General features: G+C 69.0%; 108 protein-coding genes, 5 pseudogenes and 2 riboswitches (2 of these 115 running past the window's edge). Of the genes and pseudogenes, 47 read left to right on the top strand and 66 right to left on the bottom strand.

What is annotated here, in order from left to right:
• The 3 genes in view from ACNKFW_RS10655 to ACNKFW_RS10645 are tightly spaced (at most 29 nt apart) and all read left to right on the top strand, a layout consistent with a single transcriptional unit that may run on beyond the window.
• Positions 1 to 120: the 3' end of a protein-L-isoaspartate O-methyltransferase family protein gene (locus ACNKFW_RS10655; protein ID WP_024844026.1), read on the top strand. The gene continues 534 nt to the left of window position 1, outside the view; 120 of the gene's 654 nt are visible here — the last part of the coding sequence; its start codon lies beyond the left edge, outside the window; its stop codon occupies positions 118 to 120.
• 22 nt (positions 121 to 142) lie between these two features.
• The gene (locus ACNKFW_RS10650; RefSeq protein WP_418024349.1) at positions 143 to 1,537 is read left to right on the top strand and encodes a TolC family outer membrane protein; all 1,395 of its coding nucleotides are present in this window, start codon (positions 143 to 145) and stop codon (positions 1,535 to 1,537) included.
• A 29-nt stretch (positions 1,538 to 1,566) separates the two neighbouring features.
• Positions 1,567 to 2,322 carry a hypothetical protein gene (locus tag ACNKFW_RS10645; protein ID WP_418024347.1) on the top strand — a complete coding sequence of 252 codons (756 nt, stop codon included), beginning with the start codon at positions 1,567 to 1,569 and terminating at the stop codon, positions 2,320 to 2,322.
• Positions 2,323 to 2,661: 339 nt separating this feature from the next.
• Here the strand turns inward: ACNKFW_RS10645 and ACNKFW_RS10640 are convergent, their stop codons facing one another.
• On the bottom strand, positions 2,662 to 3,444 hold the full coding sequence (locus ACNKFW_RS10640; protein ID WP_418024345.1) for a DeoR/GlpR family DNA-binding transcription regulator: 783 nt from the start codon (positions 3,442 to 3,444) through the stop codon (positions 2,662 to 2,664).
• A 186-nt stretch (positions 3,445 to 3,630) separates the two neighbouring features.
• Between ACNKFW_RS10640 and glpK the strand changes: the two genes are divergently transcribed.
• The 5 genes from glpK (at position 3,631) to purU (ending at position 11,363) form a co-directional block, all read left to right on the top strand.
• On the top strand, positions 3,631 to 5,118 hold the full coding sequence (glpK, locus tag ACNKFW_RS10635; protein WP_418024343.1) for a glycerol kinase GlpK: 1,488 nt from the start codon (positions 3,631 to 3,633) through the stop codon (positions 5,116 to 5,118).
• Positions 5,115 to 6,248 carry an iron-containing alcohol dehydrogenase gene (locus ACNKFW_RS10630; protein ID WP_418024341.1) on the top strand — a complete coding sequence of 378 codons (1,134 nt, stop codon included), beginning with the start codon at positions 5,115 to 5,117 and terminating at the stop codon, positions 6,246 to 6,248. The genes glpK and ACNKFW_RS10630 overlap by 4 nt, the downstream gene beginning before the upstream one ends.
• A gap of 237 nt (positions 6,249 to 6,485) precedes the next feature.
• A complete protein-coding gene (locus ACNKFW_RS10625) occupies positions 6,486 to 9,266 on the top strand; it encodes a patatin-like protein (RefSeq protein ID WP_418024339.1) in 2,781 nt (926 codons plus the stop codon).
• A 223-nt stretch (positions 9,267 to 9,489) separates the two neighbouring features.
• Positions 9,490 to 10,380 carry a bifunctional methylenetetrahydrofolate dehydrogenase/methenyltetrahydrofolate cyclohydrolase FolD gene (gene folD, locus ACNKFW_RS10620; RefSeq protein ID WP_024844019.1) on the top strand — a complete coding sequence of 297 codons (891 nt, stop codon included), beginning with the start codon at positions 9,490 to 9,492 and terminating at the stop codon, positions 10,378 to 10,380.
• Positions 10,381 to 10,478: 98 nt separating this feature from the next.
• Positions 10,479 to 11,363, top strand: coding sequence for a formyltetrahydrofolate deformylase (gene purU, locus ACNKFW_RS10615; RefSeq protein ID WP_024844018.1), 885 nt, complete (start codon positions 10,479 to 10,481; stop codon positions 11,361 to 11,363).
• A 111-nt stretch (positions 11,364 to 11,474) separates the two neighbouring features.
• On the opposite strand, the gene ACNKFW_RS10610 is transcribed toward purU, so the two are convergent.
• From ACNKFW_RS10610 to ACNKFW_RS10600, 3 genes are all read right to left on the bottom strand, one after another.
• Entirely contained in the window at positions 11,475 to 13,142 is a 1,668-nt protein-coding gene (locus ACNKFW_RS10610) for a SulP family inorganic anion transporter (RefSeq protein WP_418024336.1), read from the bottom strand.
• Between the two features lie 67 nt (positions 13,143 to 13,209).
• The gene (locus ACNKFW_RS10605; RefSeq protein ID WP_024844016.1) at positions 13,210 to 13,467 is read right to left on the bottom strand and encodes a helix-turn-helix domain-containing protein; all 258 of its coding nucleotides are present in this window, start codon (positions 13,465 to 13,467) and stop codon (positions 13,210 to 13,212) included.
• Between the two features lie 139 nt (positions 13,468 to 13,606).
• Positions 13,607 to 15,631: a TonB-dependent receptor domain-containing protein gene (locus ACNKFW_RS10600; protein WP_028709768.1), complete on the bottom strand. Its 2,025-nt coding sequence runs from the start codon at positions 15,629 to 15,631 to the stop codon at positions 13,607 to 13,609.
• A 258-nt stretch (positions 15,632 to 15,889) separates the two neighbouring features.
• Between ACNKFW_RS10600 and ACNKFW_RS10595 the strand changes: the two genes are divergently transcribed.
• The 8 genes from ACNKFW_RS10595 (at position 15,890) to ACNKFW_RS10560 (ending at position 20,877) form a co-directional block, all read left to right on the top strand.
• Complete coding sequence (locus ACNKFW_RS10595) at positions 15,890 to 16,504, top strand: ribonuclease D (RefSeq protein ID WP_418024334.1); 615 nt, start codon at positions 15,890 to 15,892, stop codon at positions 16,502 to 16,504.
• A 10-nt stretch (positions 16,505 to 16,514) separates the two neighbouring features.
• A complete protein-coding gene (locus ACNKFW_RS10590; protein WP_418024332.1) occupies positions 16,515 to 17,462 on the top strand; it encodes a KpsF/GutQ family sugar-phosphate isomerase in 948 nt (315 codons plus the stop codon).
• A gap of 2 nt (positions 17,463 to 17,464) precedes the next feature.
• Positions 17,465 to 18,046, top strand: coding sequence for a hypothetical protein (locus tag ACNKFW_RS10585; protein WP_024844012.1), 582 nt, complete (start codon positions 17,465 to 17,467; stop codon positions 18,044 to 18,046).
• A gap of 52 nt (positions 18,047 to 18,098) precedes the next feature.
• The gene (lptA, locus tag ACNKFW_RS10580; RefSeq protein ID WP_418024330.1) at positions 18,099 to 18,584 is read left to right on the top strand and encodes a lipopolysaccharide transport periplasmic protein LptA; all 486 of its coding nucleotides are present in this window, start codon (positions 18,099 to 18,101) and stop codon (positions 18,582 to 18,584) included.
• Positions 18,585 to 18,588: 4 nt separating this feature from the next.
• The gene (lptB, locus tag ACNKFW_RS10575) at positions 18,589 to 19,323 is read left to right on the top strand and encodes an LPS export ABC transporter ATP-binding protein (protein WP_024844010.1); all 735 of its coding nucleotides are present in this window, start codon (positions 18,589 to 18,591) and stop codon (positions 19,321 to 19,323) included.
• A gap of 162 nt (positions 19,324 to 19,485) precedes the next feature.
• The gene (hpf, locus tag ACNKFW_RS10570) at positions 19,486 to 20,061 is read left to right on the top strand and encodes a ribosome hibernation-promoting factor, HPF/YfiA family (RefSeq protein ID WP_024844009.1); all 576 of its coding nucleotides are present in this window, start codon (positions 19,486 to 19,488) and stop codon (positions 20,059 to 20,061) included.
• A gap of 82 nt (positions 20,062 to 20,143) precedes the next feature.
• Complete coding sequence (locus ACNKFW_RS10565) at positions 20,144 to 20,608, top strand: PTS sugar transporter subunit IIA (protein WP_024844008.1); 465 nt, start codon at positions 20,144 to 20,146, stop codon at positions 20,606 to 20,608.
• Positions 20,609 to 20,682: 74 nt separating this feature from the next.
• The gene (locus ACNKFW_RS10560) at positions 20,683 to 20,877 is read left to right on the top strand and encodes a hypothetical protein (protein WP_024844007.1); all 195 of its coding nucleotides are present in this window, start codon (positions 20,683 to 20,685) and stop codon (positions 20,875 to 20,877) included.
• Between the two features lie 69 nt (positions 20,878 to 20,946).
• Here the strand turns inward: ACNKFW_RS10560 and ACNKFW_RS10555 are convergent, their stop codons facing one another.
• On the bottom strand, positions 20,947 to 21,816 hold the full coding sequence (locus ACNKFW_RS10555) for a branched-chain amino acid aminotransferase (RefSeq protein WP_024844006.1): 870 nt from the start codon (positions 21,814 to 21,816) through the stop codon (positions 20,947 to 20,949).
• Positions 21,817 to 21,968: 152 nt separating this feature from the next.
• Here ACNKFW_RS10555 and ACNKFW_RS10550 point away from each other — a divergent pair, with 152 nt between their 5' ends.
• Both ACNKFW_RS10550 and ACNKFW_RS10545 read left to right on the top strand, forming a co-directional pair.
• Positions 21,969 to 22,487: a MarR family winged helix-turn-helix transcriptional regulator gene (locus tag ACNKFW_RS10550; RefSeq protein ID WP_024844005.1), complete on the top strand. Its 519-nt coding sequence runs from the start codon at positions 21,969 to 21,971 to the stop codon at positions 22,485 to 22,487.
• The gene (locus tag ACNKFW_RS10545) at positions 22,484 to 23,215 is read left to right on the top strand and encodes a response regulator (protein ID WP_418024327.1); all 732 of its coding nucleotides are present in this window, start codon (positions 22,484 to 22,486) and stop codon (positions 23,213 to 23,215) included. The genes ACNKFW_RS10550 and ACNKFW_RS10545 overlap by 4 nt, the downstream gene beginning before the upstream one ends.
• 153 nt (positions 23,216 to 23,368) lie before the next feature.
• On the opposite strand, the gene secA is transcribed toward ACNKFW_RS10545, so the two are convergent.
• A complete protein-coding gene (secA, locus tag ACNKFW_RS10540) occupies positions 23,369 to 26,074 on the bottom strand; it encodes a preprotein translocase subunit SecA (RefSeq protein ID WP_114669173.1) in 2,706 nt (901 codons plus the stop codon).
• A 208-nt stretch (positions 26,075 to 26,282) separates the two neighbouring features.
• Here secA and ACNKFW_RS10535 point away from each other — a divergent pair, with 208 nt between their 5' ends.
• The 4 genes from ACNKFW_RS10535 to ACNKFW_RS10520 all read left to right on the top strand — a co-directional run bounded on the left by ACNKFW_RS10535 (position 26,283) and on the right by ACNKFW_RS10520 (position 29,166).
• The gene (locus ACNKFW_RS10535) at positions 26,283 to 27,122 is read left to right on the top strand and encodes a peptidylprolyl isomerase (protein WP_024844002.1); all 840 of its coding nucleotides are present in this window, start codon (positions 26,283 to 26,285) and stop codon (positions 27,120 to 27,122) included.
• 3 nt (positions 27,123 to 27,125) lie between these two features.
• Complete coding sequence (argJ, locus tag ACNKFW_RS10530) at positions 27,126 to 28,523, top strand: bifunctional glutamate N-acetyltransferase/amino-acid acetyltransferase ArgJ (RefSeq protein ID WP_024844001.1); 1,398 nt, start codon at positions 27,126 to 27,128, stop codon at positions 28,521 to 28,523.
• Positions 28,520 to 28,918: a (deoxy)nucleoside triphosphate pyrophosphohydrolase gene (locus ACNKFW_RS10525; protein ID WP_024844000.1), complete on the top strand. Its 399-nt coding sequence runs from the start codon at positions 28,520 to 28,522 to the stop codon at positions 28,916 to 28,918. Before argJ ends, ACNKFW_RS10525 begins: the two co-directional genes overlap by 4 nt.
• A 119-nt stretch (positions 28,919 to 29,037) precedes the next feature.
• Positions 29,038 to 29,166, top strand: a complete 129-nt coding sequence (locus tag ACNKFW_RS10520; RefSeq protein ID WP_024843999.1) for a hypothetical protein — start codon at positions 29,038 to 29,040, stop codon at positions 29,164 to 29,166.
• Positions 29,167 to 29,394: 228 nt separating this feature from the next.
• Here the strand turns inward: ACNKFW_RS10520 and infB are convergent, their stop codons facing one another.
• The 5 genes from infB to pip form a co-directional block, all read right to left on the bottom strand.
• Positions 29,395 to 31,938, bottom strand: coding sequence for a translation initiation factor IF-2 (gene infB, locus ACNKFW_RS10515; protein WP_024843998.1), 2,544 nt, complete (start codon positions 31,936 to 31,938; stop codon positions 29,395 to 29,397).
• Between the two features lie 7 nt (positions 31,939 to 31,945).
• Positions 31,946 to 32,563 carry an RNA-binding protein gene (locus ACNKFW_RS10510; RefSeq protein ID WP_418024323.1) on the bottom strand — a complete coding sequence of 206 codons (618 nt, stop codon included), beginning with the start codon at positions 32,561 to 32,563 and terminating at the stop codon, positions 31,946 to 31,948.
• 15 nt (positions 32,564 to 32,578) lie between these two features.
• Entirely contained in the window at positions 32,579 to 34,258 is a 1,680-nt protein-coding gene (gene nusA, locus ACNKFW_RS10505) for a transcription termination factor NusA (RefSeq protein WP_418024321.1), read from the bottom strand.
• A 3-nt stretch (positions 34,259 to 34,261) separates the two neighbouring features.
• Positions 34,262 to 34,882, bottom strand: a complete 621-nt coding sequence (rimP, locus tag ACNKFW_RS10500) for a ribosome maturation factor RimP (protein WP_418024319.1) — start codon at positions 34,880 to 34,882, stop codon at positions 34,262 to 34,264.
• 195 nt (positions 34,883 to 35,077) lie between these two features.
• A complete protein-coding gene (pip, locus tag ACNKFW_RS10495) occupies positions 35,078 to 36,064 on the bottom strand; it encodes a prolyl aminopeptidase (RefSeq protein ID WP_024843994.1) in 987 nt (328 codons plus the stop codon).
• Between the two features lie 51 nt (positions 36,065 to 36,115).
• Here pip and ubiG point away from each other — a divergent pair, with 51 nt between their 5' ends.
• Positions 36,116 to 36,898 carry a bifunctional 2-polyprenyl-6-hydroxyphenol methylase/3-demethylubiquinol 3-O-methyltransferase UbiG gene (ubiG, locus tag ACNKFW_RS10490; RefSeq protein ID WP_051419417.1) on the top strand — a complete coding sequence of 261 codons (783 nt, stop codon included), beginning with the start codon at positions 36,116 to 36,118 and terminating at the stop codon, positions 36,896 to 36,898.
• A 103-nt stretch (positions 36,899 to 37,001) separates the two neighbouring features.
• Here ubiG and ACNKFW_RS10485 read toward each other — a convergent pair whose 3' ends face one another.
• From ACNKFW_RS10485 to ACNKFW_RS10470, 4 genes are read right to left on the bottom strand one after another with little or no spacing between them, the layout of a single operon-like run.
• Positions 37,002 to 37,505, bottom strand: coding sequence for a MarR family winged helix-turn-helix transcriptional regulator (locus tag ACNKFW_RS10485; RefSeq protein ID WP_024843992.1), 504 nt, complete (start codon positions 37,503 to 37,505; stop codon positions 37,002 to 37,004).
• Complete coding sequence (locus ACNKFW_RS10480; RefSeq protein WP_177209304.1) at positions 37,502 to 38,353, bottom strand: carbon-nitrogen hydrolase family protein; 852 nt, start codon at positions 38,351 to 38,353, stop codon at positions 37,502 to 37,504. Before ACNKFW_RS10480 ends, ACNKFW_RS10485 begins: the two co-directional genes overlap by 4 nt.
• Positions 38,350 to 38,613 carry a glutaredoxin 3 gene (gene grxC, locus ACNKFW_RS10475; RefSeq protein ID WP_024843990.1) on the bottom strand — a complete coding sequence of 88 codons (264 nt, stop codon included), beginning with the start codon at positions 38,611 to 38,613 and terminating at the stop codon, positions 38,350 to 38,352. Before grxC ends, ACNKFW_RS10480 begins: the two co-directional genes overlap by 4 nt.
• Positions 38,614 to 38,650: 37 nt before the next feature.
• Positions 38,651 to 39,388 (bottom strand): double zinc ribbon domain-containing protein, encoded by a 738-nt coding sequence (locus tag ACNKFW_RS10470; protein ID WP_024843989.1) that lies wholly within the window; start codon positions 39,386 to 39,388, stop codon positions 38,651 to 38,653.
• 31 nt (positions 39,389 to 39,419) lie between these two features.
• Here ACNKFW_RS10470 and ACNKFW_RS10465 point away from each other — a divergent pair, with 31 nt between their 5' ends.
• The 4 genes and pseudogenes from ACNKFW_RS10465 (at position 39,420) to ACNKFW_RS10450 (ending at position 43,359) form a co-directional block, all read left to right on the top strand.
• Positions 39,420 to 40,259, top strand: coding sequence for a methyltransferase domain-containing protein (locus ACNKFW_RS10465; protein ID WP_418024315.1), 840 nt, complete (start codon positions 39,420 to 39,422; stop codon positions 40,257 to 40,259).
• Positions 40,256 to 41,287, top strand: a complete 1,032-nt coding sequence (gene hemH, locus ACNKFW_RS10460) for a ferrochelatase (protein ID WP_418024313.1) — start codon at positions 40,256 to 40,258, stop codon at positions 41,285 to 41,287. The genes ACNKFW_RS10465 and hemH overlap by 4 nt, the downstream gene beginning before the upstream one ends.
• A gap of 254 nt (positions 41,288 to 41,541) precedes the next feature.
• Positions 41,542 to 42,026 (top strand): annotated as a pseudogene (locus ACNKFW_RS10455) (DDE-type integrase/transposase/recombinase); the annotation flags it as partial.
• 119 nt (positions 42,027 to 42,145) lie between these two features.
• A pseudogene (locus ACNKFW_RS10450) lies at positions 42,146 to 43,359 on the top strand (IS91 family transposase).
• Between the two features lie 365 nt (positions 43,360 to 43,724).
• Here ACNKFW_RS10450 and ACNKFW_RS10445 read toward each other — a convergent pair.
• A complete protein-coding gene (locus ACNKFW_RS10445; protein ID WP_024843986.1) occupies positions 43,725 to 44,378 on the bottom strand; it encodes a L,D-transpeptidase in 654 nt (217 codons plus the stop codon).
• Between the two features lie 229 nt (positions 44,379 to 44,607).
• On the opposite strand from ACNKFW_RS10445, the gene ACNKFW_RS10440 reads away from it, so the two are divergent.
• Complete coding sequence (locus tag ACNKFW_RS10440; protein WP_418024310.1) at positions 44,608 to 45,168, top strand: CAP domain-containing protein; 561 nt, start codon at positions 44,608 to 44,610, stop codon at positions 45,166 to 45,168.
• A 350-nt stretch (positions 45,169 to 45,518) separates the two neighbouring features.
• Here ACNKFW_RS10440 and ACNKFW_RS10435 read toward each other — a convergent pair whose 3' ends face one another.
• The 7 genes from ACNKFW_RS10435 to ACNKFW_RS10405 all read right to left on the bottom strand — a co-directional run bounded on the left by ACNKFW_RS10435 (position 45,519) and on the right by ACNKFW_RS10405 (position 52,578).
• Complete coding sequence (locus tag ACNKFW_RS10435) at positions 45,519 to 45,791, bottom strand: hypothetical protein (protein ID WP_024843984.1); 273 nt, start codon at positions 45,789 to 45,791, stop codon at positions 45,519 to 45,521.
• Positions 45,792 to 46,136: 345 nt separating this feature from the next.
• Positions 46,137 to 46,652, bottom strand: a complete 516-nt coding sequence (locus ACNKFW_RS10430; RefSeq protein WP_024843983.1) for a L,D-transpeptidase family protein — start codon at positions 46,650 to 46,652, stop codon at positions 46,137 to 46,139.
• Positions 46,653 to 46,717: 65 nt separating this feature from the next.
• A complete protein-coding gene (locus tag ACNKFW_RS10425; protein ID WP_418024308.1) occupies positions 46,718 to 47,938 on the bottom strand; it encodes a class I SAM-dependent RNA methyltransferase in 1,221 nt (406 codons plus the stop codon).
• Complete coding sequence (locus ACNKFW_RS10420; RefSeq protein WP_024843981.1) at positions 47,935 to 49,806, bottom strand: ABC transporter ATP-binding protein; 1,872 nt, start codon at positions 49,804 to 49,806, stop codon at positions 47,935 to 47,937. The genes ACNKFW_RS10425 and ACNKFW_RS10420 overlap by 4 nt, the downstream gene beginning before the upstream one ends.
• Positions 49,806 to 50,972, bottom strand: a complete 1,167-nt coding sequence (locus tag ACNKFW_RS10415; RefSeq protein WP_418024306.1) for a CCA tRNA nucleotidyltransferase — start codon at positions 50,970 to 50,972, stop codon at positions 49,806 to 49,808. The genes ACNKFW_RS10420 and ACNKFW_RS10415 overlap by 1 nt, the downstream gene beginning before the upstream one ends.
• Positions 50,969 to 51,553, bottom strand: coding sequence for an NUDIX hydrolase (locus tag ACNKFW_RS10410; RefSeq protein ID WP_024843979.1), 585 nt, complete (start codon positions 51,551 to 51,553; stop codon positions 50,969 to 50,971). Before ACNKFW_RS10410 ends, ACNKFW_RS10415 begins: the two co-directional genes overlap by 4 nt.
• Positions 51,553 to 52,578, bottom strand: coding sequence for an Hsp33 family molecular chaperone HslO (locus ACNKFW_RS10405; RefSeq protein WP_024843978.1), 1,026 nt, complete (start codon positions 52,576 to 52,578; stop codon positions 51,553 to 51,555). The genes ACNKFW_RS10410 and ACNKFW_RS10405 overlap by 1 nt, the downstream gene beginning before the upstream one ends.
• 223 nt (positions 52,579 to 52,801) lie before the next feature.
• On the opposite strand from ACNKFW_RS10405, the gene rpe reads away from it, so the two are divergent.
• Genes rpe through ACNKFW_RS10390 form a run of 3 tightly spaced genes read left to right on the top strand, consistent with a single transcriptional unit; the run spans position 52,802 to position 55,150 of the window.
• Positions 52,802 to 53,494, top strand: coding sequence for a ribulose-phosphate 3-epimerase (gene rpe, locus ACNKFW_RS10400; RefSeq protein WP_024843977.1), 693 nt, complete (start codon positions 52,802 to 52,804; stop codon positions 53,492 to 53,494).
• Complete coding sequence (locus tag ACNKFW_RS10395) at positions 53,491 to 54,690, top strand: 3-deoxy-D-manno-octulosonic acid transferase (RefSeq protein ID WP_418024303.1); 1,200 nt, start codon at positions 53,491 to 53,493, stop codon at positions 54,688 to 54,690. Before rpe ends, ACNKFW_RS10395 begins: the two co-directional genes overlap by 4 nt.
• A gap of 40 nt (positions 54,691 to 54,730) precedes the next feature.
• Positions 54,731 to 55,150 (top strand): DUF1178 family protein, encoded by a 420-nt coding sequence (locus ACNKFW_RS10390; RefSeq protein ID WP_024843975.1) that lies wholly within the window; start codon positions 54,731 to 54,733, stop codon positions 55,148 to 55,150.
• A 45-nt stretch (positions 55,151 to 55,195) separates the two neighbouring features.
• Here the strand turns inward: ACNKFW_RS10390 and ACNKFW_RS10385 are convergent, their stop codons facing one another.
• From ACNKFW_RS10385 to ACNKFW_RS10370, 4 genes are read right to left on the bottom strand one after another with little or no spacing between them, the layout of a single operon-like run.
• Complete coding sequence (locus tag ACNKFW_RS10385; protein WP_024843974.1) at positions 55,196 to 55,972, bottom strand: ABC transporter ATP-binding protein; 777 nt, start codon at positions 55,970 to 55,972, stop codon at positions 55,196 to 55,198.
• Positions 55,972 to 57,006: a FecCD family ABC transporter permease gene (locus ACNKFW_RS10380; protein ID WP_418024300.1), complete on the bottom strand. Its 1,035-nt coding sequence runs from the start codon at positions 57,004 to 57,006 to the stop codon at positions 55,972 to 55,974. Before ACNKFW_RS10380 ends, ACNKFW_RS10385 begins: the two co-directional genes overlap by 1 nt.
• Complete coding sequence (locus ACNKFW_RS10375) at positions 57,003 to 58,100, bottom strand: ABC transporter substrate-binding protein (RefSeq protein WP_418024298.1); 1,098 nt, start codon at positions 58,098 to 58,100, stop codon at positions 57,003 to 57,005. The genes ACNKFW_RS10380 and ACNKFW_RS10375 overlap by 4 nt, the downstream gene beginning before the upstream one ends.
• Positions 58,101 to 58,158: 58 nt before the next feature.
• Positions 58,159 to 59,565, bottom strand: a complete 1,407-nt coding sequence (locus tag ACNKFW_RS10370) for an ATP-binding protein (RefSeq protein WP_418024296.1) — start codon at positions 59,563 to 59,565, stop codon at positions 58,159 to 58,161.
• 151 nt (positions 59,566 to 59,716) lie between these two features.
• On the opposite strand from ACNKFW_RS10370, the gene ACNKFW_RS10365 reads away from it, so the two are divergent.
• Complete coding sequence (locus ACNKFW_RS10365) at positions 59,717 to 60,550, top strand: alpha/beta hydrolase (protein ID WP_374327683.1); 834 nt, start codon at positions 59,717 to 59,719, stop codon at positions 60,548 to 60,550.
• Positions 60,551 to 60,604: 54 nt separating this feature from the next.
• The gene (locus ACNKFW_RS10360) at positions 60,605 to 60,988 is read left to right on the top strand and encodes a hypothetical protein (protein ID WP_123130200.1); all 384 of its coding nucleotides are present in this window, start codon (positions 60,605 to 60,607) and stop codon (positions 60,986 to 60,988) included.
• On the opposite strand, the gene ACNKFW_RS10355 is transcribed toward ACNKFW_RS10360, so the two are convergent.
• The gene (locus ACNKFW_RS10355) at positions 60,874 to 64,731 is read right to left on the bottom strand and encodes an amino acid adenylation domain-containing protein (RefSeq protein ID WP_418024294.1); all 3,858 of its coding nucleotides are present in this window, start codon (positions 64,729 to 64,731) and stop codon (positions 60,874 to 60,876) included. The genes ACNKFW_RS10360 and ACNKFW_RS10355 overlap by 115 nt on opposite strands.
• Positions 64,732 to 64,883: 152 nt before the next feature.
• Between ACNKFW_RS10355 and ACNKFW_RS10350 the strand changes: the two genes are divergently transcribed.
• Both ACNKFW_RS10350 and ACNKFW_RS10345 read left to right on the top strand, forming a co-directional pair.
• A complete protein-coding gene (locus tag ACNKFW_RS10350; protein ID WP_418024292.1) occupies positions 64,884 to 65,453 on the top strand; it encodes a cytochrome b in 570 nt (189 codons plus the stop codon).
• A gap of 80 nt (positions 65,454 to 65,533) precedes the next feature.
• Complete coding sequence (locus tag ACNKFW_RS10345) at positions 65,534 to 65,866, top strand: DUF2794 domain-containing protein (RefSeq protein ID WP_028709762.1); 333 nt, start codon at positions 65,534 to 65,536, stop codon at positions 65,864 to 65,866.
• Between the two features lie 11 nt (positions 65,867 to 65,877).
• Here the strand turns inward: ACNKFW_RS10345 and ACNKFW_RS10340 are convergent, their stop codons facing one another.
• The gene (locus tag ACNKFW_RS10340) at positions 65,878 to 66,717 is read right to left on the bottom strand and encodes an AraC family transcriptional regulator (RefSeq protein ID WP_024843966.1); all 840 of its coding nucleotides are present in this window, start codon (positions 66,715 to 66,717) and stop codon (positions 65,878 to 65,880) included.
• Positions 66,718 to 66,784: 67 nt separating this feature from the next.
• On the opposite strand from ACNKFW_RS10340, the gene ACNKFW_RS10335 reads away from it, so the two are divergent.
• The gene (locus tag ACNKFW_RS10335) at positions 66,785 to 68,152 is read left to right on the top strand and encodes an SLC13 family permease (RefSeq protein ID WP_418024290.1); all 1,368 of its coding nucleotides are present in this window, start codon (positions 66,785 to 66,787) and stop codon (positions 68,150 to 68,152) included.
• A gap of 12 nt (positions 68,153 to 68,164) precedes the next feature.
• On the opposite strand, the gene ACNKFW_RS10330 is transcribed toward ACNKFW_RS10335, so the two are convergent.
• From ACNKFW_RS10330 to cobA, 6 genes are all read right to left on the bottom strand, one after another.
• Positions 68,165 to 69,103 (bottom strand): DMT family transporter, encoded by a 939-nt coding sequence (locus ACNKFW_RS10330; protein WP_024843964.1) that lies wholly within the window; start codon positions 69,101 to 69,103, stop codon positions 68,165 to 68,167.
• Positions 69,104 to 69,202: 99 nt separating this feature from the next.
• Positions 69,203 to 70,009 carry a crotonase/enoyl-CoA hydratase family protein gene (locus tag ACNKFW_RS10325; protein WP_028709761.1) on the bottom strand — a complete coding sequence of 269 codons (807 nt, stop codon included), beginning with the start codon at positions 70,007 to 70,009 and terminating at the stop codon, positions 69,203 to 69,205.
• Positions 70,010 to 70,012: 3 nt separating this feature from the next.
• A complete protein-coding gene (locus ACNKFW_RS10320; protein ID WP_028709760.1) occupies positions 70,013 to 70,942 on the bottom strand; it encodes an AEC family transporter in 930 nt (309 codons plus the stop codon).
• Positions 70,942 to 71,190 carry a sulfurtransferase TusA family protein gene (locus tag ACNKFW_RS10315; protein ID WP_024843961.1) on the bottom strand — a complete coding sequence of 83 codons (249 nt, stop codon included), beginning with the start codon at positions 71,188 to 71,190 and terminating at the stop codon, positions 70,942 to 70,944. Before ACNKFW_RS10315 ends, ACNKFW_RS10320 begins: the two co-directional genes overlap by 1 nt.
• Positions 71,187 to 71,702 (bottom strand): DUF2478 domain-containing protein, encoded by a 516-nt coding sequence (locus tag ACNKFW_RS10310; protein ID WP_024843960.1) that lies wholly within the window; start codon positions 71,700 to 71,702, stop codon positions 71,187 to 71,189. The genes ACNKFW_RS10315 and ACNKFW_RS10310 overlap by 4 nt, the downstream gene beginning before the upstream one ends.
• Positions 71,703 to 71,787: 85 nt before the next feature.
• Positions 71,788 to 72,522: a uroporphyrinogen-III C-methyltransferase gene (gene cobA, locus ACNKFW_RS10305; RefSeq protein ID WP_028709759.1), complete on the bottom strand. Its 735-nt coding sequence runs from the start codon at positions 72,520 to 72,522 to the stop codon at positions 71,788 to 71,790.
• A 102-nt stretch (positions 72,523 to 72,624) separates the two neighbouring features.
• On the opposite strand from cobA, the gene ACNKFW_RS10300 reads away from it, so the two are divergent.
• Genes ACNKFW_RS10300 through plsY form a run of 3 tightly spaced genes read left to right on the top strand, consistent with a single transcriptional unit; the run spans position 72,625 to position 75,433 of the window.
• Positions 72,625 to 73,584: an aspartate carbamoyltransferase catalytic subunit gene (locus ACNKFW_RS10300; RefSeq protein WP_418024287.1), complete on the top strand. Its 960-nt coding sequence runs from the start codon at positions 72,625 to 72,627 to the stop codon at positions 73,582 to 73,584.
• On the top strand, positions 73,581 to 74,852 hold the full coding sequence (pyrC, locus tag ACNKFW_RS10295) for a dihydroorotase (protein WP_418024285.1): 1,272 nt from the start codon (positions 73,581 to 73,583) through the stop codon (positions 74,850 to 74,852). The genes ACNKFW_RS10300 and pyrC overlap by 4 nt, the downstream gene beginning before the upstream one ends.
• Complete coding sequence (gene plsY / locus ACNKFW_RS10290; RefSeq protein ID WP_024843956.1) at positions 74,849 to 75,433, top strand: glycerol-3-phosphate 1-O-acyltransferase PlsY; 585 nt, start codon at positions 74,849 to 74,851, stop codon at positions 75,431 to 75,433. The genes pyrC and plsY overlap by 4 nt, the downstream gene beginning before the upstream one ends.
• Before the next feature lie 292 nt (positions 75,434 to 75,725).
• Here the strand turns inward: plsY and ACNKFW_RS10285 are convergent, their stop codons facing one another.
• The 3 genes and pseudogenes from ACNKFW_RS10285 to ACNKFW_RS10275 form a co-directional block, all read right to left on the bottom strand.
• Positions 75,726 to 76,001, bottom strand: a complete 276-nt coding sequence (locus ACNKFW_RS10285) for a phage virion morphogenesis protein (RefSeq protein ID WP_418024283.1) — start codon at positions 75,999 to 76,001, stop codon at positions 75,726 to 75,728.
• On the bottom strand, positions 75,994 to 76,278 hold the full coding sequence (locus ACNKFW_RS10280) for a hypothetical protein (RefSeq protein WP_418024281.1): 285 nt from the start codon (positions 76,276 to 76,278) through the stop codon (positions 75,994 to 75,996). Before ACNKFW_RS10280 ends, ACNKFW_RS10285 begins: the two co-directional genes overlap by 8 nt.
• Before the next feature lie 88 nt (positions 76,279 to 76,366).
• Positions 76,367 to 76,765 (bottom strand): annotated as a pseudogene (locus ACNKFW_RS10275) (IS3 family transposase); the annotation flags it as partial.
• A gap of 291 nt (positions 76,766 to 77,056) precedes the next feature.
• On the opposite strand from ACNKFW_RS10275, the gene ACNKFW_RS10270 reads away from it, so the two are divergent.
• From ACNKFW_RS10270 to istB, 3 genes are all read left to right on the top strand, one after another.
• A complete protein-coding gene (locus ACNKFW_RS10270) occupies positions 77,057 to 77,527 on the top strand; it encodes a transposase domain-containing protein (protein WP_418024279.1) in 471 nt (156 codons plus the stop codon).
• A gap of 283 nt (positions 77,528 to 77,810) precedes the next feature.
• Positions 77,811 to 79,310, top strand: coding sequence for an IS21 family transposase (istA, locus tag ACNKFW_RS10265; protein ID WP_418024080.1), 1,500 nt, complete (start codon positions 77,811 to 77,813; stop codon positions 79,308 to 79,310).
• The gene (istB, locus tag ACNKFW_RS10260; RefSeq protein ID WP_062562743.1) at positions 79,310 to 80,038 is read left to right on the top strand and encodes an IS21-like element helper ATPase IstB; all 729 of its coding nucleotides are present in this window, start codon (positions 79,310 to 79,312) and stop codon (positions 80,036 to 80,038) included. The genes istA and istB overlap by 1 nt, the downstream gene beginning before the upstream one ends.
• Before the next feature lie 269 nt (positions 80,039 to 80,307).
• Here istB and ACNKFW_RS10255 read toward each other — a convergent pair.
• Positions 80,308 to 80,403 (bottom strand): annotated as a pseudogene (locus tag ACNKFW_RS10255) (hypothetical protein); the annotation flags it as partial.
• Between the two features lie 79 nt (positions 80,404 to 80,482).
• On the opposite strand from ACNKFW_RS10255, the pseudogene ACNKFW_RS10250 reads away from it, so the two are divergent.
• Positions 80,483 to 80,653, top strand: a pseudogene (locus ACNKFW_RS10250) (IS256 family transposase); the annotation flags it as partial.
• A 277-nt stretch (positions 80,654 to 80,930) separates the two neighbouring features.
• Here the strand turns inward: ACNKFW_RS10250 and ACNKFW_RS10245 are convergent.
• The 6 genes from ACNKFW_RS10245 to ACNKFW_RS10220 all read right to left on the bottom strand — a co-directional run bounded on the left by ACNKFW_RS10245 (position 80,931) and on the right by ACNKFW_RS10220 (position 85,430).
• A complete protein-coding gene (locus tag ACNKFW_RS10245; protein WP_024846208.1) occupies positions 80,931 to 81,806 on the bottom strand; it encodes a 3-hydroxybutyryl-CoA dehydrogenase in 876 nt (291 codons plus the stop codon).
• A 202-nt stretch (positions 81,807 to 82,008) separates the two neighbouring features.
• Complete coding sequence (locus tag ACNKFW_RS10240; protein WP_418024277.1) at positions 82,009 to 82,935, bottom strand: electron transfer flavoprotein subunit alpha/FixB family protein; 927 nt, start codon at positions 82,933 to 82,935, stop codon at positions 82,009 to 82,011.
• Positions 82,935 to 83,693, bottom strand: coding sequence for an electron transfer flavoprotein subunit beta/FixA family protein (locus ACNKFW_RS10235; RefSeq protein ID WP_123130335.1), 759 nt, complete (start codon positions 83,691 to 83,693; stop codon positions 82,935 to 82,937). The genes ACNKFW_RS10240 and ACNKFW_RS10235 overlap by 1 nt, the downstream gene beginning before the upstream one ends.
• Positions 83,694 to 83,813: 120 nt before the next feature.
• A complete protein-coding gene (locus ACNKFW_RS10230) occupies positions 83,814 to 84,386 on the bottom strand; it encodes a cob(I)yrinic acid a,c-diamide adenosyltransferase (protein WP_418024275.1) in 573 nt (190 codons plus the stop codon).
• Positions 84,387 to 84,389: 3 nt separating this feature from the next.
• Positions 84,390 to 84,587 (bottom strand): twin transmembrane helix small protein, encoded by a 198-nt coding sequence (locus ACNKFW_RS10225; protein ID WP_418024273.1) that lies wholly within the window; start codon positions 84,585 to 84,587, stop codon positions 84,390 to 84,392.
• A gap of 24 nt (positions 84,588 to 84,611) precedes the next feature.
• A complete protein-coding gene (locus tag ACNKFW_RS10220; protein WP_418024271.1) occupies positions 84,612 to 85,430 on the bottom strand; it encodes an SDR family NAD(P)-dependent oxidoreductase in 819 nt (272 codons plus the stop codon).
• 100 nt (positions 85,431 to 85,530) lie between these two features.
• Between ACNKFW_RS10220 and parC the strand changes: the two genes are divergently transcribed.
• Positions 85,531 to 87,774, top strand: a complete 2,244-nt coding sequence (gene parC / locus ACNKFW_RS10215) for a DNA topoisomerase IV subunit A (protein ID WP_024843068.1) — start codon at positions 85,531 to 85,533, stop codon at positions 87,772 to 87,774.
• A gap of 30 nt (positions 87,775 to 87,804) precedes the next feature.
• Here the strand turns inward: parC and ACNKFW_RS10210 are convergent, their stop codons facing one another.
• The 9 genes from ACNKFW_RS10210 to cbiE all read right to left on the bottom strand — a co-directional run bounded on the left by ACNKFW_RS10210 (position 87,805) and on the right by cbiE (position 94,092).
• Positions 87,805 to 87,963 carry a hypothetical protein gene (locus ACNKFW_RS10210; protein WP_157034061.1) on the bottom strand — a complete coding sequence of 53 codons (159 nt, stop codon included), beginning with the start codon at positions 87,961 to 87,963 and terminating at the stop codon, positions 87,805 to 87,807.
• A 98-nt stretch (positions 87,964 to 88,061) separates the two neighbouring features.
• A complete protein-coding gene (locus tag ACNKFW_RS10205; protein WP_024843067.1) occupies positions 88,062 to 88,643 on the bottom strand; it encodes a cytochrome b/b6 domain-containing protein in 582 nt (193 codons plus the stop codon).
• On the bottom strand, positions 88,643 to 89,098 hold the full coding sequence (locus ACNKFW_RS10200; RefSeq protein ID WP_024843066.1) for a c-type cytochrome: 456 nt from the start codon (positions 89,096 to 89,098) through the stop codon (positions 88,643 to 88,645). The genes ACNKFW_RS10205 and ACNKFW_RS10200 overlap by 1 nt, the downstream gene beginning before the upstream one ends.
• Positions 89,099 to 89,465: 367 nt before the next feature.
• The gene (locus ACNKFW_RS10195) at positions 89,466 to 89,786 is read right to left on the bottom strand and encodes a DUF1636 family protein (RefSeq protein ID WP_024843065.1); all 321 of its coding nucleotides are present in this window, start codon (positions 89,784 to 89,786) and stop codon (positions 89,466 to 89,468) included.
• Entirely contained in the window at positions 89,771 to 90,520 is a 750-nt protein-coding gene (gene cobF / locus ACNKFW_RS10190; protein ID WP_024843064.1) for a precorrin-6A synthase (deacetylating), read from the bottom strand. Before cobF ends, ACNKFW_RS10195 begins: the two co-directional genes overlap by 16 nt.
• Positions 90,517 to 91,806 (bottom strand): cobyrinate a,c-diamide synthase, encoded by a 1,290-nt coding sequence (locus tag ACNKFW_RS10185; RefSeq protein WP_418024268.1) that lies wholly within the window; start codon positions 91,804 to 91,806, stop codon positions 90,517 to 90,519. Before ACNKFW_RS10185 ends, cobF begins: the two co-directional genes overlap by 4 nt.
• Entirely contained in the window at positions 91,803 to 92,576 is a 774-nt protein-coding gene (gene cobM / locus ACNKFW_RS10180; protein ID WP_418024266.1) for a precorrin-4 C(11)-methyltransferase, read from the bottom strand. The genes ACNKFW_RS10185 and cobM overlap by 4 nt, the downstream gene beginning before the upstream one ends.
• On the bottom strand, positions 92,573 to 92,923 hold the full coding sequence (locus tag ACNKFW_RS10175; protein ID WP_024843061.1) for a cobalamin biosynthesis protein: 351 nt from the start codon (positions 92,921 to 92,923) through the stop codon (positions 92,573 to 92,575). Before ACNKFW_RS10175 ends, cobM begins: the two co-directional genes overlap by 4 nt.
• Positions 92,920 to 94,092: a precorrin-6y C5,15-methyltransferase (decarboxylating) subunit CbiE gene (gene cbiE / locus ACNKFW_RS10170; RefSeq protein ID WP_418024264.1), complete on the bottom strand. Its 1,173-nt coding sequence runs from the start codon at positions 94,090 to 94,092 to the stop codon at positions 92,920 to 92,922. The genes ACNKFW_RS10175 and cbiE overlap by 4 nt, the downstream gene beginning before the upstream one ends.
• Before the next feature lies 1 nt (position 94,093).
• Here cbiE and ACNKFW_RS10165 point away from each other — a divergent pair, with 1 nt between their 5' ends.
• On the top strand, positions 94,094 to 94,828 hold the full coding sequence (locus ACNKFW_RS10165; RefSeq protein WP_418024841.1) for a cobalt-precorrin-6A reductase: 735 nt from the start codon (positions 94,094 to 94,096) through the stop codon (positions 94,826 to 94,828).
• On the opposite strand, the gene cobJ is transcribed toward ACNKFW_RS10165, so the two are convergent.
• From cobJ to ACNKFW_RS10130, 7 genes are read right to left on the bottom strand one after another with little or no spacing between them, the layout of a single operon-like run.
• Positions 94,804 to 95,532: a precorrin-3B C(17)-methyltransferase gene (gene cobJ / locus ACNKFW_RS10160; protein WP_418024262.1), complete on the bottom strand. Its 729-nt coding sequence runs from the start codon at positions 95,530 to 95,532 to the stop codon at positions 94,804 to 94,806. The two genes, ACNKFW_RS10165 and cobJ, sit on opposite strands and share 25 nt — an antisense overlap.
• Positions 95,529 to 96,290, bottom strand: a complete 762-nt coding sequence (locus tag ACNKFW_RS10155; RefSeq protein ID WP_024843057.1) for a precorrin-2 C(20)-methyltransferase — start codon at positions 96,288 to 96,290, stop codon at positions 95,529 to 95,531. The genes cobJ and ACNKFW_RS10155 overlap by 4 nt, the downstream gene beginning before the upstream one ends.
• A gap of 2 nt (positions 96,291 to 96,292) precedes the next feature.
• The gene (locus tag ACNKFW_RS10150) at positions 96,293 to 96,922 is read right to left on the bottom strand and encodes a precorrin-8X methylmutase (protein WP_028709889.1); all 630 of its coding nucleotides are present in this window, start codon (positions 96,920 to 96,922) and stop codon (positions 96,293 to 96,295) included.
• A 54-nt stretch (positions 96,923 to 96,976) separates the two neighbouring features.
• Positions 96,977 to 98,140 (bottom strand): precorrin-3B synthase, encoded by a 1,164-nt coding sequence (locus tag ACNKFW_RS10145; RefSeq protein ID WP_024843055.1) that lies wholly within the window; start codon positions 98,138 to 98,140, stop codon positions 96,977 to 96,979.
• Complete coding sequence (gene cobN, locus ACNKFW_RS10140) at positions 98,137 to 101,289, bottom strand: cobaltochelatase subunit CobN (protein ID WP_418024260.1); 3,153 nt, start codon at positions 101,287 to 101,289, stop codon at positions 98,137 to 98,139. Before cobN ends, ACNKFW_RS10145 begins: the two co-directional genes overlap by 4 nt.
• Positions 101,290 to 101,292: 3 nt before the next feature.
• Positions 101,293 to 102,327, bottom strand: a complete 1,035-nt coding sequence (gene cobW, locus ACNKFW_RS10135) for a cobalamin biosynthesis protein CobW (RefSeq protein ID WP_418024258.1) — start codon at positions 102,325 to 102,327, stop codon at positions 101,293 to 101,295.
• Positions 102,328 to 102,330: 3 nt separating this feature from the next.
• On the bottom strand, positions 102,331 to 102,684 hold the full coding sequence (locus ACNKFW_RS10130; protein WP_024843052.1) for a DUF1636 family protein: 354 nt from the start codon (positions 102,682 to 102,684) through the stop codon (positions 102,331 to 102,333).
• Between the two features lie 75 nt (positions 102,685 to 102,759).
• Positions 102,760 to 102,961: riboswitch (cobalamin riboswitch) on the bottom strand.
• Between the two features lie 37 nt (positions 102,962 to 102,998).
• Here ACNKFW_RS10130 and cobO point away from each other — a divergent pair.
• Together cobO and ACNKFW_RS10120 are read left to right on the top strand one after the other, a co-directional pair.
• Positions 102,999 to 103,610, top strand: a complete 612-nt coding sequence (gene cobO, locus ACNKFW_RS10125; protein WP_418024256.1) for a cob(I)yrinic acid a,c-diamide adenosyltransferase — start codon at positions 102,999 to 103,001, stop codon at positions 103,608 to 103,610.
• A gap of 61 nt (positions 103,611 to 103,671) precedes the next feature.
• A complete protein-coding gene (locus ACNKFW_RS10120; RefSeq protein ID WP_418024254.1) occupies positions 103,672 to 105,171 on the top strand; it encodes a hypothetical protein in 1,500 nt (499 codons plus the stop codon).
• Positions 105,172 to 105,204: 33 nt separating this feature from the next.
• On the opposite strand, the gene bluB is transcribed toward ACNKFW_RS10120, so the two are convergent.
• From bluB to ACNKFW_RS10095, 5 genes are all read right to left on the bottom strand, one after another.
• A complete protein-coding gene (gene bluB / locus ACNKFW_RS10115; protein ID WP_024843049.1) occupies positions 105,205 to 105,828 on the bottom strand; it encodes a 5,6-dimethylbenzimidazole synthase in 624 nt (207 codons plus the stop codon).
• Positions 105,828 to 106,361, bottom strand: a complete 534-nt coding sequence (locus ACNKFW_RS10110) for a hypothetical protein (protein WP_418024252.1) — start codon at positions 106,359 to 106,361, stop codon at positions 105,828 to 105,830. Before ACNKFW_RS10110 ends, bluB begins: the two co-directional genes overlap by 1 nt.
• Positions 106,362 to 106,430: 69 nt before the next feature.
• A complete protein-coding gene (locus ACNKFW_RS10105) occupies positions 106,431 to 107,129 on the bottom strand; it encodes a CbtA family protein (protein WP_024843047.1) in 699 nt (232 codons plus the stop codon).
• A complete protein-coding gene (locus ACNKFW_RS10100) occupies positions 107,129 to 107,305 on the bottom strand; it encodes a CbtB domain-containing protein (protein ID WP_024843046.1) in 177 nt (58 codons plus the stop codon). The genes ACNKFW_RS10105 and ACNKFW_RS10100 overlap by 1 nt, the downstream gene beginning before the upstream one ends.
• 36 nt (positions 107,306 to 107,341) lie before the next feature.
• A riboswitch (cobalamin riboswitch) is annotated at positions 107,342 to 107,546 on the bottom strand.
• A gap of 167 nt (positions 107,547 to 107,713) precedes the next feature.
• Positions 107,714 to 108,503, bottom strand: partial view of an endonuclease/exonuclease/phosphatase family protein gene (locus ACNKFW_RS10095; protein ID WP_418024250.1) — the 3' portion only. 263 nt of this gene lie beyond the right edge of the window; the window shows 790 of its 1,053 coding nt (coding positions 264-1,053); its start codon lies beyond the right edge, outside the window; it ends in the stop codon at positions 107,714 to 107,716.

Genomic DNA, 108,503 nt, shown 5'->3' with positions numbered 1-108,503 from the left:
AATCTGGGCACCGTCCGCATCGGCCACAAGCTGGACGGGCGGTTGAACTGGCGCTTTGCCTTCAATGCCGTCGCCCCGCTGCTGCCGGGCTTTGCGCGTCCGCGGGGTTTTGTCTTGTGATTCCGACAGGAAAGGCCATGGCATGTTTCGCAAAACGCTGAGAACTCTGCGGCCTCCGCTGATCGCAGCCCTGCTTGCGGGCGCGACGACCGCCCCGGCCGGGGCCGAATCGCTGGCCGATGCCATGGTCGCAGCCTATCGCCACTCGGCGCTGCTGGAGCAGAACCGCGCCGTGCTGCGCGCCGCGGACGAGGACGCGGCCACCGCCCTGGCCCAGCTGCGCCCGGTCGTGCAATGGATCGCCGAACACAGTTTCCAGAAGATCAACGGCCTGGCCATCGGCCGCTCGACCGGCATCGGGCTGCAGGCCCAGATCACGCTTTACGACTGGGGCCGCAACGCTATCGCCATCGACGCGGCCAAGGAGACCGTGCTGGCCACCCGCGCCGCGCTGGTCGGCGTGGAACAGGACGTGCTGCTGGGCGCGGTCCAGGCCTATCTGGACGTGCGCAGCGCGACCGAACAGGTTGATCTGCAAGCCAATTCCGTGCGGGTGATCGGTCAGGAGCAGCAGGCCGCCTCGGATCGTTTCGAGGTGGGCGAGATCACCCAGACCGACGTGTCGCAGGCCGATGCCGCCCTGGCCGCGGCGCGCGCCAGCCTGGCGGCCGCACGCGGCAATCTGGAGGTCGCGCGCGAGGCCTATCGCGCCGCGACCGGCCGGGCGCCGGGCCAGTTGGCGCCGCCGCCGCCCACGCCGGCGCTGCCCGCCTCGCTCGAGGCGGCGCGGCAGATCGGCCAGCGCAGCCATCCGGCGATCCTACAGGCGCAGCGCCTGGCCGCCGCTGCCGAACTGGGCGTCGCCGCCGCTGCCGCCGCGCGCAATCCGACGCTGACCGGCCAGGCCAGCATCGGCCGGTCGAAGGAATTGCCGATCCAGGGGCAGGAATCGACCCGCAACACGCTGGGCGCTTCGCTCAGCCTGTCGCAGACGATCTATTCCGGCGGCCGACTGCCCTCGGCGCATCGCAAGGCCATGGCGCAGCGCGACCAGGCGCGGGCCGGGCTGCTTCAGGTGTCGCGCCAGGTCGATGAGGCGGTCGGCCGGTCCTGGGCAGGCATCGACGTGGCAAGGGCGCAGATCAGTGCCATCGACGAGCAGATCGTCGCCGCGCAGCAGGCCTACGAAGGCGTGCGCGAAGAGGCGACGCTGGGCGCGCGCACGACGCTGGACGTGCTGGATGCCGAGCAATTGCTGCTCGAGGCGCGGGCCAACAAAATCTCGGCCGAGGCCAATCTGCAATTAGCACATTATCAACTTCTGGCTGCTATGGGTCTGTTGACGGTGGAAAACCTGAAACTGGGGATACCGACCTATGACCCATCGGCCTATTACAATGCGGTGCAGGACGCACCCTATACCAGCAGGCAGGGCGAAAGCCTCGACCGCGTCTTGCGCGCGCTCGGCAGGGACTGACGCCGCCGCCCTCGATCCGGGGGCACATCATGCAGCATGAGGTTATGCGGCCACTGGCGCCGGGCCCCGGCTCGGACAATGTCGGCGACGTTCTGGCCTCGATCCGCCGGCTCATCGCCCAGGATGAGGCGGGCTGCCGTATCCCGGACCCGGCGCTGAACGCGCTGCCGGCCGAGGGCGAGGCGTCGCCGGCGCAGACCGCGCCGCTGCCGGCGGGCCGTCCGGCATTCCCTGCGCGAATCACCCCCTTGGTGCTGGATAGCAGCACCCTGGTCGCGGGCCAGCCTATGAAAGCTCCGCAAGCTGGCGCCCCTTCGGCATCGGAGCCGCAGGTCTTCGGCGATTGGCTGCGCATGCCGCCGGCCGAGGAATCTGCGGCGGTCGAGGCCGCGCCGGTGCGGTCAGATGCGACCGAACCCGCGCAAGCCGATGCGGGGACCACACCCGCCCCCCACCAACCCCTTGGCCCTTTGCCCGAGGCGCCGACAAGCACCATTCTGCAAATGGAGGAAACCATGCTGCATGCCAATGCTTCCGTGACCCCGATCAACCCGGCTGCCCAGGCACAGGCCGCCGAAGCCATGGCCCGCGACACCGGCGAGCCGCATCTTTTCGCGCCCCAGGACAAGGATGCGCAAAAGGGCACCCATCTGCGTGGCATGATCCGCGAGGCGATCCGGCAGGAGCTTCAGGGCGAGATCGGCAACCGGCTCAGCCGTAACCTGCAACAGATGATCCGGCACGAGATCGAACTGGCGTTGCGGCAGATGTGCGAACAGGACTGAGCCGGCGTCGCGGCAGCGGGTTTCGGCCGCCGCGCGCCGGTCCGGGACGGGGTTCCGCTTCGTCTTGCCCTGAGCATGCGTCTCGATCTGGCCGGTTGCGAGGGATGCCCGTCGTGCTTCATTTGCCGACCGGCTTCGCGCCGCAAGCCAGGCCTGGGGGGCTTTCCCGAGGGCTGCGGGATCGGTTCAGCGCGATGCAGAGCCGTTTCAGCCCGCGCGTCGGATGGGCGGTCGCGCCCTTCGTCAGCCGGCTGTCGGTGCCGGATCGCCTTTGGCCGTCCCGGCGCGGCGACCCGGTCATCCGCCGATCGTTCGTGCCGGGCTGGTTCCGGTTGTTCGTCAATCCGCGCTCTGGCTTGCCGGGGGACAAAGCCGCACTTCGGTGCGCCATTCCGTGCAGCGCCGGTGCAGATCCTGGGGCAGGGGCTGGTCGGTGAAGACGGCGTCCAACTCGGCCAGGCTGGCGATGCGGGCCGGCGCCGGGCGGCCGATCTTGGAATGATCCGTGACCAGGAAGGCGCGGCGCGACTGGCGCAGGATGGCGCGGCTGACCCGCACCTCGGCCAGGTCGAAGTCCAGCAGGTCGCCGTCATGGTCCAGCGCCGAAGTGCCGATGACCGCGTAATCCACCTTGAACTGCTCGAAGAACTGGGTGGTGAGTTCCCCCACCAACCCCCCGTCCGAGCGGCGCAGCGTGCCGCCCGTCACCATGATCTCGCAGCCCGGATTGGCCAGCAGGATATTGGCGACATTCATGTTGTTGGTGATGACGGTGATGTTGGAATGATGGATCAGCGCGCGGGCCACCGCCTCGGTCGTGGTGCCCAGGTTCAGGATCAGGCTGCAATTGTCGGGGATCTCCGCCGCGCAGGCCGCGCCGATGGCGGCCTTGGCATCGGCATTCATGCGCCGTCGCGCCTCGTAGCCCAGGTTGACCGCGCCGGCGCGCGGCACCGCCCCGCCATGCACGCGGTCCAGAAGGCCCGCCCCCGCCATCTCGCCCAGGTCGCGGCGGATCGTCTGCAAGGTCACGTCGAAACGCTGCGCCAGATCCTCGACCAGCACCCGGCCTTCGGCACGGGCGAGTTCCAGGATCTCGTTCTGGCGTATGCTGAGCGCCACCGGGCTCTCCATCGGCTGGATCGCGATCACTTTATGCGATCAAGCCTCGCGCGCAAGCGTTCCTTGCGGGGCATGGAACCGGCGCCGATGTTCGGATCGCGGCGATCCGCCCGGAAACGAAAGCCGCTTGACCGACCGGATGCCGCGGTGCAGCCTGCGCATCACCCCGATGACAGCAGGCCGCCGATGACCCATATCCTTGCCATCGACCAGGGCACGACTTCGTCCCGGGCCATCGTCTTTGACGCTGGCCTGCGTCCGGTCGCCTCGGCGCAGCACGAGTTTGCGCAGCACTACCCCTCCTCGGGCTGGGTCGAGCATGACCCTTCGGACCTTTGGGTCAGCGTGGCGGGCGTGGCGCGCGCGGCGGTGGAGAAGGCCGGGATCCATACCCGCGACATCGCCGCCATCGGCATCACCAACCAGCGCGAGACCACGCTGCTCTGGGACCGGCAGACCGGCCGGCCGCTGCACCGCGCCATCGTCTGGCAGGACCGCCGCACCGCCGATCTTTGCGCCCGGCTGAGCGCCGAGGGGCACGAGCCGATGATCGCCGCCCGCACCGGCCTGCTGCTCGATCCCTATTTCTCGGGCTCCAAGCTGAAATGGCTGCTCGACCATGTCGAGGGCGCCCGCGCCCGCGCCCGGCGCGGCGAACTGGCCTTCGGCACCGTCGACAGCTGGCTGATCTGGAACCTGACCGGCGGTAAGGTGCATGCCACCGACGCCACCAACGCTGCGCGCACGCTGCTCTACAACATCGCCGAGAACCGCTGGGACGCCGAGATCTGCGCGCTTTTCGACATTCCCATGCAGCTTCTGCCCGAGGTCAGGGATTGCGCCGCCGATTACGGCACCACGCGGGCGGACCTGTTCGGGCGCGAGATCCCGATCCTGGGGGTTGCGGGCGATCAGCAGGCGGCGACGGTGGGCCAGGCCTGCTTCGCGCCGGGCATGATGAAATCGACCTATGGCACCGGCTGTTTCGCGCTGCTGAACACCGGCGCGGACATGGTGGCCTCGACGAACCGCCTGCTGACCACCATCGCCTATCGGCTGGGGGGGCGGACGACCTATGCGCTGGAGGGGTCGATCTTCATCGCCGGTGCGGTGGTGCAATGGCTGCGCGACGGGCTGGGGCTGATCGGTCGGGCATCCGAGACGCAGGCGCTGGCCGAGGCGGCGGATCCGGGTCAGGATCTGGTCCTGGTGCCGGCCTTCACCGGGCTTGGGGCACCCTATTGGCGGCCGGATTGCCGCGGTGCAATCTTCGGGTTGACGCGGGCCTCGGGCCCGGCCGAGCTGGCGCGGGCGGCGCTGGAGAGCGTGGGTTTCCAGACCCGCGACCTGTGGGAGGCGATGCGGGCGGATTGGCCGGCTGCGGCGCGGGGCGTGCTGCGGGTGGATGGCGGCATGGCGGCGAGCGGCTGGACCATGCAGTTCCTGGCCGACATTCTGGGCGCGCCGGTGGATCGCCCGGCGGTGACCGAGACGACGGCGCTTGGCGCGGGCTACCTGGCGGGGTTGCAGGCGGGCCTGTGCCCGCCGCCCGAGGATTTCGCCCGCGCCTGGTCGCTGGAGCGCCGCTTCGAACCCGCCATGCCCGATGCCGACCGCGAGGCCCGATACGCAAGGTGGAAAGCCGCCGTCGCCGCAACGATGGGGGTGGTATGACCGCGTTTTCCTTTGCCCTGCCGGGCCGGGTGGTCTTTGGCCGCGGCGAGGCGCAGAGGGCGCCGGCGCTGATCCGCGCCCATGGCCCGCGCGGCGTGCTGGTGCATGGCGCGAACCCGGCCCGCGCCGCCTGGCTGCTCGACGCGCTGCGCGCCGAGGGCGCCGAGGTCATGGCCGTGACCTGCGGGGCCGAGCCGACCCTGCCCATGCTGGAGGCGGCGCTGGATCAGGCCAGGGGCTTCGGCGCCGATTGGGTCGCGGCGCTGGGCGGCGGCGCGGCGCTGGATCTGGGCAAGGCGCTGGCGGCGCTGATCCCGGCGCCGGGTGGAATCATGGATCACCTGGAGGTGGTTGGCCGTGGCCTGCCGCTGGCCGCCCCGCCCTTGCCCTTCATCGCCCTGCCGACCACCGCCGGCACCGGCGCCGAGGCGACGCGCAACGCGGTGATCGGGCTGCCCGAGCATGGCCGCAAGGTCTCGATCCGGGACGAGCGCATGCTGCCGCGCCTGGCCATCGTCGATCCGGCCCTGACCGACCATTGCCCGCGCGCGGTGACGCTGGCCTCGGGGCTCGATGCGCTGGCGCAGGTGATCGAGCCCTATGTTTCGGCCCGCGCCACGCCCTTTACCGATGCGCTGGTGCGTCCCGCGATCCTGCCGGGCCTGCGGGCGCTGAAGCGGCTGATCGAGGCCGAGGATGCGGCGGCGCGCGACGTGATGGCCTGGGTCAGCCTTTGCGGCGGGATGGCGCTGGCGAATGGCGGGCTGGGCGCGGTCCACGGCCTTGCCGGCGTGATCGGCGGCGTGACGCCCGCCGCGCATGGCGCGATCTGCGGCGCGTTGCTGGGGCCGGTGCTGGCGATGAACCGTGCCCACAGTCCCGACCCGACCCGCATCCACGAGGTCTGCGGCGAGATCGCCGGCGTTCTCGGCGGTGGTGCCGGCGAGGCGCCGCAAGGGCTTTCCTGCTGGGCGCGTGCCGCCGGGCTGCCAGGGCTGGGCGCGCAGGGGTTGGACCCGGCCCGGCACCGGGCGGTGGCCGAAGCCTCGCTCGGCAGTTCCTCGATGAAGGGCAATCCCTTCGTCCCCTCGGTGCCGCAGCTGTGCGAGGTCTTGCGCGAGGCAGGCTGAGGGGGCCGTCGGCCGGTTTTCGGCGCGGGTCGCCCCGGATCCGCGCCGCGGCCTGATCGCCGCGCATGATGCGTGGCGCGCTGGCGCCTGTCGCGTCTTGCAAAGGGCCGGATCTGGGTGATCGCTCGCCCGGCTGATGGTTGCATTTCCCGCGAGACAATTTGGCGGATTTCGCTTATCGTGCTGAAACAGAACGGTTCTTGTCACCTGTCAGCCGGACGGTATCGGGGGGACGGAATGGTCGAACGGGCCACGGGTGAGGTGCGCTTCGCGGTCGTCCTGTACGGCGGCGTCTCGCTGGCGATCTACATGAACGGCATCGCGCAGGAACTGCTGCGCATGGTGCGCGGCAGTTCCGACCTGCCGGACGAGGCGCTGGCGCCTGGCGAACTGATCTATCGCCGGCTGTCGCGCGCGCTGGCGGGCCCGCGCGGCGGGCGCAAGCGCTTCGTGATCGACATCATCTCGGGCACCTCGGCGGGCGGGATCAACGGCGTGGCGCTGGCCAAGGCGCTGGTTGTGGGCGCGCGCGACATCGACATCCTGCGCGAGGCCTGGACGGAAAAAGCCGATATCGGCCAGCTGCTCAACGACCGCCAGGGCATCGCCGGCCGCCTGCGCCCGACCGAATCGCTGCTGGACGGCGGCCATATGTTCCGGGTGCTGCACGACACGCTGGCCCGGCTGACCGGCGACGGCCGGCCGCTGGCCGAGACGGTGGACCTGTTCGTCACCGCCACCGACCTGCACGGCCGGCAGGCGCCGATCCACCTGACCGGCGCGCGGCTGGACGAAAGGGTCCACCGCAAGGTGTTCCATTTCGCCTATGACGGGGCGGGCCGCAACGATTTCGGCCCCGGAAACGAGGCCATGCTGGCCTTTGCCGCGCGCTGCACCTCGTCCTTTCCGGTGGCCTTTCCGCCGATGCGCTTTGCCGACATGCCGGCCGCGGCGCAGGATGCCGGCTTTGCCCGCTTCTTCGACCACGACCCGGATTATGCCGGCCGGCCGTTCGCCGATGGCGGCTATCTGGACAACCGGCCCTTCAGCTATGCGACCGGGCTGATCCCGTCGCGCCCGACCACCCTGCCGGGCGAGCGCAAGCTTCTGTTCATCGACCCTTTCCCCGAAGCGCCCGCGCCCTCCGGCCAGCCGTCCGAGCCGGTCGATTTCCTGCAAAACGCCCAGCTGGCGCTGACCGGGCTGCCGCGCTACGAGGTGATCCGCGACGATATCCGCGCCATTGCCCGCATGAACCGGCGGCTGGAGCGGCTGGGCGCCTTGCAGACCCGCTGGCGCGAGGACCAGCGGCGGGTCGAGGCGGCCGGGCGCAAGATGCGGCAAAGGCGCAAGCCGGCCGACCTGGACCGGATGGACCTGGCCGACCTGATGACCGGCGCCTATCAATACCCGCAGAACTATCCGCTTTATCACCACCTGCGGGTCTATGGCACCACCGACGGGCTGTCGGCGATGGTGGCCGGGCTGGCCGGATACCCGCCGGATTCGGACGTGGCGCTGTATCTGCGCCAGATCCTGCGTGGCTGGCGCGACGAGAACTTCAGCGCCTATCACGCCGAGGGCCGCGAGGCCGAGAACGCCTACCTGTCCCGCTATGACCTGGATTTTCGGCTGCGCCGGCTGATCCATCTGCGCGCCCATATCGACGAGGCGCTGGACCGGCGCGAGCGCATCCAGGGCGAGAACGTGGCGCTGCACCTGCCCCCGGAACTGCTGGCGCCCCTGCGCGTCCGGATCGAAGAGGAACTGGCCGAGCTGCGCCGCCTGGCCAGTCCTGACGGCAGCCGGGCGCAGGCCCTGCTGGCCGGCGCCGAGATCCTTCGGCTGGACGGGCTGATCTCGGCCGAATACAGCGCGGTGATGAAGCTTGCGACGCTCGATCAGCGGTATCGCAGGGCGCGCGAGATCTATCGCGGCACGGAAATCAAGGCGCTGGTGGACAAGGCACTGGCCCGGCTGGGCCGGGACATGCGCGCGGTCTTCGACGCCAGCAGCGCCCGCATCCGCGCCGACCTGGCCCAGCCCGAATTGCAGCCGCTTCTGGATGTCTATGACGATTTCCATTGGCATGACGTGATGACCTATCCCTTCCTGGAGGGGTCCGAGCTTCAGGAACATTCGCAGGTCGAGGTATTCCGCGTCAGCCCCGCCGACAGCGGGCTGAACCCGCGGCCCGACAAGCTGGCGGGCATCGCCGTCGGTGCCTTCGGCGGCTTCCTGAACCGGGACTGGCGCGAGCATGACATCCTGTGGGGCCGGCTCGACGGGGCCGAGCGTATCGTCGCGGCGCTGATGTCCGACCGCCCCGAGGCCGAGCGCAGCGCCTGGATACAGGAGTTCCAGAACCAGATCCTGCGCGAGGAATATGGCGAAGTGGCGGGCCAGGCCCGGCGGCTGGCGCTGCTCAAGGCCAAGCTGCGCGATGCCCGCATCGACGAGGACGCCTTCGAGGAGACTGCCGCCCAGGCGCTGGGGGTCAAGGACGCGGCCGAGCTGGACCTGCGGCGTTTCGGCACGCATTACAAGGATTTCAAGCCCATCGGACCGCGCCCGCCCGAGATCGCGGGCTGGAGCAGCCGCGCCATGGCGATCCTGTCGCGCATGATCGACGATCTGCCCGACGACGGCATCCTGCGCATGCTGGGCAGCCGCGGGGCGGCGGCGCTGCGGGCCGGTGGCGGGCTGATCTCGGGCTTTGCGCGCTTTGCCATGCCCGGCAGCTACTGGCGGATGCTGGCGGACAAGATGCTGTTCCTGGCCATGCTGGCGGGGTTGCTGGTGGTGCTGCTGTCGCCCTGGCTGGGATCGGCGGCTGCCGGGATCGGCTGGCTGCTGCTTGCGGTCGCGATCGCGACCTGGCTCCTGCTCCACAGCTTCGGGCGCTGGCTGCGCGGGCGCGACAGCCTGCCGCAGGCGTTGCGCTGGCTGGCGCTCTGCGTTGCGCTGGCACTGATGGGCGTGGGGCTGGCAACTGTCGCAGATCGCCTGTTCGGCTGACGCAGCCCGCACGAGGCCGCGTCGCAAACCGACTGCGCCTTGTCGCAATAGGGCCTGAGCGTTGCGCCGCCCGGTTGGAAAAAGGCGTCAACGGGGATAGAGGCGAACCGGAACGGGCAGGCCCGCGATGAATCGGGCTTGCGCATGCCGGCGCCTGCGCTATCCGCGCGCGGAGGGGCCGGGGTCTGCGCGAGGGATGCGGAATGCGAAGGAGAACGGGCCTATGGGGGCAAGGATCATCGACGGCAAGGGTTTTGCTTCTGGTGTTCGGGGGCGGGTTGCAGAGGCTGTGGCCCGGCTGAAGGCGGCGCATGGGATCACGCCCGGCCTGGCGGTGGTGCTGGTGGGCGAGGATCCGGCCAGCCAGGTCTATGTCCGCAACAAGGGCGTCCAGACCCGCGAGGCCGGCATGGCGAGCTTTGAGCACAAGCTGCCGGCCGAGACCCCGCAGGCGGAACTGCTGGCGCTGATCGCCCGGCTGAACGCCGATCCGGCCGTCCATGGCATCCTGGTGCAGCTGCCGCTGCCCGGGCATATGGACGCCGAGGCGGTGATCAACGCCATCGACCCGAGGAAGGACGTGGACGGCTTCCATGTGCTGAACGTGGGCCTGCTCGGCACCGGGCAGAAGGCGATGGTGCCCTGCACGCCCTTGGGCTGCCTGATGCTCTTGCGCGACGCCCTCGGCGATCTTGCCGGGCTGAACGCGGTGGTGGTCGGGCGCTCGAACATCGTCGGCAAGCCGATGGCGCAACTGTTGTTGAACGAAAGCTGTACGGTGACCATCGCGCACAGTCGGACGCGGGATCTGGCGGGGCTGTGCCGCAGCGCCGACATCCTGGTCGCGGCGGTGGGCCGGCCGCGGATGATTCGCGGCGACTGGGTCAAGCCGGGCGCCACGGTGATCGACGTGGGCATCAACCGCATCGAGGAGGAGGGCCGCACGCGCCTGGTCGGCGACGTGGATTTCGAGGGTGCAGCAGGGGTCGCGGGCGCCATCACCCCGGTGCCGGGCGGCGTCGGGCCGATGACCATCGCCTGCCTTTTGGCCAATACGCTGACCGCCTGCTGCCGGGCCAATGGCTGGCCCGAGCCCGAGGGGCTGACCGCCTGAGCGCGCCGCCGCACCGGGGGCGCTTCGCCCCCCGGACCCCCCGAGGATATTTGCACAAGGAAGAAACCAGGGCCCGTGCCCTTTCAGTGGAGAGCCAGATGAAGAAATACACGCTGACGGTCGCCTGCCCCTCGACCCGCGGCATCGTCGCCACCGTGGCCGGCTTTCTGGCCGAGCACGGCTGCAACATCACCGATTCGAGCCAGTTCGACGATACCGAGACCGGCAAGTTCTTCATGCGGGTGAGCTTCGTTTCCGAGGAAGGCGCGGGGCTGGAGGAGTTGCGCGAAGGTCTGGCCGAACCGGCCAGGCCCTTCGACATGCAATACGCCATCCATGACGAGGCCGAGAAGATGAAGGTCGTGATCATGGTCAGCCGCTTTGGCCATTGCCTGAACGACCTCTTGTATCGCTGGCGCATCGGTGCGCTGCCGATCGACATCGTGGCGGTGATCTCGAACCACATGGATTATCAGAAGGTGGTGGTGAACCACGACATCCCCTTCCACTGCATCAAGGTGACCAAGGAGAACAAGCCGCAGGCCGAGGCGCAGCTGATGGCCGTGGTCGAGGATTCGGGCGCCGAGCTGGTGGTGCTGGCGCGCTACATGCAGGTGCTGTCGGATGAGCTTTGCCGCAAGATGTCGGGGCGGATCATCAACATCCACCATTCCTTCCTGCCGAGCTTCAAGGGCGCCAATCCCTACAAGCAGGCCTTCGAGCGCGGGGTGAAGCTGATCGGCGCGACCAGCCATTACGTCACCGCCGACCTGGACGAGGGCCCGATCATCGAGCAGGACATCATCCGCGTGACCCACGCGCAATCGCCCGAGGATTATGTCAGCCTGGGCCGCGACGTGGAAAGCCAGGTGCTGGCCCGCGCCATCCACGCCCATATTCACCGCCGGGTGTTCCTGAACGGCAACAAGACCGTCGTCTTCCCCGCTTCGCCGGGAAGCTACGCCTCCGAGCGCATGGGCTGAGAGTGCGGGGCGGCCATCGAGCCGCCCTTTTCCGGCCCCCGCTCTCACCGTTGCAAAAATACTCCCGCCGGAGGCATGGCGCCGAAACAGACGCCGCCCGCGCGGAATAGGCTAGGATCCGTGACGCCGGCGCAGCGCCTCCTCGACCGTGGGGGCGTAATGCACCAGCGGACGGCGCAGGCCGTGGGTCAGCAGCACCCGGCGGATGTCGCGGCTGGTGCCGGTCAGCCACAGCGCGATGCCGCGGCGCTGCGCCTTGTGCGCCAGCCCCTCGATCATATTGGCGCCGGTGGAATCCAGGAAGGGCACGGCGCTGAAATCCACCACCAGCACCCGGAACCCGTCCTGGATGCGATCCAGGACCGAGCCGATCGAGGCCGTGGCGCCGAAAAACAGCGCCCCCGAGATGCGATAGACCACCACATCGCGCGGCTGCGGCTGGTCCGGGCGCGGCTGGGCGCTGTCGGCCGTATCGGCGCCGACCAGCGCCTCGACCCCCACGGCCTGGCTCATGCGCTGGATGAACAGCACCGAGCCGAGCGCCAGCCCGACCACGATGGCCTCGGTCAGGTCGCGGAAGATGGTCAGCCCGAAGGTGACCAGCAGCACCGCCGCCTCGCCCCAGCCCGAGCGCAGCAGGATGGCGACGGCCGGTTTCTCGATCATGTTCCAGGCCACCACCGCCAGCACGCCGGCCAGCGCCGCCAGCGGGATATAAGACGCCAGCGGCGCCGCCAGCAGCATGAAGCCCAGCAGGAACAGCGCATGCAGCATCCCCGCCACCGGCCCATGCGCGCCCGCGCGCACATTGGTCGCCGTCCGCGCGATGGTGCCGGTGACGCAGATGCCGCCGAACAACGCCGAGCCCATATTGGCCACGCCCTGCGCCACCAGCTCGCAATTCGAGCGGTGGCGGCGGCCGGTCATGCCATCCGCGACCACCGCCGACAGCAGCGATTCGATGGCGCCGAGCAGCGTCAGCGAGACCGCTGCGGGCAGCAGCGCCAGCACCTTGTCCAGCGACAGCCCCGGCAGAGCGGGGGCGGGCAGGGAGGACGGAATGCCGCCGAAGCGGCTGCCGATGGTCGCGACATCCGCCCCCGCCGCCGCGGTGAAGCCCGCCGCCAGCGCCACGGCGATCAGCATGCCGGGCCAATGCGGCCGGGTGCGTTTCAGCCCCAGGATCACCGCGACGGTTCCCAGCGCGATCCCCAGGGCCGCGGGGCTGAGGCTGGCGCGGGCCTGCCAGAGGGCGGGGATCTTTTCCACCAGCTCGCCCGGCTCATGGGCCAGCGCCAGCCCGAAGATCTCCTTCAGCTGGCTGGTGAAGATGATGACGGCGATGCCGGCGGTGAAGCCGACCGTCACCGGAAAGGGGATGAACTTGATGAAGGTGCCCAGCCTGAGCAGCCCGATAGCCACCAGCATCAGTCCCGACATGAAGGTCGCCAGGATCAGCCCCGACATGCCGTGCTGCGCCACGATCCCGGCGACCAGCACGATGAAGGCCCCCGCCGGCCCGCCGATCTGGTAGCGCGAGCCGCCAAGCGCCGAGACCAGGAAGCCGCCGATGATGGCGGTATAGAGCCCCTGCGCCGGCGAGGCGCCGGAGGCGATGGCAATGGCCATCGACAGGGGCAGCGCCACGATGGCGACGGTCAGCCCGGCCAGGGCATCGGCGCGCAGCTCGGCCGCGCCATAGCCCTCGCGCAGGACGGTGATCAGTTTCGGGGTGAACAGCGGCGCAAATCCGGGACTTGCGCTGGCCTGCTGGGTCATCTGGTGCCGCACCTTTGCAAAAGGGGGCGGCGGGATCGTCGGCTTTCGTCGGCGGTCGCCGTCGCGGTTACGTCCTGGGACCGGATTTCAGCCGCACGCCGCGCCCGCCCGAGGGGCTGGCGGCGCCTTCGCCGATCAGCTCGATCCCGGCGGCCTCCAGCGCCTCGACCACGCGGGTCAGGCTTTCGACCACGCCGCGCACATTGCCGTCGCTGGCCTCCATGCGCTGGATGGTGGGAACCGACAGGCCCGAGAGTTCGGCCAGCCGCTTCTGGTCGATGCCAAGAAGGGCCCGTGCCGCACGCATCTGCGCCGAGGTCATCATGCGGTGATTTCCAATCCTTTATGATGGATGCCTAGCATGGCTATCATGATATTTCAAATATCATCTTTGCTTTCTGAGATATAAGGAAAAGGCCCCCGCGAAGGGGGCCTTTCCGGTTCGTGTCCGAGTGGGCAGGAGATCAGAACTTCATCGTCGTGCCCAGTGTGATCGTGCGACCGGGCGCCCAGACCGGCTCGATTCCACCGTTGCGATCATTCGCGGCATAACCCGAACGCTCGTAATAGTTCTTGTCGAACAGGTTATCGACGCTGAGCCGGACTGCCACGTTCTCATATGCCTGGGGCGTCCACTCGGCATAGGCGTTGACCACGGTATAGGACGGCTGCTTGTAGTAGGTTGTCGTGGAGGTCACCCGCTCGTCGATCGAGCCTGCCCACTCCACCGAGGCGCCCAGGACCGTGTTCCATGCCGGCAGTTCGTGATCGACCCAGAGCGTGGCGGTTTCGCCCACCGGCATGAAATAGACGCCGTTGTTGGGCAGGACATCGTCACCATCGCCGGTCACGTCCGCCTTGGTGAAGGAGGCGCCGATCCGGGTATTGCCGAAGTCATAGGTGCCATGCAGGGTGACGCCCTTGCTGCGATATTCCTCGGTGCGGTTGGTCAGCAGGGTCGAGGATTCGTAGCTCAGCAGTCCGTCGATCTTCGTGTCGAAGACCGTGATGCCGGCCTGCCAGGCGTCGCCGTTAAAGTTCGCTCCGACCTTGAGGTTCTTGGCCGTGCCCGTGTCCAAGTTCGGGTCGGTGACGAAGGCGTTGCTGCGGGCATGGACATAGCCGTAATCGCCGATGACGTAGCCCAGCCAGGTGCGCGAAGCACCCGCGAAAACCTCGATACTGTCGTTGACGCGATAGGCGAGGGTGCCATTCACGCTGGCGCCGGAATCGCTGAACCGCTCGCCGTTCCAATCGGTAAAGCGATGCGCGTCGTAGCGCGCGCCGGTCGAAAGGCTGAAGCCGTTCTGGAACTCGAACCGACCCTGGGCGAAGACGCCGATCTGGCTCGTCGAGAAGTTGCGGTAACGACGGTTGTTGTTGCCAGCGCCATAGTTGTCTGTGGCGTAGTCGTGTTGGTTGAAATCGACCCCTGCGGTGATCTTGCCGGTGTTGATCGTAAAGGTGTTCTGCACCTTGCCGCCGAACTGTTCCTCCTCGAAAATTGCGTTGCCGTTATTCGCAGAAACATAGGTCGGGTCACCATTTTCGTCTCTGCGCAGTGTCAGATAATTCGGTCGCCAGTATTCGTATTGGCTGAAGTAAAGCGAAACCTCGGGATCCCACATGTCGGTCGGCTCGGTCGAGGTATAGGTCAGCTTGACCGTGTCACGGCTGACCTTCAGCGGATGAACCTCGTCGCCGGCAAGGCCCATATTCGCCTTGATCAGACGATCGGCCTCGTCACGGCTGCGCTCCAGGCCAAGCTCGATCCGGTGCCCCTCGAACTCATAGCCCAGCTTGGCCAAGACATTGCGCGCCGCAGGTTCGGTGCCCAGTACTTCCTTGCCGTCGCCGTTGTCGTAATTGTCGCCGTTCGAGCCGTGGGCCATGATGAACCAGTCGAACCCGCCGCTCCGGCCATAGCCGGCCAGGCTGCCCGAGAAGCCGCGACCATTCGAGCCATAGGAAAGTGCTGCACGGCCGCCGACGTTCTGTCCCGCTTCCAGCAGATCGAGCGCGCCCACCGTCTCGTAGCGCAGCGCACCCGCTGCGGCGGCAAAACCAGAGTCGGCTGCTGCTGCGCCGGCTTCGACTTCGACCGATTTCAGGAAGGCCGGGTCGATCACGTTCGAGCCGGTATGGTGCCAGCTGGTCTGCGCTTGCGGCACGCCGTCCACGGTAACGGCAAGCAGCGATTGCTCGATGCCGAAGACACTGACCTTCTTCGCCGGTCCGCCACCACCCGAGACGGTGATGGAGGATTCACGCGCGAACAGTTCCGAGACGTCGGCGGGCTGCAGCGCCTCGATGTCCTCGGGGGTGACGGAAACGCCGCCGGTCGCCTCGACATTCTCCTGGCCATCGGCGACCAGGGTGATCGGATTGAGGACCACGGTCTCGGCGTTCTGGTTGTCCTGGGCGTAAAGGGCCGTCGCCAGCGCCAGAGAGGACACCCCGGCCAGCGGAAGAATTCGGCGCAATTTCATGGTCATTTGCCTTGAGTCGTTTGGAACTGGCGCGATTTACCGGGCTGCTCGCCATGAACACAAGTATTTTACTCGGAAATTCGGCCTTATCTCAGTAAAACAGTCGGGATTGTTGCGCATCTGCGTCACTTTCCCGGCCGGGCGCGATGTTCCTCGCAGAATGACGGGTCGCGGGATGCCGAGATCCGAAGCCGGGGCTGGCGCAGGCGGGGGCATTGGGGTTACAGCAACCCAAACCCGCAGCCCGAGAAGCCACAGATGACCATCACCCTTTATCAAAACGACCTGCCGGACGATCTGGACCTGGGTCCGGTCGTGGCCATCGACACCGAGACGATGGGGCTCGATCCGCGCCGCGACCGGCTGTGCCTGGTGCAGCTGTCCTCGGGCGACGGCAATGCGCATCTGGTGCAGATCGCCCAGGGCCAGCGCACGGCGCCGAACCTGGTGCGGATGCTGGCCGATCCCCAGGTGCTGAAGCTGTTCCACTTCGGCCGCTTCGACATCGCCGCGCTGGAGGCGGCCTTCGGCGTGGTGACGAAGCCGGTCTGGTGCACCAAGATCGCCAGCAAGATGGTGCGCACCTATACCGACCGGCACGGGCTGAAATACCTGCTTTCGGAACTGGTCGGCGTCGACATCTCCAAGCAGCAGCAGACCAGCGACTGGGGCGCGGCGGACCTGTCCGAGGCGCAGCTGGAATATGCCGCCTCGGACGTGCTGCACCTGCATGCGCTGAAGGCCGAGCTGGAAAAGCGGCTGGCGCGCGAGGGGCGGCTGGACCTGGCGCAGGCCTGTTTCGACTTTCTTCCCACCCGCGCCCATCTGGATCTGCTGGGCTGGGGGGATGAAAACGACATCTTCCATCACTAGGTAGCGGGCCATGAGCGCATATCTCGATACCGCCCGCCGGGTGATCCGCACCGAGGCCGAGGGGCTGGCCCTGCTGGCCGACGGCCTTGGCGACAGCTTCGACCGCGCGGTCGAGACCATCCTGGCTGCGCGCGGCCGCGTGGTCGTGTCCGGCATGGGCAAGTCCGGCCATGTCGGGCGCAAGATCGCGGCCACGCTGGCCTCGACCGGGACGCCGGCGCAATTCGTCCACCCGGCCGAGGCGAGCCATGGCGACCTGGGCATGGTGACGCAGGGCGACGTGGCGCTGGTGCTGTCCAATTCCGGCGAGACGCCGGAACTGGCCGACCTGATCGCCCATACCCGGCGCTTCCAGATCCCGCTGATCGGCGTCGCCGGGCGGGCGCAATCGACGCTGCTGCGCCAGGCCGACGTGGCGCTGATCCTGCCCCAGGCGCCCGAGGCCTGCGGCACCGGCATCGTGCCCACCACCTCGACCACCATGACCATCGCGCTGGGCGATGCGCTGGCCGTGGCGCTGATGGAGCATCGCCAGTTCACGCCCGAGCATTTCCGCACCTTCCATCCCGGCGGCAAGCTGGGCGCGAAACTGTCGAAAGTGGCCGACCTGATGCACCGCGACATGCCGCTGGTGGCCGAGACCGCGCCCATGGCCGAGGCGCTGCTGACCATCAGCCAGAAAAGCTTCGGCGTGACCGGGGTGACGGATGCCGCGGGGCGGCTGACCGGCATCATCACCGACGGCGACCTGCGGCGGCACATGCAGGGGCTGCTGGACCATAGCGCCGCCGAGGTGATGACCCGCAACCCGCGCACCATCGGCCCCGACCAACTGGCCGAAGCGGCGCTGGCCGAGATGCAGGCCCGCCGCATCACCTGCCTGTTCGTAGTCACGCCCGAAGGGATGCCGGCCGGGCTGATCCATATCCACGACTTCCTGCGCACGGGGCTTGTCTGACGGTGGGCACCCGCTCGCGCATCGTGGCCTGGCTGCAGGTGATCCTGCCGCTGACGGCGCTGGCGATCCTGTCGGTGCTGTTCCTGCTGGGCCGCAAGCCCGACCCCGAGGCGAGCATTCCCTATGCCGATGTGGACCCGCGCGAACTGGCCGAGCGGCAGGCGGTGACCAGCCCGACCTATGCCGGCGTGACCCGCGATGGCGCGCAGCTGAGCATCGCGGCCGCCGAGGCCCGGCCCGGCGACCGCAGCAGCGGCACCCAGGCGCAGGCGGTGCGCCTGACGCTGCGGGCCAGCGACGGGCGGGCGGCGGATGTCAGCGCCGGGGCCGCCTCGATGCGCGACCAGCAGGTCCGGCTGGCCGAGGGGGTGCGCATGACCACCGCCGACGGCTGGGTGCTGACCGCACCGGAACTGTTGGCCTCGACCACCGAAGGCACGCTGCTTTCCGAGGAGGAGGTCAATGTGCTGGCCCCTTTCGGCCGGCTGACGGCGGGGCGGATGGAGTTTCGCCCCTCGGGGGAGGGCAGCGGCGATCACGTTCTTGATTTGAGCGGCGGAGTCCGCTTGATATACCGGCCATGACCCGGCGCCGCCGGCCGCATAGGGGGCCTTCGGGCGCCAGAAAGGAAATCCGATGATCCGGCCCGGACCGCTTTTGCCCGTGATCCTGTCGCTGATGCTGGCGGCGGGCCCGGTGCTGGGGCAGGCCAGGGGCTTTGGCAGCGCCCAGGATATCAAGGAACCGGTCGAGGTCACGGCCGATTCGCTGACGGTCGACCAGAAATCCGGCCAGGCCACGTTTTCGGGCAATGTGCTGATCGGCCAGGGTGCCATGCGGCTTGCGGCGGACAGCGTGACCGTGACCTATGCCCAGGGCGACCAGCGCCGCATCAGCGCCTTGCACGCGCAGGGCAACGTCACCCTGGCCAGCGGCGAGGACGCGGCCGAGGCGCAGGCGGCCGATTACGATGTCGAGACCGGCACCATCGTCCTGACCGGCGATGTGCTGCTGAGCCAGGGCGGCAACCTGCTGGCGGGCGACAAGGTGACGGTGAACCTGGAAAGCGGCACCGCCGAAGCCTCGGGCCGGGTGCGCAGCGTCCTGCAGCCGGAGAACTGACGCCATGGCCGAAAAGCAGGGGCTGCGCGTCCGCGGCCTGCGCAAATCCTATCGCAACCGCCCGGTGATCCGCGACGTGGCGCTGGACCTGGAGCGCGGCGAGGTGGTGGCGCTGCTGGGGCCCAATGGCTCGGGCAAGACCACCTGCTTCTATTGCGTGGCCGGGCTGGTCGCGCCTGATTCGGGCCAGGTGCTGATCGACGGGCAGGACGCGACGCGCCTGCCGATGTATCGCCGCGCCCAGATGGGCATCGGCTACCTGCCGCAGGAGATGTCGATCTTTCGCGGCCTCACGGTCGAGCAGAACATCATGGCCGTCCTGGAACTGGTCGAGCCGCATGTCCACCAGCGCCGCGAGCGGCTGGAGGAGCTGCTGGGCGATTTCTCGATCGGCCATCTGCGCAATGCCTCGGCCATGGCATTGTCGGGGGGCGAGCGGCGCCGGGTCGAGATCGCCCGCTGCCTTGCAGCCGATCCGGCCTATCTGCTTCTGGACGAACCATTCGCCGGCGTCGATCCCATCGCCGTGGGCGAGATCCGCGCCCTGGTCCACGACCTGAAAAGCCGCGGCATCGGCGTGCTGATCACCGATCACAACGTCCGCGAGACGCTGGAAATCGTCGACCGCGCCTATATCCTGCACGACGGCCATGTGCTGAAAGCCGGCACCACGGCCGAGATCGTGGCCGACCCGCAGGTCCGCCGCGTCTACCTGGGCGAAACCTTCCGCATGAACTGAACGCGAGGACGTGACGATCCCTTGCGCGCAGCCGTTGACACCGGGACGTGGCTATCACCAAATGAGGATATGGCCGGGCAGGACGCCGGGCCGAAGAAACCCGGACGGTGCCGCCGCGAGGGCTGTGACGACCAGGCCGGGCAACCGAAAGGACGGACCACCATGCGCTATCAGATCAGCGGAAAACAGATCGACGTGGGCGATGCGCTTTCGACTCATGTCAAGACCGAACTCGGTGCCACCGTTGAGAAATATTCGCAACGCCCGACGGATGCGACGGTGATCTTTTCCCGCAACGCGCATGAATTCATCTGCGATGCCGTGGTGCATCTCTCGACCGGGCTGACCGCCCAGGCCAAGGGCGGGGCCACCGACATCTATGCGGCCTTCGAGCAATGCCGCGAACGGATGGACAAGCAACTGCGCCGCTACAAGCGCCGGCTCAAGGACCACTACAAGGACCGGACCCAGCCGGTTGAATTCGAGCAGGCGGGAATGTATGTGCTGGCCGCCGATGAGGACGAATGGGAAACGCAGGCCGACGGCCTGCAACCCATGATCATTGCCGAGATGGAGACCCGCGTGCCCACCCTGTCGGTCGGCGACGCGGTGATGCAGATGGAACTGTCCGGCAGCCCGCTGCTGGTCTTCCGCAACGAGAAACATGGGGGCGTGAACGTGGTTCACCGCCGCGACGACGGCAACGTGGGCTGGATCGACCCCCGCAACCTGGGCTAGACTGACACAGAAGGGCAGTCTTGTTGAACCAAACGTCCCGGCCGCGCAGCCCGCGGCCGGGCCTTGACAATTTTCGGGCGACATGCAGATCAGCGACATTCTCTCCCCCGCCGCCGTGCGGACGATGAGCCAGACCACCAGCAAGAAACGGTTGTTCCAGGAAATTGCCGAACAGGCGCGGGCCGTCTATGGCGTGGACGCCGCGCAGACGCTGGACGCGCTGCAAGAGCGCGAGACCCTGGGCCCCACCGGGGTCGGCCATGGCGTCGCGCTGCCCCATGCCCGGCTGCACGGGCTTGAGCATGTGGTCGGCCTGTTCCTGCGGCTGGAAAAGCCGCTGGATTTCGACGCGGTGGACCGCCAGCCGGTGGACCTGATCTTTGCGCTGCTGGCGCCCAAGAATTCGGGCGTCGATCACCTCAAGGCTCTGGCGCTGGTCTCGCGCACGCTGCGCGACCAGGATCTGCGCGCCAAGCTGCGCGCCAACGAGGATCCGGTGGCGCTGCACGCCATGCTGGCCGCTGCCCCCGGCATCAAGGCGGCCTAGGGTCGCAGCCCTGTCCGCAAGGGGTGAAATGCCGCCGCATCCGCGCTATACTCCCGCGCGGGAGGAAGACCGACATGACCAGACATATCGCAGACCGCAGTCACGAAAGCAGTTCCGGCCGCACGCAATACTATACGCGGCAGGAACGCGAATCCGGCCTTCACCCGGCCATCGCCGCCCTGCGCATGCGGCCCCGTATCCGCAACAGCGAAGAGGCGAATCGCCGCGCCGCCGAATTTGCCCGGATCGAGCGCGGCCATCGGGTCTGATCCCGGCCCCGGCAATGCGAACCCGGCCGGGCGCTGCCGCCCGGCCGGGTTTCCATTTCGGTCCAGCGATCAGCTGCGGACCAGCTTTTCGTAATCCTCGGCGATCTTGCGGGTGGTGCCGCCGACCTGGAAATGCCAGTCGCCGATCTGCCCGACCGGCGTCACCTCGGCCGCGGTGCCGGTCAGGAAGCATTCCTGGAAATCCGCCAGCTCCTCGGGCTTGATCCGGCGTTCATGCACGGCGGTGCCGTTGTCCTTGAGCATCTGGATGACCGTCTGCCGGGTGATGCCGTTCAGGAAGCGGTCGGCCAGCGGCGTATGCACCTCGCCGTCCTTGACGAAGAAGATATTGGCGCCGGTGGCCTCGGCGACATAGCCCTCCCAGTCCATGAACAGCGCGTCCGAGCAGCCCTTTTCCTCGGCGGCGTGCTTGGACATGGTGCAGATCATGTAAAGCCCGGCGGCCTTGGCGGCGGTGGGGATGGTCTCGGGGCTGGGCCGCTTCCACTTGGCGATGTCGAGCTTGGCGCCCTGCCATTTCGCATCGCCGTAATAGCTGCCCCATTCCCAGGCGGCGACGGCCATGCGCACCGGGTTGCGGCGCGCCGAAACCCCCATGTCCTCGCCCGAGCCGCGCCACATCACCGCGCGGACATAGGCGTCCTTGAAGCCGTTGGCCTCCAGCACGGCGGTTTTCGCCGCGTCGATCTCCTCGGCGGTATAGGGCGACTGCATGTCCAGAAGCCGGGCCGATTCGATCAGCCGCAGCGAATGCTCGTGTCCCTTGAAGATCTTGCCGCTGTAGCAGCGCTCGCCCTCGAAGACCGAGCTGGCGTAATGCAGCGCATGGGTCAGGATGTGGACATTCGCCTCGCGCCACTCCACCAGCTTGCCATCCATCCAGATCTTGCCGTCACGATCGTCATATGCGCCCGCCATTTTTCCCTCCGGCCGGTTCTGTTTGCGGAATGTTGCGCCGTCAGAGCATGTCTGGCAAAGAAAGTTGCGCAACTTGAGGTCTGGGCTATCCATTCATGGTTGGAAAGTCAACAAGCCTGACGTAATAAGGGCCACGCAGCGAAGGGAAGGCCATGCAGAACAAGGTGAATGTCGCGCCGGCAGGCGGGGAAAGCCTGCTGTTCCTGACCGATGACCAGCTTCGCCGCGGCATCGAGGCGATGTTTTTCGCCTATCGCGCCTTTACCGCCGATCCCGACCTGATTCTGGCCGAGCTGGATTACGGCCGCGCCCATCACCGGGCGATCCATTTCATCCATCGTGAGCCGGGCCTGACGGTGACGGCGCTGCTGGACGTGCTGGGCGTGACCAAGCAATCGCTGAACCGGGTCTTGCGCACGCTGATCGAGGACGGGCTGGTCGAAAGCCGCATCGGCCGCCGCGACCGGCGCGAGCGCCAGCTCTACCTGACCGACAAGGGCGCGGCGCTGGAACGCCGTCTGTCCGAGGCGCAGCGCGCCCGCATGCGCGCCGCCTATCGCGCCGCCGGACCGCAGGCGGTGGCGGGCTTCCGGCAGGTGCTGGAGGCGATGATGGACCGCGACACGCTGCGCCAGTATCGTGCGCTGAAAGAACTGCCCGAGTCGCCATGACCGCTCCCGATCCTGCTTCCGATCCGCCGCCCGCCGCCCATATCCTGGTCGTCGACGACGACGAACGCATCCGCAGCCTGCTGCGCCGCTTCCTGATGCGCAACGGTTTCCTGGTGACCACGGCGCGCGACGCCGCCCATGCCCGGCGCCTGCTTGACGGGCTGGATTTCGACCTGATCGTGCTCGACGTGATGATGCCGGGCGAGGACGGGTTCTCGCTGACCCGCGACCTGCGCCGGCGCATGACCACGCCGATCCTGCTGCTGACCGCCAAGGGCGAGACGGGCGACCGCATCGAGGGGCTGGAAAGCGGCGCCGACGATTACCTGCCGAAACCCTTCGAGCCGCGCGAGCTGCTCTTGCGCATCGCCGCCATCCTGCGCCGTATCCCGGCGACCGAACCCAAGGGGCCGAAGTTCCTGTCGCTGGGGCCCCTGCGCTACGATGCCGACAAGGGCGAACTGTGGCAGGGCGATGCGCCGCTGCGCCTGACGGGAACCGAGCAGGCGCTGCTCAGGCGCCTTGCCGACACGCCGCGCCAGCCGGTCAGCCGCGGCGCGCTGATCGAGGATCTGGGCCGCAGCCCGTCGGAGGAGGCGGGCGAGAATTCGGAACGCGCCATCGACGTGCAGATCACCCGCCTGCGCCGCAAGATCGAGCCCGATCCCAAGGAGCCGCGCTACCTGCAGACCGTGCGCGGAACCGGCTACATGCTGGTGCCGGATTAGCGGCGCCTGGTCGGCTGCTCCGTTGCGATATGAGTATTTGAGAAACGGTGAAAGCCCAAGCGGTGCGCCCGGCTCTTCACCGTTTTCCAAATACCCATGCCGGGCCGGCCATCTTCGCGGCGGGATGAAGAAGGGGGCCCGAAGGCCCCCAAATCACGCCAGCGCGCCGTGGCAGTGCTTGAACTTCTTGCCAGAGCCGCAGGGGCAGGGATCGTTGCGCGACGGGTTGCCCCAAGTGGTGGGATCGGTCTCGTCGAAGCCGGCGACCCGGCCCGAGACCTCGCCGCCCTCGGCTTCCTCGTGTTCGGGGTGCATCTGCGCCTCGACCGCCGCCTGTTGCTGCTGGTATTCGCGCAGCATCTGCTCGCGCTCGGCATCGGTCAGCGGGCGGATGCGCGCCAGTTGCTGGGTCACGTCGAAGCGCAGCCCGTCCAGCATGGTCTCGAACAGCTGGAAGGCCTCGGTCTTGTATTCCGACAGCGGGTCGCGCTGCGCATAGCCGCGGAAGCCCACCACCGAGCGCAGATGCTCCAGCGTGACCAGATGCTCGCGCCATTTGCTGTCGATCTGCTGCAGCAGCACCTGCTTTTCGATCTGGCGCATGTTCTCGGGGCCGAATTGCTCGGCCTTCTGCGCCATATAGGCATCGGTGGCCTGCTGGATGCGTTCGCGGATCCCGTCCTGGTCCACGCCGTCCTCGGCTGCCCAATCGGCGACGGGCAGGTCCATGTTCAGCTTGTCGACCACCGCGTCATGCAGGCCCTGGACGTCCCATTGCTCGGCATAGGCGCGGGGTGGCAGATGCCGGTCGACCAGGTCGTCGATCACCTGCGCGCGCATGTCGGCGGCGATGTCCCCGACCTCGTCGGTATGCATGATTTCCAGGCGCTGGCTGAAGATCGCCTTGCGCTGGTCGTTCATCACGTCGTCGAATTTCAGCAATTGCTTGCGGATGTCGAAGTTGCGGCCCTCGACCTTGGCCTGGGCGCGTTCCAGCGACTTGTTGACCCAGGGGTGGACGATGGCCTCGCCATCCTTCATGCCCAGCGTCGACAGCACCTTGTCCAGCCGTTCCGAGCCGAAGATGCGCATCAGGTCGTCTTCCAGCGACAGGAAGAACAGCGAGCGGCCGGGGTCGCCCTGGCGGCCCGAGCGGCCGCGCAGCTGGTTGTCGATGCGCCGGCTTTCGTGGCGCTCGGTCGCCAGCACGAAAAGGCCGCCGGCGTCCAGCACCGCCTGTTTTTCGGCGGCGTGCTCGGCCTCGATGCGGGCGCGGACCTCATCGGGGTTCGCCTCGGGATCGGCGGCCAGCGCCTCCATCACCTTCATCTCGACATTGCCGCCCAGCTGGATGTCGGTGCCGCGGCCGGCCATGTTGGTGGCGATGGTCACGGCGCCGAGCTTGCCGGCGTCGGCGACGATCTTGGCCTCCTGCTCGTGCTGGCGGGCGTTCAGCACGTTGTGCTGGATGCCTTCCTTGCTCAGCATCTGCGACAGCATCTCGGATTTCTCGATGCTCGTCGTGCCGACCAGGATCGGCTGGCCCTTGGCATGGGCTTCCTTGATCGCCTCGATCACGGCGGCGTATTTCTCGGTCGCGGTGCGATAGACGCGGTCATGCTCGTCGATGCGCTGCACCGGGCGGTTGGTCGGCACCTCGACCACGCCGAGCTTGTAGATTTCGGCGAATTCCTCGGCCTCGGTGGCGGCGGTGCCGGTCATGCCCGAGAGCTTGTCGTAGAGCCGGAAATAGTTCTGGAAGGTGACGGAAGCCAGCGTCACGTTCTCGGGCTGGATGGCGACGCCTTCCTTGGCCTCGATGGCCTGGTGCAGGCCGTCCGACAGTCGGCGGCCCTTCATCATCCGGCCGGTGAATTCGTCGATCAGCACCACCTCGTCGTCGCGCACGATATAATGCTGGTCGCGCATGAACAGCTTGTGCGCCCGCATCGCCTGGTTGGCGTGGTGGACGATGGTGGTCGATTCGGGGTCGTAAAGCGTCTGGCCCTCGGGCAGCACGCCCGCCGCCTGCAGGCGCTTTTCCAGGAATTCGTTGCCTTCCTCGGTAAAGGTGGCGTTGCGGGTCTTTTCGTCCAGCTTGTAATGCTCGGGCGCGAGTTCGGGCATGAAGGCGTCGAGCGTCTTGTAAAGCGCGCTGCGGTCCTGGCTGGGCCCCGAGATGATCAGCGGCGTGCGCGCCTCGTCGATCAGGATCGAGTCGACCTCGTCCACGATGGCAAAGAAATGCCCGCGCTGGGTCATCTGCTCGATCGAGCCCTTCATGTTGTCGCGCAGGTAGTCGAAGCCCAGCTCGTTATTGGTGGCATAGGTCACGTCGGCCCGATAGGCCTCGCGCTTTTCCTCGTCCGGCTGGAAGGGATAGACGACGCCGGTGGTCATGCCGAGCTGCGCAAAGACCTTGCCCATCCAATGAGCGTCGCGTTTCGCCAGGTAGTCGTTGACGGTGACGACATGCACGCCCTTGCCCGCTAAGGCATTCAGATAGGCCGGGAAGGTCGCGACCAGGGTCTTGCCCTCGCCGGTCTTCATCTCGGCGATATTGCCCTGGTGCAGGAAGACGCCGCCCATCAGCTGCGTGTCGAAGGCGCGCAGGCCAAGCGCGCGGCGCGCCGCCTCGCGGCAATTGGCAAAGGCCTCGGGCAGAAGCTTGTCCAGATCCTCGCCTGCCTGCGCGCGGCCCTGCAATTCGCGGGTCTTGCCGATCAGTTCCGCATCGGAGAGGGCGCGGAACTGTTCCTCCAGCGCGTTGATCTGGGCCACCAGCGGCCGGACCGATTTCACCTTGCGGTCGTTGGGCGTGCCAAAGACCAGTTTCGCCAAGTTTCCGATGCCGAGCATATGAACCTTCAAAATCGCGTATCTGGGGGTGCGCGGGACGTTCCGCCCACTTGCCGGCACCATTCGCCTTGCCCTATCACTTGGGCCGGAAAAACGGCGACGGGCGCGCATTTTCGGTTGCGCCGGATGTATGCCCCGGCCGGCCCACTGTCAACGCTTGCGCCCGTTCACCTCTGCGTGGACGCGCCGTCCCATGAAGGGGAAACCTATGCTGAAACCGCTTCTTGCCGTCTCCGTGCTGCTTTCGGGGACCGTCTCGGCCCTGCCCGTGCTGGCGCAGGATGCCGATACGGTCGTCGCCACCGTCAATGGCGAGGCGATCACGCTGGGCCAGATGGTCGCCATGCGGCAGGGGCTGGACGCGCAGGCGACCCAGGGCCTGCCGGATACGGCACTGTGGGATCTGATGCTGGACCAGATGATCCGCCAGACCGCCGTGGCCCAGGCGGCCGAGCCGCTGAGCAAGCGCGATACCGTGGCGCTGGAGATCGAGAAGCGCGCCTATCTGGCCGGCTCGGTGCTGGAAAAGATCGCCGCGGCCGAGCCGGACGAGGCCGAGCTGAAAGCCGCCTATGACCAGGCCTTCGGCGGCCAGGCCGAACCCGGGGTCGAATACAATGCCGCCCATATCCTGGTGAAGACCAGGGAGGAGGCCGAGGCCATCGCCAAGCAACTGGCCGAGGGCGCCGATTTCGGCGTGCTGGCCGAGGAGAAATCGACCGACAATTCCGGCCCGAACAAGGGCGACCTGGGCTGGTTCCAGCCCGAGCAGATGGTCGCGCCCTTTGCCGAAGCCGTGAAGGCGCTGGAAAAGGGCCAGGTCTCGGAACCGGTCGAGACCCAGTTCGGCTGGCATGTCATCAAGCTGAACGACACGCGCGAGGTCACGCCCCCCGCCTTCGACGAGATCAAGGAGCAGCTGGCCGTGCAGGTCCGTCGTGACAAGGTGCAGGCCGAGATCGAAAAGCGCGTCTCCGAAGCCAAGGTCGAAAAGACCGAAGGGCTCGCCCCCGACCTGCTGAACAAGACCGACATCCTGGGAGAGTGAGCGATGGCCAAGACGGATGACAAGAAGTCCCGGCTTTCCGATGCCGAAAAGCTGAAGGCGCTGAAGAAGAAGCTGAAAAAGCTGAAGGCGGCGCTGAAGGAAACCGCTGCCGGCCTCGAGGCACGGGCCGAGGCGGCGGTGGCGGCGGCGGTGAAGCCCAAGAACCCGGTCTCGCCGCTGGCGCCGGCGCGCTTTCCCGACCTGCCGGTGATCGAGGGGGCCGAGTTCGCCTCGGGCGCGGCGGGGGTGAAATACCAGGGCCGTACCGATGTCATGCTGGTCCGGCTGGCACCGGGCACGGCCATCGCCGGCGCCTTCACCAAATCCTCGACCCGTGCGGCCAGCGTGCTGGACTGCCAGGCCAAGCTGGCGCTGAAGCAGGACACCGCCCAGGGCGCGGCGATCATCGTGAACTCGGGCAATGCCAATGCCTTCACCGGCAAGAACGGGCAGGAGGCGGTGGATGCCGTCACCGGCGGCGTCGCCAAGGCGCTTGGCGTGCCGCGCGAGCGGGTGTTTTCCTCCTCGACCGGGGTGATCGGCGAGCCGCTGCCGGCCGAGCGCATCACCGCGGTGATCGGCGATCTGGCCGCCAACCTGGATGCGGCCGGCGCGGCCGGCGCGGCACGCGCCATCATGACCACCGACACCTTTCCGAAAGGCGCGGCGGCCAGTTTCGAGGGCGATGGCGGCACCATCAACATCACCGGCATCGCCAAGGGCTCGGGCATGATCGCGCCCGACATGGCGACGATGTTGGTCTATGTCTTTACCGATGCGCAAATCGCGCCGGCGCTGCTGCAGCGCATGCTGTCGGCGCGCATGGACCAGACCTTCAACGCCATTACCGTGGACAGCGACACCTCGACCTCGGATGCGCTGATCCTGGCAGCGACCGGCAAGTCCAAGGCGGCGCCGATCACTGACCTGCGCTCGGCCCCGGCGCGGGCCTTCGGCAAGGCGTTGTCGCAGGTGATGCTGGATCTGGCGCAGCAGGTGGTCAAGGACGGCGAGGGCGCGACGAAATTCGTCGAGGTGCAGGTGACGGGGGCCACCAGCGATGCCGACGCGCATCGCGTCGCCATGGCCATCGCCAATTCGCCGCTGGTCAAGACCGCCATCGCCGGCGAGGACGCGAACTGGGGCCGCGTGGTCATGGCCGTCGGCAAGTCCGGGGCCGAGGCCGACCGCGACCGGCTGACCATCCGCTTCGGCGACATGGTGCTGGCCGAGAACGGCTGGCGCGCGCCCGGCTATGACGAGGGGCAGGCCAGCGCCTATATGAAGCGCGACCATCTGGTGATCGGCGTCGACCTGGGGCTGGGCAGGGGCCGGCGCACGGTCTGGACCTGCGACCTGACGCATCGCTACATCGACATCAACGCCGATTACCGCTCATGAAGACGGTGCTTGTCGCGGCCGTCGCGCTGATCGACGCAGACGGCCGCGTGTTGCTGGCGCAGCGCCCCGAGGGCAAGTCCCTCGCGGGCCTGTGGGAGTTTCCGGGCGGGAAGGTCGAGCCGGGCGAGACGCCCGAGGCCGCGCTGATCCGCGAATTGCACGAGGAGCTGGGGATCGAGACCTGGCGCTCGTGCCTGGCGCCGCTGACCTTCGCCAGCCATGCCTATGAGGAGTTTCACCTGCTGATGCCGCTGTTCGCCTGCCGGCGCTGGCAGGGCGTGCCGGTGCCGCAGGAAGGGCAGAACCTGGCCTGGGCCCGTGCCGCAGAATTGAGCAAATACCCCATGCCGCCGGCGGATCTGCCGCTGATTCCGATCCTGCGCGACTGGATATGAGACATATCGGTCACGCTGGTTCCGGCTTTATCGTCCATCTGCCTGAGTCTGCGACATTCCCGGTTAACATTTGACGATTTTGCGACAATTCTGAAATCCTGTAGAGGAGGAGATCGGACATGATTCGCACGATCACGATCGGCAGTTGCATTTCGGTCCAGGGGATCTTTGAACGGCAGCAGGCGAACGGGAACATCGTGGTCCGAGTAGGCAGCAAGACCTATGAGGGCAAGCCCGTCCTGACCTGAGGCGACAGCAACGTGTCCATGATCGCGGAACGGGGCCCCTTTGCGGGCCCCGTTCTGTTTTTCGCTTGCCCTGTCGCCGGCCTCCGGCGGGGGTATTGGGGAAACGGAGAAGGCGGCGCACGCAAGGCGTCGGCGTTGCCATGTCGGCAGGTGGGCGTTCCTGCCGGGGTCCGGGCATGAAAAAGGGCGGACCCGCAGGCCCGCCCCCTTTGCCGCTGTCCGCGGGGATCACAGCTGGCGCTGCACTTCCTCGCGCTCGAAGATCTCGATGACATCGCCCTTGCGGATGTCGTCGTAATTCTCGAAGGCCATGCCGCATTCCTGGCCGGATTGCACTTCCTTGACCTCGTCCTTGAAGCGCTTGAGCGTTTTCAGCGTGCCTTCGTGGATCACCACGTTGTCGCGCAGCAGGCGCACGCCGGCCGAGCGACGCGCCACGCCCTCGGTCACGAGGCAGCCGGCGACATTGCCGACGCCCGAGACGCGGAAGACTTCCTTGATTTCGGCATAGCCGATGAAGTTCTCGCGCACCTCTGCGGAAAGCAGGCCCGAGGCCGCCGCCTTGATGTCATCCACCAGGTCGTAGATGATCGAGTAATAGCGGATCTCGACCCCTTTCTGGTTGGCGGCGTTCCGCGCCGGGGCATTGGCCCGGACGTTGAAGCCGATGACCGGCGCCTGGCTGGCCTCGGCCAGGCCGACATCCGATTCGGTGATCGCGCCGACGCCGTAATGCAGCACGCGGACGCGCACCTCGTCGTTGCCGATCTTTTCCAGCGCCTGGACGATGGCCTCGGCCGAGCCCTGCACGTCGGCCTTGATGACCACCGGCAGTTCGGCGACGCTCTCGTCCGCCTTGGCCTTGGCGAGCATCTGGTCCAGCGTGATCGCGGCACCGGCGGCGGCGCGCTTGTCCTTGGCGGCCTGGATGCGGTAATCCGCGATCTCGCGCGCCTGCGCCTCGGTCTCGACCACGTTCAGCACGTCGCCGGCCTCGGGCGTGCCGTTCAGCCCCAGCACCTCGACCGGGACCGAGGGGCCGGCAGTGTCGATGCGGTCGCCCTTGTCGTTGATCAGCGCGCGGACCTTGCCCCATTGCTCGCCGACGACGAAGATGTCGCCGCGCTTCAGCGTGCCGTTCTGCACCAGCACGGTCGCGACCGGACCGCGGCCCACGTCCAGCTTGGCCTCGATCACCGCGCCCTGGGCCGGGCGGTCGGGATTGGCCTTCAGTTCCAGGATCTCGGCCTGCAGCGCGATGGCCTCCAGCAGCTCGTCCAGGCCCTGGCCGGTCTTGGCAGAGACCTCGACGTCCTGCACCTCGCCCGACATGGCCTCGACCACCACCTCGTGCTGCAACAGGTCGGTGCGCACCTTCTGCGGGTTCGCATCCGGCTTGTCGACCTTGTTGATCGCCACGATCATCGGCACATTGGCGGCCTTGGCGTGGTTGATCGCCTCGACCGTCTGCGGCATGACCGCGTCATCGGCGGCGACCACCAGCACGACGATATCCGTCACCTGCGCGCCGCGGGCCCGCATCGAGGTGAAGGCCGCGTGGCCGGGCGTGTCGAGGAAGGTCAGCAGCGCCCCGTTCGACGCCTTCACCTGATAGGCGCCGATATGCTGGGTGATGCCGCCGGCCTCGCCCGAGACGACATTGGCATGACGAATCGCGTCCAGAAGCGAGGTCTTGCCGTGGTCCACATGGCCCATGATGGTGATCACCGGCGGGCGCGGCTTCAGATCTTCGGGCCGGTCCTCGACCTGGTCGATCACCTGCTCGACATCCGCATCCGAGACGCGCACGGCGCGATGGCCGAATTCGTCGATCACCAGTTCGGCGGTATCGGCGTCGATGGACTGGTTCGCCGTGACCATCATGCCCATGCGCATCAGCGACTTGATGACGTCCGGCGTGCGCTCGGCCATGCGGTTGGCCAGTTCCGAGACCACGATGGTCTCGGGCAGCTGCACGTCGCGCACCTGCTTTTCGGCGCGCTGGTGGCCGCCCATGGCCTTTTGCCGGGCTTTTTCCTGCTTGCGCTTCATCGCGGCCAGGCTGCGCTGGCGCCCGCCTTCGCCGTCCAGCGCCTGCGACAGCGACAGCTTGCCGGTGCGGCGGCTGTCCTCGCGGCCCTTGTTGCGGCTGTCGCGGTCGTCGGCGGGGCCGCGGGTGTCGCGGTCGCGGTCGGTCTTGCGCGGGCCGGCGGCGCTGACGCCCTTGGTCTCGGCGCGCACGGCGGCCGCCTCGGCGGCGGCGCGGTCGGCGGGGGTCGCCGGACGCGCATCGGCCTTGGGCTTGGCGATCTCGGCCTTCTTCTTTTCGCGCAGCTCGGCTTCGCGGGCGCGGCGCGCATCTTCCTCGGCCTTCAGCCGCAGGGCTTCCTCGCGTTCGCGTTCCTCGCGCTCCTTGGCCTCGGCTTCAAGCCGGCGGCGTTCGCGTTCTTCCTCGCGGGCCTTTTCCTCGGCGACGCGCTGCGCGGCTTCCTCGACCTCGCGGGCCTTGGCGGCCTTCAGCGCGGCCAGGCGCCGTTCCATCTCGGCATCCGAGATGCCGGCGGGACGCTTCGACGGGTCGCCCGACACGGCCGAGGGCGAGCCCGAGCGCCCGCCACCGGCCGCGCCGCCGGCCTTGCCGGGCACGACCACGCGCTTGCGCTTGGTCTCGACGACCACGTTATGGGTCCGGCCGTGGCTGAAGCTTTGCTTCACATGGCCCGAACGGCCGCCACCAAGACCCAGGGGTTTCTTTCCGTCAGTATCGCTCATCCGATCTTCATTCCTTCCCGGCGGATGCACCGCCGTCATGCCCGCGCAGACCCGTCAGTCTGCTCGCGTCCCTGATCAATTTTTCGGTCAGGCCCCCCGGCGCAAGCGCGCTGTGTATGACATGATCGCGCCCAAAGGACAAACCCAATTCTGATGCGGTCATGCAGCCGAACCACCGGCCCCCCGGAGGGGTCCAGAGCTTGCCCTTGCCGCGTTCGGACCCGTCGCTGGCCTGCAAGAGCACCTTGGCCTTGCCGGCCGCCAGCCAATCCTTGACCTTCTCGAAGCCGGCCACCGCCAGCCCGGCCTTGCGCGCCAGCGACAGCGTGTCCGTCACCCGCCGCGCCAGCCCGGATTCGATGATCGCCAGCAGTTCGGGCGGGGCGGTCACCCGCGCCTTGGCGCCACGCGAAAACAAGCCCTTGGCGGCAGCCTTGTCCAAGGCTTGCCGGTCGGCCACGACCCAGAAGCCGCGTCCGGGCAGCTTTTCGGCCAGATCCGGCACCACCTCGCCATCGGGGCCCGCGACAAAGCGGATCAGCCCAGCCTTGGGCTGAACCTCGCCCGTGACGATGCAGCGCCGTTCGGGCGTCTCGCGGTCCTTGATACGGCCCCCGCGTGTCATCCGGTTTCCGGGGCGTTACACCCCGGCCTCCTGTTCGTCGCCCTCGGCCTCGGCCTCGTCGGCCGATTCGAACTCGGTCGGGTCGACCCAGCCCAGCATGACGCGGGCGGTCATCACCATGGTCTGCGCATCTTCCAGGCTGATGCCGAAGGGTTCCAGAATGCCGTCGTCCTTGACGCGCTGGCCGTTCTGCGTGGTCCAGCCGCCAGCCAGTTCCCAGTCGGCGCAGGTGGCGAAATCCTCCAGCGTCTTGACGCCGTCCTTGGCCAGGGCCTCGACCATCTGCGGGGTCAGGCCCTCGAACTCGATCAGGCTGTCCTCGACGCCAAGGGCGCGGGCGTTCTCCAGCGCGGCCTTGTTGGCAGCCTCCAGATGCTCGCGGGCGCGGGTCTGCAATTCCTCGGCGGTGCCTTCGTCCACGCCCTCGATCGACAGCAGCTCGTCCAGGTCGACATAGGCCACCTCTTCCAGGTTGGTGAAGCCCTCGGCGACCAGAAGCTGGGCGAAGAACTCGTCCAGGTCCAGCGTGTCCATGAACAGCTTGGTGCGGGCGTTGAACTCGGCCTGGCGGCGCTTCGATTCCTCTTCTTCGGTGAGGATGTCGATGTCGAGGCCCGTCAGCTGGCTGGCCAGCCGCACGTTCTGGCCGCGGCGGCCGATGGCCAGCGAAAGCTGCTCGTCCGGCACCACCACCTCGATGCGGGTGGCGTCCTCGTCGAAGACGACCTTCGCCACCTCGGCGGGTTGCAGCGCGTTCACGAGGAAGGTCGCCTGATCCTCGGACCACGGGATGATGTCGATCTTTTCGCCCTGCAATTCACCGACGACGGCCTGCACGCGACTGCCGCGCATGCCGACGCAGGCGCCGACCGGGTCGATCGAGTTGTCATAGCTGATCACGGCGATCTTGGCGCGCGAGCCCGGGTCGCGGGCCACGGCCTTGATCTCGATGACGCCGTCATAGATCTCCGGCACTTCCATCTTGAACAGTTCCGCCATGAATTGCGGATCGGTGCGCGACAGGAAGATCTGCGGGCCGCGGGCCTCGCGGCGCACATCCTTGACATAGGCGCGGATGCGGTCGTTCGGGCGATAGCTCTCGCGGCCGATCTTCTCGTTGCGGCGCAGGATCGCCTCGCCCCGGCCGACGTCGACGATGATGTTGCCGTATTCCTCGCGCTTGACGACGCCGTTGATGATGGTGCCGGCGCGGTCCTTGAACTCTTCGTATTGCCGGTCGCGCTCGGCCTCGCGGACGCGCTGCAGGATCACCTGCTTGGCCGATTGCGCGGCGATACGGCCCAGATCGACCGGCGGCACCTGCTCCTGGAACACGTCGCCCGGCTGCGGCTTGCCCGAGAAATCGGTCAGCACCTGGCCGTCGCGCAGCCAATGGGCGCGGCCGTCCTTCGAGGGCTCGAAATAGGCGCGGGCCTGGTCGGCGGTGAATTGCGCCTGGTAGTTCTCGACCGCATCGTCCTCGACCACGGTGCGGGCGCGGGTGAAGGTGGCGTTGCCGGTCTTGCGGTCGATATGGACGCGGATGTCCATTTCCGAGCCGTAGCGCGACTTCGCGGCGCGGGCCAGGCTGTCCTCCATCGCCTCGATCACCAGATCGGGGTCGATCATCTTTTCCCGTGCAACGGCCTCGGCGGTTTGCAGCAGTTCAAGCTGGTTGGCAGAGGTGATGGCCATTCCTCACTCCTTCGCGGCGGTGTTGTCTTCGCCGGCTTCCGTTTCGATCTCGTCAAAGGCGGTCTCGTCCAGATTGTCGATCTGCACGCCCGCGTCCTTTTTCTGTCGCAGCATCTCGGCGATCAGCTCGTCGGTCAGCACCAGTTTCGCATCGGAAAGCCAGTCGAAGTTCAGCCCGATGGTCTGGACCTCGCCGCCTTCCTCGATGTTCAGCAGCACCTCGTCGCCGCCCTCGCCCTTTTCGACCCCCGCCAGCACGCCCTTGAAACGCTTGCGCCCGTCGATGGGCTGGTTGGTCTCCAGCCGCGCCTCGTAGCCCTCGAAGGTCTCGAAATCCTTCAGCCGGGTCAGCGGCCGGTCGATGCCGGGGCTGGAAACCTCCAGGTGATAGGCGTCCTCCAGCGGATCCTCGACATCCAGCATCGCGCTGACGGCGGTGGAAATGTCGGCGCAGTCGTCGACATTGATGCCGCCTTCGGGACGGTCGGCCATGATCTGAAGCGTGGCGGTCTTGCCGCCTTGCAGGCGGATGCGCACCAGTTCGAAACCCAGATCCTCGATGACCGGGGCGATGATCTCGGCCAGGCGCCGGTCGATGGCGGTCTTGGCGATGAGGTCGCTCATGCTGATCCCCCAAATACAAAAAACGGGCCTAGGCGGCCCGTGCGTCTTACCGGTGGGCAGGTTGTGGACGCCTGCGCCGCTGTTGAGCCGCATATAGGGCCCCTCGCCGGGGATTGCAAGGAAAACCGGCGCGGCGCCGGCCGCCCGCCCCGCGGGGGCCGGAAACCGGCGGCCCCGCGGCCCTTGGCGACAGGGTCAGCGCCGCCTTGCCACATCCCGGAAACCGTCCATGACCCGCACCAGCTCGGCGGCGATTCGCGGCTCGCTCAGCGCATGGCCCGAGGCGGGGACCAGCCGCAACTCGGCCCTGTCCCAGCCCTGGGCCAGTTCCCAGGCGGTCGCCGGCGGGCAGACCATGTCATAGCGGCCCTGCACGATCACCGCGGGAATATGCTCGATGCGGTGGCGGTCGCGCAGAAGCTGGCCCTCGGTCAGGAAGCAGTCATGGGCGAAATAGTGATTCTCCAGCCGGGCGAAGGTGCGGGCATAATCGGGCGGCGCATGGCCCGGCCCATTGATCTCCAGCCCCGCCAGGGCGTTTTCCCAGACCAGCCAGGGCAGGGCGAAGCGCGTCTCCTGCCCGCGGTCGCCGCTGAACAGGCGCCGGTGATAGGCGGCGATCATGTCGCCGCGCTCGGCCTCGGGGATCGGGGCCTGGAACTCGGCCCAGCGGTCGGGGAAGAAGCGCGCGACACCGCCGCCATAGAACCAGTCCAGCTCGGCGCGCCGGCCCAGGAAGACCCCGCGCAGCACCAGCGCCTCGACTGGCTCGGGATGGGCCTGGGCATAGGCCAAGGCCAGGGTCGCGCCCCAGCTGCCGCCGAACAGGATCGCCCGCTCGATCCCCAGGCTGCGGCGGATCGTCTCGATATCGGCGATCAGGTGCTGGGTGGTGTTGGCCGCGACCGCGGCATGGGGCTGCGAACGGCCGCAGCCGCGCTGGTCGAACAGCACCGCCCGGTAATGCGCCGGGTCGAAGAAGCGCCGCATATAGGGGCTGCACCCGCCGCCGGGCCCGCCATGCAGCACGATCACCGGCACGCCGTCGGGATTGCCGCTTTGCTCGACATGCAGCTGGTGGCCTTCGCCGACCCCGATCACCCGGCGGTCGAAGGGTTCGACCATCGGGTGCAGCCTGCCATGCGACGGTGTGCCGCCGATTTGCCCTGCCAATCTGTCCATGGCACCACTATATAGCGCCTCGCATGCGCCCGCCACATGAAGGACGGCCAGATGACCGAAAGACCAGCCCCCAGCAACCCGGCCCCCAGCAACCCGGCCCCCAGCAGCATCGACCCGGCCGAGGTCGCCAAGTTCCAGGCCATGGCACGGGAATGGTGGGATCCGAGCGGCAAGTTCAAGCCGCTGCACATGCTGAACCCGACGCGGCTGGACTATGTCACCGCGCAGATCGCCGCGCAGTTCGGCCGCGACCTTTCCGCCCCCGCGCCATTCGAGGGGCTGCGTCTGCTCGACATCGGCTGCGGCGGCGGGCTGATGGCCGAGCCGATGGCCCGGCTGGGCGCCACCGTCACCGGCGCCGACGCGGCCGAGGGCAATATCGCCATCGCCCGCCTGCATGCCGGGGAACAGGATCTCGCCATCGACTACCGCGCCACCACGGCCGAGGCGCTGGCAGCCGAGGGACATCGCTTCGACGTGGTGATGGCGCTGGAGATCGTCGAGCATGTCGCCGACCCGGCGCAGTTCATCGCCACCTGCCGCGAGCTGGTGGCGCCTGGCGGCATGCTGATCCAGTCCACGCTGAACCGCACCGCGCGCAGTTTCGGCGCCGCCATTCTCGGGGCGGAATGGATCATGCGCTGGCTGCCCAGGGGCACGCATGACTGGCGCCGCTTCATCACCCCCGACGAGCTGGCGCGGATGACCGAGGCGGCGGGGCTGCGCGTCGTTGACCGCTGCGGCATGGTCTTCAACCCGCTGGGCTGGAGCTGGTCGCTGTCGCATCGCGACCTGTCGGTGAACTATGCGATGACCGCCCTGCGCGACGGCTGACTTCTTCGTTCCGCAAATACCCGGCAGCAGCGGCGCGGCCGGGCGGGCCCGCGCCGGTCTTCACCGTTTTCCAGATACTCCTGCGACCGGGCGACCGGCGGGCTCAGCGCCCGCCGCGCGATTCGTGACGCAACGTCTCTTCCAGCTGCTTGCGCAGCATGCGCAGGACCGGCAGCGCCGCGCGCACCCGGTCGGCGCCGACATCGCGCACCACATCGGCGATTCGCGGCATGAAGGCGGCCAGGGCCGCGTCCCGCGCCGCCCGCCCGGCCGGGCTGATGGCGATGAACTTGCGCCGCGCGTCGTCCCAGTCCGGGCGGATATGGATATGCCCCGCCCATTCCAGCCGCGACAGCGTGTTGGTCATGGCGCCGCGGGTGACGTGGAACGCCTCGGCCAGTTCCGCCGGCGTGCGCTCGACATTCAGATGCGCCAGCAGGTTCAGAACCGAGAAATGCGAGATCTGCATGCCCTTGGGCAGCGCCTTGCCGATCAGGTCGCGCGCCAGCTGATCGGCGATGAACACCTCGGAAAACAGGCTGGCCGCCAGGGCATCGGCCGAGGCTTCGGCATGGCCATGCGGGCTGTCTTGCGTCTTGTGGATCATGGGCCCGCGAAGTTCCGGTCATGCGTCAGGGAAGGGATGCGGGACCGTGCCCCGAGAACCGCCGCTGGGTCAAGCGTCACGAAGCTCACCCCCGGCTCGGTGCCGCCATCGGCCAGCACCTCTCCCCAGGGCCCGACGGCCAGGGAGTGGCCATGGCTGCGGCGCGGGCGGCGGTCCGGCTCGGCATGGCTTGCATGGCTGCCGCATTGCGCGGGCGCCAGGACGAAGCAGCCGGTCTCGATGGCGCGGGCGCGCAACAGCACCTCCCAATGCGCGGCGCCGGTGGTGTCGTTGAAGGCGGCGGGCACGGTCAGCACCTGGGCCCCCGCCTGGGCCAGCGCGCGGTAAAGCGCGGGAAAGCGCAGGTCGTAGCAGACGGTCATGCCGACGGGCAGGGGCCCCTGGGCCAGCACCGCCCGCCCGCCCGGCCGGAAGGCCGCCGATTCGCGATAGGATTCGCTTTCTGACACGGTCACGTCGAACATGTGCAGCTTGTCATAGCGCGCCCGGATGCTGCCGTCCGGTGCGATCAGGAAGCTGCGATTGGCAAAGCGGCTCTCGCCCGGATCGCCGGTCTTCAGCGACAGCGAACCGATCAGCAGCCAGATGCCCAGCTCGCGCGCATCCTCGCGCAATGCCGCGAGCGTCGGATCCTCGGCCTCGATGTGCAGAATCTGCTCCTGCCGCTCGCGGCCGGCACCCAGCAGGTTGGTCGCCTCGGGCGTCAGCACCCAGCCGGCCCCGCCCCGCGCCGCCTCGCGCACCAGCGCCTGCGTGACCGGCAGGTTGCGCTCGGGATCGTCCGAGACGCTCAGCTGCACCAGCCCCGCGGTCAGCGCCTGGCTCATGCGGTCAGGCCCAGCATGGCATCCAGCTGGCCCTGGCGGTCCAGCGCATGCAGATCGTCGCAGCCGCCGACATGGCGGCCGTCGATGAAGATCTGCGGCACGGTCCGGCGGCCGCCGGCGCGCTGGGTCATTGCCGCGCGCAGCTGCGGATCGCGGCTGACATCGGTGTCGTGATAGGCGATGCCCTTCTTGCGCAGCAGCGATTTCGCGGCAATGCAATAGGGGCAGGTGGGGGTGGTATAGAGTTCGACCTTGGCCATAGATATGCGCGTCCCGGATTCATGGTTCGGTTCCTATCTAGGCATCCTTGACCGCCCGCGCCAGAACCACGACCGAGATCGGCCCCGCGCCCGCTGCCGCCAGCGCATCGGCCGAGGCGGCCAGCGTTGCCCCCGAGGCCATCACGTCATCGACCAGCAGCACCGCCCGGCCCTGCACCTGCGCCGCCATGCGCGCCGGCACGCCGATCGCCCCGTCCACATTCGCGAAACGGTCGCCGACGCTGCCATGGTCCTGCATCGGCGTATGCCGCAGCCGCCGCAGGGCGCCGGGCAGATGCGCCAGCCCATGCGCGCGGGCGACATGCCGCGACAGCATCTCGGCCTGGTTGTACTTGCGCTTCAGCAGCCGGCGCAGATGCACCGGCACCGGCACCACCACCGTCTCCGGCCGCAGCAGCGGCAGGGCCGCCCGCGCCACCCAGCCGCCAAGCGCGGGTGCCAGGTCCAGCCGGTCGCCATGCTTCAGCATCAGGGCCAGCCTGCGGCCGCTGCCGCGATAGACCAGCGCCGCCCGGCCCTGTTGCCAGGGCCGCCGGACCCTCAGGCAGTCGTCGCAGACCAGCAACCCCGCCGCCGCGTCCGCCGCATCGCCCGCCCCGTCGCCAGGCAAGGGCGCGCCGCAGCGCGCGCAGCAGGTGCCGGTGATGAAATCGGCCTCGCGCCAGCAGGCGGGGCACAGCCCGCCCTCGTCGGCGACGGGCGCGCCGCAGCACAGGCATTGCGGCGGATAGACCAGCCGCAATGCGCCTTTCATCAGGCCGCGAAGCCCCCTATGTTCAGCCCCCATGATGCCCGATCCCACCTCTTCCGTTCCCGGCCTGACCGATCGCCGCGCGCTGGAGCGCAACCGCGCCCGCGCCCTGCGCCTGGGGCCGGTCGATTTCCTGCATCGAATCGTCGCCGACGAGATCGAGGATAGGCTGGCAGAGGTTAACAGACGGTTTAGCGCCGTCGCCGTCGTCACCGGCCAGCCGCAGTTCTGGCGCGATGCCCTGCCCAGCGCGGCGATCGTCGCCGATACGCCCGTGCTGGCGCTGGAACCGGGGGCGCATGACCTGGTGATCCATGCCATGGCGCTGCACTGGGCCGAGGATCCGGTGGGCCAGATCGCCCAGGCGGCGCGCGCGCTGCGCCCCGACGGGCTGTTCATCGCCGCCTGTCCCGGCGGGCGCAGCCTGCACGAGCTGCGCGACGCGCTGACCCGCGCCGAGGCCGAGGTGACGGGCGGCCTGTCGCCCCGCGTCCTGCCCATGGGCGAGATCCGCGACCTGGGCGGGCTTTTGCCGCGCGCGGGCCTGGCGCTGCCGGTCGCCGACCAGATCACCCAGATCGCCAGCTATCGCAGCCTGTTCCATCTGGCGCGCGACCTGCGCGCCATGGGCGAGGGCAATGCGCTGGCCCAGCGGCTGCGGCGCCCGACGCGACGAGATGTCTTGTTGCGCGCCGCCGCGCTTTATGCCGAAAACCATCCCGACCCGCAGGATGAAACGCGCATCCGGGCCACCTTCGATCTGGTCTTCCTGACCGGATGGGCGCCCGATGCCAGTCAGCAGAAACCGCTTCGGCCCGGCTCGGCCCGGATGCCGCTTGCCGAAGCTCTTGCCAGCACGAGAAAGCCCGAATGACCTTTACCGAGTACGCCCCAGCCGACCATCCGAACATCCCAGCCCGCAAGATTGGCGTGCTGGTCGCCAACCTGGGCACGCCCGATTCGCCCGACTACTGGCCGATGCGGCGCTATCTGAGCGAGTTCCTGTCGGACAAGCGGGTGATCGATTATCCCGCCTGGAAATGGCAGCCGCTGCTGCAGACTGTCATCCTGTCCAAGCGGCCCTTCACCTCGGGAGCGAACTACCGGCTGATCTGGAACAACGAGGCGAACGAAAGCCCGCTGATGACCATCACCAAGCAGCAGGTGGCGGCGCTACGCGAGCGGGCCTCGGCGCTGTGGGGCGACCGGGTCATGGTCGATTTCTGCATGCGCTACGGCAATCCCTCGACGCCGGACGTGGTCGAGCGCATGGTCAAGGCGGGCTGCGACCGCATCCTGTTCTTCCCGCTCTATCCGCAATATGCCGGGGCGACGACGGCGACGGCGAACGACCAGTTCTTCCGGGCGCTGATGACGCAGAAATGGCAGCCGGCCTCGCGCACCGTGCCGCCTTATTTCGACCGGCCGGACTATATCGCGGCGCTGGCCGCCTCGGTCGAACGCGCGCTTGGCGGCCGCCAGCCGAGAAAGCTGGTCGCCAGCTATCACGGCATGCCGAAACGCTACCTGATGGAGGGCGACCCCTATCATTGCCAGTGCCAGAAGACCTCGCGCCTGCTGCGGGAACGGCTGGGCTGGGACGAGGGTGTGATCGACACCACCTTCCAGTCGGTCTTTGGCACCGAGGAATGGCTGCGCCCCTATACGGTCGAGCATGTGGCCGAACTGGCCAAGCAGGGCATCACCGAGATCGCGGTGATCTCGCCCGCCTTCTCGGCCGATTGCATCGAGACGCTGGAAGAGATCCAGGGCGAGATCCGCGAGGCCTTCGAACATGCCGGCGGCAAGGAGTTCACCTATATCCCCTGCCTGAACGCCGAGCCCGCGCATATCGACGTGCTGGCGGCCGTGATCGCCGAGAATCTGGCGGGCTGGATCTGAGGGTCGGATATGCGGATGTCCGCTTTGCGGAACGAAGCGGACGGTCGTGGCATTAGTGAACATCACCGCGTGCCCTGTTCACCGCATCGATCCACTCGGATGCAACGGCGACCAGCGCGGCGTAGTCGCATATCCTGCATTCTGCCCGCCCTATCAGGTTGCTGAAGAAGTCGGCCCTCGACCTGGTTTGCGGACCATGGTTCACCCTGTGCGTGGCGACGGCGGGGAGCCCAATGGACGACGATTTCACCTAGGTCGCTACCTGGAGGGGTTGCGTGTATGTGGCTTTCGTCATCGACGCCCACGCACGCCGGATCGTCGGCTGGCGGGCGAGCCAAACAGCTCACGCAGGCTTCGTGCTCGAAGCCTTGGAACAGGCCGTGCATGATCGGCGACCGGTCACGGGCGCGGGGCTCGTTTACCATTCCGACCGCGGGTCGCCATACCTGTCGATCAAATACACCGAGAGGCTGGGCGAGGCCGGCATCGAACCATCTGGGGCAGCGTCAGCGACAGCTGCGACGACGCTTTGGCGGAGACGATCGACGGTCCCTTCAAGGCCGGGGTGATCCATCGACGCGGGCCGTGGCGCAGTTTCGAAGCTGTCGAGTATGCCACCCTCGAATGGGTCGACTGGTTCGACAACCGCCGCCTTCTCGAGCCGATCGGAAACATCCCGCCAGCGGAAGCGGAGGCAAGCTTCCACGCCGCTCCGGATACTGAAGACATGGCCGCGTAACTAACCGAAATCAGCCTCCGGAGAACCCGGAGCGGTTCACACCGTCAGCCCCCTACGAGATGCTGGCCAGGTTACAGGACCAGACCGTTAAGCGAAGCCTGGAGTGATCGGACGACGGGGTGTCCCGACTGACGCTGGAGATCGCTGACATCTTTCGCGCCCATGGTCCCACGTGGCGGCGGGCCAATGCCGGGCATGTCAGCCTGACCCAACTGAAGGTTATGTCGGCCATCGAGGCCTGCCGGACCGAGGCACTTGGGCCAGGCATGTGGCGGGTTGTGCCAGGTGCGGCCATCACCCTATCGCCTACAACTCCTGCAAGAACCGGCATTGCCCCAGGTGCCAGGGACCGGCGGCGCGCGACTGGATGGCAGCGCGTGCCGAGGATCTGCTCCCGGTCACGCCGTCTTCACCCTTCCGGCCGAGATCGCGCGGATCGCTTCTTGCAACAAGAGGGCGGTCTACGGGCTGCTGTTCAAGGGTGTGGGCATGACTGCCATCGGTCCGAAGGAATGCCCGAAAGCGGAAACGGTCATGACCATCGCCGCCGGCCCCAAGCGCCTTGGCGCCCGTGTCGGCGTGACCAGTGTGCTGCACACCTGGGGATCGGCGCTGACTCATCCCCACATCCCCATGATCGTTCCGACCGGCGGCCTGTTGCCCGAGGGCACGTGGTGGGTCACCTGCAAGCGCGGGTTCTTGCTGCATGTGCGGGTTCTGTCGCGGCTGTTCCGACGCCTGTTTCTGGACGGGCTGAGGGATCTGCACCGGGCCGGTCAGTTGGTCTTCTTAAGCGATCTTGCCGAGTTGGCCGACGCGCGCACCTTCACCGCCTGACGCGCCCCGTTCCGACAATCCGAATGGGTGATCTATGCCAAGCCGCCCTTCGGAGGATCCGAGGCCGTGCTGGCCTATCTCAGCCGCTACACGCACCGCGTCGCCATTTCCAACGCGCGTCTGGTCAGCGCCGATGCCCATGCCGTCGCCTTTCGCTGGAAGGATTACCGCATCGAATCCGGCGACCGGCAAAAAGTCATGCGGCTGGCCACGCCCGAGTTCATCCGTCGCGTCCTGATCCATGTCCTGCCCGATGGCTTCCACCGCATCCGGCATTCCGGCCTGTTGGCCAGTTCGGCTCGCAAGGCCAATATCACCAAGATCCGCGCCTTGCTCTGCGTCCAGCAGTCTGAACAGGTCGCCGTTCCAGAGCCAAAGCCCGAGATCGCCCCGCTCACCATGCCCCTCCTGCGGCGGTGTCATGCGCATCATCGAGATCTTCAGGCGGGGACAGACACCGATGTCGCGCGCGCCACCGAGGGAACAGGCCGCATGACATATCGCCCGTCGTCCGTCACGAAACAGCACCGGCCACAGACCGCAGGCCCGGTCCCAACAGCGCGTGCTTGTTCATTGCCAGCACGGCACGAGGCGGCAGAAACTCCAAACCGCACAGCCCTTGTCGAGATCATCGGCCGGGTTTGCGATCGTATCAGGTGCCTGGAACGCCATCAGCCGCACTCCGGATAAATCCGTCGTCCCGTCCCTTTGCGCGCTTTACCCCTAGCCTGATCCAAGACCCCCGCGGCTTCCGCCTTGGGAGGTTTTCCAACGCGGCCCGACCCCGCACCAGAGGCACCCTCATGCCGCGGCCCGTATCGGAAAACCTTCACCGTAGCGGTCGTTCCTGTCCCGGCCGGGTCAGATCAGCAGCACCTGGGTGCCGATCTTGGTCAGGTCGTAGAGCTGCTTGATATGCTCGTTGTAAAGGCCGATGCAGCCGTTCGAGGACTTGCGGCCGATCTTGCGCGTGTCATGCGTGCCGTGGATGCGGTAATACTGCCAGCTCAGCCACAGCGCATGGGTGCCCAAGGGGTTGTCCGGCCCCGGCGGCACGAAATCCGGCCATTCGGGGTTGCGCTTCTTCATCTCGGGGGTGGGCGCCCAGCTGGGGCCCTCGACCTTCTTGATGATCTCGGTGCGGCCGGTGCGGGTCAGGTCGGCGCTGACCGGGACCGAGGTCGGGAACAGCTTGTAGACCGACTGGTCCTCGGACCAGTAATGCAGCGCGCGCGAGGTCAGGTCGACCAGGATCGCGCCATTGGTCAGGCTGCTGAAATAGGGCTGCCAGTCCTGCATACGGAAGCTGGAGATGTTGCGCCGCGAATCCTGTCCGGCATCGTATTGCACCATACCCGCATCCGGGGTGGCGCCGCCCGCCGTGCCCTGCAAGGGCTGGCCGGTATAGGGGTCGAAGGATTGCGCGATGGCCGGGGCCGCCAGCCCTGCCGCGCCCATCGCCACCGAGGCGGTCAGAAATGTCCGGCGCGAGACCGGTTTCTTCGGCGTGATCATGTGTCGCTCCTGATATGTGACGGACCGCTTCCTGCGGCCTTCTCTGCCCGAATGTGCGAAAGAGGTCTTGCTGGAACGGGGATTTACGCCTGCCGCGAACGCCTTGCAATTCAAACAAGCGTCATTGTCGCAACACAGTCGCAGGCTGTTGCGCTCACGCAATCTTGGGTTTGAAGCGGCGGTTGCGCTTTTGTATGGCTGGCGCAAACATCCTTGGGGACAGGACATCATGCTGAAACTTTCCACCCTGGCGCTTGTGTCGGTGCTGGCCCTTGCGGCCTGCCAGCAGCCTCAGCCGCAACTGGGCCCCGACGGCCAGCCGCTGCCCACGGCCTATCGCATCACCCCGCGCGAAGAGGCGCAGATCCCCGGCCGCGTCCTGGGCCAGATCAACGCGCTGCGCGCCAATGTCGCGGCGCCCGCCATGATGCAGAGCCCCGCGCTGGATGCGGCCGCCAAGGTCCATGCCCGCGACATGGCGGCGCAGAACCGGGCCTGGCATTTCGGCTCGGACGGCTCATCGCCGCTGGAGCGGGTGCGGCGCCAGGGCTATATGGGCCATCTGATCGGCGAGAACATCTCCGAGACCTACGAAAACGAGATCACCACCCTGAACGCCTGGATGCAGACCCGCGACACCCGCGACGTCATCATGGATCCGCGCGCCACGGAGTTCGGCATCGGCTGGTACCAGGAACCCTCGGGCAAGATCTGGTGGGTGTTGATCACCGGCGCGGCCGGTGCGCCGATGGCCATGGCCGGGGGCTTTGCCCCGGGCGCCGGCATCTGACAACGCGGCGCGGCCTTTTGCGGGCCGCGCCTTTCCGGCCGCTTGGCCAGCCGACGAAGCCCGATCAGGGCCGTCGGCGGCGCATGCCGGTTCGCCGAGAGGGCCGAAGCAAGGATGCCGGGTGCTGCATGTCCGGCCGACAGGCGGCACTTGGTCAAGGCCGTTGCCGCCGCGCGCCGCAACAGCGGCGCATGCCGGTTCGCGAACAGGAACGATGCGATCATGCGGCGCCCGATGCCGGGCGCTGCCATGGCCGGCCGAGACGGGCCTGCAAATGCTGTCGCGGGCCCGATCCCGCCGGGTGCCGCGCCGCAGCCGCCGCGGTTCCCCGGACCCTGCCGGCCGGGATCCTATTTGAAGGTGATCTCGTATTCGCCTGCCTCGAAGGCCAGCATCTCGACGAATTTCATCTCGTTGCGGTCCTCGAAGACATAGACATAGACGGTGTCATGCAGAAGCGTGGCGCGGCAAAAGACCTTCTCGGCCGTCACCCGTGCCGGGCAGGTCTCCAGGTCGATATGGTTCACGGAAGGCTCGAATGCTTCATAGCCGAAGTCCTGGGCCTGTGCGCCGGTGCCGACGAAGGTGGCGGCAAGCAGGGCGGGGGCGAGTAGCGATCTCATGGATGATCTCCGGGAATGGGTGAAGACGCGACTGATAATAACCAAGTGATTCAGTCAATTTTTTACCTAAAGGCAGGAACCGTCCGGGTGCAACCCATTGCTTTGGTGCGACGCGCCGGTTCACCCTGCGCGCTCGTCTGCTCGTCTGCTCGTTCGCTTGCCTGCCGGACCGCCCTGCGGTGCAGCCGCCGGAAAGGCCCATGGCGTTGTCCATGGCGGATGCGTCAGCCTGATGCCGGCCGGCGCTGGTCGCCCGGCTTGCTGCCGTCCCGGCCTTCCGACATGGCAAGGCCCCGCGCCGATGCGCGGGGCCTGGGTCATCGTTCGGCGATGTCAGGGATGGCGTCAGGGATAGATGAAGATCGGCACGCCCGGCCGCAGCATGGTGAAGATCTCCTCGATCTCCTCGTCGGTGACGGCGATGCAGCCGGCGGTCCAGTCCGGCCGGTTCAGCGCCCGCCCTTCGGGACCGAGGCCGTGGATGAAGATGTCGCCCCCCGGCCGCTGGCCACGCGCCGCCGCATTGGCCACGTCCTGCGCCGAAGGATAGGAGATGCCGACCGACAGGTGATAGCGGCTGCGCGGGTTGAAGCGGTCGATGAAATACAGGCCCTCCGGCGTGCGGCCGTCGCCTTCGAATTGCTTGTGGCCCAGAGGCTGGTTGCCGAGGTCGATCTTGTAGCTTTTGACGACCTCCTTGCCGCTGACCAGATACATCTTGCGGTCGGCCTTCTTGACCACGATCTGCGTGATCGGCGGCCCCTGATAGGTCTTGCTGGGTTGCAGGCTGTCGCCCCCGCCGCAGCTTGCCAAGACGGCTACTGCGACAACCGCGAAAAATGCGCGTATTGCCCGAATCATCACTGCCCTCTGTGTGCGCTATGCGCTTCGTTTTGTTATGAAATACCACAGAGATTAAAATTTCGCTAGCGTCGGCGAATTTCCGCCACGGTCTCGACATGCGGTGACCAGCGGAACTGGTCGACCACGAAAAGCCGTTCGATCGCATAGCCGCCCTCGGCGAGAATCCGCGCATCCCTTGCAAAAGTGACCGGGTCGCAGCTGACCCAGGCCAGCATGGGCACCTGCGCGCGGGCGATCTCGCGCGCCTGCGCCTCGGCCCCGGCGCGGGGCGGGTCGATCACGATTGCGTCATAGCCAAGCTCGTCGGGCAGCAGCGGCCGGCGCGCCAAGTCGCGGACCTCGGTCGTGATTCGGCGCAGGCCCGGCGCCTGCTGGGCGGCGGCATCCAGCGCCTGCAAGGGCGCGGCCAGCCCCTCGACGGCATGGACCTCGGCCGTCTCGGCCAGCGGCAGCGAAAAGGTGCCGCAGCCCGCGAACAGGTCCAGCACCCGCCCGGCGCCGCCGACCATGCTGCGCACGGCGGCCAGCAGCGCGGCCTCGCCCTCGGCGGTGGCCTGCAAAAAGCTGCCTGGCGGCGGCACCACCCGCGCCCGGCCCATGGCCAGCGCCGGCGGGCGGCGAGTGATCGGCTGCCCGTCCCAGCTGAGCCGCGCCAGGTCGCCTTCATCCGCCAATGCCGCAAGGGCCTGCAACAGCGCCGGCTGCATCGGCTTGCCGCCGGTGACGGCCAGGTCCAGGCCCGCCGGCGTCTCGGTCACGGTCAGCGACAACTCGCCCGAACGCGAGGCGCCGGCGACCACCAGCCGCCGCAACAGCGGCAGAGCGGACTGGATCCGCGGGCGCAGCACGTGACAGTCGGCGATGTCCACGATCACCTCCGAGGCGCGGGCGTGAAAGCCCACGAGCGCGCCCTTTTTCGTGCGCCGCCCCGACAGAACCGCACGCCGGCGCGAGCGCGGCGGCGAGACATGCACCCCGGCGATGGGCGCGCAAAGCCCCTGCGCGCGCAGCGCCTCGGTCACCACGCCGACCTTCCATGCCTTCACGAAATCGTCCGAGCCATGCATCAGCGAACAGCCGCCGCAGGCGCGGTAATGCGGGCAGGGCGGCCGCACCCGTTCGGGCGCAGGCGTCACGATGCGCGGGCTGGCGATGCGGCCGGCCTCGGCCTCGCCCTCGATCACCTCGCCGGGCAGGGTCAGCGCGGCCAGCGCGCGGCTCTCTCCCGCGATGGCCACGCCATCGCCCTTGCGGCCCAGCCGCTCGACGGTCCAGGTGGTCACTCGGCGGCCTCGGTGGTGTCCTCGTCTTCCTCGGTGCCCAGGAAGCCGCCCGACTGGCGGTTCCAGTAGCGCGCATAGGTGCCATTGAGCGCCAGCAGTTCGGCATGGCTGCCCTGTTCGACGATGCGGCCGGATTCCAGCACGACGATGCGATCCAGTTCGGCGATGGTCGAAAGCCGGTGCGCGATGGCCAGCACGGTCTTGCCCCGCATGGCACGGTGCAGCGCGTCCTGGACCTGCGCCTCGACCTCGCTGTCCAGTGCCGAGGTCGCCTCGTCCAGCACCAGGATCGGCGCGTCCTTCAAGAGCGCGCGGGCCAGCGCGATGCGCTGGCGCTGGCCACCGGACAGCTTGACGCCGCGCTCGCCCAGATGCGCGTCATAGCCGGTGCGGCCCATGTGGTCGCGCAGCTTGAGGATGAACTCATGCGCCTCGGCGGCCTTGGCTGCGGCGACGATCTCGTCCTCGGTCGCGTCGGGGCGACCGTAGAGGATGTTCTCGCGCGCCGAGCGGTTGAACATGGCGGTTTCCTGCGTGACCATGGCGATGTTGCGGCGCAGGCTTTCCTGCGTCACGGCGCGCACGTCATGGCCGTCCACCCGGACCGCGCCGCCCTCCACGTCGTAAAGCCGCAAGAGCAGCGAGACCATGGTGGATTTCCCCGCCCCCGAGGCGCCGACGATGCCCAGCTTTTCGCCCGCCGCGACATGAAGGTCCAGGTCGATGATGCCGCCGCCATTGCTTTGCCCCTCGCCGCGGCCATAGGCGAAATCCACGTGGTCGAAGTCGATGCGGCCCTGGACCCGGCCCAGGGTGACGGCATCGGGCGCATCGGTCAGGGCATGGGGCGGGGCAAGGGTCTTCATGCCGTCCTCGACCTCGCCGATCGAGCCCCAGACCCCCATCAGCGCCATGCTGACCCAGCCGGTCATCTGCGCCAGCCGCATGGCGATGGCGCCGGCGGCGGCGATGTCGCCCGCCGTGGCCATGCCCTGCCGCCACAGCAGGATGGTGCCGCCGACCAGGATCACCGGCAGCGCGCCGGCAATGGTCATCAGCGACAGGCGGAACCAGGTGCTGACCCGGCCGAAATCCAGCGCGCGTTCGCGAAAGCCGGCCATGGCGCCAAGCGCGGCGCGGTCCTCGTGCTCGGCATGGGCGAAAAGCTTGACGGTCTTGATATTGGTGATCGTGTCCACGACCTGACCCGTCACCATGGCCCGCGCCGAGGCCCGGCTGGCCGAGCGCGTGCGGATGCGCGGCAGGAAGAAGCGGATCAGCAGCACGTAGGAGCCCAGCCAGACCATCAGCGCCAGCGCGCCCCAGCCATCGACCGAGACCAGGAAGGCCGCCGAGCCGATCACCGAGGCCAGGGCAAAGGCCACCACGTTGACGAATTCTGTCGCCACGTCGGTCACGGCGCGGGCGGTCTGCATCTGCTTTTGCGCGATGCGGCCGGCGAAATCGTTGTCGAAGAAGGTCACCGCATGGCCCATGGTCCAGCGATGCAGCCGCGACAGCACCAGGGGCAGGATGTTCGGCCCGATGATGACGCTGGAACTGGCGGTCGAAAGCCCGAAGATCGCCGGGCGGATCAGCAGGAAGAAGGCGGCAAAGCCCAGGATCAGCCCGCCCTGGTCCGCCCAGATCCGGTCCACGGGGGTCGAGACCACCGCATCCACCACCCAGCCCAGCAGCACGGCCGAGACCACGTCGGCGATGCCTCCCAGCGCCGAGGCCACCGCGGCCAGCGTCAGCCCCGGCCATGCGCCCGACAGGCACCAGCGGAAAAAGGCCAGCAGGCTGCGCGGCGGCGGGCCGTCCGCCGGGCGGAAGGCGTCGATCATGCGGGCGAAGAAATCATGCATCAGGCGCGGGCCTCCTGTTGCAGGGCGATCCGCAGCAGCGCCTCGCGCGGCAGGGTGAAATCGCTTTCGACAAAGGCGTCCTCGGCCCGGCGCAGCGCCTCGCCCAGGGCAGGTCCGGACAGGTCCGGCATCAGGTCGCGGGCGGTCAGCGGGAATTTCGCCCCGGCGCCGCGGGCAAGCTCGTGGCACCAGCCGAAGGCGGGCCTGTCGCCGCGGGCGGCGCGGATCAGCACCGCTTGCGCGGCGCTGGCGCGGCCCAGGCGATAGGCGGCGGCGGGCGCGGGCATGGTCAGCGCCTGCGCGATCCGGTCCTGGGTGCGGGCCTCGTCCCGCGACAGGCGCAGCGCCTCGGCCGGGTTCGGCGCGCCCAAGAGCGCCAGCCGGCGCGGCCAGCAGGGCAGGGCGCCGGTGCCGTATTCCCGCTCGATCTCGACCAGTTCCGGCACGTCGCTGGCATCCGCGCCGGGCAGGACCAGCGGCAGCACCCCCGCCTCGGCCATCAGCGCCACGGCGTGGGACGGGTCGGGGGCGTCGAGCAGCTTGCGCATCTCGTGGCCGATGCGTTCCTTCGAGATGCCGGCAAGCCCCTGGCGCAATTCGCGGCAGGCGGCCAGCGCGTGCAGATCGGCCTCGCGCCCATACCAGGCCAGCAGGCGAAAGAAGCGCAGGATGCGCAGATAGTCCTCGGCGATGCGCGCGCGCGGGTCGCCGACGAAGCGCAACCGGCGCGCCGCCAGGTCGGGCAGGCCGCCCACCGGGTCCAGCACCTCGCCCGAGGCGGTGGCGTAAAGCGCGTTCATGGTGAAGTCGCGCCGCCGCGCATCGTCCTCGATGCGGTCGGAATAGGCCACGACGGCACGGCGGCCATCGGTTTCCACGTCGCGGCGAAAGCTGGTGACCTCGAAGCCGCGGCCATCGGCGATGACGGTGACGGTGCCATGCTCGATGCCGGTGGGCACCGAGCGCAGGCCGGCCGCCTCGGCCAGTTGCACGGTCTCCTCGGGCCGGGCCGAGGTCGAGATGTCCACATCCGCCACCGGCTCGCCCAGAAGCGCGTTTCGGACCGCACCGCCGACGATCAATGCCTGGGCGCCGCCCGCGGAAAGCGCGGCCAGCACCTGCCCCAGGGCCGGGTCGTCCAGGAAAGGCGCGGTCAGCCGGGTCATGCGGAAAGCCTTGTCGCCAGGGAATGCAGCACGCGGGCGGTGGCGCCCCAGATATAATAGGGGCCCCAGGAGGCGACATAATAGTCCCGCCGCGCGCCGCGCCAGATCCGGCCCTCGATGTGGTAACTGGCCGGATCGGCGACATGGGCGAAGGGGACGGTGAACACTTCCTCGACCTCTCCGGCCTCGGGGATCGGGGTGAAGGGGCCGTGGATCAGCGCCAGCACCGGGGTCATGGCGAAACCGGTGATGGTGCGATGCGGCGGCATGGTGCCCAGCACCTCGACCCGGGCGGGATCGAGGCCCACCTCCTCATGCGCCTCGCGCAGGGCGGCGGCGACCTCGTCGGCATCGCCGGGATCGACCTTGCCGCCGGGCAGCGCGATCTGGCCGGGATGGTGGCGCAGGCTGGAGGCACGCTTGGTCAGAATCAGCCGGCCGTCCACCGCGTCGAAACCGGCCAGCACGCCGGCCGGGCGCAGCGCAACCTCGCCCGGCGGGGCGCCGCCGAAGTCGAAATCCGACGAGGGCCCCGTCCTTTCCGACAGGGCCCGCGCCAATCTCTCGCGGATCGTTCCCATCAAAGCGCGGCCCGGCTTTCCCCGGTCCCGCCCTTGGGCAGGGGATTGCCCTCGGCATCGATCTCTGCCTCGAAGCCCAGGCTCTTGGGGTCGAATTCGTAATGTGCGCCGCAGAACTGGCAATCGGCGGTCACGATGCCGTCCTCGTTGGTCATGTGGCCGATGTCCTTGGCCGAATAGATCGACAGCGTGCTGCGCACCCGCTCGGCATTGCAGGAGCAGCCGAAGACCAGCGGCTGCGCGGCGAAGGCCGCGGGCTCCTCCTCGTGGAACAGGCGGAAGACCAGGTTCGGCAAGGGCAGGGCCTGATCGACCAGTTCCATCGCCTCGACCGTGGCCATCAGCGTGGTGGCGCGGTTCCAGTCCTCGGATTGCGCGCCCTGCAGGATGTCGGCGGATTGCAGGTCGCCGCCCTCGGGCCCGGCATGGCTGCCGGCCGGCAGGGTCTGCAGCATGATGCCGCCGGCGCGCCAATGTTCCTGGTGTTGGCCGGGCAGCCGCGCGCGGCCCACCGTCAGCTCGAACCGGGTCGGCAGCTGTTCGGACTGTTCGAAATAGGTCTGCGCGCAGGTGGCAAGCGAACCGCCGGCCAGCGGCGTCAGGCCCTGGTAGGGGGTCGTGCCCTCGCCCTGGTCGATCAGCACCGCGAAATAGCCCTGGCCGAGCTGGTCGAAGCCGGGCAGACCGTCTTGCAACCGCTCGGCGTCGAAACTGGCCCAGGCACGCATGCGGGCGGGGCCGCCCTCGGTCTCGGGGGCGTAATAGTCGGTGGCGATGGTGCGGATGGCGCCGTTGCCGCGCACCTGGAGCGAGAGCTTCCAGCGCAGCTTGATGGTCTGGCCGATCAGCGCGGCGAGCGTGGTCAGTTCCGCTACCATGGCGCTGACCGGGACCGGGTAGTCGTGGCGCGACAGGATGTGTTCGAGCAGGGGCCCGAGACGCGCGACGCGGCCGCGCATGTCCGAGCGTTCCAGCTGGAAGGGCAGCATGCAGTCGTCCCAGGAAATTTCCTTCGTTTCGGTCATTGGAAGTCCTTCGGAATAGGGATGCGCGGGGGCCGGCTGCGGCCTGGCGCCTTGGCCCCAATATAGGCCCTGCGGCGGAAAGCCCAAGGGGGGAAGCCGGGGGCTTCGCGCCCCCGGACCCCCGCGGGGTATTTGGGAAACGGAGAAATGCGACCTTCAGGCCTGTTGACGGCTGCCCGGCCGGGACGATAACCGGGACCAGGGGCATTGCAGGGAGCCAGACATGACGTTCGACCGCCGCATCAAGATCGCGCCTTCCATCCTTTCCGCGGATTTCGCCAATTTCGGCCAGGAATGCCGCGCGGTCGAGGACCAGGGCGCCGACTGGGTCCATGTCGATGTGATGGACGGGCATTTCGTGCCGAACCTGACCTTCGGTCCCGCGATGTGCAAGGCGATCCGGCCGCATATCCGCGGCGTGATGGACGTGCACCTGATGATCGCCCCGGTGGATCCCTATATCGAGGCCTTCGCCGAGGCGGGCAGCGACATCATTACCGCCCATGTCGAGGCCGGGGCGCATGTCCACCGCACGCTTCAGGCCATTCGCGGCACCGGCGCCAGGGCCGGGCTGGCGCTGAACCCCGGCACCCCGGCGGAAGCCGCGCGGCCGCTGCTGGACGATGTCGACCTGATCTGCGTGATGACGGTGAACCCCGGCTTCGGCGGGCAGAAGTTCATCCACAGCCAGGTCGAGAAGGTGCGCGAATTGCGCGCCATGATCGGCGACCGGCCGGTGCATATCGAGATCGACGGCGGGGTCGATCCCACCACCGCGCCGCTGGTCGCGGCGGCGGGGGCGGATGTTCTGGTCGCCGGCTCGGCCGTGTTCCGCGGCGGCTCGGTGTCGAACAGTGCCCCTTACGGCGAGAACATCCGCGCCATCCGCGAGGCTGCCGAGGCCGCGCTGCGTTGATCTGGCGCGGCGCCACGGCGCTGGCCGGCGGGGCGCTGGGCCTGGCCGCGCCGCTGGCCGGGGCGGATTGGCGCGAACGGCTGGCGCTGTCCGGCCCCGCGGTCGCGCCGGGCGGGATCTGGCTGCATGCGGCCAGCGTGGGCGAGCTGAACTCGGCCCGCGTGCTGGCCGAGGCGCTGGCGCCGGACTTTCCCCTGGTGGTGACGACCAACAGCCTGACCGGGCGCGACCTGGCCCGGCGGCTGGGCCATCCTTGCGCGCTGGCGCCGCTGGACGTGCCGCAGGCGGTGGGCCGCTTTCTGGACCGGGTCCGGCCCGCCGTGCTGGTCACGGTCGAGAACGAGCTTTGGCCCAACCGCTCGGCCATGGCGGCGGCGCGGGGCGTGGCGCAGGTGGTGGTGGGCGCGCGCATCTCGGCACGCTCGGCGGCGCGCTGGCGCCGGCTGCCGGGGCTGATCGGGCCGATGCTGGCCCGCATCGACGCGCTGTCGGCGCAGGATCCAGGCAGCGAGGCGCGGCTGCTGGCGCTGGGGCTGCGGGCGGGCGCGCTGACGCCGCGGCTGAACCTGAAGCTGCTGGCCCCCGCCCGGGTCGAGCCGGGCGAGGACGGGCCGGAGCGCGCGCGCACCGTGCTGGCGGCCTCGACCCATGAGGGCGAGGATGCGCTGATGCTGGATGCCTGGGCGGCGGCGCGCGAGGCGGTGCCGGGCCTGCGGCTGATCCTGGCGCCGCGCCATCCCGAGCGCGGCGATGCCGTGGCGGCGCTGATCGCCGCGCGGGGGCTGGAATATGCGCGTCGCAGCCGGGGCGGCGGGCCTGGCGCGCCGGTGCTGCTGGCCGATACGCTGGGCGAGATGGCGCAATGGTATCACGCCGCCGGCATCTGCATCACCGGCGGTTCCTTTGCCGATCACGGCGGCCATACGCCATGGGAGCCCGCCGCCTGGCGCTGCGCCGTCCTGCACGGGCCGCATGTCGCCAACCATGCCGGCGACTATGCCGATCTGGCCGCGGCCGGCGCGGCGCGGGGCTGCGATGCGGCGGGCCTGCCGCAGGCGCTGGCCGCCCTGGCGCGGGATGCCGGGGGGCAGCGCCGCATGGGCGCGGCGGCGCGGGCGCTGCTTCTGGCGCGGGCTGGCAATCCCGCCACGTTGATCGGACGGATCGCGGCCCTGGCCCGGCGCGGGCTTGCATAAGCCCCTGCGCGGCCCGATATTTAAAGGGAAAGGAGCCGAGATGATCCGCTATGCCCTGCGTTGTGAAAAAGGCCATGATTTCGATGGCTGGTTCCGGTCCTCGGACGGGTTCGAAAGCCTGCGCGCGGCGGGGCAGGTCACGTGCACGCATTGCGGCTCGGCCCAGGTGGACAAAGCGCTGATGGCGCCGCGCGTGGCGCAGAGCCGCGACGAGGCCCCCGATCTGCACAGCCCCCGCAACGACCATGAGGCGGCGCTGGAAAGGCTGCGCCGCCATGTCGAGGAAAACTCGGATTACGTCGGCATGTCCTTTGCCGCCGAGGCGCGCGCCATGCACGAGGGCCTGGCGCCCGAGCGCGCGATCCATGGCGAGGCGAGGCTGGAAGAGGCCCGCAAGCTGCTGGAGGACGGCATTCCCGTCGCGCCCTTGCCCTTTCGCTCGCGGCAACGGGCGAATTGAAGGCCGCGGCGGTTTCTGCGGCAAGCGCCTTGCACCGGGAGATGGTCAGCCCGGCGCGTGTTCGCCGTCGATCAGCACCATGATGCGCCCGCGCGAGCAACGCTCGACCCGCGCCTCGACGCCATAGACCTGGGCCAGAAGCTGCGGGGTCAGCACCTGTTCCGGTCTGCCTTCGGCATGGGTGTGGCCGCCGTGGATCAGCACGATGCGGTCGGCCCATTGCGCCGCCAGCGCCAGGTCGTGCAGCACGGCGACGACGATGCGCCCCTCGCCCGCCAGGCGCCGCAGTTCGGAAAGCAGCCGCACCTGCCGCGCCAGATCCAGCGCGCTGGTCGGCTCGTCCAGCAGCAACAGGCGCGGGTCGCGCACGATGGCCTGCGCCAGGCTGACCATTTGCCGCTGTCCGCCCGACAAGGCCGACAGCGGTTCCAGCGCCAGCGAACCGATCCCCAGCTTGTCCAGCACCGCCATGGCGGCGGCATCGGCCTGGCGCGCGCCCAGGGTCTCGCCCGCGCGCAGCGCCGCGATCACGCTTTCCAGCGCCACCAGGGACGAGCCTGACGGCAGGCTTTGCGGCATGAAGCCGATCAGCCGGGCGCGGTCGCGCATCGGCACATGGGCCAGGTCGTGCCCATCCAGCAGCACCTGCCCGCCATGCGGCTGCAACTGGGCGATGGCGCGCAGCAGCGTGGATTTCCCGGCGGCGTTCGGCCCGGCCAGCACCGTGACCTCGCCCGGCCGCAGCAAGGGCAGGTCCAGGCCCGTCAGCACGCTGCGCGCGCCGTAGCGCACCGAGATGCCCTGTGCCAGCAGCCCCTGCATCAGCGCCGCCTGCCGCGCAGGATCAGCGCGAAAAAGATCGGCAGCCCGATCAGCGAGGTGACGAGGCCGACCGGCAGCAGCACCCCCGGCACCAATGTTTTGGAAAGTGTCGAGGCCAGCGACATGACCAGCGCCCCGGTCAGGATGCTGGCGGGCAGGAAGACGCGGTGGTTCTCTCCGACCAGCATGCGGGCGATATGCGGCCCGGCCAGGCCGACAAAGCCGATCACGCCGACCATGGACACGGCCGCGGCGGCCAGCAGGCTGACCCGCAAAAGCGTCCAGCGCCTGAGCCCGGCCACGTCGACGCCGAAGCTTTTCGCCTGATCCTCGCCCAGCCGCAGCGCGGTCAGCTTCCAGGCCGCGCGGAACGAAAACGGCACCGCCACCGCCAACACCGCGCCGATCATCACTACGCCGGGCCATTGCGCCGAGGCCAGGCTGCCCATGGTCCAGAACACCAGCTGTTGCAGCGCATCGGCCGAGGCGACGAATTGCAGCAAGGACAGCAGCGCGGCGGCGGTGAAGTTCAGCGCCACGCCGAACAGGATCAGCACCTCGGGGCCGCCGCCGCGGATGCGGCCCAGAAGTTGCAAGAGCCCCAGCGCACCCAGCGCGAACAGGAAGGCGTTGCCCGAGACGCTCCAGACCGCCGGCAGGCCGGGCAGGGTCAGGCCCAGCACGATCGCCACCGCGGCGCCAAGCGCGGCCGAGGACGACACGCCCAGCGTGAAGGGCTCGGCCAAGGGGTTCTCCAGCACCGTCTGCATCTCGGCCCCGGCCAGCGCCAGCGCCGCGCCGACCAGCAGCGCCATGCAGGCCACGGGCAGGCGCACGTCCCAGACGATGACCTGGGTGCCGCGGGCCACCTCGCCGCCGGCCAGCGCCCGCAGCGTCTCGGCCAGCGGCAGGCCGGCGGGGCCGGTTACAAGGTCCAGCAGCAGCGCCGCCAGCGCAGCAAGGCCCAGCGCCGCCACCAGGAGGGCGTTGCGCCGGCCTTGCCGGTGATAGCGTTGCAGCGTCGCGTCGCTCATTGTTCCGGCGTCACCCACCAAGTCCCCGGCACGATGACGGGCGAGAAGCGGGCGTTGATCTCGGCCAGCGTGGCGGCGGGATCGACGTCCTGGAACAGCTCGGGATGAAAGGTCTTGGCCAGGTATTCGATCAGCGCGATATGCACGGGCGAATCGTTGAACAGGTGCCAGACGCCGGCCGTGCGCCCCTGCTCCACCGCGCGCAGCGAGGCAAAGCCCGATGCCGCGATCAGCCGCTGAAAGCTGGCCTGCGCGGTTTCGGCATCCACGCCCGAGCCCAGAACCAGCCCGCCCCGCGCCGCCATATGCGTACCGCCGGTGGCGATATAGACATCCGGGTCGGCGCCGATCAGGTATTCCAGGCTGACATTGCCCAGCACGCCCTTGACGGTGTCATGGCCGATATTCTGCCCGCCGGCCGTGGTGATGAAGTCGTGAAACACCCCGCTGCCGACGGTCGAGCAGCAGTTCTGCGGCGCCGCATGGACGTGAAAGAACACGCGCGGCCGGGCGATGCCGGGCTCGGCCAGCCGGTCGCGGATGCGGGCCAGCCGGCTGTCGTAGAAGCTGGCGAATTCCTCGGCTCGATCCTCGGCGCCGGTCAGCTTGCCCAAGATGCGCAGGCTGGGGATCGAATTCTCCTGCGGGTGCGAGAAGAAATCGACATAGGCGACCGGAATGCCCGCCGCCTCGATCTGCTGGCGGGCGACCTCCATGCCGGGATCGTTCTGGTCGATCAGCGTCAGCACCACCAGGTCGGGATGCAGCGCGATGATCGCCTCGGCCGAGATGTCGCGATTGCCCGAGCCGACCGGGCGGATCTGGTCGATGTCGGGGAATTTCTCGCGGTAAGCCTGCATGGTCGGCTCGTCCAGCGCCTTGTCCAGCCGCCAGCCGGAAACCAGCGCCACCGGATCGTCGTGCATCAGGCCCAGCACCGACAGGTGCCGCCCCTCGCCCAGCACGATATGGCGGGCGGGCTCGGGCAGATGCACCTCGCGCCCCAGGATGTCGGTGGCCACCACATCCGCTGCGGCAGCGCCAAGCGAGGCGATCAGGGTAAAGGCGGCAAGCAGCGGGCGGGTCAGGGTCATGGCGGGTCCGTTGGCTCATGCGCCGGGGCGCGAACGCCCCGGCAGGGTCGAGGCCCTCTTACTCCGTGGCGGGGGTGATGCGCCAGATGCGGTCGCCCGCCTCGTCGTCCTCGCCCCGCGACTTGTTGACCGCCCAGACATTGCCCTTGCCGTCGGCGCGCAGCTGGTTCGGATAGCTGCCGGCGTCGAGATTGGCGACGATCTCGCCCTCGGGGCTGACCACGGCGATGGTGCCGGCGCCGCGATTGGCGACATAGGCCAGGCGGCCGACCGGCTCGAAGGCCACGTTCAGCGGACCGGCGCCCACGGCCACGTCATGCAGGACTTCGCCGGTCTCGGCCTTGACGATCAGCAGGTTGTCGGTGGCCTGCGAGGCGACGAAGATCAGCCCTTCCTGCGGGTCGTAGGCCACGCCCGAGGCGGCCTTGGTGCCGGGCAGCGGGATCACCTTGACCTCGCCCGAGGCCAGGTCGACCACCGCCGCCTCCGGCGTGGACAGGCTGACGGTCACCAGCTTGCCGCCCGCCTCGTCGATGTCCAGCGCCATGGTCGAGAACTCCTCGCCGCGGATCTGCGACTGGACGGTGATCGGCTCCAGCGGTTCCAGCGTCTTGGTGTCGAAGACCTTGATCTCGGGCGTGCCGGTGGCGCTGGCATAGGCGCGGCCGTTGGCCTCGTCCACCACCACGTCGCGGGCATGGGGCACGGCGCCCGGCTCGAACTGCTTGACCAGAGACAGGTCGGACTGCTTGTAGACCGCCGCCGTGTCCTGGCGGGTATTGGTCACCCAGACATGGCCGTTCGCCTCGTCGACATCGATGCCATAGACCGCGAAGACGCCGCCGTCGCTGCCATCGGGACGGGCGGGCGCGGCGCCGGGGGTCGCCTCGGCCTCGATCTTCAGCGTCTCGGCATTGATCTTGACCAGCTTCGATTCCTTGACTGGCGGCCGGCCGACCGCGCTGGTCACGAATGCGGCATTCGCAGCCTCGCTGAACTTCACCTGGTAAAGACCGCGCACCACCGGCTCGCTGGCGACGGCGAATTTCTCGGTCCCCGCGACCGCCACCTCGGGCGAGACCTTCAGCTCGACCACCTCGGCCGAGGCCGGGTTCTCGGTGACGACCACGATGGGCTGCAAGCCGGTCTCGGCCTCGGCGTCGACATCCAGCGCAAAGCTGAACCCGCCCTCGGCATCGACGGTGATCGGCTCGGCGTTCAGCGTGGTGGTGCCGCGCATCAGCGTGACGGTCTGGCCGGGGATCAGGTTCTGGCCCTCGATCACCGCCTTGCCGCCCTTGTGGACCGGGGCGCGATCGACGCCGCCGGCGCTGACCCGGCCGGCGAACTCGACCAGCGGCTTGGTAAAGACGGTTTCGGCCAGGACGGGGCCCGCGATCACCGAAAGCGCAAGCGCCGAGGCCCCCAGCAGGGCGCGAAGTGCGGGGCGCGATGGATATGCCATGAGAAACTCCTTGAAAACAGACCAGGACTCGCTTTGGCTGACCCCGATCAGGGCTGGCTTCGGTCAGCGGGCAACCTATATTCCTGACCGTCCTTGTCAACTAACGCCGGCAAGGATGCAGGGCTTTGTGAACAGGGGGAATTGTCGCATCATGTCGCAGCTTGGACAGGTCGGGCCGGATCACGCCAGGAAACAGGCCGAACTGCGCATCTTTCAGACCGGGGCGCCGACCCATGCGCTGTCGCAGAAGGTGGTGGCGGTCGGGTCCGGCTACCGGCTGTTCCTGGCGGTGCCCAGGGCGCCGGCGCCGGCCAGGGGCTGGCCGGTGCTTTACATGCTGGACGGCAATGCCGCCTTCGACTTCCTGACGCCCGAGCATCTGGCGCTGGCCCCCGGCCTGATGATTGTCGGCATCGGCTATGACACCGACCGCCAATTCGCCCGCGAATTGCGGACGCTGGACTTCACCGCGCCGGACGGGCCGGGCGACGGGTTGCGCCCCGACCATGTCCACGAAGGCCGCATGGCCGGCGGCGCGGCGATCTTTCACGACCGGCTGACCGGCCCGCTGCGGCAGGCGGCCGAGGCCGGGCTGCCCGTCGATCCGGCCCGCCGCACGCTCTGGGGGCACAGTTTCGGCGGGCTGTTCACGCTTTACGCGCTGCTGGCGCGGCCGCAGGGCTTTGCCCGCCATGCCGCGATCAGCCCCTCGATCTGGTGGGACGAGGCGCTGATCCGCCGCGTGGCGCAAGAGGCCGCACCCGCCTCGCTGCCGCTGCTGGTGGCCTTGGGCGACCGCGAGAAGCGCTCGGGCAGCGACGGCCCGCCACCGGACGGACCGGCGCCCGCCACGATGCAATTCGTCGCCGATCTGGCCCGCCATCCGGGCCATCGCGCGCAGCTGCATGTGCTGCCGGGGCTGATCCATATCCAGACCCTGGCGGGCTCGTTCCCGCTGGTCCTGCCCTTTGCAACGGCGGATTAACCGGATCTCAATCTTCTTGTGCTGCTGTGGCCGCAGGCAAGAACGGAGACGGGGATGGTGTTCGCCAGATATGCGCTTGTCCTGCTGGGCCTGGTGCTGTGCGGGCTGGGCGTCGCGCAGGTGCAGCCGGGGGTGCCGGGCCTCGTCCCGCCTTCGCCCCCGGCCATGGCCGTGCCGGGACCGGATGCGGATGACGTCCTGTTGGGCCTGGGCGGGCTGATCGGCGGGCTAGTCTGCGGCCTCGTCGCATTGGCCTTGGCCCGCCCGCAGCCGCCGCCGGCCCGCGCGCCGGTCGGGGGCAGGGCCGGGACGGCGCCGGCCGGTCAGCCCTCGGCCAGCCTTTTGACCAGCTCCGGCGCGATCAGGGCCGTGGCCTCGGCCGAGGTCATCTCGGCATGCAGGAAGGGCAAGTCGATGACCTCCAGCCCCTCGGCATAGAGCGCCCACATTTCGGGCGTCAGCGTGCGGTCCTTGTGGTCGCGGGCGGCGCGGAAATGCGTGATCGTGCCGGCAAGGCGGCGATGGTGATGGCCGCGGATCAGCCGGTTGGTGCCGGTCACCGTGCGCACCACCCCGTCCAGCACCTGCGCCGGCAGCGCCCCCAGCGCGCTGTCGCCGCGGCGCAGGAAGGCCACCACCGCCTCGCGCGTGTCCAGCTCGCGATGCGCCTCGGGGTCGTAGCCGGCAATGGCCAGCAGCGCGCGCAGGGCGGCGACCGGATCCGGCTCGGGCTCGTCGCGCCAGGCGTCGCAGGGATAGCTGTCCAGCATGGCGACCAGGCCGGGCTCGCGGCCGGCTTCCGCCAGGATCGCGGCGATTTCCTGCGCCAGGATGCCGCCGACCGACCAGCCGGCCAGATGCACCTGGCCCCGCGGCGCCAGCGCGGCGATGCGCTGCGCATAGTCCTGCGCCAGCGCGGCCAGGCTTTCCGGCATCGGCACCGCCGGGTCCAGGCCGGGATGTTGCAGCCCCCAGACCCGCCGGCTGGGCGCGATGCGCCGTGCCAGGCCGCGATAACCCCAGGCAAGCCCGCCGGCCGGGTGAATCAGGAACAGCGGCGCGGCCTGGGCATCGCCCTCGGCCAGCAGGATCAAGGGGCCCAGCCCGTCGTCGCGGGGTGCCTGCGCGTCCAGCGCCGCGGCCAGCGCGGCAAGCACCGGCTGCTCGAAGATGGTGCCCAGGCCGGGATCGCGGCCCGTCTCGGCCTCCAGCGCCTGCGCCAGCCGTACGGCGGACAGCGAATCTCCCCCCAGCGCGAAGAAATCCGCCTCGGCCGGGGCGGGGGCGTCCAGGTGCAGGATCTCGGCGTAAAGCCGCGCCAGCAGGCGCTCGGTCGCGCTTTCGGCCGCCCGGCCCGAGGCGGCGAATGCCGGCGCCGGCAGCGCCTTGCGGTCCAGCTTGCCGTTCGACGTGACCGGCAGCGACTCCAGCGCCACTTCGGCCGCGGGCAGCATATAGGCGGGCAGGCCAGCCGCCAGCCGCTCGGCCAGCAGCCCCGGTCGCCAGTCCGCCGCCGGCACCAGATAGGCGACGAGGCGCTTTTCTCCGGCATGGTCCTCGCGCGCGATGACCACGCATTCGCGGGCAAGGCCGGTGGCCATGATCGCCGCCTCGATCTCGCCCAACTCGACCCGCAGCCCGCGGATCTTCACCTGATGGTCCGAGCGGCCAAGATAGACCACCGCCCCGTCCGGCCGCAGCCGCGCCAGGTCGCCGGTCGCGTAAAGCCGGCCCTGGGGCGCGTCGATGAAGCGTTCCGCCGTCAGGTCCGCCCGGCCCAGATAACCGCGCGCCAGTTGCACGCCGCCCAGATACAGGTGCCCGGCCAGGCCCGGCGGCACCGGGCGCATGCGCTCGTCCAGCACCTCCAGCGCCGTGTTCCAGACCGGCCAGCCGATGGGGATGGGGTTGGCGCGATCCTCGGGCCCGGCGGGCCAATAGCTCACGTCCACCGCCGCCTCGGTCGGGCCATAGAGGTTGTGCAGCTCGGCCCGGATGCGGGCGTGGAAGCGGTCGCGCTGATCCGCCGTCAGCTCCTCGCCCGAGCAGAACACCCGGCGCATCGCCAGCCCCTGCGAGGCGGGCGAGGCCAGGAAGGCCGAGAGCATCGACGGCACGAAATGACAGGTGGTGATGGCGCGGTCCCGGATCAGCCGGGCGATGGCGGCGGGATCGCGATGCGCGCCGGGCGGCGCCATGACCAGTTCGGCCCCGGCCATCATCGGCAGGAAGAACTCCCAGACCGAGACATCGAAGCTCGCCGGGGTCTTTTGCAGGATGCGGTCGTCCGAAGCGATGCCGTAATGTGTCTGCATCCACAAAAGCCGGTTGACGATGGCGCGATGCTCGACGGCCACGCCCTTGGGCTCGCCGGTCGAGCCCGAGGTGAAGATGACATAGGCCAGGTCGCCCGGATGCGGCCCCCCCGTGGGGCGACCCTCGGCCGGCCAGTCGGCGGGCAGCAGCAGCTCGGTGCCGGCCGGGAACAGCCCGGCAAGGTCGGCCGTGGCCAGCACCGCCACCGGCCGGGCCTGCGCTAGGATGCGGGCGATGCGCTCGGGCGGATGGGCGGGGTCCAGGGGCAGATAGGCCGCGCCGGCGCGCAGGATCGCCAGCAGCGCGAGGGGCAGTTCCAGTGATCGCTCCAGCGCCACCGCGACGATGCGGTCGGGACCGGCACCAAGCTCTTGCAGCCGCGCGGCCAGGGCGGCGCTGCGGCGGTCGAGATCGGCGAAACTCAGGCTGTCCGCGCCGAAGCTGACTGCCGGCGCCGCGGGCGTGGCGGCAAGCTGCGCCGCGATCAGCGCGGTGAGCGTGGTGTCGGGCAGGGGATGGCGGGTCGCCTCGGCCCGCGCCTTTGCCGCGGCGATCTCGGCCGGGCTTGCGGTCGGCACCTCGGCCAGGGTTTCGGCGGCCAGCGCGGCCTCCATAAACGCGACCAGCCGGTCGCCATGGCCGCGCACCTCCTCGGGCGTATAGAGAGCGGGATTCGCGTCCACCTCGAAGATCATGCCCGCGGCCGGATCGCCGCGGAAGGTCAGCGTCAGGTCGTCGACCGCGCCGGCGCCGAGGATATGCAGCCGGCAGTCGAGCCCCGGAAATTCCGGCGGCTTGTCAAAGGGCTGCACGTTCACCAGCGGCCCATAAAGCCGCCTGGTGCCGCCGACCAGCCCCAATTCGCGGCGCAAAAGCTCGCTGCGGTAAAGGCCGCGGCGGCGGCCCTGCGCCATGCGCTTGGACTGCGCGGCCAGCCATTCGGGCAGGAGCGCGTCCTCCTCCAGCCGCAGCCGATGCGGCAGCACGTTCATCGCCATGCAGGGCACCTGCACGATCTTGCGGCCCATTCGCGCCATGAAGGGCAGGCCGATCACCGCCTCGCCCCCGGTCCAGCGCGCCAGATAGGCGCCGGTCAGCGCATTCAGCACATCGGGCCAGCCCAGCCGGTGCCGGGCGGCATAGCCCGCCAGCCGATCCAGCAGGGCCTGGGGCAGCATGCGGGTGTCGCGCAGGAAATCGGGCCCGCTGACCGCGCGGCCCGGCGCCAGTCCTGCGACCTCGGGCAAGCCGGCCAGTTCGGCATGCCACCAGTCGCGGTCGGCCTGCCGGCGGGGCGAGGCGCGCCAGGCCGCGTCCTCCTCGGCCGCCAGCGACAGCGGGCCAAAGGGCTCGGGCACGGGCGCCCCGGCCACCAGCGCGGCGTAATGCGCGGCGATGCGGTTCGTCACCAGCACCATGCCATAGCCGTCGATGGCCAGGTGGTGGATGCGTTCGTATAGCAGGTGCCGTTCGGGGCCCAGGGCGAACAGGGTCAGCGCCCCTGCCGGCTCGCGGCCAAGGTCCAGCGGGCGCCGGCTGTCGGCACGCATCTGTGCCAGGGCCTGCGCCTCGGCATCGGGCTGGGCCGAGAGATCGGCAAAGCCCAGCATCGGCGGCAGGTCGACCCATTGCCGCGGCCCCTGGGGCCCGGCTGCGAAGCGCAGCGCCAGGGCCGGGGTCTCGGCGATGGTGCGCTGCACGGCCTGGGCCAGCGCGTCGGGGTCCAGCGGGCCGGTCAGTTCCAGATATTGCCCGGTGTTCAGGATCGGGTTCTGCGGGTCAAGCGCCTGGACATACCACAGCCCCTCCTGCGCCTCGGTCAGGGGACAGCCGGTCTCGGCCGGGATGTCGTGACGCGTATCCATGTCAGGTCCGCCGCGGCCGGGAAGGGAGAAATCGTAAGGAAAGGATCGCGCTGACAACCATGTTACCCCAGGCACCGGATTGCGGGCCTTGCCCGTCTGCGGCCATGGCCATAATGTCGCTAAGGAATTTAGTCAACTTTGTGCGCGGAACCATGCCCTCCAGATCCCTGCCCTGGCGCGATACCGAACGGGTTTACGGGCAGGTGACGCGCCTGCTGCATTGGAGCATCGCCGCGCTGATGCTGTGGCAGTTCCTGGGCATGGGGCTGCGGGCGGTGCTGGGGCGCACGCCGCTGGTGTCCTTTTTCGTCGGCTCGCATCAGCCGGTGGGGACGGTGCTGTTCCTGTTGATCGTCCTGCGGGTGGGCTGGGCGCTGGCGAACCGCGGCCGTCGGCCGGATCACGAGCCCGGCTTCCAGGGGCTGGCGGCGCGGCTGGGCCATCTGGCGCTGTACCTGGTCATGGTCGTGATGCCGGTCGCGGCCCTGCTGCGCGCCTATGGCGGCGAGCGTGCCTTTGCCCCCTTCGGATTCGAGATCTTCCCGGCCCAGCAGCCGCCGATCGTCTGGATGGTCAGCGCGGGCGAGGCGCTGCATGGCGAACTGGCCTGGCTGCTTCTGGCGCTGATCGCGGGCCATGTCGTCATGGTCGGCGTGCACGAGGGCATGTGGCGCGACGGCACGCTGGCGCGCATGGCCGGGCGCCGGCGGGCGGGTCTTTAGGCCAGAATCGCGCGGGGCCCGGCGCGGGGCCGCCCTTTTTCGTTGCCTGCGCGCCGGGGCGGTGTCACCATTCCTTCATGATGAATGCGCCCTTCGGTTTCCCGTCCGAACATGATCGCGTGGCCTTCGACCGGGCCGAACTGGGTGTCATCCTGTCCCTCTATGGCCGCATGGTCGCGGCGGGCGAGTGGCGCGACTATGCCATGTCCTTCCTGCGCGACATGGCGGTCTTCTCGATCTTTCGCCGCGCGGCCGAACATCCGCTTTATCGCATCGAAAAGCGTCCCAGGCTGCGCAATGCGCAGGGCCAATACGCGGTGATCGGCATGGACGGGCGCATTCTCAAGCGCGGCCACGACCTGCCCACCGTGTTGCGCGTGCTGGAAAGAAAACTGATCCGCCCGGTGGACTAGGCGGCGGCCCGTCAGGGCTGCCGGCTCTCCGGCGGACGGCTGGCGCGGTTGCGCAGATAGCTTTGCGGCGGCGCGCCGAAATGGCTGCGAAAGGCCGCGACGAAGGCGCTGGCGCTGCGATAGCCCAGCGAATGCGCGATGGTGGTGCTGCTTTCGCCCCGCTCAAGGCGCGCGATGGCGGCCAGCAGCCGCACCCGGCTGCGCCAGTCGCGAAAGGACAGGCCCGTCTCGGCCCGGAATAGCCGCTCGAGCGTGCGGGGGCTGGCCCCGGCCTCGGCCGCCAGCAGCGGCAGCGGCCGCGGGTCCGAGGGATGGCGGCCCAGATGCGCCGTCAGCCGCCGCAGCCGCGGATCCTGCCCGCCGGGCAGGTCGAGGGGCGCGGGCTGCGCCGCCGCGATCTCGTCCAGCGCCACCGCGCCTAGCCGGGCCAGGCGGCCGGCGTCCCGTTCGGCCGCCATGCGCAGGACCACCTCGCGCAGCAGGGCCGAGATCGGCAGCACCTCGCATCCCCGCCCCGCGGGCCGCACCGGGCAGGAGGGATCGACGTAAAGATTGCGCGTCCGCGCCCCGGTGCCGGGACGCGAGACCACCCGCATCTCGTGCCGCGTGCCGCCGGGGATCCAGATGCCGAAGCCGGGCGGCACCAGCCAGACCCCGTCCTCGGCGCCCAGCCGCAACAGCCCCTCGGCCGCCCACAGAAGCTGGCCGCGCGGATGGGCATGGGGGGCGACATGCGCGCCCGCCGCCAGGTCGCGCCCATGCGCCAGCACCGGCCGCGCCGGATCGAGGACAAAGGCGGTGCCGCTGGGATCGAAGCGCAGGCTTGGCGGATCATCGACATCTTTTGTCATGATGGCGAACTTACGCAGGGGGCCGGCTTCTGTCTAGCTTGCGCCGTTCCCCTGTGCAGGCGCCGCCATGAAGCTTTCCGTCCGTCCCCTCGTCTTTCTTGCCGGCCTGGTCCTGGCCGTCCTGCTGGCCGTCGGGCCGGTGCCGCAGCCGCTGGGCCGCAATGCCGCGGTTGTGCTGGTCACGCTGGCCTTGTGGAGCACCGGGCTGGTCCCGCCCTTCCTGACCTCGCTGATCTTCTTCGCCGCGGTGCTGATCCCCGGCCTTGCGCCGCCCGAGCTGGTCTTTGCCGGCTTCGGCTCGGTCGCGGTCTGGCTGATCGTGTCGGGCTTCGTCATCGGGGCGGCGATCACCGGCTCGGGGCTGGGCGGGCGGATCGCCGGGGTGCTGGCGCCGCTGGCGGGCGGCAGCTACCTGCGGCTGGTCCTGGTGATGACGCTGGCGGCGATGGCGCTGGGTTTCGTCATGCCCTCGTCGGTCGGCCGGGCGGTGGTGCTGGTGCCGGTCGGCATGGCGCTGGCCGAGCGGCTGGGGCTGCACAAGGGCTCGAACGGGCGCATCGGCCTGGCGGTGGCGCTGACCCTGGCCTGCAACATGCCGAGCTTTGCCATCCTGCCCTCGAACATCCCCAACATGATTCTGGCCGGTGCGGCCGAGGGTCAGCACGGCGTCACCTTCGGCTACATGTCCTATCTGCTGCTGCATTACCCGGTGCTGGGGATCCTGAAATCGGCGCTGACCGTGGCGCTGGTCGTCGCGCTGTTCCCCGACCGGATCGAGCCCGGCTGCACCGAAACCGCCGCCCGGACTCCGCTATCGCCGCAGGAGCGGCGGGTGGCGCTGATCCTTGCCGCCACGCTGGCCCTGTGGATGACCGACCGCCTGCACGGCATCGGCCCGGCCTGGATCGGGATCGCCACGGCGGTTCTGCTGCTGATGCCGGGGCTGGGCGCGGTGCCGCCCAAGCAGTTCAACGCCTCGGTGGATTTCGGCATGGTACTGTTCGTCGCCGGCGCGCTGGCGCTGGGGGCGGTGGTCAATGCCTCGGGGCTGGGCAGCGTGCTGGGCGGGGTCTTGCAGGACTGGCTGCCGCTGCGGCAGGGCGCGCGCTTCGCCAATTTCCTGTCGCTGACCTCGATGTCGGGGCTGATGGGGCTGGTCACGACCAATCCCGGCGTGCCCACCGTGCTGACGCCCATGGCGCCGGACCTGGCCGCCGCCACGGGCCTGTCGCTCAAGGCGGTGCTGATGACCCAGGTGGTCGGCTTTGCCACGGTGATCTTTCCCTATCAGGTCGGACCCTTCGTGCTGGCCATGCAGCTTTCGGGCGAAAAGCTGGGCCATGTGCTGCGCATCACCGTGCCGCTGGCGCTGCTGACCTTCCTGGTGCTGATGCCGCTCGATTGGTTGTGGTGGCGCCTCCTGGGCTGGCTGTGATCGGGGCATCGTTCAGCCGGCCCGGCTGCGCCGCCCCGCGGCCCGCCAGGGCCGCCCGTCGATCGCCGCCAGCCCCAGGCCGATCAGCGCCATGCCGGCGCCATGGCGCGGTTGAAGGGTTTCGCCCAGGAACAGGAGGCCCAGAAGGATGGCGCTGACCGGGATCAGGAATGTCACCAGCACGAGATTGGTTGCGCCCGCCGTGGCCAGGATGCGGAAATACAGCACATAGGCCAGCGCAGTCGAAATCGCCGCCAGGCCGATCAGCGCAAAGATGGCCGCCGGGCTTGGCGCCGCCAGCGTCCATGGCCGGTCGACGACCGCGACAAGCGGCAGCAGGATTAGGCTCGATGCGATCACCTGTCCGGTCGCCGTGCTCATCGGGCTGACCCCCATCGCGCGGAAGCGGCGCCCGTAGATGCCCGCGAAACCATAGGACAGCGCCCCGGCCAGGCAGGCAAGCTGCGCCACGACATGCGCGCCCAGGTCGCGCAGCGCATCCGCGCCGATCATCACGGCCACGCCGGCAAAGCCGATCAGCACCCCGGCCAGCTTGCCGCCGGTCATGCGCTCGTCGCTGGTCAGGACATGGGCGAGGATCACGGTGAAAAGCGGCGTCGCGGCATTCAGGATCGAAGCCGCGCCCGAGGCGATATGCTGCTGTCCCCAGACGATCAGCGAAAACGGGACGGCATTGTTCAGCATGCCCATGCCCAGGAAGGCCGCCCAGACCGCGCGGCCGCGCGGCATCCGCTCGCCCCGCAGCCGCAGGACGGCCAAAAGGATCAGCGCGGCCAGCGCCACGCGCGACACGACCACGGTGAACACCGGCAGTTCCCGCACCGCCACGGCGTTGAAAAAGAACGACCCGCCCCAGACCGCCGACAGGGCCAGCAGCATCGCCCATTCCAGCGGCGTCATGGGGCGGTTGGTGGCGGTCGGTACCGGCATGATCTTCCCTCCTTCGACCCCCGGGGCCGGTTGCGCAGGGCATGTTGCCGCCTTGGCACGCGGCCGCGATCCGTTTCTTGCGGCCGAAACCCGGCAGGATCAGCCTGCCTCGCCCGGCTTGATCTTTTGCGCCGTGCCCTGGGCAAAGCTGTCCAGCCGGCCCTTGGCGGCGTCCTGGGTGTTGACGATGCCGGCGACCATGGATTCGGCATAGGCGGCGTCCAGCCCCGACATGTTCTGCATATGCGAGATCGCCGAGCAGGCGGCGAAATTCGACAAGGGCGTGTTCTGCGCCACGCGACGGGCAAGATCATAGGCCATGGCCTCGCTGTCTGCCACGCGGTATTGCGCCAGCCCGACCTGCACTGCCTCGTCCCCGGAATAGAGCCGGCCGGTCAGCATCATGTCCACCATGCGCGCCTGGCCGATCAGCCGCGGCACGCGGATGGTGGCACCGCCGCCGGTGAACAGCCCGCGCTGGCCCTCGGGCAGGCCGAAATAGGTGGTCTCGTCCATGACCCGGATATGGACCGAGGAGGCCAACTCCAGCCCGCCGCCCACGACCGCGCCCTTCAGCGCCGCGATGACCGGCACGCCGCCGTATTCGATCTTGTTGAAGGCTTCGTGCCAGCGCAGGCAGATGCGCATGAACTCGGCCGGGCTGCGCTCTTCGCGCCCGTGCTCGACCAGGTCCAGCCCGGCGCAGAAATGCGGCCCCTCGGCGCGCAGCACCACGGCGCGGGCGCCCGAGGCGGGCAGGGCGGAAAAGACCTCGACCAGTTCCTCGATGGTCTCGGCGTTCAGCGCGTTGCGCTTGGCGGCGCGGTTCAGGGTGACGGTGGCGATGCCGTCTTCGTCCATCCGGAACAGCAGGTTGTCGAGCGTCAGGGCCGAGATGTCGCGCATGGTCTAGCCTTTCGTGATCCAGTGAATGACGACGGGAACCGTGGCGATGCTGGCCGCGGTCGAGATCAGGATGGCCGCCGAGACGCGCTGCACGGCGGTGCCGAAATATTGCGCAAGGATATAGACATTGCCGGCGACCGGCAGGCTGGCGGCGGCGATCATCACCCCCGCCGCATAGGGCTCGACCCCGAAGACCGCCAGCGCGGCGATGCCCACGGCCAGCGGATGCAGCACCAGCTTGGCGAAGCTGAGCCAGAGTGCCGGGCCCATGCGCTCGGCCGCGCGGCCGGCGAGGCTGGCACCGATGGCGAAGAGTGCCCCCGGCGTGGCCGAGGCGCCCAAGAGCGCCAGGAACTCGTCCAGCGGTCCCGGCATCGGCAGCTGCAGCCCGGCCCAGGCCAAGCCGGCCAGCATCGAGACGATCATCGGGTTCGAGACGATGCCGCGCAGCAAGGGCACCAGCGTCGAAAGCCGCACCCGCCCCTGCCTTGCCGCGGTGACGATCAGGGTGATGAGGGTCGAGAACACCACCATGTCGATGGTCAGCACCATCAGCACCGGGCCGATGGCACGCTCGCCCAGCAGCACGACCAGCATCGGCACGCCCAGAAAGCCGGTATTGCCGGTCATCGCGGTATGCGCCTCCATCGCCGCGGCGGCGAGCGGCTGGCGGCGCCAGCGCGCCACCGCAAATCCCAGCGCCCAAAGCGCGGCAGACCCCGACAGATAGGCCAGGACGAAGGCCGGGTCGAAAAGGCTGGCCACGTCCAGCGTCGCGGCAAAGCGGAACAGCATGGCCGAAAGCGCGAAGTAGAAGACGAATTTCGTCAGCCAGCCGGTCGCCTCGGGCGGGAAGAAGCGCGTGCGCCCGGCCAGCCAGCCCGTGCCGATAACGAGAAAGAACGGCAGGGTCTTCAGGAAGATCGCCAGCATCAGTCCGCGGCGATCGCGCAGGCGGGGCCGCGCTCGACGGTATATTCGGTCTCGCCCGGCGCCACCTCGCGGCTGCCGATCAGCCGGTGGCCGGATTCGGCGCAGAAATGCGGCACGTCGATCACGGCGGCGGGGTCGGTGGCCAGCAGCGTGACCCGCGCGCCCCGGGGCAGCGCCATCAGCCGCTTGCGCAGCCGCAGCACCGGCAGGGGGCACAACAGGCCGCGCGCGTCGATCTGCACGGTCATGCGGCGGAATCCGCCAGGCGGGCGCGGCACCAGTCGTCGATCTGTTCCGGCCGCAACTCTTCGGCCAGGTCGCCGGCAAAGTCGCGAAAGCCCGGCAGTTGTTCGTCGGGCACATGCACCAGCACCGGGATGCCGGCAGCCAGCGCGCGGGCGATGGTGTCGCGAAAGCCGCGGCCGAAGCATTCCTGCTTGCCGAACTTGTTGACGATCAGCAATTCGGCGCCGCGGTCCAGCACCGTTTCCGTGCGGGCGACGGCCTGGGCCAGCGCGCCGGTATCCAGCCGGCAGGCCTGCGAGCCCGCGCCCAGCGACTGGGTGATGCGCACCAGCGGGCCGGCGTCGCCCAGGATGCGCAGGTCCATGTCGCATTCGCAGCCGGGGCTGATCTCGGTATTGATCTGCACCGCGCCGGCCAGCCGCAGCCCGGCGGCGGCCAGCCGCTCGGCCGTGGCGGTCAGCAGCCGGTCGCCGGCGCCCGGCGTCTGGTCCTGGATGGTGACGAAACCCAGCATGACGATCCCTCTTTCGGCGGCCAGAATAGCTTTTGGCGGCGCGGGTGCAATATTGGGTATTTGAAGAACGAAGAAGCGGCCGGGTTCAGTTCCCCTCGGCCAGCGGGCCGTAGAGGATCAGCGCCGGATGCGGGCTGGGGCCTTCGCTGGCCAGCTGCCTGGCCAGGGCGGCGACGGTGGTGCGGATCAGGCGCTGATGCGGATGGCCCACCGCCTCGGCCAGCAGGGCGGGGGTGTCGGGGGGCAGGCCGTTTTCGACCAGCAGCGCCGCCATGCGCGGGAAGGTGCGCTGGCCCATGAAGACCACGGTGGTGGCGCGCGGATCGGCCAGGGCGGCCCAGTTCTGGTCCTCGGGCAGGCCGCCGGTCACGTCGGCGCCGGTGACGAATTGCAGCCGGCGCGCGGTCTGGCGTCGGGTCAGCGGCAGGCCGGCGACGGCGGCCGCGGCCATGGCCGAGGGCACGCCCGGCACGATCTGGAACGGGATGCCGTGGCTGCGCAGCGCCGCCAGTTCCTCTTCCAGCCGGCCGAATATGCCCGAATCGCCGGATTTCAGCCGCACCACATGCTTGCCCGCCTGCGCATGTTCGATCAGCAGGGCGTTGACATGTTCCTGTTTGGCCGAGGGCCGGCCGGCGCGTTTGCCGACCGAAATGCGCACGGCCTGCGGGCCGGCCTGGTCCAGCACCGGGCCCGAGGCGAGGTCGTCGTAAAGCACCACATCCGCCTGGGCCAACAGCCGTGCGGCGCGCAGGGTCAGGAGTTCGGGGTCGCCCGGACCCGAGGAGACGAAACTGACAAGGCCGATCTGTTCACGCATGATTCCGCGATGCGGCAAAATCCGCGCCAAGGCAAGGGGCTGCTTGCCGCCCGCCCCGCCATTTGCCATAGAAGGCGCGACCGCGACCTTGGGGATCAAGCCATGTTCCGTGCCCGCCATCTTCTGGGGATCGAGCCGCTCGCCCCCCCCGAAATCACCACGCTTCTCGATCTGGCCGAGACCTATGTTGATCTGAACCGCCGCACGGTGAAGCATTCCGATGCCTTGGCGGGGATGACGCAGATCAACATGTTCTTCGAAAACTCGACCCGCACGCAGTCGAGCTTTGAGCTGGCCGGCAAGCGGCTGGGCGCCGATGTGATGAACATGGCGATGCAGACCAGTTCGGTGAAGAAGGGCGAGACGCTGATCGACACCGCGCTGACGCTGAACGCCATGCATCCCGACCTGCTGGTGGTGCGCCATCCGCAGTCGGGCGCCGTGGATCTCTTGGCGCAGAAGGTGAATTGCGCGGTGCTGAACGCGGGCGACGGGCGGCACGAGCATCCGACCCAGGCGCTTCTGGACGCCTTGACCATCCGCCGCGCCAAGGGGCGGCTGCACCGGCTGACCGTGGCGATCTGCGGCGATATCGCCCATAGCCGGGTGGCGCGCTCGAACCTGATGCTGCTGGGCAAGATGGAGAACCGGCTGCGCCTGGTCGGCCCGGCGACGCTGATGCCCTCGGGCGCCCGCGACTGGGGCTGCGAGGTCTACGAGGACATGCGCGAGGGGCTGAAGGGCGCCGATGTGGTGATGATGCTGCGCCTGCAGAAGGAACGCATGGACGGCGGCTTCATCCCGTCCGAGCGGGAATATTACCACCGCTGGGGGCTGGACGCCGAGAAGCTGGCGCTGGCGGCGCCCGATGCCATCGTCATGCATCCGGGGCCGATGAATCGCGGGGTCGAGATCGACGGCACCATCGCCGACGACATCAACCGTTCGGTGATCCAGGACCAGGTGGAAATGGGGGTCGCGGTGCGCATGGCGGCGATGGACCTTCTGGCGCGCAACCTGCGCGCCGAGCGCGGCGCCAAGGCGGCGGAGATGATGGCATGATCCTGCACTTCCACAATGCCCGGCTGGTCGACCCCGAGGCGCAATCGGTCGAGGAAGGTTCGCTGACCGTCCGCGACGGCCGGATCGAAGCCATGGGTGCCGACGCCCCGCAAGGCGCCGAGCTGATCGATTGCGGCGGCAAATGCCTCGCGCCCGGGCTGATCGACTGGGGCGTCAAGATCGGCGAGCCGGGCGAGCGGCACAAGGAAAGCTTCCGCAGCGCCGGGCTGGCGGCGGCGGCGGGGGGCGTGACCACGGTGATTGCGCGGCCCGACACGATGCCGCCGATCGATGCGCCGGAATCGCTGGAATTCGCCACCCGCCGGGCGGCCGACGCGCCGGTGAACATCCGCCACATGGCGGCGCTGACCCGCGCCCGCGAAGGGCGCGAGATGGTCGAGATGGGCTTTCTGCAGGATGCCGGCGCCGTGGCCTTCACCGACGGGGTGCGGGTGGTTTCGGACACCCGGCTCCTGTCGCGCTGCATGACCTATGCCCGCGGCCTGGGCGCGCTGATCGTCGGCCATCCGCAGGAGCCGGGCCTGTCCAGGGGTGCCGCGGCGACCGGCGGCAAGTTCGCCTCGCTCTACGGCCTGCCCGCGGTCTCGCCCATGGCCGAGGTGATGGGGCTCGACCGCGACCTGGCGCTGGTGGCGATGACCGGCGCCCGCTACCATGCCGACCAGATCACCGTCGCGGCCAGCCTGCCGGCCTTGAAGCGGGCGCGCGATGCCGGGCTGGACGTGAGTGCCGGCATCTCGATCCACCACCTGACGCTCAACGAATATGACGTGGGCGGCTATCGCACCTTCTTCCGCTTCACCCCGCCGCTCCGCTCCGAGGAGGACCGGCTGGCCATGGTCGAGGCGGTGGCCGAGGGGCTGATCGACGTGATCGCCAGCTTCCACACCCCGCAGGACGAGGAAAGCAAGCGCCTGCCCTTTGCCGAGGCGGCGCCGGGCGCGGTGGGGCTGCAGACCCTGCTGCCGGCGGCGATGCGGCTTTACCACCAGGGCGGGCTGAGCCTGCCGCAGCTGTGGCGGGCGATGTCGCTCAATCCGGCGCGGCGGCTGGGTCTGCCGGGCGGGCGGCTTGCGGTGGGGGCGCCGGCCGACCTGCTGCTGTTCGACCCGGACGCGCCCTTCGTGCTGGACCGCTTCACCCTGCTGTCGAAGTCGAAGAACACTCCCTTCGACGGCGCGCGGATGGAGGGCAGGGTGCTGGGCACTTGGGTCGCCGGCCGCCGCGTCTTCGGAGCGGACGCATGAGCCTGATCCTCTGGGCCGTCATCGGCTATCTTCTGGGCTCGATCCCCTTCGGCATCGTCATCACCCGGGCGCTGGGGCTGGGCGACCTGCGCCGGATCGGCTCGGGCAATATCGGCGCGACCAATGTGCTGCGCACCGGCAACAAGCCAGCGGCGCTGGCCACGCTGCTTCTGGACAGCGGCAAGGGCGCCATCGCCGTGCTGCTGGCGCGCTGGCTCGCCGGTCCCGATGCTGCGCTGGTCGCGGGGGCGGCGGCCTTCCTGGGCCACCTGTTCCCGGTCTGGCTGGGCTTTCGCGGCGGCAAGGGTGTCGCCACCTTCCTCGGCACGCTGCTGGCGCTGGACTGGCGGCTGGGCCTCAGCGCCTGCGGGATCTGGCTGCTGACGGCGGCGGTGGGCCGGATCTCCTCGCTCTCGGCGCTGGTGGCGGCGGCGCTGACGCCTTTTCTCGCCCTCTGGCTTGACGGCCCGAGCATGGCGGCGGTAGCGGCGTTCATGGCGGTGCTGATCTTCATCCGCCACCACGCCAATATAGCGCGCATCCTTTCCGGGACCGAGCCCCGGATCGGCAGCAAGCCGTGAATCTCTTCCATGTGCAAATAGCCCCGAGGGAATGTTTGGCCGGCCCCGTTGTCATGTGTCAAAGCCTCTGATCTGCGGTGTCAAAAGGTTTGAGCCTGCTTTTCGGGGGATCAGAGGGGGGACAACCGCTCTTGGACGATCTCGACCACGCTTCCTCGACCCTCATCGGAAAGGCCGATGTGCGTCCAGGCCGGGAGATCGCCGCAAAGCTTCGGCCGTTCGGACCTCTTGGCGGTGAACTGCGTGACGGCTGACCGGATTGCGGCCGAGCCCGATAATAACCGATCCATCATCATCGGACATGTGGATCGTCCGGTTCATGTTGCCACCCTGCCATAACGGGGGTGGCCCCGTGTTTCTGCTTCGGCTTCCTGTAGCGTGCCGGGGTGACAGGAGCGCGCGGTGCAAACGGGCCTTCCGGCGTCATGCCTGCCTGAAAGTGATCCTGCGTCGAGTGCAGCAGGGTCTTGCCGACTTCACCCATGGCCGGCGCTGCATCAACGAGGGGCATTTCAAGCATTCTGAAGGCGCGGGCGATCTGGGAATCGTTGAACTCGACTTCAATCATGATTCACGGCCTCTTTTTTTGGCGCGGCGTTCCGCGTCGACCTGCAGCCTTGCGGGGTTCTCGGCCTTGCACGCAAAGAGGCGCGCACGAACCCGTCATCGGCCTGCGCCTTCGCGTTCCGCTCGGTCAGGGCTGCCTGCAGGGCCTCGGCCGGCACGAAGCGGGCCGGGTCGGGCCCGCCTTCCGCATAGTGCGCGTTCCGGTTGCGCTGCGCGAGGTCGCGCGCGATGCTGTCCAGTTCGGCCAGTTGCGCGACCGCGCCTGCCGCGCACGTCATGCGCCTTGAGGCTGTTCCCCTGCCGTTGGCCGATCCATTCCCGCAGTGTCGGGAACATGCCGAGCCGACCTGAACAGCCCCGAGTTTCTCAGACGCCGTCACGTTTCATCATCTGCCGCCGTTCGAACTGGGCGGGCGACAGCATCCCGTTCCGCGCATGCTTGCGCTTCGGGTTGTAGGACATCTCGATGTAATCGAACACGTCCGGCCTGGCTTCTTCGCGGGTCCGGTAGGTCTTGCGCCTGATCCGCTCCCGTTTGAGCAGGTTGAAGAAGCTCTCGGTAACGGCGTTGTCGTGACAGTTGCCACGGCGGCTCATCGAATGCTTCAGGTTGTGGGCACGCAGGAAGGCAGCCCAATCCATGCTGGTGAACTGGCTTCCTTGGTTCGAGTGGATCAGCACCTTGTTCTTGGGCTTGCGCCGCCAGACGGCCATGAGCAGGGCTTGCAGGACGACATCTGTCGTCTGCCTGATTTGCATCGACCAGCGTAAGCGCGGCGGCAATCGCGTCGTGCCATTTCTGGCCTGATGCCTGCATTATGCGCGCATGGTCGCAGCGGAGATGCTGGATTTGAAGAGAGACGGCAAAATGGGCGTCCATTTGGACGGCTCGACAGGCGTTGAAACTTTCGGCTTGAGGTGATCGAGGGCCCGAGCGGTGGGCGGCTGGTCCACTCGGAGGGGGTGCCGTGTCCGCTGGCGGCAGGATAGTCGAAAAGCGAGCGGAACCCCCTTTTTTACTGCGGGAAAGGCGCGTTCCGTGCTTCACTTCCTGTCATGGATGCCGCGGATCTTGCACATGAAAATGCCCTGCTGAAAGCCCGCCTCGCCGAGGTCGAGGCGATGCTGGCAGCAACGCAAGAGGCCAATCGGCGGCTGCAGGATATCCTGCGCGCGGCGCGGCGCAAAAAGTTTGGCCCCCGCTCCGGAAAATTGTCGCCCGAGCAGTTCAACCTTCCTCTGGAAGATGCCGAATTTGTGCAAGGTGTGCCCGAGGAGGCACAGGAAAAGGCCGAAGCGGCGATGCAAAGGGCGCGTGGTGAGGAGCCGCGCAGGCCCAAGCGTAACCGTGGGCATCTGCCCCGGGTCGAGCGCGTCATCGAGCCTGCCGGCACGCTTTGCCCCTGTGGTTCCGGCGAGATGACGAAGATCGGCGCGGATGTGTCGGAGTGGCTGGATAATAATGCCGGCACAGTTCCGGTTGCTGGTCACGCGGCGCCCCAAATATGCCTGCCGCTGGTGCGATAGTGTCCCACGGGATGGTGTAGGAGCGCCGACCTCGGAAAGGTCAGGGGCTGATCAGGATGCCACGGCTGGCAGCCTGATGTTGGGATTGTCGGTGACGCGGGCGAGCGTTTCAAGGCTCATGTAGCGCCGCGCAACCGCCCACTCGTCGTTGGTCTCGAGCATCAGTGTTGAGCGGCGTGGAATAAGGACCCCGCTTCTGGGGTGATCGGCGTCCAAAAGGGACCCCACCGACCGGGGGTTGGGTCCATTGTGCTTCCGAGGATTATCGGAGGCCGAGCGCGGGATGCTGATCGTGGAGACAATCGCAAAAATCAGGCGGCTGCATTTTACCGAGGGCAAGGGGATCAAGACGATCTGCCGCGACCTGAAGCTGTCGAAGAAGGTGGTGCGCAAGGTGATCCGCACCGGGATAACGGAGTTCACCTACACCCGGACGGTTCAGCCACGCCCGAAGCTGGGCGCCTGGCTTGAGGAACTGAGCCGGCTGTTGGCGATCAACGCGGCTCGTGGGCGCCGGGAACGCCTGACGCTGATCCAGATCTACGAGGAACTGCGCGGCCTTGGCTATGAAGGCGGGTATGATGCGGTCCGCCGCTACGCCTCGGTCTGGGCGCGCACTCAAAGCTCCGGTGCCTCGTCCGCCTTCGTGCCGCTGAGTTTTGCCCCCGGCGAAGCCTATCAGTTCGACTGGAGCCACGAGGTTGTCCTGATCGATGGGGCGACCACCACGATCAAGGTGGCCCATGTTCGCCTGTGCCACAGCCGGATGTTCTTCGTGCGGGCCTATCCGCGCGAGACGCAGGAGATGGTGTTCGATGCCCATGATCGGGCTTTCGCCTTCTTCAAGGGCACCTGCACCCGCGGGATCTACGACAACATGAAGACGGCGGTGGAGACCATCTTTGTCGGCAAGGAGCGCCTCTACAATCGTCGGTTCCTGCAGATGGCCAGCCACTATCTGGTCGAGCCCGTCGCCTGCACCCCGGCCTCGGGCTGGGAGAAGGGTCAGGTGGAGAGCCAGGTCGGCACGGTTCGCCAACGGTTCTTCTCACCCCGGGTCAGGGTCAAGAGCTACGAGGAACTGAATGCCTGGCTGCTGGACAAGTGCATCGCCTCGGCCAGGAGCAGCAAGCATCCGGAGTTGACGGACAAGACCATCTGGGAAGTCTTTCAGGAAGAACGCCCGCACCTCGTCCCTTATGCCGGGCGCTTCGACGGCTTCCACTCGCTGCCTGCGGCGGTATCGAAGACCTGCCTCGTGCGGTTCGACAACAACAAATACTCTGTCGCGGCAACGGCTGTCGGGCGGCCGGTCGAGATCAGGGCCTATGCGGAACGGATCGAGATCCGGCAGGAAGGGCGGCTGGTCGGGGACCATCCCCGTCACTTCGGGCGGGACCGGACAATCTACAATCCCTGGCACTATGTGCCTGTCCTGCTTCGCAAACCCGGGGCGCTGCGCAATGGCGCACCGTTCAAGGACTGGGTTCTGCCCGGCGCCCTCGAGCAGATCCGTCGCAAGCTGCAGGGCTCCTCGGACGGTGACCGCCAGATGGTGAAGATCCTCGGCGCCGTGCTGACGGAGGGAGTTCCCGCCGTGCAGAAGGCCTGCGCCGAAGCGCTCTCGCAGGGCGTCCACTCCGCCGATGTGATCCTCAACATCCTGTCCCGCAGGTGCGACCCGGAGCCGCCACCCTTGCTGCTCACCTCTCCGGCCTTGCGCCTGACCCATGAACCGGTGGCCGACTGTGCCCGCTATGACCTGCTGCGGAGGGCCGGCTGATGGATCGTGCAGAGATCATGGCAGCGATGGGCGAGCTGAAGCTCTACGGCATGCGCGCCGCTTACGACGAACTCATGGCGGTGGCTGTGCGCCGCCAGCACGAACCCCGCCAGATCGTCGGAGATCTTCTGGCCGCCGAGATCAACGAGAAGAAGGCGCGCTCGGTCAAATACCAGATCACCACCGCCAAGCTGCCCTATGCCCGGGAGATCGAGGAGTTCACCTTCGATGATACGCCGATCAACGAGACGCTGGTGCGCGACCTGGCCAGCGGGGAATTCCTCAGCCAGCAGCGCAATGTCGTGCTGGTCGGCGGCACCGGGACCGGCAAGACCCATATCTCCGTGGCGATCGCGCGCGCCGTCATCCGCAACGGCGCTCGCGGCCGCTTCTTCAACGTTGTGGACCTCGTGAACAGGCTGGAGGCCGAGGGCCGTGCAGGGCGGGCCGGCCGGCTGGCCGAGCATCTCATGCGGCTCGACTTCGTCATTCTCGATGAACTCGGATATCTGCCATTCGCGCAGTCCGGCGGCCAGTTGTTGTTCCATCTGATCAGCAAGCTCTACGAGCAGACTTCCGTCATCGTCACCACCAACCTCGCATTCGGAGAGTGGCCGACCGTCTTCGGAGACGCGAAGATGACCACCGCGCTGCTCGATCGTCTCACCCACCACTGCGACATCGTCGAAACCGGCAACGACAGCTGGCGCATCAAAACAAGAGCCTGACCGCCCTCCAAAACGCAGGCCCGCGTCGGCTGCGCCAGCTGAAAAGCTACGCCGCCACGGGCCTGCTCACCACATCGCCAGAGGGGTCCCTTTTGGACGCCGATAAGGGGGCACCATTCAACGCCGATTGACATCTTGGCGTGCAGCGACCGGACCGTCTCCTCATCCACTTCCGCAACGGGCTTTCTGCCGCCGCGCTCGAAGATATCCGCAGCCCCGTCGAGCAGCGCCTTCTTCCACTGGTGGATCATCGTCGGATGCACGCCGTATTCGGCGGCCAGCTCAGACACAGTGCGCTCGCCCTTCACGGCCTCAAGCGCCACGCGCGCCTTGAAGCCCGCGTCATGGTTCCTGCGCTTCCGCATTCCTAATCTCCTTGTCCGTGGAGACCAGCAAACGTCAGATCGTAGCTTCCGTCACTGTCCGATTTCAGGGGAGTAGCTCATGATCCGGAAATCCATCAAGACACGCGGCTCGTTTCCGACGGATGAGGCTGCGGCCAAGCTGATCCATCTCGCGATCCGCAATTTCGAGAAAGATGGCCGCAACGTTCGGGAATGGTTTGCGGCCCGCAATCAGTTCGCCAAAATGTGCAACGGGCGCTTCGCCGCCTGAGTGTCTGAAACCCCATGGAACGGGACAGATACACAGAGTTCAGGACACTCCCGACCCCATTGCAATGATCCGTAGCGCCGCAACCTTTGATTTTTATTGACCGTATTGTTCCGGTTTCCCCGCGCAACCCCTCTCATTGTGCCAAAAGCATCAAGGCTTCTGGCGCTCTCCATTGTAATGTATTGAGTCCACGTAGAAAAATAGCCACGCGGTCCCAAATCCTTTGTCCCCCATCATGCGTCCAGGGGGCGGTCAAACATGGAGGCAGAGCCCTCTTCTACCGCGTCGGTACCGGCTCCTCGCCGGAATAGTCGTAGAAGCCGCGCCCGGTCTTGCGGCCCAGCCAGCCCGCCTCGACATATTTCACCAAGAGCGGGCAGGGGCGGTATTTCGTATCCGCCAGCCCCTCGTGCAGCACGTTCATGATCGCAAGGCAGGTGTCCAGGCCGATGAAATCCGCCAGTTCCAGCGGCCCCATCGGATGGTTGGCGCCCAGCTTCATCGACTGGTCGATGGACTTGACCGAGCCGACACCCTCGTAAAGCGTATAGACCGCTTCGTTGATCATCGGCATCAGGATGCGGTTGACGATGAAGGCCGGGAAATCCTCGGCGCTGGCCGAGGTCTTGCCGATCTTCTCGACCACCTCGACCAGGGCCTTGTAGGTCTCCTCGTTGGTGGCGATGCCGCGGATCAACTCGACCAGCTGCATGACCGGAACCGGGTTCATGAAATGGAAGCCCATGAAGCGCTCGGGACGGTCGGTGCGGCTGGCCAGCCGGGTAATCGAGATCGACGAGGTGTTCGAGGTCAGGATGGTCTCGGGCTTCAGATGCGGCAGGAGATCCTCGAAGATTGCCTGCTTGACGGTTTCGCGCTCGGTCGCGGCCTCGATGATCAGGTCGGTCCTGCCCAGGTCCGCCAGGGTCATCGTGGTGGCGATGCGCTTCATCGCCGCATCCTTGTCCTCGGGGGTGATCTTGCCGCGGCTGACCTGGCGGTCCAGGTTGTGGTCGATCTGCGCCAGCGCCCTGTCCAGCGCCTCGCGCGAGATGTCGGTCATCAGCACGTCATAACCCGCCAGAGCAAAGACATGCGCGATGCCGTTGCCCATCTGCCCGGCGCCGATCACGCCCACCGATTGAATCGCCATGAACCTCATCCTTTCGTCGGTCAGGCGGGACGATAGGCGCAAGCGGGCCGGACGTTCAATGCAAAAACCGCCCGGCGGCCGGCCGGGCGGTTTTCGGGATATGTTCCGGGCGGTGGGGGGCTCTGCCCCCCGCGGCCCCGTGGCCCCTCGACGGGGCCGCGGGGGCGCTCCCCCGGGGTATTTGCGGAAACGGTGAAAGCGCTCAGAGCTTGCCGGTGAGTTCGGGCACCACGGAGAACAGGTCGCCCACCAGGCCGTAATCGGCGATCTGGAAGATCGGCGCCTCCTCGTCCTTGTTGATCGCCACGATCACCTTGCTGTCCTTCATCCCCGCCAGGTGCTGGATGGCGCCCGAGATGCCCACCGCGACATACAATTCCGGGGCGACCACCTTGCCGGTCTGGCCGACCTGCCAGTCGTTCGGGGCATAGCCGCTGTCCACCGCCGCGCGGGAGGCGCCCACCGCGGCGCCGAGCTTGTCGGCCAGCTCTTCGATGATCGCGAAGCTCTCCTTCGAGCCGAGGCCGCGGCCGCCCGAGACCACGCGTTTCGCCGAGGTCAGCTCGGGACGGTCGCTCTCGGCCACCTCGTCGGCCACCCAGGAGGACAGGCCGGGATCGGCGGCCAGCGCGGCCTCGGTGACCGGGGCGTTGCCGCCGATCCCCGCCGCGTCGAAGCTGGCGGTGCGGATGGTGAAGACCTTCTTCGCGTCCTTCGAGCGCACCACCTGGATGGCGTTGCCGGCATAGATCGGCCGCTCGAACGTGTTCGCGTCGAGGATGGCCGAGACATCCGACAGCACCATCACGTCGAGAAGCGCCGCAACCCGCGGCATGACGTTCTTGGCGTCCGTGGTCGCCGGCGCGGCGATGTGGTCGTAATCGCCGGCCAGGCCCAGGATCAGCGCCGCGGTCGGCTCGGCCAGGCGGTGGCCGTAGAGCGGCGCCTCGGCCACCAGCACCTTCGCGACGCCGGCGATCGTCGCCGCCTCCGCGGCCGCCGCCTTGGCCTGCGCGCCGGCGCAGAGCACCGTGACATCGCCAAGCGCCTTGACCGCCTGCACCGCCTTCGCCGTCGCGTCGCGGTTCAGCACCCCGTTCGTCACTTCCCCAAGCAGCAGAACAGCCATCAGATCACCCCCGCTTCTTTCAGCTTGCCCAGCAGCTCGTCCACCGAGCCGACCTTGATGCCGGCCTTGCGGCCCTCGGGCTCGCGCACCGAGACCACCTCGAGACGCGGCGCGACGTCGACGCCGTAATCGCCGGCGGTCTTTTCCTCCAAGGGCTTCTTCTTGGCCTTCATGATGTTCGGCAGGCTCGCATAGCGCGGCTCGTTCAGCCGCAGGTCGGCGGTGACCACCGCCGGCAGCGCCACCGCGATGGTCTGGAGGCCGCCGTCGACCTCGCGCGTCACCTTGGCCTTGGCCCCTTCGATCTCGACCTTGCTGGCGAAGGTGGCCTGCGCCCAGCCCAGGATCGCCGCCAGCATCTGGCCGGTGGCGTTCATGTCGTTGTCGATGGCCTGCTTGCCGGCGATGACCAGCTCGGTGCCCTCGGCTTCGGCGACCTTGGCCAGGATCTTCGCCACCGCCAAGGGCTCGATGTCCTGATGCACGTCATCGGCGGCGGTGACGAGAATGGCCCGGTCGGCGCCCATCGCCAGCGCGGTGCGCAGCGTCTCGGCCGCCTGCTTCACGCCGATGCTGACGGCGATGATCTCCTCGGCCTGGCCGGCCTCCTTCAGACGGATCGCCTCCTCCACCGCGATCTCGTCGAACGGGTTCATCGACATCTTCACATTCGCCAGATCGACACCCGTGCCATCCGCGCGAACCCGCGCCTTCACGTTGTAGTCGATCACCCGCTTCACTGGCACGAGGATCTTCATCGGCCTCTCCCCTTTGGTTGCGTCACCTGTTCGGAGGGTTTGTTAGCGGGCCGTCGGCGGCAATGACAGGGAAAAAACGACCGTAACGCGTCGTAACATTTCCATTCCGCCATGTTGTCGCTAACGGCTGGCTCCTGGCACCCACAGGATATCCTGCGCGCCGTTTTCATTGGCGACGCGCCCCGCCACGAACAGCCAGTCCGACAGGCGGTTGAGATATTTCACCGCGGCGGGATTCGCATCCTCGGTCGCCGCCAGCGCCACGGCGGCGCGCTCGGCCCGCCGCGCCACGGTGCGCGCCAGGTGCAGATGCGCCGATAGCGCCGAGCCGCCCGGCAGGATGAAGCTGCGCAGGGCCGAAAGCCCGGCATTCATCGCGTCGATCTCGGATTCCAGCCGCTCGACCTGGGCGTCGATGATGCGCAGCACCGGATAGGGCGCCTCGGCATCCTCGTCCATGCGCGGGCGCGACAGGTCGGCGCCGAGGTCGAAAAGGTCGTTCTGGATCACCGCGATGCGCGCCGCGATCTCGCCCGTGGCATGCAGGCGGGCAAGGCCCAGCGTGGCGTTGAGCTCGTCCACCGTGCCGTAAGCCTCGACCCGCAGGGAATGCTTGGGCACGCGCTCGCCATTGGACAGCGCGGTTTCGCCCTTGTCGCCGGTGCGGGTGTAGATCTTGTTGAGGACGACCATCGGCTAGCTCCTGAGCCAGAGATAAAGCAGGAAGACCGCGATGGCGATGGCCTGGGCGATGATGCGCCAGCGCATCATGCGGTTGCCGTGCTTGCGGTTGAATTCGCCGCCGCGCGCGAAGCCGCCGATGCCGGTGGCCAGGATCACCACCACCGCAAGGCAGCAGATCGCGAGCAGGTAGAACAGCGGTTTGTCATGCATGGGCGGGCCCTTTCGGCGCGAAGCCTAGCTGCGGCGCGCGAACCAGTCCAGAGCGCGCGTGGAAAGAAGCCGTCGCCCGATGCCCGAGACATGGGTCGGCGTGGTGACGTAATAGCGCGGGCGGGGCCTCGGGCTTTCCAGCGCCTGGGCGATGCGGGCGCTGACCGCCGCGGGCGGCAGTTCGAAGCGGTCCTTCTTCGCGGCCGGTTCGTAGAGGCGTTTCAGCAGCGTGCGGCGGTATTGCTCGGCGCGCGGGCTCGACTGCCAGTCGATCCAAGCCTCGAAATGCGGGATCGAGTTCAGCCGGATCTTCGTGCCGATGGGGCCGGGCTCGATCAGGATGAATTTTACCCCGGTATCGGCCATCTCGACGCGCAGCACGTCGGTCAGCCCCTCCAGCGCGAATTTCGTCGCCACATAGGCGCCGCGCCAGGGGATGCCGACCAGGCCCAGGACCGAGCTGATGTTGACCACCCGCCCGCCATGCGCGCGGAAATGCGGCAGCAGCCGGCGCGTCAGGTCATGGGTGCCGAACAGGTTCGCCTCGAAGATCGCGCGGAGCGCGCCGCGCGGCAGGTCCTCGGCGGCGCCGGGGATGGCGAAGGCGGCGTTGTTGACCAGCGCGTCGATGCGCCCCAGCGCCAGCGCGGCTTCGGCGCAGCGGGCCACGCTGTCCTCGCAACCCAGTTCCAGCGGCAGGGTGTCGAAGCCCTCGGCGCGGCGGGCCGCGATATCCTCGGGCTTGCGGCAGGTGGCGATGACGCGCCAGCCGCGCCCGCGCATGTGGCGCGCCGCGTCCAGCCCGATGCCCGAGGAACAGCCGGTGATCAGAACGGTCTTCATGCGCGCCTCCTTGCCGGCGGTTTTGCGCCAAGGCCGGGCCTTGCGCAAGCCGCGCATTTCCGGCTGGACCGGGGCGACGCGCGGGCCTATTCAATCGGCCATGTCCGACGATCCGAACCTTCCAGATCCGACCCCGCCCGATCCCAGCGCGGATCAGACCACGTCCGAGCCGCTGTCGCGCGCCATCGGCGAGCGCTACCTGACCTATGCGCTGTCGACGATCATGAACCGGGCGCTGCCCGATGCCCGCGACGGGCTGAAGCCGGTGCATCGCCGCATCCTGTTCGCCATGCGCGAACTCAGGCTTTCGCCCAGCGGCGCGTTCCGCAAATCGGCCAAGATCAGCGGCGACGTGATGGGCAATTATCACCCGCATGGCGATGCCGCGATCTATGACGCGATGGCGCGCTTGGCCCAGCCCTTTGCCATGCGCTATCCGCTGGTGGACGGGCAGGGCAATTTCGGCAATATCGACGGCGACAACCCCGCCGCCAGCCGCTATACCGAGGCCCGCCTGACCGCTGCTGCCGAGGCGCTGATGGAGGGGCTGGCCGAGGACGCGGTCGATTTCCGCCCCAACTACGACGGCACGCTGGAAGAGCCCATCGTGCTGCCCGCCGCCTTTCCGAACCTGCTGTGCAACGGCGCCTCGGGCATCGCGGTGGGCATGGCGACCAACGTGCCGCCGCACAACCTGCACGAGGTGATCGACGCCTGCCTGCATCTGATCAAGGCGCCGGATGCCCGCGACGACACGCTGGTCAGCATCATCCCCGGCCCGGATTTCCCGACCGGCGGCGTGCTGGTCGAATCGCGCGAAACTATCGCCGAGGCCTACCGGACCGGCCGCGGCAGCCTGCGGCTGCGGGCGCGCTGGTCGGTCGAGGATCTGGGCCGCGGCCAGTGGCAGGTGGTCGTCACCGAGATCCCCTATCAGGTGCAGAAATCCAAGCTGATCGAGCGGCTGGCCGAGGTGATCCAGCTGAAGAAGGTGCCGATCCTGGCCGATGTCCGCGACGAATCGGCCGAGGACATCCGCATCGTGCTGGAGCCGCGCACCCGCGCCGTGGACCCCGAACAGCTGATGGCGGCGCTGTTCCGGGTCAGCGACCTGGAGGTGCGATTCGGGTTGAACATGAACGTGCTGATCGACGGCCGCGTGCCCAAGGTCTGCTCGCTGAAAGAGGTGCTGCGCGCCTTCCTCGACCACCGGCGCGAGGTGCTGGTGCGGCGCTCGAATCACCGGCTGGACAAGATCGCGGCGCGGTTGGAGGTGCTCGAAGGCTACATGATCGCCTTCCTGAACCTCGACCGGGTGATCGAGATCATCCGGCACGAGGACGATCCGAAGGCGGTGATGATCGCCGAATTCAGGCTGTCCGAGGTGCAGGTCGAGGCGATCCTGAACATGCGCCTGCGCGCGCTGCGCCGGCTCGAGGAAATGGAGCTGCGCGCCGAGCACGAGAACCTGACCCGCGAGCGCGAGGGCCTGGCGGCCATGCTGGCCGACGAGGGCGCGCAATGGGCCAGGATCGCCGAGGAGCTGCGCGAAACGCGGGCCAAGTTCGGCAAGTCCGCCCCCGGCGGCCAGCGCCGAACCGAGATCGGCGAGGCTGGCGAGGTGGCCGAGATCGACATGGATGCGATGATCGAGCGCGAGCCGATCACCGTCATCCTGTCGAAGATGGGCTGGATCCGCGCCATGAAGGGCCATCAGCCGCTGGACGCCGAGGTCAAGTTCAAGGATGGGGACGGTCCCTTCATGGCGATCCATGCCGAGACCACCGACAAGCTGATGGTCTTTGCCGCCAATGGCCGCTTCTACACCCTGCCGGCGAACAGCCTGCCCGGCGGGCGCGGCATGGGCGAGCCCTTGCGGCTGATGATCGACCTGCCCAACGATGCCGCGGTGATCGACCTCTTTCCCTGGCGCGAGGGCGAGCGTTACCTGGTCGCCTCGAAGGCCGGGGACGGGTTCATCGTCGCCGCGACCGACATCCTGGCGCAGACCCGCGCCGGCAAGCAGGTGCTGAACGGCGCGGCGGCGCTGTGCCGGCGCGTGACCGGCGACCACGTGGCGGTGGTCGGCCAGAACCGCAAGCTCTTGGTCTTCCCGCTGTCGGAACTGCCGGAAATGGCGCGCGGCAAGGGCGTGCGGCTGCAGAAATACAAGGATGGCGGCCTGTCCGATGCGATCTGCATCACCCTGGCCGAGGGGCTGCGCTGGCAGGAAACCGGCGGCCGGACGCGCAGCGAACCCGACCTTGCCGCTTGGCTCGGCAAGCGGGCGGGCGCAGGCTACATGGCGCCGCGCGGCTTTCCGCGCGACAACAGGTTCAACTGAGAAAGGGCGGGTCTGGTCCCGCCCTTTTCGCTAGCTGTTCACGCTCGGCGCGGGGGCCGGGCTTTCGGTCGGCGTGGTCGCCGCCGTTTGGTCGCTGGAGACCTTCTTGTGGCCGGGGCAGTCTGCAAGCGCGGGAATGGCGGCCATCGAGAAAGCCAGCGCGAGGGCGACGGTCTTGCTGATCATCATCGGCTCCTTCGTGCGGTTCAGGCATGCCGGACAGGCCAGGGCACGGGCCCGGCATGCCCCAGCCTGACATGCGCGGGCGATTCGATCAATTCCGCCGCCTATTCCTCACGAACCTGTTTGCGGCCGGTAATCATCGGCCGCACCAGATCCTCGCGTTTCCAGTAGCGATAGAACAGGATCACCGCGACATGCAGCAGCACCAGGACCAGAACCAGATTGGCGCCCAGGTTGTGCCAGCCCACCGCCTTGGAGCGCGTCGTGCCGCTGACATAGGAGGCCAGCGGGCCGACATTGATATAGTCGTCGGGATCCGAGATCAGCCCGCTGCTGACCTGCGCCGCCAGCACCGCCAGCATGGCGAGCACCGACAGCGCGCCCAGCGGGTTGTGGCCGGGCCAATAGCTGGGCTCGCGCAGCAGCAGGCCGCGCATATAGCCGGCGATGGCCCCCGGTCCCCGGATGAAATGCGAGAACCGCGCCGGGGCGGGACCGACGAAGCCCCAGACCAGGCGAAAGACCAGCAGGCCCGCCACGACATAGCCGCACCAGAAATGCAGCGTCATCTTGGCCGGGCCGAACTGGCCCAGGCACCAGGCCGCGATGACGAAAAAGGCCAGCAGCCAATGGAACCCGCGCAGCAGCGGATCCCATAGCCGGACCTCGCGCACCGGGCCTTTCATCAGCTCTTTTCGCGGTAATTGTCGTGACAGGCCTTGCAGGCGCCGCCCAGTTTCTGCACCACGGCACCGACCTCTCCGGCGCCGCCCTTGACCGCATCCGAGGCGCCGGTCGCCGCCTCGCCCAGCCCGGCGAATTTCGTGCGGAAATCCTCGGGATTGGACCAGATGTCGGGCTTGGCCGCGCTGTCCTGGGCCTCGGCCGAACTGCTGCCCTCGACGAACAGGCTGGGCAGGTCGTATTGTGTCAGCGCCTCGATATTGGCGGCGGCGCGGCTGGCCGCGGCCTCGTCATAGGCTAGCTCGCCCTTGGCCATGCCCGAAAGCGTGCCCATGTTGATGGCCAGCATCTGATAGAAGCCGTGCCGGGCCTCGATGGCTTGCGTGACCGGATCGTCCTGGGCCAGGCTGGCCAGCGGAACCGCAGCAAGGGCGGCGGCAGTGAGAATCAGGCGCATGTCGTCGTTCCTTTCTTGTGGCATAGGGCTGCAATCGGGTTCGCGCCGCGTCAGAGTTGCACAGCCTGCTGCGCCTGCCAACGCATGCGCCGATGCCATTTTCGTGGAAACCCATGGCCGGGCGGGGTTTACCGTTCGCCGAACCGTGGTTTTTTCACCGCCGGCCCGCCGCGATGGTCAGGATTTGGGCAAAGCCGCCCCTATCCCGGTTGCGCGGTGCTGCGGGGCTTGCGCCCGGCCGCGCCGTGGGTGCAATCTGAACTGGACGGGGCAGTATCCCGTTACCCCGCGCCGCACGGGGTGCTTCATGAGCGACCGCCGTCCATGCCGCGTCTCCTCCCTCCGCGTGGGCATGGGCGGCGGCTTTTCAGCCTGCCGGGATGCGCAGCTTCAGGCAAAGGCGCAGCCGGCCGCAGGGCCGGGCGTCCGTGATCCAGCCATCCGCCGCCGCCAGATAGGCGCGGATCGTGGCCGCGATGTCGCCGGCATCCGCGGGGCGCAGGCCGTGGAACAGATAGGCGCCGCGCCCCGGCGCCTGCAGGGCCATCAGCACCGGCCGGGCGTCGCGGGCGTGCAGGGCGGCGCGGCGCAGGGCGATGTCCGGGCCAAGCCTGCGCAGCGTGTCGGCCAGGGCATCGGCCAGCGCGTCGGCCTCGGGGCCCGGCGGCAGGGTCAGCGTGACCGGCATCGGTCCAGCAGATAGATGTCCATGATCCAGCCATGCTCGGCCCGTGCCCGCGCGCGGGTCTCCAGGATGCGCCCGGCGACCTCGGGCAGCGGTCCGCGGATCAGGATCTGCTCGCGCATGCCCAGGAAGGCACCCCACCAGATATGCAGCCCCTGGGCGTCCAGGTTTTGGAACGAGCATTCGCCGTCCAGCATGACCACCAGCCGGTCCACCGTCTCGGGCCAGCCATGGTCGCGGATCTGCCGGCCGGTGGTGATCAGCACCGGCGCCGCTACCGCGTTCAGCGGTATGGCATGGGCGGCGCAAAGCGCCTGGATGGCGGTGATGCCGGGGATCACCCGCAGGTTCAGCGGCAGGCGCCGCGCCACCCGTTCCGCGATGCGCAGCGTGCTGTCGTAAAGCGAGGGGTCGCCCCAGACCAGCAGCGCCGGGCGGATGGCGCCATGGGCGCGGATCACCTGTTCCCAGCGGGCGGCGATGGCGTCGTGCCAGGCCTCGACGCCCTGGCGGTAGCCGTCCGAGACGTCGCGCGTGGGCATGTCGAACACCGCCAGCGGCGGCGGGCTGGCCAGAACCTGCCGGCAAAGCGCGCGGCGCAGCTCGGCCAGGTCGGCCTTGTCCCCGCCTTTCGAGGGGATCAGGATCAGGTCGGCATCGGCCATGGCGGCGATGGCCTCGCGCGTCAGGTGGCCGGGGCTGCCGGTGCCGATGCCGATCAGCGCAAGCTCGATCATGGCGCCGCTCCGATCAGGTGGAAGAAGCTGCCGGTGGCCTGGCCGCGGCACGAGCCGGTCTCGGGCACCGCATCGCCATTGGCGTCGGCGACGCGGGCCAGCGGTTCGTCGGGCTGGGCCAGGATGGTGGCATAGTGGAACTCGTGCCCGGCCAGCGGCTGGCGATAAAGCCCGGTCAGGGGCTCGGCCCGGCGATAGCCCAGGTGCATCCGGCGCTGCGCGTAGCTGGTCTCCAGCCCCAGCAGCCCGGCCATCTGATGCCGTGTGCCCTGGGCATCGACCAGCCCGGCGCCCATGGCCATGTAGCCGCCGCATTCGCCATGCACCGGCCGCGTTTCCGCAAAGCGCCGCAGCCCGTCGCGGAAGCGGCCGGCCGCGGCCAGCCGGCCCGCATGCAGTTCGGGATAGCCGCCGGGCAGCCAGCAGGCCCCGGCGCTGTTGTCCGGCGCCTGATCGGCCAGCGGCGAAAACGGCAGGAGCGTGGCCCCCGCCGCCCGCCAGCCGGCAATGAGATGCGGATAGACAAAGGAAAAGGCGTCATCCTGCGCCAGCGCGATGCGCTCGGCCGGCGGCGGCAGCGGGCGAAAGGGTTCCGCCGCGATCCCGCCCGCGGCGGCAGCGACGATGGCGTCAAGGTCCAGGTGCCGCGCCGCCGCCTCGCCCGCCGCCGTCAGCAGCGCCTCCAGCGCGGCGTGCTCCTGTGCCTGGACCAGGCCCAGGTGCCGCTCGGGCAGTTCGATCCCGGCCTCGCGCGGCAGCACGCCCAGCACCGGGATCGAAAGCTGGTCCAGCGCGTGCCGCATCAAGGCTTCGTGGCGGGGCGAGGCGACGCGGTTCAGCACCACGCCGGCCAGAGGCACGTCGCGGCGCATCTCGCGGAATCCCAGCGCCACGGCACCGGCGGATTGCGCCTGGCCCTTGCAATCCATGACCAGCAGCACCGGCCAGCCGGTCAGCGCGGCGATGTCGGCGCTGGCGCCGTTGCCGCAGCCGCCGGCGCGCGCCACGCCGTCGAACAGCCCCATCGAGCCCTCGGCCAGCGCGATATCGGCGTCCGCGGCCGTGCCGATCAGATGCGCGATCTGCGCCCGGTCCATGGCCCAGCTGTCGAGGTTATAGGATTCGCGTCCCGCCGCGGCGCGGTGAAAGGCGGGGTCGATATAGTCCGGCCCGCTCTTGAAGGGCTGCACCACCAGACCGCGCGCCCGCAAGGCCGCGATCAGCCCCAGCGTGACCGTGGTCTTGCCGCTGCCCGAGGCGGGGGCGCTGATGACCAGCCCCTTCATTCGGGAAACCGCGGTGCGGTGCCGACGGGGCGGAAGCGGCGGTCGTAATCGCCGGCATAGAGGCGGCTTTCGTCGAAGCCCTCGGCCGCCAGTGCCGGGCCGACCAGGATCAGCGCCGTGCGCTCGCCCGCGCCGATGCCGGGGTCCAGCGTGGCCAGCGTGGCGCGAATGATGCGCTGGTCGGGCCAGCTGGCGCGGAACACCACCGCGACCGGGCAATCCTCGCCGTAATGCGGCACCAGCTCCGCCTGCACGCGGTCCAGCACATGCACCGACAGGTGGATGGCCAGCGTGGCGCCGGTGGCGGCGAAATTGGCCAAGGTCTCGCCCTCGGGCATCGAGGAGGCGCGGCCCGAGGTCCGGGTCAGCACCACCGATTGCGCGATGCCCGGCAGGGTCAGCTCCGCCCCCAGCGCCGCGGCGGCGGCGGCAAAGGACGGCACGCCCGGCGTCACGTCATAGGGGATGCCCAGATCGCGCAGGCGCCGCAACTGCTCGCCCATGGCCGACCAGACCGACAGGTCGCCCGAATGCAGCCGCGCCACGTCCTGGCCGGCCTGATGCGCGGCGGCGATCTCGGCGATGATCTGGTCCAGGTCCATCGGCGCGGTGTTCACGATCCGCGCGCCGGGCGGGCAATGGCTCAGCAGCGCCTGGGGCACCAGCGAGCCGGCATAGAGGCAGACCGGCGAGGCGGCGATCAGGTCGCGGCCGCGCAGGGTGATCAGGTCGGCCGCACCGGGGCCGGCGCCGATGAAATGGACGGTCATGCGGGGTCTCCTTCTGCGATGGCGGCGGTGGCCATGCCGTCTTGCGAGATGACGCGCGGCGCGGTGATGCGCGCGCCGGGGCCGAGGGCGGCCAAGGCGGCGGCCTCGGCCAGCGAGCCGGTGCCGTGGCGCGCCAGGATGCGCGGCGATCGGGTGGGGGTGGCGATGCCGGCGACCTCGACGGCGATCAGCGGCAGGCCGGTCCGGGCGGCCAGCGCCCGCATCACCGGCGCATCCGCCTTGGCCGGGCTGGTCGCCAGCGCATCCGCCGAACCGGCGCGGGCCAGCGCGTCGGCCAGCGAGGCGAGGCTTGCCGCCCGGCGAAAGCCGATGCCCGCGACCCTCATGGCCAGCTCCATTGCGTGACGCTGCGCGCCGGGGTCCAGCCGCGCATCCGGCCCAGCGGCGCGGCCTCCTCCAGCGCGATGCGGGTCAGGCTGCCGCCGCGCGCGGCGTGGAGCGCGATCAGCAGCGCCTCGGTCTCCAGCGTCACCGCGTTCACCGCCAGCCGGGCCGGGGGCAGGGCGTCGATCAGCGTGGCCGAAGCGCCGCCGCCGATGAAGATTGCGTCGGGCGGCGGCAGGCCGGCCAGCGCCTCGGGTGCGGTGCCATGGACGGCGCGCATCCGGCCGGCCAGCCCGAACGCCTCGATATTCGCGGCGATATTGGCGATGCGGTCGGCGCGGGGCTCGATGGTCACGGCATGGCCGCCGTTCAGGCACCATTCGACGCTGACCGAGCCCGAGCCGCCGCCGATGTCCCACAGCATCTCGCCCCCCCGCGGCCCCAGCGCCGCCAGCGTCATCGCCCGGATGGCGCGGCGGGTGATCTGGCCGTCATGGGCGAAGCTGTCGTCGGGCAGGCCGAAGCCGCGCGGCGGGCCCGCGCCCGGCGGCAGGTCCGCGCCATCCAGCGCCACCGCCACCGGGGCTGCGCAGTCCAGCGCGAAGCCCTGTGCCCGCGCAGCGCGGATGCGCTCGCGCGGGCCGCCAAGCGCCTCCAGCACCACCATGCGGGTCGCGCCCAGTCCCTGCGCCACCAGCCACTCCGCCAGGGCGGCCGGGGCGCCGCCGTCGCGCAAGAGGCAGATCGCCCGCGCGCCGCGCGCCATCACCGGGCGCAGCCGGGCAAGGGGCGCGGCATGCAGGCCCAGGCAGGCGATCTCCTCCAGCCGCCAGCCCAGCCTTGCGGCGGCCAGCGAAAACGTGCCGGGCGCGGGAAAGGCCCGCCATTCGCCCGCTTGCAGAACGGCGGCGATGCTGCCGCCGGCGCCGTGCCAGAACGGATCGCCCGAGACCAGCGCCGCCACCGCCCGCCCGCGCAGGGCCAGCAGCGGCTCCAGGCCGAAGGGCACCGGCCATTCCCGGCCCCGCGGCCCCGCGATGCCCGCTAGTTCCAGGTGCCGGGGAGCGCCGAAGACGATTTCCGCCCGATCCAGCGCATCGCGGCTTGCAGGCGGTAGACCGGCCGGTCCATCTTCGCCGATACCGATGATGGAAAGCCAGGGATCAGGCATGATGCGCATCCTTTTGCTGGGCGGCACCACCGAGGCGGGGGCCATGGCCCATGCGCTGGCCGAGGCCGGGATGGACGCGGTCTATTCCTATGCCGGCCGCACCAGGAAGCCGGTGGCGCAGCCCTTGCCCACGCGCATCGGCGGCTTCGGCGGCCCCGAAGGGCTGGCCGACTACCTGCGGGCCGAGCGAATCAGCCATGTCATCGACGCCACCCACCCCTTTGCCGAGGGCATGAGCCGCAATGCCGTCGCCGCCTGCTGCGCCACCGGCACGGCGCTGATCGCGCTGGAGCGGCCGCCATGGGCCGCAGAGCCGGGCGATCGCTGGACCCGCGTCGCCGATTACCAGGCGGCTGCCCGCGCGCTGCCGGGCGACGGTTCTGCGGTGTTCCTGGCCATCGGCCGGCAGAACCTGCAACCTTTCGTGGGGCTGAACCATGTCTGGATGCTGCGTTTCGCCGAGGTGGCGGCGCATCCCCTGCGCGATGCCACGCTGATCGTCTCGCGCGGGCCCTTCACCGTCGCGGGCGACATGGCGCTGATGCGGCGGCACGCCATCGCCCATGTCGTCGCCAAGAATGCCGGGGGCCAGGCAGCCCAGGCCAAGCTGGCCGCCGCGCGCGCCCTTGGCCTGCCGGTGGTGATGATCGACCGGCCCGTGCTGCCGCTGCGCCGCGTCGTCGCCACGCCGGCCGAGGTCATGGCTTGGCTTCATGGCGCGGATCGCGGGGTATAGACCCATTTGCCCACCCGCCGCGTGGCGCTGTTGCCCAGGATGATGACGCTGCGCATGTCGGCCATCTCGGGCCGCGCATCGGCCAGGGTGACGGTGCGGATCGCCTCGTCCGGGGTCGAGACGGCGCGGGCGAATGAGATCAGCCGGTCGGGGCCGCAGCATTCGCGCAGGATCTGCAGGGCGCGGGCGAAACCCTCGGGCCGGGATTTCGAACGCGGGTTGTAGAAGGCCATGGCGAAATCCGCCTCGGCCGCCAGGCGCAGGCGCTTTTCGATCAGCGGCCAGGGTTTCAGATTGTCCGACAGGTTGATGGCGCAGAAATCATGCCCCAGCGGCGCGCCGATCCGGGCGGCGGCGGCCAGCATGGCGGTGATGCCGGGCAGGATGCGGATATCGGGGGCCTTGCCACGCCCCTCCAGCGCCTCGAACAGCGCCGAGGCCATGGCGAAGACCCCCGGATCGCCCGAGGAGACCACCACGACCCGCTTGCCGTCCGCCGCCAGGTCCAGCGCGAGGCGGGCGCGGTCCAGCTCGACCCGGTTGTCCGAGGGGTGCAGCGCCAGCCCGTCGCGCGGGGCGACGCGGGCGACATAGGGGATGTAGCCCACGACATCGGTGGCCTCGGCCAGCGCCGCCCGGACCTCGGGCGTGACCAGCGCATCCGCGCCCGGCCCGAGGCCCGCCACCGCGACCCAGCCCGTCATTCGGCGGCATCCGCGGCAGAATCGGACAGCGGCCGGCGGCCGTTGCCATGCACCAGCACGGTGGCGAAATAGGGGCAGGCCTCCAGGTCGGCCTGCGCCAGGGGGGTCACGCGCTGGCTGGGCATGGTGCCGCGCTCGACCAGCCAGGCGTCGGCCATGCGCCCGGCCGAGGCCAGCGCGCGGGCGATCTTGGGCAGGTTGCGGCCGGTCTTCATCACCACCACCGCGTCGGCGGCGCGCATGTGGCGGGCCAGCTCGGCCTCGGGCAGGGTGCCCATCAGCACGGTCATGGCGTCGTCGCCCCAGGTCATCGGCTGGCCGATGGCGTTCCAGCAGCCGGTCATGCCGGGAATGCCGGGGATGATCTCGACCGGGACGATGCCTTGCAGCCGCGCGTGCAGATGCATGAACGAGCCGTAGAACAGCGGGTCGCCCTCGCACAGCACCACCACGTCGCTGTCGGTGGCCAGCCGCGCCAGCCGCGCGGTCCAGTCGTCGTAGAAGGCCGAGAGCAGGCGATTGTATTCCGGGCTGTCGAAGGGGATCTCGGTCGTGACCGGATATTCCATCGCATGTTCGATCACGTCCTGGGCCAGCAGTTCGGCCACGATGCGGCGGGCCTGGCCGGCGCGGCCCTTCTTGCGGAAATAGGCGATCTGCCGCGCGCCGCGGATGGCCCGGTCGGCGCGGACCGAGATCAGGTCGGGATCGCCGGGGCCGAGCCCGGCGCAGATGATCTTTCCGGTTTGGGGGCCCATGGTCATTCCTTCCGGCTGGCCAGCGCGTTGACGGCGGCGACGGTGATGGCCGAGCCGCCCAGCCGCCCGCGCACCACCAGCGCCGGTGCGGGCAGGTCGTCGATCAGCGCCGCCTTGGATTCCGCCGCGCCGACAAAGCCCACCGGGCAGCCGATGATCGCGGCCGGGCGCGGGCAGGCGGGGTCGCGGAGCATGTTGAGCAGGTGGAACAGAGCCGTCGGCGCATTGCCGATGGCGACCACGGCGCCATCCAGGTCGTCGCGCCACAGCTCCAGCGCCGCGGCGCTGCGGGTATTGCCCATCTGCGCCGCAAGGTCCGGCACGCGCGGGTCGTTCAGCGTGCAGATGACCCGGTTCGCGGCGGGCAGGCGGGCGCGGGTGATGCCCTCGCTGACCATGCGCGCATCGCAGAGGATCGGCGCGCCGTCCTCCAGCGCCTGACGCGCCGCCGCGGCCATGCCGGCCGAGAAGACCACGTCGCGTTCCAGCCCCACCAGCCCGGCGGCATGGATCATGCGCACCACCACCGGCTCTTCCTCGGCGGAGAAGCGGGCGAGGTCGGCCTCGGCGCGGATGGTGGCGAATGACTGCGCGTAGATCCGGGCGCCGTCGGTTTCGTATTGGTGCAGCATCGGGGTTCCCTGGGATTTTCGCGGCTATCTCATGCAAGCGGGCATTGGGCAAGGTCAGAGCGGGATGCGGTCGGGCGCCAGCCCGCCTTGCGCGGCGGGATCGCGGGTACCGCCGCCCCGGATCAGGTCGAAGCGGTCGGGCGCGGTGGCGACCAGCGTGATCGCGGCCGGCCCCCGATGCGCGCAGCCCTTGGCGCAGCCGCTGACATGCAGGCTTTGGCCGGGTTCGAGCCGCGGGGCGAGGCTGCGGGCCAGGGCGCGGACATCGGCCAGCGCCTGCGGGCAGCCGGGCGCGCCGGTGCAGGCATGGATGCGCAGCAGCGGATCGTCGGGGTCGAGGATGGCGCCCCGGATCCGCGGGCGGGTGGCGCCCTCGATCAGGAGCGCGCGCCAGGGGGTCAGCCGCAGCGGGCCGATGGCGGCGGCGGCGGCCAGCTGCCGGGGCGTGACCTGGCCGAAGGCGAAGCCCAGCAGCCAGCCGTTCGGTGCCGGGCCGGGGCCGGGCGGATGGGCGCCGGCGGTTCCGGTGGCGCTGTCGCAGGGGTATTTGGAAAACGGAAAGGATGCCAGCGGGGTCGCGCCATGGGGCAGGGCGGGGCTGCGGCGCAGGTGGCCGCGCATCCGTCCGCGGCCGTCCTGAACGCCGCCTTGCATGAACCAATGCGCCAGGGCGATGGCGCGGGTGGCGGCCTGGGCGGTGTTATCGGCCTTGAGCGCCCAATCGCCGCCGTCCGGCACGATCAGCCATCCCGGACCCTGCGGGCGCAGCCTGATGTCCGCGGGCGTGTCGGTCAGCACCGGCGGGTCGGCATCGACGGCAAAGCCGAACTTGCCGGGCACCTGCGGCGCATCGGGCGCGGTCATCGCCTGGGCGATGGCCTCGGCCAGTTGCCAGGCCGGGCCGCCCACCGGGGCGAAGGGCGACAGGATCACGTTGCGCCGCGCTTCGGATTCCGGGTCGTCGTCGATCAGGCCGATGCCGGCCAGGGCGGCGACGGTCGCGGCATGGCCGGAAGGGTCCAGTCCGCGCAATTGCAGGTTGGCGCGGCTGGTCAGGTCCATCAGCCCGTTGCCGTGCCGCGCCGATAGTGCCGCGATCAGCCGTGCCTGGCCCGGTTCCAGCCGACCGTTCCGTGCCCGGATGCGCAGGACCAGCCCGTCGCCCGATTGCATCGGCCGCAGGGCGCCGGGGCACCAGCCCTTGACCGTGAAGCTCATGGCGCCAGCTCCGCCAGCACCGAGTTGCGGCGGCTGACCCAGAGGCCCGATTCGAGCAGCCGCGCAAACAGCGCGCGCATGGCGGCGAGCGCGGCGGGGTTTTCGCGTTCCATGAAGGCCACGACCTCGGGCCGGCCCAGCGTCGCGTCGTGATAGAGGTCGAAGAGATGGCTGGGCACCACGCCGGCCAGATTGGCGAAGGCGGCCATGTGATCGAGCGTCGCCGCGATCTCGGCCGCGCCGCGAAAGCCGTGCCGCATCATGCCGTCGGCCCAGGCCGGGTTGGCGGCGCGGGCGCGGGTGACGCGGGCGATTTCCTCGGTCAGGGTCCGGGCGCGGGGCTGGCCGGGGCGGGTGGCGTCGAGGTGGTAGAGCGCGGGCGCCGGTGCGCCGATCCGGGCCATGGCGGCGGCGAAGCCCGCCTCATGCGCGGCATAGTCGCCGGCCAGAAGCAGGTCGGATTCCGGCAGATCCTGCGCGTGGACGAAGGCATCGGCCTGGGCCAGGCGGTCGCGGATCGCCTGCGGCTGGTGGGTGATCCGGCCATCGGCGCCGATGGCGTGGGAGGCGGCGGCCAGCCATGCCTCGCCCGCCGCCTGCCGGGCCTGATCGGTGAAGCTTTCGGCCAGGTTGGCGAGGCCGAGGCCGTAGAGCCCCGGTTTCGGGCCGAAGACGCGGGGGGCGCGGCTGCAGTAGGGATTGTCCGCCGGGGCTTCGTCGCGGGTGGAGAGCGCCTCGGCCCCGATCTCGAAAAGCTGCGCGAGGCCGGGGAAGATGTCGCGGAACAGGCCCGAGACCCGCAGCGTCACGTCGATGCGCGGCCGGCCGAGTTCGGCCAGCGGCAGGATCTCGATGCCCGCGACCCGCCCCGAGGCGCCGTCCCAGCGCGGGCTGAGGCCGGCGAGATGCAGCGCCATGGCAAATTCCTCGCCCGCCGTGCGCATGGTGGCGCTGCCCCACAGGTCGACGACCAGCCCCTTGGGCCAGTCGCCATGGTCCTGCAGGTGGCGGCGCAGCAGCTCCTCGGCCAGCTTCACCCCTTGCGCATGGGCATTGCGCGAGGGCACGGCGCGCGGATCGACGGCGAAGAGGTTGCGCCCGGTCGGCAGCACGTCCAGCCGTCCCCGCGCCGGCGAGCCGGAGGGGCCGGGCGCCACGCGATGGCCCGAGAGCGCCCGGGCCAGCCCCTCGGTTTCGCCAGGGGCGGTGCCATAGATGTGCAGCCCGTCGCCGAACCGGCTGTCCTTGAGATCGCAGAGGAAGCGGTCGATCAGCGGGATCGCCTCGGCGGCCGCGGCATCGGGAGGCAGGCCCAGGTCGGATTCCACCCCTGCCGCGCGGGCCTCGTCGCGGATGGCCGCGATCAGCCGGTCGCGGCGGCGCGGGTCCAGCCCGTCGGCGGTGGAATATTCGTCCAGCAGCCGCTCCAGATGCGCCAGGTTCTCGGGGATGGCGGAGTCGACCAGCGGCGGCGGCATATGGCCCAGCGTCACCGCGGACAGCCGGCGCTTGGCCTGCGCGGCCTCGCCCGGATCGTTGACGATGAAGGGATAGACCACGGGCAGGTCGGCCAGCAGCGCCTCGGGCCAGCATTCATCGGACAGCGCCACGGATTTCCCCGGCAGCCATTCCAGCGTGCCATGCGCGCCCATGTGGATCAGCACCTCCGCCTGCGTCCGCAACCAGAGGTAGAAGGCAACGTAGTCGTGGCGCGGGGTGCGCGTCAGGTCGTGGTAATCGTCGGCGCGGGTCTTCACCTCGCCGCGCTCGGGCTGCAGGGCGATCAGGTCTGCGCCGTGGCGGAGGGCGGCGAAACGGAAGCCCTGGGCCGGCGGCTCGCCCCATGCCGCCTGCAGGTCGTCCTGCAGGCGTCGGGGCAGGCGGGCCAGCGCCTGCCGGTAGTCCGAAAGCGGCCAATGGATGCGCTCGGCCATCAGCCGGTGGCCGAGGTCGTCATGCGGGATGCCAAGGATCGTGCCGCATGATGCCAGCGCGTCTAACCCCACGGCATGGGCAAGCTGATGCGCCTTGCCGGGATAGGTGGAGAGCACCACCGCCCGGCGTGTCGCCTGCCGCAGCCGGTGCCAGGCCGTGACCCGCGCCACGGCCGCCGCGATGCGGTCCGGGTCGGGGGCGTGGATCACGCGGGCGAATTGCAGGTCGGGGTCGCGCTCTTGCGGTTGTTTGAAGCTGATCGCGCCCAGGAAGATGCGGCCATCGACCTCGGGCAGCACGACATGCATGGCCAGATCGGCGGCGGACAGGCCGCGCTCCTCGGCTGCCCAGAGCGCGCGGGGGGCGGTGGACAGCGCCACCTGAAAGACCGGGCAATCCGCGCCGTCGAAGGGCGTGGCGCCGGCATCGTCGCGGGCGGAAAAGGCGGTTAGGTTCACCACCGCCGCAAGGCCGGGCAGATGCGGCGCCAGCCAGTCGGCAAAGCCCGGCGCCTTGAGCGAGGGCGCGAAGACCCCGGTCGCCCTCAGCCCCGCCCCGCGCAGGGCGCGGATCATCGCATCCACCGGTGCCAGGTCGGCCGCGGTCAGGTAGCTGCGATAGAAGCTGACCAGCACGCCGGGCTCGGGGCGGTCGATGACGCCGCGGTCGGGATCGTAGAAGCCGAAATCCGGGATCGCGGCCTCGCCACGGACCGGGGCGGCGGGCAGTCCTGCCGCCTGCGCCAGTTCCGCCAGTGCCATCTGCGCCGCGACCGCGCCGCCCTGGTCGCAGAGCGCCGAAAGCCGGCGCAGCAGCGGCACCGGCAGGGTCGAGAAACGGTCCAGCGTGGGATCAGGGCGCCCGTCCGCCGGCAGGAAGGCCAGCGCGATGCCGCAGCGATGGGCGAGGTCTTGAAGGCTGGCCACGCCATAGGGCCAATAGGGCTCGCCGCCGATCAGCCGGACCAGCACGGCGCGGGCGCCCGAAAGCGTCGCCTCGACATATTGATCGACCGAGACCGGGTGCCGCAGCGCCGAGAGGTTGTACAGCCGCAGCGTGGGCAGGCCGCCGGCCGCCCGGTGCCAGCCCGCCGCGAAAGCGCCGAGGTCGCTGTCGGAATAGGACAGCACCACCAGCTCTGCGGGGCTTTGGCCGGGGTCGGTCGGAACCTCGGTTTCCTCAAGCCCACGGCTTTCGCGGAAGACGACGTGCATGGCTTACGCGGCCAGGACCGCCCGGATCGCGGCCTCGTCGATATCGTCATGCTCGGCGATGACGACAAGGCGCGAGGCGCGGGGCCCGTCGCCCCAGGGCCGGTCGTATTGGTGGCGCACCCGCTCGCCCACGGCCTGGACCAGCAGGCGCATGGGCTTGCCGGCGACGGCGACATGGCCCTTGACGCGCAGGATGTTCTGCTCGCGCGCCAGCCGCTCGATGCGGGCGGCAAGCTCGCCGGGGTCGGCGATCTCGGCCAGCTCGATCACCACCGAGTCGAAATCGTCATGTTCGTGGTCCTCGGCGCCGTCGTGATGGCTGGGGCGGGCGGCAAGGTCGTCCTCGGCCGCCGCGCCCAGCCCAAGGATCACCCGCGGGTCGATCACCCCATCGGTCAACGGCAGGATCGGCAGCTTGCGCGGCGCCTCGGCCTCGATCACCGCGCGGGCGGCGGCCAGCCCGTCCTCGCCGGCCAGGTCGGCCTTGGAGAGCAGCACGATGTCGGCGCAGGCGATCTGGTCCTCGAACACCTCGGACAGGGGCGTTTCGTGGTCGAGGCTGTCGTCGGCGGCGCGCTGCGCCTCGACGGCGGCCTCGTCCGGGGCGAAGCGGCCGGCAGCGACGGCTTCGGCATCGGCCAGCGCGATCACCCCGTCCACGGTGATGCGCGAGCAGATGGCGGGCCAGTCGAAGGCTTTCAGCAAGGGCTTGGGCAGGGCAAGGCCCGAGGTCTCGATCAGGATGTGGTCGGGCTTCACCGGCATCGCCATCAGCCGCTCCAGCGTCGGGATGAAATCGTCGGCCACCGTGCAGCAGATGCAGCCGTTCGACAGCTCCATGATGTTCTCGGCCGGGCAGTTCTCGTCGGCGCAGGATTTCAGGATCTCGCCGTCGACGCCCATGGTGCCGAATTCGTTGACCAGCACCGCCAGCCGCTTGCCCTGCGGGTTCAGCATCAGGTGGCGGATCAGCGTGGTCTTGCCGGCGCCGAGAAAGCCGGTGATGACGGTCACGGGGGTCTTGGTCAGGTCGCTCATTTCTTATCCGATCGGGGGAATGCGCGCGAGGCTGCGCTTGCGGAAAATCGTGACGCGCTCGCGCCAGGGCACGATGCCGTCGGGGGCCTGGGCATAGGCGGCGGCGCCTAGCAGGATCTCGGGGGCGTCCTCGGCCGACATGCGGCCATAGACATAGGTCCAGCGGCCCGGTGCCGACAGCGCGATGGCGGCGCCGCTGGCGCAGGCGGACAGGCATTCGACCGGGACGATGCGCACGCCATCCGGTGCGCCTTCGGCTGCCAGCGCGTCATGCAGCCGCGCGCCGGGCACCGGCTCGCCCTCAAGCACCGGCTGGCCGGCGCGGCAGGTGATGCAGACATGCAGCGTGACTGTCATGCGCCCTTCATCCCTCAAGGCGGCACGAGGCAGGGGACCAGCGCCCAAGCCCCAGCGGGAACACCCCGTCCGCCGGTCAATCCTTCGCGCGCTGGCAGGTCTCCCGGCTTGCGGATTCGGGCCTTGGCCCACGGCCGCCCCGCCTTCCCGGCTTTCGCCAGTGGCCATGGGGCGACCTTTCCGGTCACGGTCGCGGGGGCGGCTGCTTCCAGGCGGTTGCCTGTCGCATTCCCTCTTCGCCTGTCGTAGGACAGGAACCAGCGCCCCCTGTCTGTGCGCGCCCGGTCCCGACTTGTCAAGCGAAGGAGTGCCCGATGCAGACCGACGACAACGCCCGCCATGCCGAGAAGATGGCGAAGATCAAGGCCGCCCGCGACCGGATGATGACCGAAAAGCAGGGCGAGAAGGGGCTGGTCATCGTCCATACCGGCAAGGGCAAGGGCAAGTCCTCGTCCGGCTTTGGCATGATCCTGCGCTGCATCGCCCATGGCATGCCCTGCGCGGTGGTGCAGTTCATCAAGGGCGCCTGGGACACGGGCGAGCGGCGGCTGCTGACCGCGCATTTCGCCGGTCTGTGCCAGTTTCACGCCATGGGCGAGGGCTTCACCTGGGAAACCCAGGACAAGGCGCGCGACATCGCCGCCGCCCGCGCCGGTTGGGAAAAGGCCAAGGAACTGATCCGCGATCCGCAGATCCGCATGGTCCTGCTGGACGAGATCAACATCGCCCTGCGCTATGACTACCTGGACCTGGACGAGGTGCTGGACTTCCTGCGCAGCGAAAAGCCGCCGATGACCCATGTCGTGCTGACCGGGCGCAATGCCAAGCCGGAACTTGTCGCGCTGGCCGATCTTGTGACCGAGATGGAGCAGGTCAAGCACCCCTTCCGCGACGGCATCAAGGCCCAGCCTGGGGTGGAGTTCTAGCCCGTTTCCTGTCATCTGCCGCTGGTGCAGAACGAGTGATTTTTCGAAAGGATGTTCGAACATGTTTGCGAGACAAGGCCTTGTGGCACTGCTGGCGATCTGCCCCGTCTCGGCGGCCTGGGCGGTGCCCGCCACCGATGAGGGGGCCCAAAGGCTGCGCGGCGTTTTCCAGACCTATTTCGGCGGCACCGAGGGCGTGGTCGCCGTCACCCCGCAGGGCGAAAGCTATGAGCTGCGCATCGATCCGGCGCCGCTTCTGGCGCAGGTTCCGGCCGATCAGGCCCAGGTCAGCGTCTCGGCCCTGACCTATCGGCTGACCGACAATGGCGACGGCAGCTGGGGCGTCAGCGAGGACCAGGCGCTGAGCTGGTCGGTGGTGGTGCCGAAGATGTTCGAGCAGAAGGGCTCGACCAGGGTCGAATCGACCGGCATCTGGGACGAATCGCTGATGAGCTTTCGCGAACAGAAGGCGGTGATGACGGATTACGTCATCGAATCGGTGCAATATGCGCCGCCGCTGCCTGCTGCCGAAACCGCGCCCGACCAGCCCTCGGCCGAGCCGCAGGTGGTTTCGCGCGATCACCAGCGCACGGCGCGGATGGAATGGTCGGTGAACGGCGCGCCCGGCAAGGCCGGCGGCGTCGATCAGGCCATGAGCTTCACCGCCGAGGGGCTGGAGCAGTCGCAGGAGATCCTGATGGGTCCGGGCGGCCAGCCGATGACCTTCCAGATCACCGCGCCGGGCTACGAGGGCAGCGGCCAGATCACCGGCATGCGCAGCGAAGGCGTGCTGTCCCTGCTTTCCTGGTTCGTCGCCCATCCGTCCGAGGAACTGATCAAGGGCGCGCAGGACGGGCTGCGCGACAAGCTGGCCGCGGCCATGCCGCTATGGGAAGACCTGTCGATGGATGCGGTGCTGCACGACCTGAAGATCGGCTCTCCGCTGGGCGAGTTCGGCCTTGCCTCGACCAAGGTGGCGATCGGCCTGTCCGGTGCCACCGCCGACGGCCGGCTGCACGAACGGGTGGCGCTGTCGGGCCTGACCGTGCCCGAAGGCGTGCTGCCGCCCTGGGCCGTGCCGATCCTGCCGCAAGAGGTGACGCTGGACTTCACCGCTTCGGGCTTCGATCTGGCGGCACCGGCGAAGATGCTGATCGAGGGGTTCGACCTGGCCGCCGACGAGCCTTTTGCCCGGCTGGTACCCGAACAGTTGCAGGCGGCGCTGCTGCCCAGGGGCACGGCCGACCTGACGCTTGCGCCCTCGCAGATCAAGGGCGACGGCTACCGGATCGACTATCGCGCCGATATCGCGGCGGGTCCGGGGGCTGCGCCCACCGGCGCGGTGCTGATCTCGGCCATGGGGCTCGACAAGGTCGAGGCGGCGCTGGCCGCCGCCCCGCAGGAAGAGGCCGGCCAGCCGCTGATGATGCTGCGCATGGCCCGCGCCATGGCCAAGCCCGGCGCGAGCGGCGAGTATCTCTGGGACATCCAGATGCCCGAGGGCGGCGGGCCCTTTACCGTCAACGGCCAGCCCATGGGCCCGGCCACCTCGCAGCCCTGAACCAGGCGGCCCCGCCGGATGCGGTGGGGCCTTTCAGCGCCGCTGCCAGCCGGGGGCGGTGTTTTCCTGCCAGCCGGTGCGGTGCAGCAGCGGCGTGTCGTCGGTGAACTCGGGCCAGCCCAGGCAGAGCAGCGCCGAGAACTCCCAGCTTTCGGGCACCGCGAGCAGCGGGCCGATCCGCGCCGGATCGAGGATCGAGACCATGCCAAGCCCCAGGTTGCGCACCCGTGCCGCCAGCCACAGCGCATGGATCGCCATGGCCGTCGATTGCCGCAGGGTCTGCGGCATGGTGGCGCGGCCAAGACCGTGGCCCTCGGAGGGGTCGATCTCGGTAAAGACGGCCAGCCAGACCGGGGCGCGGTCCAGCCCGGCCAGCTTCAGCGCATCGTATGCCTGCCGCTGCCGGCCCTGGTAGCGGGTGGCGGCCTGGGCATTGCAGCGCAGGAAATCGGCGCGGATCGCGGCGCGCAGATCGGGGCTTTCGACGCGGATCACCCGCCAGGGTCGGGCATTGCCGACCGAGGGCGACAGTTCCATCGCCGCGCGCAATTCCTCCAGCAGCGGTTCGGGGACCGGGGCGTCGCGGAAATGCCGCACGTCGCGGCGCCAGCGCAGGATGCGCTGCAAGGCGGCCTTGTCCTCGGCGCCGAACTCCATCACGGCGCCGCGCAGATCGCGCTGTCGGGCAGGCCCGCGGCCCCGGCGCGGATGCCCACCGGCCGGTCGGGCACGGTCAGCTCGACGGCAAGCGGCCGGCCGGAGACGGTCAGCGGGCGGTGGTCGTTCGAGTTCAGCTCGACCCGCAGCCGGTCTCCGGGCCCCAGCGCGTCGAGGTGATGGGCCGGGCCGTAGAGCCGGGCGATCTTGGCGCCGTTGAGGTAAAGATGCGCATGGCCCTCGCCCCGGCGGTCGGCCAGCCCGGCATGTTCGGGGGCAAAGCAGAAGCCCTCGGCCTCGATGAACAGGTTCCAGCCCGCAGTGCTGTCGGGCTCCAGCCGGGCCGCGGCGGTGGCGCTGCCGGCGGGCAGGTCGATGGGCGCGCCGTGGTCATGCGCCGCGGCTTGGGCGCCATGGCCATGCGCGCCGTGGTCGTGGCCGTCCAGCGTGATGCCGTTGGCGGCGGCGATGACGAAGCCCATGCCGCCGCCGAAGACCAGGCCGATCAGCAGCATCGGGATCGAGCGATCCATGTCTTTTCCCCGTTTCATGGAACAGCCGGGCGCGGCAGGCACGCCCGGCCGGAAGGGTTGCGGCGCCGATCAGGCGGCCTGCGGCACCGGTGCGCCTTGGCCTTCGCGCTGCCAGAACCAGCCGGCCAGCAGGCCGAGCAGGGCCCAGGCCATCGCGCCCGCCCCCAGCGCCCGGCCGGCGAATTCCGCCGAAAGCTCGGGCGGGACCGGGCCGGCATAGCTGTCGGGCTGCGGCGCGCCGATCAGATGCGGCGCCAGGATCAGCACGATGGCCGCGCCCCAGGCCGCCCAGCCCTTGCCGAAGGCGACCAGCCACAGCGCGAGCCCGGTGGTGGCGGCGGTGCCCAGCCACCAGATCGCGCGGAGCTGCACATCGGCGGCGGCGACGCCCGGCACTTCCGGGGCCAGGCCGAAGGCGGGGGCGAGCTGCATGGTCAGATAGCCGGCCAGGCCCCAAAGCAGCCCCTGCCGCGCCGTGACCGCGTTGCCCCGCGATTCGGAAACCGCCATCAGCGCCACCAGCATCAGCCCGTAGCCGGCATAGACCATCATGGTGAACAGGACCGAAAGCAGGTTGCGGGTCCATTCGAAGGATCCCAGATCCTGATGCGCGCTGACGGCTTCGGCGCCGAAATGCGCCAGTTGGCCGGATTCATACAGTTCGGCATGCAGCAGCACGGGCTGCACGAACCAAAGCTGCAACAGGGCGGCAATCAGCCCCGTTGCAGCGCCAGCGATCAATCCGCTGGTCAGAATGCGCGAGAACATCAGTGGCAGGGGAAGCCGGTGGCGTGACGCACGTCATGGGCGGCGTCATGCAGGGTCTCGGCCTGCACCAGCCCGGACATGAAGATCAGCCCGAAGCCGATCGCGAAGGCGGCGATGGCGGGAAACAGCACCGAGGCGCGGCTGGCCCCTGCGGCGGTCATGGGTTTTGCGGTCATCTGCGACCCTTTCCTTATGTCGTCCAACCCGACGACGTTGCGGTTCCATGCATCGGCAGGTCTCCTGGCTTGCGGGTCACGGCAGACGCCCGCCTTCCCGGCCGGATGGCCAGTGGCGCGATGGGCGTCCGCTCTCCGCTTACAGTCGCGGGGGCGGCTGCGGATTTGGTCCTGAATGCCCAGGGCCGCACCGCATTCCCTTTTGGCCCCGGAAAGGGGCACCGATACACGCTCATGTTACCTGCGATGGCGCGGCGGCGGCAAGCGGAATCGGGGGGAAGCTGCGGCGGGGTCGGAGAGCGGGCGACGGGTCGGCGGGCGGCGCTGCCGCATGGGTATTTGGAGAACGAAGAAGATGGCGGGGGATCGGGCTGGCGGAATCGCCGGGTGGCGGGTAGGCCGTGCCAATCAGGGTTCCGGCGGCCAGTCCAGGTCGACCCAGACCAGCCGGTGCGCGGAAGCCGCCAGCGCGGCCTCGGCCAGCGGACCCTCGGCCGGCCAGAACACGCCCGAGCCCAGCACGGCCAGCCCTTTCGCGGGCAGGACGTAATCCACGCGCAGGTTGCCCGGCGGCTTGTCGTCCGGCCAGTCGCCGGTATCCAGCGCCGGATCGCCCTTGTGGCTGCCGTTCACGCCGCCTTTGGCCGCGGTGCCGCCGGCGCTGCGAGGCAGGGGGTCGGTGACATGCGCCATGATCCGGGCCAGCGCCTCGGGCCGGCCCTCGCTGTCCAGGGGGTCGAGGTTCAGGTTGCCGGCCAGTACGAAGGGGCCGTCGGGCAGGTGATGCAGCCAGAAGGCCAGCTCGTCATGGTTGCGCCGGCCGTTCAGATCCTCGGGTCCGTCGAAGACCGGCGGCGTCGCGGACATGGCGAGCAGGTGCAGCGGCCGGCCGGCGACCGTGACCACCGCGTCCCAATGCGCGGTCGAGGACAGGCGGCGGATCGCCGCCGCTTCCTCGGGCAGCGGCGGCATCAGGTGGCCGGGCAGGTCGCGCCACAGGAAGGCCGTGTAATCCGTCACCGGCCCGATCGGGTGGCGCGACAGGATCGCCATGCCGCCCTGGCCGGAGAAGGTGCCGAAGCCCTGCGCATCGTCGGCGCTGCCCAGCCGCCCGTCGGCGTTCAGGTCCAGCCCTGTCGCCATGCCGGAATTCGGCCGGGTGGCGAAGCGGTGCGGATAGTCCAGCCCGGCCTCGGCC

The sequence above is a fragment of the Paracoccus sp. TD-10 genome (assembly GCF_048270675.1).
Taxonomy (GTDB): Bacteria; Pseudomonadota; Alphaproteobacteria; order Rhodobacterales; family Rhodobacteraceae; genus Paracoccus; species Paracoccus pantotrophus.
Note: the sequence above shows the minus strand (reverse complement) of the source record. Positions and strands in the feature narration are given on the sequence as shown.

Coding starts and splice junctions, on each gene's coding strand:
- ACNKFW_RS10550 (WP_024844005.1), top strand. CDS start 21,969: ATGCAGAACAAGGTGAATGTCGCGCCGGCAGGCGGGGAAAGCCTGCTG.
- ACNKFW_RS10145 (WP_024843055.1), bottom strand. CDS start 98,140: ATGAGCTTCACGGTCAAGGGCTGGTGCCCCGGCGCCCTGCGGCCGATG.
- lptB (WP_024844010.1), top strand. CDS start 18,589: ATGGCCGAAAAGCAGGGGCTGCGCGTCCGCGGCCTGCGCAAATCCTAT.
- ACNKFW_RS10375 (WP_418024298.1), bottom strand. CDS start 58,100: ATGACCCTGACCCGCCCGCTGCTTGCCGCCTTTACCCTGATCGCCTCG.
- cobA (WP_028709759.1), bottom strand. CDS start 72,522: ATGCGTGAACAGATCGGCCTTGTCAGTTTCGTCTCCTCGGGTCCGGGC.
- infB (WP_024843998.1), bottom strand. CDS start 31,938: ATGAGCGATACTGACGGAAAGAAACCCCTGGGTCTTGGTGGCGGCCGT.
- ACNKFW_RS10390 (WP_024843975.1), top strand. CDS start 54,731: ATGATCCGCTATGCCCTGCGTTGTGAAAAAGGCCATGATTTCGATGGC.
- cobJ (WP_418024262.1), bottom strand. CDS start 95,532: ATGACGGGCTGGGTCGCGGTGGCGGGCCTCGGGCCGGGCGCGGATGCG.
- ACNKFW_RS10405 (WP_024843978.1), bottom strand. CDS start 52,578: ATGACCGAAACGAAGGAAATTTCCTGGGACGACTGCATGCTGCCCTTC.
- ACNKFW_RS10240 (WP_418024277.1), bottom strand. CDS start 82,935: ATGGCTGTTCTGCTGCTTGGGGAAGTGACGAACGGGGTGCTGAACCGC.
- cobO (WP_418024256.1), top strand. CDS start 102,999: ATGCAGACCGACGACAACGCCCGCCATGCCGAGAAGATGGCGAAGATC.
- secA (WP_114669173.1), bottom strand. CDS start 26,074: ATGCTCGGCATCGGAAACTTGGCGAAACTGGTCTTTGGCACGCCCAAC.
- ACNKFW_RS10315 (WP_024843961.1), bottom strand. CDS start 71,190: ATGACCGTGCAGATCGACGCGCGCGGCCTGTTGTGCCCCCTGCCGGTG.
- ACNKFW_RS10325 (WP_028709761.1), bottom strand. CDS start 70,009: ATGCGCGACATCTCGGCCCTGACGCTCGACAACCTGCTGTTCCGGATG.
- ACNKFW_RS10185 (WP_418024268.1), bottom strand. CDS start 91,806: ATGAAGGGGCTGGTCATCAGCGCCCCCGCCTCGGGCAGCGGCAAGACC.
- rpe (WP_024843977.1), top strand. CDS start 52,802: ATGACGTTCGACCGCCGCATCAAGATCGCGCCTTCCATCCTTTCCGCG.
- ACNKFW_RS10335 (WP_418024290.1), top strand. CDS start 66,785: ATGAAGCTTTCCGTCCGTCCCCTCGTCTTTCTTGCCGGCCTGGTCCTG.
- parC (WP_024843068.1), top strand. CDS start 85,531: ATGTCCGACGATCCGAACCTTCCAGATCCGACCCCGCCCGATCCCAGC.
- cobF (WP_024843064.1), bottom strand. CDS start 90,520: ATGATCGAGCTTGCGCTGATCGGCATCGGCACCGGCAGCCCCGGCCAC.
- ACNKFW_RS10430 (WP_024843983.1), bottom strand. CDS start 46,652: ATGATTCGGGCAATACGCGCATTTTTCGCGGTTGTCGCAGTAGCCGTC.
- ACNKFW_RS10150 (WP_028709889.1), bottom strand. CDS start 96,922: ATGCTGCACCAATACGAAACCGACGGCGCCCGGATCTACGCGCAGTCA.
- ACNKFW_RS10645 (WP_418024347.1), top strand. CDS start 1,567: ATGCAGCATGAGGTTATGCGGCCACTGGCGCCGGGCCCCGGCTCGGAC.
- ACNKFW_RS10555 (WP_024844006.1), bottom strand. CDS start 21,816: ATGGCGGGCGCATATGACGATCGTGACGGCAAGATCTGGATGGATGGC.
- ACNKFW_RS10410 (WP_024843979.1), bottom strand. CDS start 51,553: ATGGGAACGATCCGCGAGAGATTGGCGCGGGCCCTGTCGGAAAGGACG.
- ACNKFW_RS10220 (WP_418024271.1), bottom strand. CDS start 85,430: ATGAAGACCGTTCTGATCACCGGCTGTTCCTCGGGCATCGGGCTGGAC.
- ACNKFW_RS10105 (WP_024843047.1), bottom strand. CDS start 107,129: ATGTTCTCGCGCATTCTGACCAGCGGATTGATCGCTGGCGCTGCAACG.
- ACNKFW_RS10130 (WP_024843052.1), bottom strand. CDS start 102,684: ATGACAGTCACGCTGCATGTCTGCATCACCTGCCGCGCCGGCCAGCCG.
- ACNKFW_RS10270 (WP_418024279.1), top strand. CDS start 77,057: ATGGATGCCGCGGATCTTGCACATGAAAATGCCCTGCTGAAAGCCCGC.
- ACNKFW_RS10385 (WP_024843974.1), bottom strand. CDS start 55,972: ATGCAGGGGCTGCTGGCACAGGGCATCTCGGTGCGCTACGGCGCGCGC.
- ACNKFW_RS10520 (WP_024843999.1), top strand. CDS start 29,038: ATGATTCGCACGATCACGATCGGCAGTTGCATTTCGGTCCAGGGGATC.
- ACNKFW_RS10525 (WP_024844000.1), top strand. CDS start 28,520: ATGAAGACGGTGCTTGTCGCGGCCGTCGCGCTGATCGACGCAGACGGC.
- ACNKFW_RS10435 (WP_024843984.1), bottom strand. CDS start 45,791: ATGAGATCGCTACTCGCCCCCGCCCTGCTTGCCGCCACCTTCGTCGGC.
- ACNKFW_RS10370 (WP_418024296.1), bottom strand. CDS start 59,565: ATGGCATATCCATCGCGCCCCGCACTTCGCGCCCTGCTGGGGGCCTCG.
- ACNKFW_RS10155 (WP_024843057.1), bottom strand. CDS start 96,290: ATGGGCCCCCAAACCGGAAAGATCATCTGCGCCGGGCTCGGCCCCGGC.
- ACNKFW_RS10595 (WP_418024334.1), top strand. CDS start 15,890: ATGACCATCACCCTTTATCAAAACGACCTGCCGGACGATCTGGACCTG.
- ACNKFW_RS10610 (WP_418024336.1), bottom strand. CDS start 13,142: ATGACCCAGCAGGCCAGCGCAAGTCCCGGATTTGCGCCGCTGTTCACC.
- ACNKFW_RS10300 (WP_418024287.1), top strand. CDS start 72,625: ATGTTCCGTGCCCGCCATCTTCTGGGGATCGAGCCGCTCGCCCCCCCC.
- ACNKFW_RS10350 (WP_418024292.1), top strand. CDS start 64,884: ATGCCCTCCAGATCCCTGCCCTGGCGCGATACCGAACGGGTTTACGGG.
- ACNKFW_RS10355 (WP_418024294.1), bottom strand. CDS start 64,731: ATGGATACGCGTCACGACATCCCGGCCGAGACCGGCTGTCCCCTGACC.
- ACNKFW_RS10365 (WP_374327683.1), top strand. CDS start 59,717: ATGTCGCAGCTTGGACAGGTCGGGCCGGATCACGCCAGGAAACAGGCC.
- ACNKFW_RS10565 (WP_024844008.1), top strand. CDS start 20,144: ATGCAGATCAGCGACATTCTCTCCCCCGCCGCCGTGCGGACGATGAGC.
- hemH (WP_418024313.1), top strand. CDS start 40,256: ATGACCTTTACCGAGTACGCCCCAGCCGACCATCCGAACATCCCAGCC.
- purU (WP_024844018.1), top strand. CDS start 10,479: ATGAAGAAATACACGCTGACGGTCGCCTGCCCCTCGACCCGCGGCATC.
- ACNKFW_RS10445 (WP_024843986.1), bottom strand. CDS start 44,378: ATGATCACGCCGAAGAAACCGGTCTCGCGCCGGACATTTCTGACCGCC.
- ACNKFW_RS10465 (WP_418024315.1), top strand. CDS start 39,420: ATGATGCCCGATCCCACCTCTTCCGTTCCCGGCCTGACCGATCGCCGC.
- ACNKFW_RS10280 (WP_418024281.1), bottom strand. CDS start 76,278: ATGACGTGCGCGGCAGGCGCGGTCGCGCAACTGGCCGAACTGGACAGC.
- ACNKFW_RS10165 (WP_418024841.1), top strand. CDS start 94,094: ATGCGCATCCTTTTGCTGGGCGGCACCACCGAGGCGGGGGCCATGGCC.
- cobN (WP_418024260.1), bottom strand. CDS start 101,289: ATGCACGTCGTCTTCCGCGAAAGCCGTGGGCTTGAGGAAACCGAGGTT.
- ACNKFW_RS10110 (WP_418024252.1), bottom strand. CDS start 106,361: ATGGATCGCTCGATCCCGATGCTGCTGATCGGCCTGGTCTTCGGCGGC.
- ACNKFW_RS10510 (WP_418024323.1), bottom strand. CDS start 32,563: ATGACACGCGGGGGCCGTATCAAGGACCGCGAGACGCCCGAACGGCGC.
- cbiE (WP_418024264.1), bottom strand. CDS start 94,092: ATGCCTGATCCCTGGCTTTCCATCATCGGTATCGGCGAAGATGGACCG.
- pyrC (WP_418024285.1), top strand. CDS start 73,581: ATGATCCTGCACTTCCACAATGCCCGGCTGGTCGACCCCGAGGCGCAA.
- rimP (WP_418024319.1), bottom strand. CDS start 34,882: ATGAGCGACCTCATCGCCAAGACCGCCATCGACCGGCGCCTGGCCGAG.
- cobM (WP_418024266.1), bottom strand. CDS start 92,576: ATGACCGTCCATTTCATCGGCGCCGGCCCCGGTGCGGCCGACCTGATC.
- ACNKFW_RS10340 (WP_024843966.1), bottom strand. CDS start 66,717: ATGACAAAAGATGTCGATGATCCGCCAAGCCTGCGCTTCGATCCCAGC.
- cobW (WP_418024258.1), bottom strand. CDS start 102,327: ATGAGCGACCTGACCAAGACCCCCGTGACCGTCATCACCGGCTTTCTC.
- ACNKFW_RS10380 (WP_418024300.1), bottom strand. CDS start 57,006: ATGAGCGACGCGACGCTGCAACGCTATCACCGGCAAGGCCGGCGCAAC.
- bluB (WP_024843049.1), bottom strand. CDS start 105,828: ATGGAGTTCGGCGCCGAGGACAAGGCCGCCTTGCAGCGCATCCTGCGC.
- folD (WP_024844019.1), top strand. CDS start 9,490: ATGGGGGCAAGGATCATCGACGGCAAGGGTTTTGCTTCTGGTGTTCGG.
- ACNKFW_RS10600 (WP_028709768.1), bottom strand. CDS start 15,631: ATGAAATTGCGCCGAATTCTTCCGCTGGCCGGGGTGTCCTCTCTGGCG.
- hpf (WP_024844009.1), top strand. CDS start 19,486: ATGCGCTATCAGATCAGCGGAAAACAGATCGACGTGGGCGATGCGCTT.
- ACNKFW_RS10420 (WP_024843981.1), bottom strand. CDS start 49,806: ATGCATGATTTCTTCGCCCGCATGATCGACGCCTTCCGCCCGGCGGAC.
- ACNKFW_RS10415 (WP_418024306.1), bottom strand. CDS start 50,972: ATGACCCGGCTGACCGCGCCTTTCCTGGACGACCCGGCCCTGGGGCAG.
- ACNKFW_RS10210 (WP_157034061.1), bottom strand. CDS start 87,963: ATGATGATCAGCAAGACCGTCGCCCTCGCGCTGGCTTTCTCGATGGCC.
- pip (WP_024843994.1), bottom strand. CDS start 36,064: ATGGACAGATTGGCAGGGCAAATCGGCGGCACACCGTCGCATGGCAGG.
- nusA (WP_418024321.1), bottom strand. CDS start 34,258: ATGGCCATCACCTCTGCCAACCAGCTTGAACTGCTGCAAACCGCCGAG.
- ACNKFW_RS10360 (WP_123130200.1), top strand. CDS start 60,605: ATGGTGTTCGCCAGATATGCGCTTGTCCTGCTGGGCCTGGTGCTGTGC.
- glpK (WP_418024343.1), top strand. CDS start 3,631: ATGACCCATATCCTTGCCATCGACCAGGGCACGACTTCGTCCCGGGCC.
- ACNKFW_RS10205 (WP_024843067.1), bottom strand. CDS start 88,643: ATGAAAGGCCCGGTGCGCGAGGTCCGGCTATGGGATCCGCTGCTGCGC.
- ACNKFW_RS10320 (WP_028709760.1), bottom strand. CDS start 70,942: ATGCTGGCGATCTTCCTGAAGACCCTGCCGTTCTTTCTCGTTATCGGC.
- ACNKFW_RS10535 (WP_024844002.1), top strand. CDS start 26,283: ATGCTGAAACCGCTTCTTGCCGTCTCCGTGCTGCTTTCGGGGACCGTC.
- ubiG (WP_051419417.1), top strand. CDS start 36,116: ATGACCGAAAGACCAGCCCCCAGCAACCCGGCCCCCAGCAACCCGGCC.
- argJ (WP_024844001.1), top strand. CDS start 27,126: ATGGCCAAGACGGATGACAAGAAGTCCCGGCTTTCCGATGCCGAAAAG.
- ACNKFW_RS10310 (WP_024843960.1), bottom strand. CDS start 71,702: ATGCTGGGTTTCGTCACCATCCAGGACCAGACGCCGGGCGCCGGCGAC.
- ACNKFW_RS10545 (WP_418024327.1), top strand. CDS start 22,484: ATGACCGCTCCCGATCCTGCTTCCGATCCGCCGCCCGCCGCCCATATC.
- ACNKFW_RS10225 (WP_418024273.1), bottom strand. CDS start 84,587: ATGCATGACAAACCGCTGTTCTACCTGCTCGCGATCTGCTGCCTTGCG.
- ACNKFW_RS10650 (WP_418024349.1), top strand. CDS start 143: ATGTTTCGCAAAACGCTGAGAACTCTGCGGCCTCCGCTGATCGCAGCC.
- lptA (WP_418024330.1), top strand. CDS start 18,099: ATGATCCGGCCCGGACCGCTTTTGCCCGTGATCCTGTCGCTGATGCTG.
- ACNKFW_RS10560 (WP_024844007.1), top strand. CDS start 20,683: ATGACCAGACATATCGCAGACCGCAGTCACGAAAGCAGTTCCGGCCGC.
- ACNKFW_RS10230 (WP_418024275.1), bottom strand. CDS start 84,386: ATGGTCGTCCTCAACAAGATCTACACCCGCACCGGCGACAAGGGCGAA.
- plsY (WP_024843956.1), top strand. CDS start 74,849: ATGAGCCTGATCCTCTGGGCCGTCATCGGCTATCTTCTGGGCTCGATC.
- istA (WP_418024080.1), top strand. CDS start 77,811: ATGCTGATCGTGGAGACAATCGCAAAAATCAGGCGGCTGCATTTTACC.
- ACNKFW_RS10175 (WP_024843061.1), bottom strand. CDS start 92,923: ATGAGGGTCGCGGGCATCGGCTTTCGCCGGGCGGCAAGCCTCGCCTCG.
- ACNKFW_RS10605 (WP_024844016.1), bottom strand. CDS start 13,467: ATGATGACCTCGGCGCAGATGCGTGCGGCACGGGCCCTTCTTGGCATC.
- ACNKFW_RS10440 (WP_418024310.1), top strand. CDS start 44,608: ATGCTGAAACTTTCCACCCTGGCGCTTGTGTCGGTGCTGGCCCTTGCG.
- ACNKFW_RS10235 (WP_123130335.1), bottom strand. CDS start 83,693: ATGAAGATCCTCGTGCCAGTGAAGCGGGTGATCGACTACAACGTGAAG.
- ACNKFW_RS10590 (WP_418024332.1), top strand. CDS start 16,515: ATGAGCGCATATCTCGATACCGCCCGCCGGGTGATCCGCACCGAGGCC.
- ACNKFW_RS10485 (WP_024843992.1), bottom strand. CDS start 37,505: ATGATCCACAAGACGCAAGACAGCCCGCATGGCCATGCCGAAGCCTCG.
- ACNKFW_RS10285 (WP_418024283.1), bottom strand. CDS start 76,001: ATGATTGAAGTCGAGTTCAACGATTCCCAGATCGCCCGCGCCTTCAGA.
- ACNKFW_RS10470 (WP_024843989.1), bottom strand. CDS start 39,388: ATGAAAGGCGCATTGCGGCTGGTCTATCCGCCGCAATGCCTGTGCTGC.
- ACNKFW_RS10100 (WP_024843046.1), bottom strand. CDS start 107,305: ATGACCGCAAAACCCATGACCGCCGCAGGGGCCAGCCGCGCCTCGGTG.
- ACNKFW_RS10625 (WP_418024339.1), top strand. CDS start 6,486: ATGGTCGAACGGGCCACGGGTGAGGTGCGCTTCGCGGTCGTCCTGTAC.
- ACNKFW_RS10330 (WP_024843964.1), bottom strand. CDS start 69,103: ATGCCGGTACCGACCGCCACCAACCGCCCCATGACGCCGCTGGAATGG.
- ACNKFW_RS10245 (WP_024846208.1), bottom strand. CDS start 81,806: ATGGCGATTCAATCGGTGGGCGTGATCGGCGCCGGGCAGATGGGCAAC.
- grxC (WP_024843990.1), bottom strand. CDS start 38,613: ATGGCCAAGGTCGAACTCTATACCACCCCCACCTGCCCCTATTGCATT.
- ACNKFW_RS10630 (WP_418024341.1), top strand. CDS start 5,115: ATGACCGCGTTTTCCTTTGCCCTGCCGGGCCGGGTGGTCTTTGGCCGC.
- ACNKFW_RS10195 (WP_024843065.1), bottom strand. CDS start 89,786: ATGCCGGTCACGCTGACCCTGCCGCCGGGCCCCGAGGCCGACGCGCTG.
- ACNKFW_RS10200 (WP_024843066.1), bottom strand. CDS start 89,098: ATGCGCCTGATTCTCACTGCCGCCGCCCTTGCTGCGGTTCCGCTGGCC.
- ACNKFW_RS10480 (WP_177209304.1), bottom strand. CDS start 38,353: ATGAGCCAGGCGCTGACCGCGGGGCTGGTGCAGCTGAGCGTCTCGGAC.
- istB (WP_062562743.1), top strand. CDS start 79,310: ATGGATCGTGCAGAGATCATGGCAGCGATGGGCGAGCTGAAGCTCTAC.
- ACNKFW_RS10120 (WP_418024254.1), top strand. CDS start 103,672: ATGTTTGCGAGACAAGGCCTTGTGGCACTGCTGGCGATCTGCCCCGTC.
- ACNKFW_RS10345 (WP_028709762.1), top strand. CDS start 65,534: ATGAATGCGCCCTTCGGTTTCCCGTCCGAACATGATCGCGTGGCCTTC.